Here is a 115,343-nt window from a genome sequence, read left to right on the forward strand (position 1 = left end):
GAGCACATCTACAGCTCGCCGATGGTGTGGCGACGATCGGACGACTGGGACTGGAAGCCGATCTGCTGTCTCTGACAGGTCATGGCACCGTAAAACTTCCTAACGGAGCTCTTGATCTGCATCTGTTCCCTCGCATCGGCGTGGGTGGTGCGTCGGCTTCGTCCCCTGTCGCCGTGACCGGCACGGTAGACACCCCACAGCCAAGACTTGAACCCGGCGCTGACGGACGGTTCGCCATTTCGATTGGCGGCTCCAGCGATACAGGTGATCAGTGTCCCGATCTTCTGGCCACGGCGCGGGAAGGTTCTTCAGGGCCTGCCGCCGCCCCACCAGCGGCCAACAAGGCAGGCGGCATCATGAACATGCTGAAAGGTCTCCTGCGATGAGCGAAAAGAAGTTCCCGTCTGACGGCCCTGCGCCCCGTCGGCGCTTCTGGACGCAGGCGACCATAGAGCCGATGGACGGCGATTTTGCTGTCCTGCTGGACGGCAAGCCAGTGCGGCTTCCGGGGCGTGAGGTGTTGCGGGTACATTCTCATGCACTGGCCGAAGCTCTGGCCGCCGAATGGCAGGCTGCGGGAATGGATGATCCGCAAAAACGCTTTGCAGCGGAAGATCTGCCCCTCACCCGCATTGCGGGCGCCATGATCGAGCGCGTCACACCCGACCGCCAGCATTCGGTCGATACGCTGGCCGGTTATGGCGAACATGATCTTCTCTGCTATCGGGCCAACTCTTCTGATCCTCTGAGCGTCAGGCAGGAAGAATTGTGGCAGCCATGGCTGGACTGGCTATGTGGGACCTATGGCGTCTCGCTGATCGTGACACAGGGGCTGATGCCTGTTCTTCAGCCGACAGCCTCTCTGGAAAAGCTGAAACAGATTCTGTCAGGGCGCAGTGATGCGGTTCTGGCTGCATTAGGCGTGTGCGTTCCGGCTCTTGGCAGTCTGACGCTGGGACTGGCTGTGATTGATGGCCGTCTGGATACCGATCGCGCCGTCAATATCGCCACACTGGACGAGCGGGCGCAAATGGAACGCTGGGGTGAAGATATGGCGCATCTGGACCGTATTGCGACAATGAGCGCCGATGTATCGGATGCGGTCCGGTTTGTTGCGCTCTCAGAAGCTTAATAAACGGCATTGCGTAAGATACTGTTTTTAAAAAAACCGTTTATTAGAAATACGATATCGAAGAAAACTCTTGCCGGAACCTGCTTTTTTTCACGAAAAAAGAATCAGTAAAATTCTTATATTTTTCAATATCCAGATCATTCATCAAACCGAATACGAACAGATCTTTTTGATAGCGTGAACAGCTTGGGACACAGCATATTCTTTCTGGGTCCGCTGGCATATGGTTGCGTTCAAAAAGGATTTCACAAGTGCATAAAGACAAAACAAACGAATTGAAGTTTATTAATATTAGAAACACCTGTAAAATTTATGGAATTGGCCGCACATATTGCTACAAACTTCTTTCAGAGGGCCATATAAAAGCCAAAAAACTGGGCGGAAGAACACTCGTATCCGCAGAGTCCGCTAATAAATACTTCAGTAAATTACCCGACTACAAATCGCAGACATCCGTCTGAGGAGGACACACACATGGATCGTGTGATCGTTTATCCTGCTCAGGTCATTGCCGATACCGATACCCTGACCGCGCAGCGCAATACCGAACGCGCCATCGGTCAGGTCGTGGCAATGACCATGGGCGGACCGGGCCCTTTCGCAAGTGGCCTTGCGGCGACCTGCTCCGGCACTGACCTCGTGGTGAATGTCGCCAGTGGTCAGATCAATGAGGGGGCCACAGCGGATTCAACCGCTTATGGCACCCTTGCTGCTGACAGCACCGTCATCATGCGCCAATATACGGCGGCGGCGGCCAGTTTTACCCTGACGACATCAAGCACGGCCCAGACCTATTACATTTACGCGACGGTCGGGCTCAGTGATACCGGTTCGACAATGCTGCGTTATCTGGATGCCACGGATAACACCAGGACACTCTCTGGTGAGACCGATACGGGGACCGCGCAACCAACCCAGCGTGCTGCCGTGGCAACTCTCGCCATTTCAACCACAACGCCGCCGGCAAGCGCGATAGCACTGTGGAGCATTAACCTGCCCGCAAACGCCACCAGCGTTACCCAGTCCATGATTACCCTTAACAACAGCAGCCTTTTTTATCCCAAGATCCCGGCGCTTGCTCCCAAGGACTCGCCGGCTTTTACGGGCAGTCCGACCGCACCGACCCCGGCATCAGGGGACTCTTCAAATCTCATTGCGACAACAGCGTTCATTACAAACTGGGCTTCCGGAAACCTTCTTAAAAGCGACATCTATTTTGGCCCGGACGCGGCGACTGGCGGCTATAATGTCGTGCAGATTTCCCTTGAGGCGCGCACCAAATTTCTCATTGTGGAACTCAGCGGCGGCGGCGCCGGGGGAGGAGGTGCTCCAACATGCTCTTCCAGCCAGGGAAGCACCGGCGGCGGCGGCGGCGCTGGTGGATATTGCCGGTTCATGGTGGATGTCTCGAAGATCCAGTGGCCCGTAACGGCCACACTGGGTGCTGGTGGTCGCGGAGGGCAGTCGGCAACCACTGCCATGACGGGTAATGCAGGCGGCTCAGCGGCTTTCGGGAACATGGTTGTTGTGACGGGTGGATTTGGCGGTCTTGTCGCGCAGGGCGGCGGCGTCGCCATCATCGGTGGAGCGGGCGCGGGCGGCTCTGTCCAGGTGACAACAGCAACCGGGATTACCGTTCTGAATAATGGAACGGGCCAGAGCGGATTTTCGGGACATGTTTCCGGTGTCTCGGAAAATTACTTCTTCGGATATGGCGGTGCGGGCGGCGCCCGTGCGCCCTATTACGCAGGCGGGTGGGAATCAGGTTCCGGCGAGACCGGCAAGCCCGGCGATCCTGGTGGCGGGGGCTCCGGCTCCTGCGTCGCACCAGGAGGCACTTATAAAAACGGTGGTGATGGCGGCCCGTCATGGCTGACCGTCACACAATATGGCTAAGGCATTTTAACATGAATCATTTTTTTGAAGGCTGGGCAGGTCTCATGCTCCCAGGGTGGACCGAACTGAACCTCGCCGGTTACGACCGGGTTCCTCTGAATTTCATGGCTCTTGGTGGAGGAAGTGAAACCCGCCCGGAAGTCGATCTTGTCTTTCCGGCGCCTCAGTCGACATACCCTGTCTGTGCGGGCATCGGACTGTTCACATCTGACAGCGGCACTGACGGACCGATTCTTTACTGGGAGTTCTCCCACTGGGAGAACACAGGGAAGAATGCATCCATTCTGCTGCCTGTCCCGGAAGTCACCCTGCTGCTGGATCGTACACAGGTCTGGCAGGATGGCGCCGCCATCGGCCGGACCGCTGCGGGCGGTACGGTGTTTGTCGGACAGGATGTAACACTGGTTGACGGACGCTACTGATTTCACGTCCGGGCAGCGGAGGAATATCCCGCTGCCCGGCGGTTTCATTTATCTATCTTTCAGAACGCATCTGAGACGGCGGCAGACTATCCGTAACTCCGCCTCAACTCATTACTTGCCGGTTCTGGCAGCTTCCCGTGCGGCCTGCTTCTCTTCCTCGGTCCAGATCTTGCGCTCACGCACTTTCTGCGGCTTGACCTGCTTGATGGGGCCGCCACCAAGCACTGGCGGACGCATGGTCGAGTTCTGAGCCTCGTCCGAGTGCCACTCGTGATCGGTATGTACGGTCAGGGCCCGACCGATTTCCCGCTCCACGTTATGCAGCCACGCACGCTGCTCCGCATCACAGAGCGTGATGGCATAACCGCTGCGTCCGGCACGACCGGTACGGCCTATGCGATGCACATAGCTTTCCGGCAGGCTCGGCAGGTCATGGTTGAAAACATGCGTTACCGTATCAACATCGATACCGCGGGCTGCGATGTCGGTCGCGACCAGAACCTGCACGTCGCCGGCGCGGAAAGCGTCCAGCGCCCGCTCCCGCTGGCCCTGTGATTTGTTGCCGTGCAATGCCTCAGCGGTAATGCCCGCTTCCGTGAGGAAGGCGCAGACCTCGTTGGCGATGTTTTTCTGCAGGGTGAAAACGACCGCCTGCCCGATGTCAGGAGTCTGCTGCAACTGAGCCAGCAGAGCTGTCTTCTTGTGCGCCGCATCCATGAACATGACCGACTGCTCGATCCGATCGACGGTGGTTGAAGGCGGGGCAATCTCGACCTTGGCCGGATCGCTCAGAAGGCTATCGACCAGAGCAGCGATCGATTTAGGCATTGTTGCCGAGAACAGCACTGTGTGCCGGTCCTGCGGCAGCGAAGCGACAATGCGTTCGATCGGCTTGGCGAATCCCATATCCAGCATCTGGTCAGCTTCATCCAGCACCAGCGCCTCAAGCTGCGAAAGGTCGCAAAGACCCTGCTCAATCAGATCCAGCAACCGTCCCGGTGCGGCGACGATGATGTCCACGCCTTCCTTGAGCACATTGACCTGATGGAACTGGCTGACACCACCGAAGATCGTTGTTACCCGGAAGTCCAGATGACGACCGAAGCTCTCGAAACCATCAGCAATCTGGGAGACCAGTTCGCGTGTCGGAGCGAGGACCAGAACGCGGGCGCCTCCCTTTGGGGCCGGGCGTAGCGTCTCGGCAAGCCGATGAAGCAGCGGCAGCACGAAGGATGCCGTTTTGCCTGTCCCGGTCTGCGCCATACCCAGAAGATCACGACCTTCCAGCAGCAGCGGAATTGACTGAGCCTGAATGGGGGTCGGCCTGACATAACCTTCTTCGTCCAGAGCGCGAAGCAGGGTTGGTGCGAGGGCAAGATCGTCAAAAGTGATGGACATGGTCAAGCGGCGCCTCCGGCGCTCAGTAAGTTGCGCCAGATAGGGCTTCGCTAAGTCAGAAAGCGGGCTTTTACGGGGGATGCCGCACGGCGTCAACGAAAAGAAAGAACGCAGTCCATGGATTTTTTCCAGTTCATGCGCAGTTATTTCTGGCACACTAAATGGGTCTCACTGCTTTGATTGGTGGCTTATACTTTCTGATGGTGCTTAAAGCCTGAATCAGAAAGCGGTTTGATTGATTTTCCGCAGAACTCTGCGGATATGAGCGATCATCAGCCACGCGTGGGATGAGGAGATTGTTGCCTCGACATCCCTCGTGAGGCGGCGGCAGCGTCCGAGCCATGCAAAGCTATGCTCCACGATCCAGCGTTTCGGCAGGACGACGAAGCCTTCGGCCCGATCGCTGCGTTTGACGATCTCGATCGTCCATCGGCCGAGTTCAGTCAGCGCCCCACGCAATTTCTCGCTGGCATATCCCCCGTCGCCGATCAGATGGCGAAGCCAGGGGAACAATGAGCGTATCCTGGCCGCTACGAGCGGCGCGCCGTCACGATCCTGAATGTCGGCGGGATGTACGACAGTCGCCACGACATGACCCAGCGTGTCGGTGGCGATATGCCGCTTGCGTCCCTTGATCTTCTTGCCCGCGTCATAGCCGGGCGGGCCACTATTTTATACGGTTTTCACCGACTGGCTGTCGATGATGCCCACCGAAGGCGTGGCGTCTCGTCCATCCTGCTCAGGCGACAGGATCACGAGAATATGGTTCATGGCCTCCCATCGTCCCTCGCGTATCCACCGATAGAAATAACTTTGCACGGTCGTAAAGGCGGGAAAATGCCGGGGCAGTTGCCGCCATTGGCAGCCGGTCGTGACGATAGAGAGGATCGCCTCCATGACCCGACGCAAATCCGTACGTCGCGGTCTGCCCAGCCGTTTCCTCCCGGGCATCAGCGGCGCAATCAGCGCCCACTCCGCATCGCGCAGGTCGCTTGCATATTTCCGAACATCCCTTTGATACTGATCTCGGGTGATTTCAGTCCAGACCATCCTGATCTCGTCAGGTTCTCGCAAACCCATGAATCATAACCCGCTGAAATCACTCCATTCATTTCCGGTCAGATACTGAGAGCCTGAATTGAAATTTATTAAGCAATGTCAGTATATTGTGGTTCATCCATCTTTGTAGGAGATAGGAAGTGAACAATGACATGGACTCTTGTTGCCTGAAACGAACATAACCGGGAGGGATTGCTATATCCATTGGACACCGGGTGATCCTTGATTATGCCGTTCGCGCCACTGGCGAAACGGGGTGGACGGCCGCGAAGGACGGATCTGGAATGCACAGCAAAGGACTTTGAACTCCTGCCGCGCCACCGGCTGGGGAACGGATATTTGTCTGGCCTGATACCGCAAGCAGTTCGTCAGGTGGGAAACCCTCTTGCCAATCTCATGGAGGCTTGATCGCCTCAATTCCGCATGTTGACTCGCAGAACAGCAGGCACTGCCAAGGCTAAAAAATTTTCGGATCAGTCTTTATGGACATCTTATCAATACTATAATTTTCTGGAATTACAGATATGACAAAAACAGTAAGATTATTATTCTTTTTTGTGTTTTCGCTTATATTTTTGACGCCGACAAGACAATGCAAAGCCAATTCAGGCGTTGATGAGTATCAAGGTGAGGCGAGATTTACTATTAGCTACAATGGTGATCCTCTTTGTGTACGGTTAAAATCAGAATATAATTCAGTCTTGAAGGATCGTGAGAAAGAAGCAGATTATAACAAGGTTCGATCGAGTTTTAATAGGAATTTCTCTTTGGGAACGTATGATTTTATTTACCTGAACCCGCAGGTTGCAGAAAAAGGTGGACTCATTTTACCACAGCAAAAAGAAAAAAATCCTGAAAATAACAAAAGTTGGTTATTTGAAAATAAAATAATTATAAATAGAAAAGAAATAAATGTTGATGTCTCTTTTTCATATATAAATGACCATACATTATTTGGTTATATCAAATCCGAATATGGGTCTAATGTATTTTCTGATATATTTATAAATAAATCACCTATGAACGTCTTTGGCAGGAACGCTTCTTCCGTTTATTGGTTTTATCCCGAAATAAAAAATATGATTCAGGAGTATAAATCGAACCGATCGCGTGATTTTTTCTATAAAATTGCGAATTCTGGTGCATTGCCACAATTTGGTGATGGACGTATAATAAATACGCAGATATTTAAAGACCATGAAAACAAGACTATCGTGCTGTTTGGATCAAGCGGTTACATACCGTTGGTGGGGGCGGGCGCACAGTTTTTCTTTGCACGTTTTGATGGTCAATCCCTTCAGCCAATGTGTCTGTTAATTTCCGGAATTGGTAGTTGGAGTTTTAACGAAGGAAAACTTTCATTCTTAAGAGCATTTGTTGGAGAAAAGTAAATGCTTGGAGAAAATCCGCCTATTCTTGTTCATATCTTGCGGCGGTGAAGAATTTAGCACAATCGTGAGGGAGAAAGCATGCAGGACTGATCCGGCGGCGTTTCTCAGAGCTGTGGCGGTTCTTGCTGCTCTAGATATGATCGACGCATCATCCATTTCCTCGGCTTCGTTCACCTCGCCTCAGCCATGATCTGGATGACCTGAATGTCGATCCGTCCTAGCCCGGTAGCTGCAGGCGGTTCGCCAAAGATCGGGAAAAGTCCATCCTCTCGTCAACATCATGGCTCCTGATCGCCCAGTCTGCACGCTGGCCCTCAGAACCGCAAAATATTGTCAGAGTAGAAAAATCTTCGGATCAGGCTTTGACTGACAGACTTTCCATAAGAGGGAAAGTGGCAGAGCCACGAGACTCTCGAAACAGCCGATAAATGAGTCCCGTGGAAAACATGGCGGAAAGGAAGACTGCACTCAGTCAGATATTTCGGCGACGTGCTTCGGTTTGCGTGCGAGTTTTTAAAAATTACTGCCCGGCATCCCGAAGACGAACGCCTGAATTGATGCGGTCTTCAATATCTTCCAGCGTACATCCTTTGGTCTCCGGCACAAACATCAGGCCCACGACAAAGAACAGGGCGTTGAAACCGGCAAGACACCAGAACACGCCGAAATCACCAATTACAGCCATGCTGGACAGAAAGATATTGCTGATCAGCCAGTTTGCGATCCAGCTTGCCAGAGTGGAGCAGGACACGGCGAATGTCCGTCCACGCAAAGGCTGGATTTCGGAACCGATAATCCATGGCAGTGGTCCCTGACCGACGGCGAAGGCTGCGATGAACAGGATCAGGAAACCCATGGCGATCATGCTGGCCATCATGGACGTCGCGCCGGTCCAGAGCAGGGTGCCGAACCCGAGCATGGCGACGGCTGAGAAAAACGTGCTGATGCTCAGGAGAATGCGTCGTCCCCAGCGGTCCATGAGGGCAACGGCCACGAGGGTCGCTGCTGTGTTCACAACGCCGATGGCCGTTGTGCACCACACGGAACTCGACGTACTGAAGCCCATGTGATTCAGGACAGTGGGAGCATAATACATCAGCACGTTGATGCCGGAGAACTGCTGGAGCATCTGCAGGGCGATGCCAAGTGTGAAGGTGCGTCTGAAATTGGAGCTTGAAATCAGCAGGGCTGCCCCGGCGGACTCCTCACGTCCAAGCTGTTTGTCGATGCGCGACAGTTCCGCCTCGGCTTCTTCCGCCGACTCCCGGACACTGAGCAGGACGTCGCGCGCTTCCTGACGGCGTCCCTTGGTCAGAAGCCACCGTGGGGAATAAGGAAGGAGAAGAGTGGTCATAAGGAAAAGCACGGTCGGTACACTGAGCACCCCGAACATGATCCGCCAGTGTCCACCCGGCGTGAGCAGACTGTCAGACGTGAAAGCCAGCAGGATCCCGATGGTGATCATCAGCTGGTAGGAGGAGATCATCGCGCCACGTCGATCCTGAGAGGCGATTTCGGCGATGTAGAGAGGGGCGGCAAAAGCGGCCAGCCCCACGCCCAGCCCCAGAGAGGCGCGTCCGACGATCATCATGGTGACACTCGTCGCCAGTGCACAGAGCGCGGTCCCGCTCAGGAACAGTCCTCCCGCCACCAGCAGGGTTCCCTTGCGTCCCCATTTGTCGGCGATGAACACCGCGAAAACCGACCCGAAAGCCGCCGCCAGCATGAGGGAGGAAACAATCCATTCCGTCGTGCGGTTGTCGGTCTGGAATTCCTCGCGGATAAACCCCAGAGCCCCCGCGATGACACCCGTGTCCAGTCCGAACATGAGGCCGGCGAGGCCTGCCGCCAGAGCGAGAAAGAGTGTGGTGCGGCGGACGCGCGCTGAAGCATCCTGCTGAGCGGATGTCGAAACGGAAGAAGGCATCGGGGTGTTCTGACCTCTTGTGACGCAGCAGACTTATTGAGTGTCTGTGGATAACCTTTCGTGCCGCTCTCTCGACAAGTCAATACACTCTTAATGTTTCAGCTTTTTCTTCCATGCTGCGCGAACTTCAGCCGGACTCATTTTTTTGCCGCTGACCTTGGGGGAGGCGTTCTCTTCCACTCCTCCCGGCGCCTTGCCGGAGGCGGGATTGTCATTGACGTCCTGTAAAGCTTTTTCACAGAGCGAGCCTTTGCCCACCCCGAATTGCACCGTCGGCAGGAGAGCCAGCGGAGGGAACACGAAGCCAAGTCCGGCTGCCGCCGCCATCCGGCCGACAATCTCCACCCCGGGCAGCACGGTTGGGGATTTCAGGGGACCGGTGATGTTGAACGCGCCCGGAAATGACAGGATGGTGAGGCCCGTCGAGCGGGTCGTCAGGGAATAATCGATTTTATTGGTCCGGAAGTTGATGTCTCCCCGACCAAGTGTGCGTGTGTCGTTTGTGCGGAGCAGCATCGAACGGGTGCTGGCGATCCCGTTGCGCAGCGGCATGTCCGTCACGAAGCACTCAACCTCCGCATGGGAGGGAAGGCCGAGTGCGGACAGCACCGCGCCTCCAAGCTGGAGCCCGAGGGCCGCGGGAATGAGCGCCGAGATTTCTCCGCCCTTGACCAGAACGAGTGTGAGGCCGCCATTGCCGTTGGCCATCAGGGACGCAATCGAGTTGCCGGTGGCATTCAGGCTGAACCGCCCGCCGATGACGCCGCCCTGTGCGCTGGTGCCGGTGGCCGTGCGCATGATGTGCGCCAGATCGATACGGGAAAAGTCGACTTTGGCTTTGACGGCGAAGTCCCTGTCATTCACCGGCTTCAGGGTCGCGCTGCTGGCCAATGTGCCTGTGCCGACGCCGAAATTCAGCTTCTTCACATCGATTGCGCCATCCTGGACCGCGAACTCGGCATCGATATCGTCAAGAGGAAGCTGCCTGTTCTGGATGTGCTCGCCTTTATAGGTGACGTGGGCATTGACTGACCGAAGCTTGGGTACGTTGATCGGTGTATCCGGCAGGACATTCGGATCTTTGGCTTCCACTTTTTTCTCTGATGTGGTCTTGTCGCCCGGCTTCGCGCCGATAAATCCGCCCAGATCCTGAATATCCACACGATGTGACCGCAGCGCCGCATCAACAAACGGCACGGTCTGGTGTGGATCGACGGTGATTGTGCCGCTCAGGTCGCTGGACCCCATGTGACCGGTAAAACTTTTGAAAGCGACATGCTGCTGGTCATAGTCCAGTTTGCCGCGAATGTCGTAAGACGGTGTCTGCGGAATGGGCACGCCCGTCAGAGGGTAGAGAAGCGACATGTCCGGCCCCGACAGATGCAGGACGAGCTGCGTTCCTTCAAAGGCCAGCGGATTGTTCACGCTGCCTTTGAGCGTCACGCGGGTAGCGCCATTTCTGACTTCAAGATTGACGGGATAGGGTGTTTTGGCGTTCTGCAGGGACAGAAGTGCTCCGCCAACAAAATGACTGCTGATCGGCTGCCCGGCGTAGCGACCGGTCGTCTCCATGACGATCGTGCCCCGATCTGTAGCGGAGGCCGGCGGCGTCGTATGCAGTTGTGAGGTCATGTCCGCCCGGAGTTTCTGGTCCCGGAGACGGAGGTGGCCGTCACGGATTTCAAATTCCTCGATCTCGGGCAGGGTGACTGTGCCGTCCTTCTTGTCAGTTTCGGTTTTTTTGCTGCCAGAAGCGAACTTATAGTTGTTGCTTCCGTCCTGACGTCGCTGAATGTCCGCCTTGGGTGTGTCGACTGCAATACGAGGCAGTTCCGTCCTGCCATGGAGAAGCGCCAGCAGACGAATTCTGACAAGCAGGTGATCCGCTGTGAAGAACGGCGTGCTGTCGGATTTGAAGGTATCTGGTTGTTCGATCCTGACGCCATCAACCCGAACCTTCGGCACGAAGCCGATGCTGACATGCAGATGTTCGATGGTGGTCTTGCGTCCGAGAAGCGCCGTCGCCTCACGGTTGACCAGAGGCACAAACCAGTCCCATGACCAGAATGCGATGAGCAGAAGGATCAGTACGACCGGGGCGCCGAGGCCGATGAACAGTTTTCTGTGGCGACTGAACAGGGAATGACCGGTCATGAGAGTCCGTAAAGGCTGTGAACGGGGCTAACGGGCAGAACAGAACCCATTGTTTGTGCCGGGTTAACGCGGACCCTGTGTTCGGGTTCGTCTTAATGGACGGAGAACCCGGACATTCCCTTCAGACGAGGCCGGCGACCAAGAAGCAGGACCGGTCCTGAAAGTGGCTTTGAGACTGAAACCGGCAGCCGTTACGGCAACGATCATACGGAGACGGAGGCTGCCTGTTTCCGGATCCGGGTTCTTTTGCGACCGTCCATCAACCACAATCCGGCGCACCCGGCGAAGGCTGCGATGGTGACATAAATTGCCGGAGCCAGCGGCGTGTAGGGAGTGAGCGAAGAGATGACGGCGGGAGTCAGACCACCGAAAATTGCGTAGGCGATATTGTAGGCCAGCGAAACGCCGGAAAATCTCACCATTGGAGGGAAAGCACGCAGCATCCCGACGGGAACCAGTCCCACAAAGCCGCAGCAGAGTCCTGCAAGTCCCGCCCAGACAGGCAGGGAGTGAGGAAACTGCGGCGGCAGGCTGTAAAGGGCGAAAGCGCCAGCAGCGAGCAGTGGCCCACATACGAGGCTCATCGCGCTGAGCGGGATAGTGTCGGTCAGGGCGCTCACCGAGATGACCGAGATTGTGAGGCAGAGAGTCGCGACAAGACTCGCTAGCATGGTTTCCGTGGGTGGAATATGGTGCAGGGTCTGCATCAGCGGCGGCATCATCAGGATCAGAACGACAATGGCCGCCGTCAGGGTCCATGTCGTCAGCATCGAGCACAGGATGGGAAAGCGATAGTCCCGCAGCAGAATGGCGGCGGGCAGGGATGAAGCTGTTTCAGCACGCTGGTGCATTTCACGAAACACGGGTGTCTCATCCAGCCAGCGCCTCAGGATCATCGCGCCGATCCCGAAGACGCCGCCGATGATGAAGGGAATACGCCAGCCCCAGTCGCTGACATCACCTGCAGAAAGCGTTGTGTTCAACGCCAGAATCACCAGTGATCCGAGCAGGATGCCGCCAGTCAGTCCACCGGTGAGCAGCCCGGTCGCCAGTCCCACGCGACCCGGCGGGGCATGCTCGGAAACGAACACCCATCCACCCGGCGCCTCGCCACCGATGGCTGCTCCCTGAGCCATGCGCAGGAGCAGCAGGATCAGGGGCGCACCTGCTCCAAGTGTTTCATAACCGGGCAGAAGGCCCATCATGAGCGTGGGGAGCGCCATCAGCAGGACACTGAACGTGAAGACTTTCTTGCGTCCGGCGATGTCGCCGAAATGCGCCATGATGATCCCGCCAAGCGGCCGCGCCAGATATCCCGCGCCGAACAGGCCGAATGCTTCTGTCTGCCTCAACCACGCCGCCTGACTGGCCGGAAAGAAGTGAAGAGCGATAAGCTTTGCCAGGAACGCGAAGATCACGAAGTCATAAAACTCCAGCGCGCCTCCCAGTGACGCCAGCACCAGAATCCGAATCTGGGAGAAAGACAGGACTTTGGATGCTGCTGCTGCGGCAGAGGGGACTGGAGACGAAGACATGAGCCGTAATCCGTATGAGGCCAGGCGGCGGAAAAGGCAGCGCTGAACGGGTGAGGCGGCGCTTATAGGCGAAACTCCGGACAAATCCCACAGCAGAGCTTTTTTCAACTTCCCGTTGACAACCGGGTGCGGTCTCATCTGTTTGTGCTTGAATGATATGTGTGATGGACGTCGAAAAGGCCCTCAATTTATGACAACGCGTGCTGACAGGTCCGGAGTGATACTTGTCGTCACTGTGCTCGTGACCGCCCTGCTTGGGCTGGTGCTTGCCGGTGGCGGACTGTGGCTGGCTACTCTGGGCGGGTCGCTGTTTTATGCGCCGTGTGGTGTGGCGGTTCTTCTGACCGCCTTTCTTTTGTGGAAGCGTAGTGCGGCGGCGTTGTGGCTTTACACGCTGATTGTTTTCGCAACGCTCATCTGGGCCGTTCTTGAGGCTGGCTTTGATTTCTGGACGCTCGCACCGCGCGGCGATCTGATCCTTCCTCTGGGGGTCTGGCTGCTTCTGCCGTTCGTCACCCGCCATCTCGGGCGCGGTGCACAGGCAGCGCGTGCCCCTCTGGCTGCGGGGCTTGTCACGGGCGTCGTGATCTTCGGCTATGCCCTGACACAGGATCCGCAGGATGTTGCGGGCAGCCTGCCTCAGGCGGCAGCGGATGTTGTTCCCGGCGATGCGGGAGAGGTCGCCGACTCCGACTGGAGCGCATATGGCCGCACCCAGTTTGGTGATCGCTACTCACCGCTCAAGCAGGTGAATCCGCAGAACGTCAGGAATCTGAAAGTGGCGTGGACCTTTCGCACCAACGATCTGAAAGGGCCGAATGATCCGGGAGAAATCACGGATGAAGTGACGCCGATCAAGATCAACGACACAGTCTATCTCTGCTCTCCGCATCAGAAGCTGTTTGCTCTGGATGCCGCTACAGGACAGCAGAAATGGGTCTTTGATCCGCAGCTCAAATACAATTCCAGCTTCCAGCACATGACCTGCCGTGGCGTGTCCTATGCGGAAACCGCCGATGCGACGGACGACTGCGCAAGCCGTATCTTTCTGCCGACCAATGATGGCCGTCTGCTGGCGATCAATGCCAGAACCGGCGTCCGCTGCCCGGCTTTCGGCAAGAACGGCGAGATTGATCTGACCGACGGCATGCCGATGAAGGAGCTTGGTTTCTATGAGCCGACTTCACCACCGGTTGTGACCAGCAAACTCGTCATCATCTCGGGCGCTGTGACCGACAACTATTCCACGCATGAGCCGTCTGGCGTGACGCGCGGTTTCGATCTGCGCACCGGCCAGCTTGTCTGGGCATTTGATACGGGCAATCCCAATCCGAACGAACTGCCTTCCGATACACATAAATATGTGGCCAACTCGCCCAACTCGTGGATCACGTCGTCCTACGATGCGAAGCTGAACCTGATCTACATCCCGACAGGGGTGGCGACACCTGATATCTGGGGTGGTTACCGCACGCCGGATCAGGAGCGTTACGCATCCGGCGTTCTGGCCCTGAACGCCGACACTGGCGAGAAGGTCTGGTTCTATCAGACCGTCCATCATGATCTGTGGGACATGGATATTCCGTCCCAGCCGAGCCTTGTTGATCTTCATCAGGCGGACGGCACGGTCGTTCCGGCGATCTATGCTCCGGCCAAGACCGGCAACATCTTCGTGCTGGATCGTCGCACGGGCGTGCCCGTGGTGCCTGCTCCTGAAACGCCTGTTCCGCAGGGTGCGGCGCCGGGCGATCATACTTCACCCACACAGCCTTACTCCGAGCTGACATTCCGTCCGAAGAACAACCTGACGGATGCGGACATGTGGGGCGCGACCATGGTGGATCAGCTTGTCTGCCGCATCCTGTTCAAGTCACTGCGCTATGAGGGACCGTTCACGCCGCCATCCACGCAGGGAACGCTTGTGTTTCCGGGCAATCTCGGCATGTTTGAATGGGGCGGGCTGGCGGTTGATCCTGTCCGGCAGATTGCCTTCGCCAATCCGATCGCCATTCCGTTCGTCTCAAAGCTGGTGCCTCGCGGTCCCGGCAATCCGGCAAGCCCGGCTGAGGGCGGTGGTCCTTCGGGCACGGAAGCCGGTATCCAGCCACAGTATGGCACACCGTTCGGTGTTGAGCTGAACCCGTTCCTGTCGCCGTTTGGCGTGCCCTGCAAGCAGCCGGGCTGGGGTTATGTCGCAGGTATCGACCTCAAGACGAACAGGATCGTCTGGATGCACCGTAACGGCACCACACGGGACAGCTCGCCTCTGCCGTTCGGCTTCAAGGTTGGTATCCCGTCTCTGGGCGGTCCGATTGCGACGGCGGGTGGTGTGGCGTTCCTGACCTCAACGGCGGATTACTACATCCGGGCCTATGACGTGACGACGGGCCAGCAGCTCTGGGAAGATCGTCTGCCGGCTGGCGGTCAGTCAACGCCGATGACCTACGAGCAGAATGGACGTCAGTTCATTGTGACGGCCGCGGGCGGACATGGCTCGTTCGGTACGAAACTTGGCGATTATGTCATCGCCTATGCCCTGCCGGATGCAGCCAAGGCGCCCTGATGCCCGAAGAGGCAGGTTGTCTTTCAATCGGGAAGGATGACCTGTCCTGCGGATGCGTCACACTGTGCAATGTGATGCTTCTGTCAGGATGGAAAAACACGAAAATGCGGGCGAGGATGACTCCTCGCCCTTTTTCTGTCAGCAGGCGTGGCTGAAGGCAGCCGTCCAATGAGTGTGCTGATCGCAGCCTGGCGGAAATGCTGCTGTCGTGCCGCAACTGCCATGCCAGTTATCAAGATGAGTTCCGCAACTGCCTTGCTGCGTGGTGCTGCTGGAAGAAGGGCACCAGCCGAAACCGCTATAGTGATCCTTGGCCACACAGTTCCAGAAATTGCTGTCATGCTGTGGGTCGAAGGAGGAAGAGCAGCTTCCGCTACCGTTCCACGGCAGGGGAGAAGGCGTGTTACAGGAGCCGTGATCCCAGAACGTCGGGCAACCACCGTGATGAGAGTGGTGGTGCTCGCTTCCACCGTTATGACAGCCGCCACCGTTATTCGTATCACATGAACTGGTGTGGTCATGTCCCGGCGGCCAGCCGCTGACGGTCGAGGAAGACAGGCTGCTGTCTGCAATCACATAATCACCGGCTTTATCCAGTGTTACTGTCAAAGAACCCGGTGTGTAGCCGCTTTCCGTATTGATATCGCTCAGCGTAATGGTCTGGTTGGTGCTTGTCTCTATTGTCAGTGAGTAGCTGCCATTGCTGTTGGCTGTATAGCTGGCAGAAACAGGAATGACACCACTTGAACCATTGATGGCGAATTCAGAGTTCGCGGAAACATTGTTGAAAACGGTGCTTATGGTTGAATAGCTCTGATCGAAGACAACCATGTTCTGCGTTGATGGATCAAAATTGACAACATCTCCCGTGCGATTGCCCAGGGTATAGAGAGTGCTTCCTCCTTTCAGATTGACAGTCATGGCATAATCCACACCCACGCCTGCGGCTTCTGTTCCCAGCGTGGAATGGTTCAGGTTGATCGTGCCGTTGCCCGAAAGTCCCTGGGTTGTGATCGTGACATTGGAACTGTCATTGATCGTCAGAGTGCCCGAAATTTCGTTGATCCCCAGATCAACAGGTGAAGACGTGTCGATTACAAGACTGCCTGTACCGAAAATCTGCATGGATTCTGCTGTAAAGACAGGAGTTGCTGAAGCATCGGAGCCGTCGCAGGCGGTAATCTTGAGCGTTCCATAATCGCCGATAGTCAGGCTGGGAACTTCAGTGGAGTAAGTGCTTCCAATGACAGCCGTTACGGGAGCTGTTTCTGCGCCGGTTACGTTGATTTCATGATAGTCCGTAGGCAGCTCTCCTGCACTCCAGTTTGTCGGGTCCAGAAAATCTGTCGATGTCTTCCCCGTGAAGTAATCAGTGGCGTTCTGTACCATAATAACTCTCAGCCTTTTGTCTGTTTTGTTACCATTTGATTGCCTGAAGAAGTTTTTCCTCCGGTAATCTGGTAAAATTAATACATCATTAACCTCGTCAATAAAATGTTACAGATTTTTAATTTTTTGAAGTAACTAAAAATATGGCGCCATGAATTGGAGTATTAAAGTAAATACAAAATATTAATAATATTTTCCAATATGATATTGAGAAAATCAGAGTAAATTTAAATCAAAAATATCATATTTTTTGAAATTTAAAAATAAGACTCCAATTTTTTAGACGAAAATGCACTGTTTTGATCTCACCTGCTGTCTGAAGAAGAACGGGAGTTCAGGCTCCCGCAAGCCCTTTCCCCACCATTTTTCTCGGATCGACATATTTATTGAAGGTCTCTTCATCCACTCCGGATGCCAGCGCGGCTTCACGTAGCGTTTCGTCTTTCTCCATGGCTCTATGAGCTATTGCTGCGGCTTTATCGTAGCCCACAGCGGGACTCAGGGCTGTTACGAGCATGACTGAGTCTTCGATGTATTTCTGAAGATTCTTTTCGTCGAGCGTGGTGCCTTCGACGGAGAAAATACGGAAGTTGTGACATCCGTCCGCCATAATCCGGATGGCGTGCAGGACATTCGCTACAATGACCGGTCTCATGACATTGAGTTCGAGATTACCCTGCGCTCCGGCAAAGGCCACGGCGGTATCATTTCCCAGCACCTGCGTCGCAATCATCACCATTGCTTCGCATTGGGTGGGGTTTACCTTGCCGGGCATGATGGAAGAACCGGGTTCGTTTTCCGGAAGATGCAGCTCTCCCAGTCCGCAGCGTGGGCCGGAACCCAGCCAGCGCATGTCATTGGCTATCTTCATCAGCGCGACAGCAATGCCTCGAAGACCGGCTGAGGCTCTCACCATGGCATCCAGACCGCCCAACGCGGCAAATTTATTGGGAGCGGTGACAAAAGGCTTGCCGGTCAGTTCGGCTATTTTCGAGGCAATAGCCTTGCTGAATCCCGCGGGTGCATTCAGTCCCGTGCCAACGGCAGTCCCACCGGCGGCGAGCTGCGCCAGTCCCGGAATGGAGGCCTGCACGGCATCGAGAGCGTCTTCAAGCTGCTGGGCCCAGCCGGACCATTCCTGCCCGACAGTGAGCGGCACAGCATCCTGAAGATGGGTACGACCAATTTTGACAACATCCATCCATTGGTCGGATTTGCTCCGGATGGCCGCGATCAGCGCCTTGATGCGAGGAACAAGGGTGTTCTCGATTTCCAGCAGCGTCACAACGTGCATGGTCGTGGGAAAGGAGTCATTGCTCGACTGCCCCATATTCACGTCATCGTTGGGGTGTACAGGCTTTTTTGAACCGATATCTCCGCCCAGAAGCTGGATCGCACGGTTCGCGATGACCTCGTTGGCGTTCATGTTGGTCTGGGTGCCGGACCCGGTCTGCCAGACGAAAAGAGGGAATTCGCTGTCGAGTTTGCCTTCAGTGACTTCGTCAGCAGCCCTAACAATTGCGTCAGCTTTCCACTGAGGCAGTCTGCCGTCAGCAAGGTTGACGAGCGCAGCAGCTTTCTTGACGATTCCATAAGCCCGGCAAAGCTCAATCGGCATGATATCCCTGCCGATTGAGAAGTGAACAAGACTTCGCTGGGTCTGGGCGCCCCAGTAATGGTGTGCGGGAACCTCTATCCTGCCCATTGAATCGGTTTCTATGCGAGTGCCGGTTGCTTTGATCCCGACTGGGGTGTCATGCAACGTATATGTATCAGTCATATCGGACTCCAGTGACAATTTTATTCAGACTAACGATGAATGGAGCTGATGGGATGTTATCTCGCGAAACCGTGAATTTTATATAGAATTTGCAATATTTTTATAACCGTTTATTTTTTCTTGTTATGTAGTATTTTATTTCTGTATTTACTTTGATTTAATCAAATAAAAAAACGATTCAGGAAAATTAATGGTTTATCGACGATTTTCGTCTAAGGTTTGTGGGGATTCATCGTGAATGAATGATAGCTGCGACGAGATAGATCATGGCGCTGAAGCTTTTGTCTGTTTTGTCGGCCCGCATCGCGATACGTTTAAATTCCTTGAGTTTACAGAAGAAGTTCTCGATCAGATGACGCCATTTGTATATTTCGCGATCCAGCGGCAGTGGCTTTGAGCGCCTCGGATGCTGGGAAATGACAACCGTGGCGCCCCTTTCATCAAGATCGGCAATGATGCTGTTGCTGTCGAATGCCTTGTCTGCGATGAAAGCGTCGAATTCGAGACCGTCAATCAACGGTGGCACGTCCACGCTGTCAAAGCGTTGGCCGGGCATCAGGCGAAAGCGCACCAGATTGCCCAGAGCATCCGTCAGCGCGAGAATCTTCGTCGTCATGCCGCCTTTCGAGCGCCCTATGGCCTGGCTCTGAGTCCCCCTTTTGCGCCCTGACCATGACGGTGAACTTTCACGATCGTTGCATCGACCATGACATACTCCATGTCCGGATCGCCAGACAGGGCATCGAAAATCCTTTTGAAGACATCAGTGTTCCGCCAGTCGCTGAAGCGACGGAAGGCCGTGCTCCAATTGCCAAATACGGCAGGAAGGTCACGCCAGGGACTACCTGTTCGTACAATCCACAGCACTGCTTCCATAAAAAGGCGGTTGTTTCGACCACTCCGTCCTGGATCTGTCAATTTGCCAAGACAGTGAGGTTCAATCTGCGCCCATTGGGCGTCCGTCAGCACAAAACGTTCCATCCAGAGCTTGAATCATATCTCAAGCTCTTTGTGAATCCCCACAGACCTTAGTCCATTGCAGACGTTTTGCCGACTGCGCAACGGAGAAAGTGGGTTTCATGATCAGCAGTCATACAGTCAGCAGCCATACAGTTCTTGATATCGACAAAAGGCTTCGCTTTCTCGGCCTTGGAAAAGCAGAACTTGATCAGTTGGAGGGGTTGGTCGGGATTATTTCCCAGACACTCCCTCAAGCTTTAAATGATTTTTATCTTAAGATCAGTCAAACGCCTGAAGTCTCTCATTTTTTTACAAGTGATGAGCAGAAAGCCAATGCCAGTTCGAAGCAGTATGAACACTGGAAAAAAATCGTCAGCGGACGGTTCGGCGATGATTATTTTCAGGATGTAAGGCGCATAGGAATTACGCACGCGCGTATCGGCCTTGAGCCCAGATGGTATATTGCCGGAAACTCTCTGATTATCGAGCATATCGTTGAAGCGATCGTCCGCGAGAGCTGGCCGAAAGTCGTTAAAAGCGGATTTGGCCGCAAGCCGCAGATTGTGGGCGATAAGGAAAAGCTGATTAAAGACCTTGGGTTGTTGATCAAGGCGACGATGCTGGACATGGAACTGGCGGTGACATCAGCCCTCAATGAACTGGCCAGCCAGAGAAAAATGGCGGAACAGGAGCAGGAAGAGGCTCTTGAAATGCTGGCGATTGCTCTCGAAAGAGTGGCAGAGGGCAATCTCGTTCAGTCAGTGGACGAAAAGCTGAAGAAAAAATCTCCACGACTGGGAAGCGCTTTCGAAAAACTGCTCAACGGCCTTGGCGGGCTGATTTCGTCCGTGCGGGAAACGGCGGAGAAAGTGGAATCTGATGGACGGGCTGTTGGTGAGGCCAGCCGGAATGTTGAGCAACAGATGAACGTGCAGGTCACGGGCCTTGATACAATTGTACACACAATCGAGGATGTGACGGTGTCGGTCAAGGAAGTGGCTGACCAGACTGTTCATGCGGATACTGCTGTTCAGGAGTGCTGCAAGGAAGCTGGGAGAGGCCAGGAAATTGTATCGGATGCTTCGGTCGCAATTATGAAAATTTCCGACTCATCCGGTCAGATCAGCCAGATTATTGGAATGATCGATGAGCTCGCCCTGCAGACCAATCTGCTGGCCTTGAATGCAGGAGTGGAAGCGGCTCGCGCCGGGGATGCGGGCAAAGGGTTTGCCGTCGTCGCTCAGGAGGTGCGCGCTCTGGCCGGTCGCTCCGCCGATGCTGCCAAACAGATCAAAACGCTCGTCTCCATGAGTGTGCGCGATGTCGAAGTCGGTGTGAAACTGGCGGGTTCTGCCGGAAGCGTTATCAGCAACACAAGAAAATCTGTCCAAAGTGTCGGTGATCTGATCGGCCAGATCGCAGAAGCTTCAGCCACACAGGCCGCTCGTGTTGATGAAATCAACAGGAACACCCTGCGGCTTGCCCAGGACACAAAACGAAGCGCTGCGGTCTTGCATAATACGATTAAAATAGGACAGGAACTCGAAGTGAGCTCATCCCGGCTGCTGCAACTGGTCACGAACTTCAAGGTGCGTAAATCCACACCAAAATACACGTCAGCCCTTTCTGACGCCAGGTGGGGTTAATTCCCACCCTTGTGTTGCAGGGCCATCAGTTCGAGCGCACGGGCGTAAACGGTCTTTTTCGGCAATCCGTTTGCTTTTGCGACAAGTGCGGCCGCGTCCTTGACTGATTGACTGGCCAGCGCCGTTTCGAGTTGCTTGTCGAGAGTGTCGATTGCTTGGTCAGTATCATCGAAAGGTCCGACAAGAACGGTGATTTCGCCTCTGGCTGCTGTTTCGGCATAGAAAGAGGCCAATGTGCCGAGTGTGCCCCGTTTTGCTTCTTCAAAGCGTTTCGTGAGTTCGCGGGCGACCACAGCAGGTCGGTCTTCTCCGAAGATTTCTCCCAGATCAATCAGCATCTCAGCCAGACGATGCGGCGCTTCATGCCATATCAACGTGGCTTTCAGCCCCGCTCTTTCGGCGGCATGCAGAACGGCGAAGCTTTCTTTCCGGGCGGCGCTCCGTGGCGGTGCGAAACCCACAAAAAGAAAAGGGTGAGGCGGTAGACCTGAGAGAACGAGTCCTGTCAGGGCGGCATTCGGCCCTGGAACTGCGGTGATGTTGATGTTCGCTTCTATCGCCGCACGCACGAGCCGATATCCCGGATCTGAGAGGAGTGGCATTCCTGCATCAGAAACGAGAGCGATCTGCTGTCCGTCCAGAAGACGGTCTATCAGTCCCGGAACCCTGTGGCGTTCGTTATGTTCATGCAGGGGTTCAGCGTGGGTGCTGATGTTGTGTTCCGTGAACAGGCGAGCTGTCACGCGCGTATCTTCGCAAAGCACCAGATCCGCTGAACGCATGGCCTGAACGGCGCGAGGAGAAAGGTCGCCAAGATTGCCGATCGGTGTGGCGACAAGGGTCAGAAGGCCGCCTTTGCGAGACGGTAATGATTCAGCTTTATCGGCATCTTCATCAGACCGGGCATGACGTGGCGGCATTCCTTCGCTATGGGAGGAGGCATCATCAGGGTAACCCTCCGCCTGTGGCCCGACAGGCAACCGTTCATATGAAGAGGCGGACGATGAATCGGACATGCAGGTTCCTGTCGCGAGAGGCGGCTGACACTAAAACGCACGGTTACGGTGCTGCGGCGCGAGCAGCCAGCAGAAGTGACGCCCCACGCAGCGTTCTGCGCCATACCAGTAGAAACCTTGCACGTCATCTTTCCGGTGTCGCGCTTCTGGCTCTTGCTGCCTGCAGTTCCGGTGTCACCAGTGGGCCGGGAGGGGTTGCCGGAGGGGGAACAACGGCTTCCGCTCCGAATGTCGGGGTGCTTCTGCCCCTGACGGGCGCAAACGGAGTTCTCGGCAATGAAATGCTGGCTGCTGCGAAACTGGCGCTGTCAAAGCAGACCGAAGCCCTGCCGCCCCCAAAACTGGATATTCATGACACGGCTGCCGCAGGAGGCGCTCCGGAAGCCATGCAGGCCGCTGTCACTGCCGGAGACGGAATCATTCTGGGGCCTCTGACCAGTGTGGATACGGCGGCTATCAGTCCGATCGCCATGCGTGCGGGCATTCCGGTTCTCGCTTTCACCAGTGATCTTGTGCAGGCGCGCCCGGGAGTCTGGGTGTTCGGCATTACCCCTCAACAGCAGGTCTCGCGTCTCGTGGAAGCTGCAAAAGCGGAAGGCCGCCACCAGTTTGCGGCTTTTCTGCCTGACACGCCGTTAGGTCACGCCATGGGTGACGCGCTGATACATTCCTGCCGTGAGGGAAGTCTCGCCGATCCGCAGGTTGTCTATCACGCAGGCTCGCCTGAGGCGATCCGCAGCGGGCTGGCGACGCTGAGTGCCTATGACACCAGGGTTACGGCAGCATCCGGTCAGGCCACCGGACCTGCTCCGGACCTGCCGGAAGATCTTGCCGCAGCCCTTTCATCAGCATCCAAGGCAAGTGCTAAGGCTGATGCTCAATCGCCTGGAGATCCTCAGGCCACTTCTCCAGCGCAGGCGACAGGAACAACGGTTCCGGACGCTGCGTCTCCCAGATTATCCTTGCCCCCGTTCGATGCGCTTCTGCTCGCCGATACGGGACTGGCGCTGAAGAATGTGCTGGACGCACTGAAAGCCAACCAGATTCGTACCAGTGACGTCCGCCTTATGGGGCCGGGCTTATGGGCGGCCTTTGCGGGAAAGCTGGGGACCGTGGCTGGTGCCTGGTATGCCGCCCCGGACCCGGCAGCCCGCACTCGTTTCGTGCAGCAGTTTTCGATCCAGAATCATCGGACTCCCAAGCCGCTGGCTGATCTGGCTTACGATGCGGGCACGCTTGCCCAGTCGGTTTATTCCATGACCGGAGGGACAGGTTATCCGGTTGATCTGCTCACGCAGTCTCGGGGATTTTCCGGTGTCGACGGTGCTTTCACGCTGACAGGAGAGGGGCAGACGTTACGCAAGCTGGGAATTTTCGAAATTCAGTCGAGTGGAGGAGCCCGGCTTCTCCCTGCTTCGAGATCTGTCGCGCCCGTTCCTGTTCCTGGAGCGTCCTGACACAAACTCCAGTCTTGATGATTTTTGACCGCATGCCAGACCGCCTCCTGACCGGGGCGGTTTTTTTATACTTGCGACCGGAGTAAATATTGGAATTTTTCCATTGTATGGCAGGGCTTTAGTGAGTCAGTACAATTGCCGTGACCGAATGGCCATAATCACGAAATGTAACAATTTCGCGTAATGATATTGCGAAACAGTCTCATTTGCGACATAGCGATGACAGATTGTGCCACGAGATGTAGAGAAAATGACGAATCGTTTTATCCGCCATACATTGCGGCCGACGCCACTCACTGCGGGACTGACTCTGGCCTGTTCCGCTTTTCATCCACAGACGGCTGACGCCGGAACAGTGAAAACACGTCATGCTCACTCTCGGGCAGCGATCCATAAACCTGTGACAAAGCAGATCTCGCCGGTTCAGGCTTCTGCCGGAGCCGCGACTGCTTCCAGCACGAGCGCGCACGCCGTCAATACGGGCGCAAATATCCTGAAATCGACACCGAATTCCGAGAGTATTCTGGTGCGTGGCCGCAGCATGAACGTGCTGACCCAGGATATGGGGTTTGGCCGCATGCCGCAGGATGTCCTGCACACGCCGCAGACGGTCAATGTTGTGCCGAAAGTTCTGATGGAACAGCAGAACGTCAAATCACTGGAGGAAGCACTTCGGAACGTTCCCGGTATCACCGCATCGGTTGGTGAAGGTGAGGGGGGCATGAGCGGAGATCAGTTTCTGATCCGCGGTTTCCAGGCCCAGAATGACATTTACCAGAATGGCCTGCGCGATTTCGGTGTCTATAGCCGCGACAGTTTTAATTATGACCATGTAACAGTCATCAAGGGGCCCTCTTCAGAGGTTTTTGGTAACGGCACAACAGGCGGCGCCATCAACGTCACCACCAAGGTTGCTCACCTGGGAAACAATTATAGTGGGAGCTTTTCGGGAGGGTCAGCCAGCTATTACCGTGGCACCCTCGATCTCAACCAGCAGATCGGTAAGCATACCGCCATTCGTATCACCGGTATGGGCAATGAAAACGACGAGGTCGGTCGTAACGATATTTACTCCCACCGCTGGGGACTGGCGCCATCCATCGGATTTGGCCTCGGCACCAAAACAACCTTCACGCTCGAATATTTTCACCAGAGCGATAATCGTATGCCGGATTACGGCGTTCCGGTCATCACGCGCCCGGGGGCTGCAATTGGAAAACCCGCAACTGAATTTGGCCTTAATCGCAAGAACTGGTACGGGACAACCTACGATCAGGACAATTCATCGACCGATATGCTGACGGCGCGGTTCAAACACGAGTTCAACGAACACATCACGGTCTTCAATGATCTTAAAGGCGGCCTGTACAGCCGTTACTATTCAGCATCGCAGCCCGGATGCAATACGACCTGTGTGAATAATTTCTTTACCGACCCGTCCGCTGCCCTGATCAACAGACGCGGTCATCTGGGCGGCCCTGAGCCCTATCAGCAGAATGACTGGTCAGTCCAGAATGTGCTGTCTACTCTGGCCAAATTCAATACAGGTTCTGTCAGACATCAGATTATCGCTGGTGTCGATGTGATGCATGTTTATGACCGTCGCAAGAACTACGCCTACAATTTCAACGGTGTGAATGGTACCCGCGCCGACACGACCAACATGTTGAATCCTTCAGTTTATCAGCCGGGACTGCTTCTGGGTGAGCTGGGTCAGTATGCGGGCAATCTTGTGACCATTCCTAATGGTGTGGGTAAAAAGCTTTACAAGACAGGCGATGCAACGGACGTGGGTGCTTTCTTCTCTGATCAGGTCTGGCTTGTGCCATGGTTCTCGGTCAAGGCCGGTTTCCGCTGGGATCATTGGAACAGCCATTATGCCGCGACTGACGGCGCGACGACAGCCGATACACGGCTGCGTCAGTCGCAGGATACGTTCAATCCCAATGTCAGCCTGATGTATACACCGACTGATAATGCCATGGTGTATTTCAACTGGTCAGAGTCCACGACGCCTCTGGGACTATATGTGACGAACAGCAGTGAACCGATGACTGCCAATGGTGCGAAGATGCATCCCGAGCGCAGTCGTCTTTACGAAGTTGGCGCTAAATATAATGCATTTCATGGTCGTATGGGCTTCACCATATCCGCTTTCCGGCTTGAGAAGTCGAATGCGATCCTGGGCAGTGACAGCAACAGTTCTGTGATCGCTTCCAGTGATCGCCAGCGTAACCAGGGCGTGGAGTTGAGCGCATCTGGTGAAATCATGAAAAACTGGCAGCTCATCGGGACATATGCGTATTATAACTCAGACACCACATGGTCCACGACAGCCGCCAATGTTGGCAAACAGGTCATTTACGTCCCGAAAAATTCTGCGACGCTCTGGACGACTTACACGATCTCACCCGGGAAGCCCTGGAATCTGATGTTTGGTGGGGGACCAACCTGGCGTGAAGGCGTCTGGCTGAACGCAGCCAATACGGCCCGTGTGCCTGCCAATCTTGACTGGAGTGCAGTGATTTCTCACTCGTTCCTGAACAATCACTGGCGTGTGGCCATGAACGGCTACAACCTCGCCAACCGTCTGAACTATGCCAATCTGTTCAGTGATCGTGCCGTACCTGCCGTTGGCCGGAGCTTCCTGTTTTCAGTCTCTGCCAACTACTGATCTGAAGAGTGTGAGGCTGATCTGATCATCATGTTTTCCGTGATGATCAGGTCAATGCAAAGGCTCTATGGTCGAGATGTTCTGAAGGAGGGTGCATATCGCCATCTGCCAGTCTCAGCAATGTGTTGAAACCCGTCATCATGTCACGTACATCCACAAATGCGCTGACAGGGTGCCAGTTGAGAATATTTCGTTCATAATGGCAGGCGTCATTTACCAGAACGATTCAACTCCGCTCTGTTTTCACACGGATGACCTGATGATCCGTTGTGTGGCTGCTTTTGTTGTTGTGTGAGAACCTGAAATGATAATCCGCCAACGTGATTTATCTGGCTTCTATCATCTATCGGGATTGCCGGATGGGAAGGTTCTGTCAAAAAATTGCAAGAAATACAGGCTTATTACCCAAATGTTTGCTTCTCAGAGTAGTAGAAGAGGCGTCAGATTCTGAGAGGAATTTTATGTTGAGCTTGTAAAAAATCGACTCATCTTCGAAGGAAGTATATTGCGGTCGGAATTCATAAATATAGTCTGAATATTATTTTCAAACAAAGGAATTTATAAAAGTAATGCTGTATTCGTCTGTCCGCATTATAAGTATTATGTCAGGCGATTTCCGCTGAAGGCGGACATTCAGCATTTACGAAATTGGTGCTCCAGTATTTACGGCTTTTTCGATGGAGAAGTGAGTGAAGATCAGGCTGCTACGACAGAGCCCTGAAGAGGGAGGGCTGGACGGACAAAGTCGAGAGCCATCTCAAAAGAGGTTTCGTGGCTGAGAATGTTTCCGCGGAGAGCGTCCACAACAACCCAGTGGTTGCCTTCCGGATGCACGACATAGGCGGGGCTGGCGTTTTCACGCACCCAGATCAGCGCCTGTTCTGTATCGGCGAATGTCGCTTCATCGTCGATGCAGATTTCTGCATCACAGAGACCCATGCGCTTGCCGGCTTCAAGCCAGCGGGCGAGATATTCCCGATGGCGCGGCAGAATAATGCCCATCCGGAACGGGATAACATTCGAAGGGAACACTGACGGTTCGGTCTGCATTGCCTGGGACATCCCTGATCTCTCCTCTACGTTCTGAGCAAACGGTATGGGCTTCTTTCCTGTCTCGCCAGTGCGAAAGAGGTGTGAACGCTTCCATAAGAGGCAGGTCGAGAAAACTGTGATCAAAAAGATACAAAAAGATAAAGGATAGTAAAATTTAAGATTAAAAAATGATCTATTTTGGATAATATATGCACAAAAAATATGCAACAAGAGCGAAAAGAGATCGTTTTGTAGGCGGAAAGACCTGTTTTCGATCAGAATCGTCCTGTCACTTGAATTGATTCGACGCGCTGTAAATCTCTTTTGGCCAGCGCCGATGCAGCCATAGCCAGCTCTCGGGTCTTGCCCGGATCCACGCTTCAAGCCTGTCATTGATGGCCTGCGTAAACGTGGCGACATCATTCTGACGGTTGCCTGTGTCAGGCAGGCTCATCGGAGGTTCGACAATAATCCGCAGGCGTGCCGGCCCGAGACGCTGCACATGTCCAGGGATGACGGGGCAACGGAATTTCAGGGCTATAGCCGCCAGAGCAGGTGCGGTCATCGCCGGCTGGTTGAAAAAACGCGCTTCAATGCCGTCATTCATTTTCTGATCGACCAGCATTCCCAGCCGATGTCCTGTCGCCACCCATCGCAACGCGTCCCTAGCTCCTTTTGCACCTTTTGCAAACAGCGGAAGCGGTTCATCCATCGCGGTATCACGCAGGTCACGGATCATCCGGTCCACCAGCGGATTGCCGGCCGCACGATAAAAAGAGGCGAACCCCGCTCCATAGTGCGCGACGGCGGGAGGAAGCATTTCCCAGTTGCCGATATGACCCGAGACAAAAAGAGCCGGACCTCCATTACGGGCCACAGCGCGCAGGTGCTCCTTTCCAATCACTTCAAACCCAGGTCCGTCCGGCATGTCTTCTTTCAGGGATGCGATATGGGGGAACTCACCCACGGTACGCCCCAGATTCTCCCAGACTCCTTTGATGATGCGTTTCCGTTCTCGCTTGTCCAGTTCGGGCATGGCGAGACGGAGATTGGTGTCGGCTATTTTCGAAACAGGAAGCAGCGGACCAATCCTGGAGCACAGTTTCCCTCCGATATTGGAAGAAGTTGCCGGGCGGACCTGCCGCAGGAGCCATAACGTGCAGCGGGCAGCAAAAGCTTCCAGTTTCATATGAAGCGGAACGGACTGACGTTTATCATTGGAGGGAGAATGGGAAGTTGAAGTCATGATCGAGGTATCTGTTCCATCAAATGGTCAAGAATAGAATCCAGTTGCTCCATCTCGACCCATTTCAACCCCACATTCACCACGCTGATTTTCTGTCGAAAAGCATCAGGAAGCCGTGCAGCGTCTTTGGGGGTGGTGACCAATCTGGCCGAATACTGTGCAGCGAGACTGGATATGTGAGCAAGATCGCTCGGGGTGAAACTGTGGTGGTCCGGAAAAGGAATGCATTTCACAGGGACGACGCCATTTTCGTTCAGGCAGGCAAAGAATTTGTCGGGACGGGCGAGACCGGCAAAGGCGATGACCTTTTCATGACGCAATGCAGTGACAGATTGCTCCATCTGTAGCTCCGCCTTCAGCACCGGATAAGGAACCCTGCCTGAAAGGCTTTTCTGAATGCCGCACAGATCCTCTCCCGTGATGACAACAGCGTTCGCGGCAGCCAGTCCGGCACTGAGCGGTTCCCGTAATGGCCCTGCAGGCAGTACGCACCGGTTGCCGAACCCGACCGCGCCATCCACCAGAACAAAGGAAAAATCCTTGTGTAGTCCGGGATTCTGGAAACCATCATCCATGATCAGGCAGGTGGCTCCGGCAGCAATCGCGGCACGGGCTGACGCCGCACGGTCGGGGCTGACCCAGCAGGGGGCCGCGGCGGCGAGAAGCAGGGGTTCATCACCAACATCCGCTGCCGTGTGGTGGACAGGATCGACCCGCAGCGGAGCGTGATCCTTCACGGCCTGTCCTCGATAGCCGCGGGTCAGGCAGTGCACGACGGCGCCCCGCTGACGCAGCCGCTCAATGAGATCAAGCACGGTCGTGGTTTTTCCGGTGCCCCCGACCGTGAGGTTGCCTACACACAGAACAGGAACAGATGCCTGCCAGCCGGGACGTTTCCTGCGCGCTTTTGCAACCTGACCGACAAGGTATGCCAGAGGACTCAGTAAGGTGCTGAAGAAACCGGGAGGGCGAAACCAGAAAGAAGGCGCGCGCAGGCGAAGAATCCCGGTCATGGTGTACGACAGGTCCGGCAGATGAGGTCCGCCAGTCGTGTAGGAAGGTTCCGGTCACGTGTAGCGACCCGTTCTCCCATGCGGCCAAGCTCTTCCGCCTGTATGGGATCATCGAGAAGGGTTTTAACCCTGTTGGCAAGCTCCTGGGCGGAATGAACAATACTGACTGCATCGCCGAGAGCGGCAAAGGCTTCTTCGAAATTGTCGATGGCCGGTCCGGTCAGGATCGCGCACCCCAGCCGGGCTGGCTCAAGCGGATTATGTCCGCCTCCGGCTATGGGAATGTCCGGGGCAATCAGGCTGTTTCCCATGAAAACGATGCGTGACAGCCGGAACAGGATGCCGAGTTCCCCGAGGGTGTCGACAATCCAGACGGGGGCCGTCGCATCGGACCATTCGCCCTGTGAGCGGCGGGGAGTGTGATCCTGTGAAGGAAAAGCGGCCTTCACTTCTTCGGCGATGGCTGCGCCGCGTTCGGGATGACGGGGCGCGATGATTGTCAGAAGATCGGGATACGCTTTTCTCAGAATTTTCGCCGCGTCGAGGATCTGTTTTTCCTCACCGGGATGGGTCGAGGCCGCAATCCACACGGGCCGCTCACCGATGGCCTTGCGGGCGGCGTCAAGCGCGGTGGCATCAGCGGCGAGGGGAGGGGCGGCTGTCTTCAGGTCGCCGTCACAGAATACGTTCGATGCGCCGAGCATTCTGAAACGTGCGGCGTCTTCCGGTGAACGCGCGGCGATCCACGACAGCGCGCTCATCATGTTTCCAGCCATGCGGGGCAGCTTTCGCCATCCGGTCAGCGCCGACCGGGACAGGCGGCCGTTCACCAGCATGACCGGCAGTCCCGCTGCGTTACAGGCTCCGATCATGTTCGGCCACAACTCGCTTTCGGTCAGGACCAGCCCGTCCGGTCTCCACTCATGCAGAAAACGCCTTATCCATCGGGGCACATCGAGCGGCACGAAGCTATGCCTGATGCGACCTGCCTGCATGGCTTCAGGTAGTTCTCGCGTCAGTATCGCGGCGGCGGTGACGGTGCCGGTCGTGACAAGAATGGCGGGTGCTGACGGCCTCTCCATAATGATCCGGATAACCGGGATGACGGAGAGGGTTTCGCCGACACTGGCGGCATGAATCCAGATGAGCGGACCATCCGGACGACGCATCGCTGCGAAACCCAGACGTTCTCTTGTGCGGGAACTGATTTCCTTGCCCCGGCGCACGCGCACACGGAGCATGACGACCAGACCGGGGGCGAGGAGGGATGTGAGGATTGACCAGAGGATGGGAGGTCGTGCTGGTGCTGCCCTGTTCGGTTCGGAGGGAATGCGCGCCGGTCCTTCCGCCACGGATTGCGCCGGCATGGAGGCGAGAGTGTCGGGATAAGTGTCCGCAGGCTGTCCGGCTTCGTCCTGGGCTGTGGTCAGGCGGAGCGTGAGAGTCTGGCCTGCTGCCTCACGCTCTCCCGGTTTCACATGAACAGGCTCCCCACAGACAATCCGGCCTCGGCCAAACGGAAGCGGCAGGATCATCCGGTCCCAGGAAGACGCGCGGAGGCAGGTACATTGTACGCCGACGGGCAGAATGGGGATTCCAGACTTTTCAGCGAGCGCCAGAATGCCGGGTTGTATGACTCGGCGCGGTCCTTTCGGGCCATCCGGCATGACGGCGACGGTATGTCCCTGAGCCAGAACCTGACGGATCTGCCGGAGAGCCGCGGCTCCGCCCTTGTTCTTGCCCTTTTTGTCGGAGGAGCCATGGATCGGTGGAATGCGCCACGGTGTGACGATCCGGGCGATCAGCCGCCCGTCATTGTTGCGGCTGATCAGGACATGCAATCGCATGGAGGGGTTGCGCGGCTCGGTCCACCACCAGAGCGCCGGGGAAAGGGCGAGCGCTTCATGCCAGAAAGCGACGAGCAGACCCGGCTGTCTTCCGTCTCCACGCTCCTGAAGCAGAAGAGCTCTGGCTTGAGGCGTCGCCTCAAAGCGCCATCGGGTCGTGCGCAGGGCGAACCCGAGCCAGCCACGGATGGCGGTCTCAAGGAGACGCTGGCCCAGACTGGCAGAAACCGTTCTGGAGGGAGGAGATGATGCGGAACCGGCCTGCATGTCCAGCGGTTAGCACGCGGAAGGAGAGGCGGAAAGTAAGGCGAGGGGATTGATGGCCTGACGTCGAGTTTTCGGACTGCCAGTCATCGTGACGGTCTGCGGCGGTAACAGTCTTTTCTTCCAGCAGCGCAAACACAAAAAAATCCGGTCTCCCCGCAAGGGAAAACCGGATTCAGACAGAGTGGAGACAGGAGATTTCTCTCCCGCCTCCAGACGCAGTCTTCAGAACGGTGCGTCGATATCAACAACGTCCACCAGCTTGTGGTTGACGAATTCCTTGATGCCGAGGCCGATCAGTTCGCGACCGAAGCCGGAGCGCAGCACGCCACCGAACGGCAGGTCAGCCTTCACCATCGTCGGGTGATTGACGAACACCATGCCGGTTTCGATCTGCTCGGCCACGCGAACGCCGCGAGCCTCGTCCTTCGTGAAGACGGAACCGCCAAGGCCATACGGGCTGTCATTGGCCATACGGACGGCTTCGGCTTCGTCCTTCACGCGGAAGATCATGGAGACCGGGCCAAAGAACTCCTCGCGCATGGCGGGGTTGCCGTCCTTCACGTCCGTCAGAATGACAGGGCGGAAGAATGCGCCTGCGTTCGGCATCTCCAGCGGGATCTCTTCCGCTTTCGCTCCGGCTGCGACAGCCCCTTCAACCTGCTTCTTCAGATCGTCAGCGGCCTTCTGGGAAGACAGCGGAGCCAGCGTGGTGGCCGGGTCCATCGGGTCGCCCATTTTCAGCTTTGCGACGCCATCACGATACTGCTTCATGAACTCGTCATAAACAGCGTCAACGATGATCATGCGCTTGGAAGACACGCAGACCTGACCGGCGTTCCAGTGACGGCCGAACACGGCCCACTTCACGGTCTTCTCGAGGTCGGCGTCTTCAAGAACGATGAAGGCGTCCGCGCCACCCAGTTCCATCGTGCACTTCTTCAGAGCCTGACCAGCTTCTGCTGCCAGACGTGAGCCAGCCCCTTCAGATCCCGTCAGGGCCAGACCGCACACGCGGTGATCGGCAAGGATGCGGGAAACCTGATCGTGCGTCGGATACAGGTTCTGGAACGCACCCTTTGGCAGACCGGCTTCGATCATCAGCTTGTCCATGGCGGCAGCACACTGCGGCACGTTGGAAGCATGCTTCAGAACAACCGTGTTACCGGCGGAAAGCTGGGGCGCAATGATGCGGGCGACCTGATAGAACGGGAAGTTCCACGGCTCGACGGCGAGCAGAACGCCCAGCGGCTGATGGATGACCTTCGCGCGACCTTCGTCCCTGTTGGCGACGGGCAGTTCTTCAGGAGCCAGCAGCTTCTCTGCGTTCTTTGCGTAGTATTCGAAGATGGCGGCGGACAGTTCCGTCTCGGCCTTGGCCTCGCCGAAAACCTTGCCCATCTCGAGGGTCAGCAGCTTGGAGTATTCGTCGATGTTGGCGCGCAGAATATCAGCGGCTTTCTGCATCACCTTCGCACGCTCGGCGAAGGAGGTGGTGCGCCAGGACAGGAACGCATTATGGGCCGAATCAAGAGCTGTATCAATTTCGGCGTCCGTCGCGTTCGGGAACACCTTGATCTGTTCATTTGTGAATGGATTTGTCGTTGCGTAGGCCATGTGCCTAATTCCTTTCTTGTTGCGGTGCAGTTGAGGATGCCGCGTTCATACTCAGGCAGCGACCGGGCTCAGTTCCGGAAATCCAGAACGACACGGCCATCAATGCGACCGTTTTCCAGATCATCAAAGATACGGTTGATGTTTTCCAGCTTGTCCGGTTTCACAACCGAATGCACCTTTCCGTCTGCAAAGAATGACAGCGCCTCGATCATATCGAGACGCGTACCCACGATTGACCCTCGGACCGTCGTTCCATTCATGACCATGTCGAAAATCGACACCGGGAAATCTCCCGGCGGCAGGCCATTGAGAACGATTGTTCCGCCGCGTCGTGCATAGCCCATCGCCTGAGAAAAGGCGATACGGGAAACGGCGGTGACAACCACGCCCTGAGCGCCACCGACTTCTTTCTGGATGAAGGCGGCGGGGTCCGTGTCCCTGGCGTTAACGGTGAGCGCCGCGCCCAGTTTCTTCGCCGTCGCCAGTTTTTCGTCGTCAATGTCCACGGCGATCATGTTCTTGCCCATGGCGACACCATACTGCATCGCCATCTGGCCCAGACCGCCGACGCCGGACACGGCTACCCAGTCACCGGGTTTCGTGTCCGTCATCTTCAGCGCCTTGTAGACCGTCAGTCCGGCGCAGAGAACCGGCGCAACCTGAAGGGGGTCCGCGCCCTTGGGGATATGGGCGACATAGTTCGGGTCCGCGACGACATACTCGGCAAAGCAGCCGTTGACGGTATAGCCGGTATCTTCCTGCTTCTCACACAGGGTCTCCCAGCCACCAAGACAGTGCAGACAGTGGCCGCAGGCAGAGTAGAGGTAAGGCACTCCCACATAGTCGCCTTCCTTCACCCAGTTCACGTTGCTGCCAACCTGAACCACGTGCCCGACGCCCTCATGACCGGGAATGAACGGAAGAGTCGGTTTGACGGGCCAGTCGCCACGCACAGCGTGCAGATCGGTGTGACACACGCCACAGGCGTCCATCTTCACCAGAATCTGGTTCTGGTTGATCGTCGGAATGTCGAGTTCCTCAATCGTCAACGGTTTGTTGAACTCATGGGCGACTGCGGCTTTCATCTTGCCTGCCATCACTCTGTTTCCTTTGCGTTATGGTCTGTCGTTCAGTTGCTGCTCAGTTTGTGCCAAGCGCCTTGAGGGCCTCGACCATCTTGCTCAGGACCGCCTGCGCGTCTCCAAAGATCATGGTCGTGTTGTCAAGGAAGAACAGCGGGTTCTGCACGCCCGAATAGCCGGTGCCCTGACCACGCTTGATGACAAACACCTGTTTCGCCTGATCCGCGTTGAGGATCGGCATGCCGTAGATCGGCGAGGACTTGTCGGTGCGGGCGGATGGATTCACCACGTCGTTCGCACCAATCACCAGAGCGACATCGGTAGTCTTGAAGCTGTCGTTGATGTCGTCCATGTCATAGATCATGTCGTAAGGCACGCCGGCTTCGGCGAGCAGCACATTCATGTGACCCGGCATGCGTCCGGCAACGGGGTGGATGGCGAATTTCACGTCCACACCGGCGGTCTGGAGCATCTTCACCATCTCGTACAGCTTCTGCTGCGCCTGGGCCACGGCCAGACCGTAACCCGGAATGATGATCACACTGGATGCGTAACGCATCGTGGAGGCAGCATCCGCCGGGTCCGTTGACTTCATCTTGCCCTGCGGACCACCGGCAGCCTCACCGGAAGACGCCCCGAAATTGCTGAACAGCACGTTGGCGATCGAACGATTCATCGCCTTGGCCATGAGCAGCGTCAGCAGCGTGCCGGCGGAACCGACGACCATACCGGCGATCATCAGGGCCGGATCGGCCATGACGTAGCCTTCAAGACCGACAGCGAGGCCCGTGAAGGCGTTGTAGAGCGAGATCACGACCGGCATGTCCGCGCCGCCGATCGGCACGGTCATGCAGAGACCGAAGAAGAGGGCGCCGAGGAAGAACAGCAGCGAGAACAGACCTGCTTCCGGCGCGCCCTGCATCTGCGTCACGACCGCCATTCCGCCCAGAACAGCGGTTCCAAGGAAGACCAGAAGATTGAAGATCTGCTGGCCCTTGAACCGCATCGGTTTTTTCAGGCGTCCGTCGAGTTTTGCCCAGGCGATGAGAGAGCCTGTCAGCGAGACGCAGCCGATCAGGCCACCCAGCACCGTCACGCCCAGATGCAGCGCATCGGTCTCGTTGTGACGGAGGAGCGCAACAGCCGAGATGGCGGCGGCGGAACCGCCACCCATGCCGTTGAACAGGGCGACCATCTGCGGCATCGCCGTCATGGCGACGGTCTTGCCTTTCCAGCCCGCCCAGGCGCCGCCGAGGAGCAGGGCGATGACGGCAAGCCCCAGATTGACGGGAAGGTGAGGCAGCACCTCGTCGGGGACATTGAACGCCTGCAGGAAGGCGACCGCGACAACAAAGGCCATGCCCCAGCCTGCGATGACGATGCCGCGCACTGCCGTGACGGGGGAAGACATTCCCTTGAGGCCATAAATGAACAGTCCGGAGGCGATGAGCCCGCTCAGACCGATGACGTAATCAACAGCGCTCATTGGATCAGGCCTTCCCGTCCTGCGCTTTCTGCGCGGGTTTCTGCGTGCTGGGCTTGAACATGGCCAGCATGCGATCCGTGACGACATAACCGCCCATCACGTTGCCCGCGCCGAAAAGAACACCAATGAAGCCGATGACCTGTTCAGGGATATTGGTGGCGGACAGCAGCACGCTGAGAGCGCCCACAACGACGATGCCGTGGATGAAGTTGGAGCCTGACATCAGCGGGGTGTGCAGGATCGATGGAACGCGGCTGATGACGACATATCCGGTGAAAGCCGCCAGCATGAAAATATACAGCGCTATGATGAAAGTCATGGATGTCACTGGCATTGGATTACCCTTTCGATCCCGTGGTCGGCGCGGCGGGAGGAGGCGGTGCCTGAGTGGAGGCCGGTGCTGAGACCGACGACGGGGCCGCTGTTCGCGCTGGTCCCTCGATCGCTTCCCGCACACCGTCGTTGGTGATCTTTCCGTCATGAGTGACGAGTGTCTTGGCGATCACCTCGTCCGTCATGTCGAGGGACAGTTTCCCGTCCTTGATGATCTGCTGGAGCAGATTCAGAATGTTTTTCGAATAGAGCTCGCTGGCCTGCTCGGAAAGGCAGGATGGCAGGTTAACAGGGCCGACAAGAATGGCGGGTCCGACCTGAACCGTCTGGCCAGCGACAGTGCCTTCACAGTTGCCGCCACCTTCCGCGCCCATATCGATGATGACGGCGCCCGGTTTCATTTTTGAAATCTGTTCAGCGTCGATCAGGCGAGGCGCTTTCCGGCCCGGCACGGCGGCGGTGGTGACGATCAGATCGGCATGGGCGATGTGATCGGACAGGACGGATTTGACCTTGATCTTTTCGTCCGCGGTCAGCTCGCGGGCATAACCGCCCTGACCGGTGGCATCCACGCCTGTTTCGACGAACTTCGCCCCGAGGGAGTGCGCTTCCTCTTTTGTCTCGGGCCGGACGTCATAGCCTTCGGTCACAGCGCCCAGACGGCCTGCGGTCGCCAGCGCCTGCAATCCGGCGACACCCAGTCCCATGACCAGAACCTGCGCGGCTCTCAGTGAACCGACGGCGGTGGTCATCATGGGAAGGATTTTCGGCATGTGAACGGTGCCGAGCAGAACGGCGTAATACCCGGCGAGCGTGGCCTGGCTGGACAGGGCGTCCATGGCCTGTGCACGGCTGATGCGGGGGATCTGTTCCATGGCGAAGCAGGTGATTTTCTGCGCCTGCAACGCCTTGACCACATCCGGATGGGTGCGTCCGTAGATGAAGGAAATCAGGATGGAGCCTGACCGCATTCTGGCGATCATATCCGGAGTGGGGGGATTGACGGCAAGGACAACGTCAGCGCCGGCAAGCAGCGTGCCGACATCGCTCCGTATCGTCGTGTCCTTGTATGTTGCGTCGGGATAGAAGGACGCAGCGCCAGCCTCGGTTTCGAGGGCAGTGGTGCAGCCCATATGCTGGAGGCGTTGAGCCACCAGAGGGATAAGCGCAACACGGCGCTCTCCCTGTTCTCTCTCCCTGATCGCCGCGATTGTAAGGCTCATTGATCAGTATCCATTTTCTGGAATTGGGACTCTGGATTTACAGAGGATTTACAGACTTCTCTCAGGAGGGAGGGGTCCGCGTAGGACCCGCTCAATATTGATGATTATTTAGCGATAGAAAGATGTGGCGTCCTTGACGTGCATCAATTGTAATTAAATGGTCTTATTCTGTTTGAAAGAATTATCTGAAAAATACTGTCGTACACAAAAAATTTTCTTGATCATGTTTTTGGGAAGCCACGATCATGGGAGGCAAGCCGAGAAGATCTAAGGGCAGACAGGTCAGGCTGTCACACTGTGCGGGAGTCAACCGCCATGGTCTGATGATGAGCGTGTTCGCCCGAGTGAGATCGAATTCCTCTCGTTAAGCTGGTCTCAGGGACGGGCGGACTTCAAGGTCGAAAAGGCCTAGTGCAGAAACAGCGAGCCGATCAGGCAGAAAACCAGTCCGCACACGGCAATCAGTGTTTCCAGAACGGACCATGTCTTGAGCGTCTGAGGTACCGTCAGACCAAGATATTCCTTGATCTGCCAGAACCCGGCATCGTTCATGGGGCCAAGCGCCACGGAACCTGCGCCCGTCACCAGCACCATGAGTTCTGGAGAAATCGACGGCGCATGGCTGAGAATGGGCGCAACGATCCCTGAAGCCGTGGCCATGGCGACCGTTGCCGAGCCGCAGGCGACACGGACGATGACCGCCAGCAGCCACGCCAGAACCAGAAGCGGCATGTGAGCGCCCAGAGCTGCATGTGTAATCGCATCCGAGATGCCGCTATCGATGAGAACCTTTCCAAAACCACCACCTGCGCCGACGAGAATCATGATCAGGGCTGTAGGGCCCAGACATTCCGTCGAAAAGCGCAGGATCGTCTCTCGTGAAAAACCACGAGCGAGACCCAGCACATAAAAGGAGAGGATGGTCGCCAGCGTCAGGGCGATCACTGTGTTGCCGAGGAAATGCAGGCTGGTGTTCAGGATCGTATGCGGCGCGGAGATGAAATCCGCACCCGAGCCCAGAAGCATCAGTATGACCGGTGAGAGGATGGTCAGAAGTGTCACTGTGAAGCCGGGCATGTTTTCAGGCGGTTTTGCGCTGACAAACTGTGCGGCCATCGGGTTCTCTTCGAGCAAAGGCACATGACTGGCGGCGAAACGCCCGAAGACTGGTCCGGCGATGATGGCGGTGGGGATGCCGACAAGCAGCCCATAGAAAATGGTTTTGCCGATATTGGCGTGATAGGCGCTGACCGCGAGCAGGGCCGCTGGATGAGGCGGGATCAGGGCGTGGGTCACGGAAAGCGCGGCGCCCATGGGGAGTGCGATACGCAGAAGGGATGTGTTGGTCCGTGCCGCCAGAACAAAGGCGATCGGGATCAGCAGCACGAAGCCGATTTCAAAGAAAACAGGCAGTCCGACCAGCAGGCCGATAACCATCATGGCCCAGTCCGCGTGGCCGCGGCCCGCCTTGCGGGAAATCGTCAGGGCGATCTGATCCGCCCCTCCTGACTCGGTCAGCATTTTCCCAAGCATGGTCCCGAGGGCAATGACGGTTCCCACATGCCCGAGCACGTGACCGGCTCCTGACTCGAACGATCCGACTACCTTGTCCGCTGGCATGCCCGCGATGAGGGCAATGACAATGGAGGTGACGAACAGGACAATGAAAGGGTTCAGACGAAAACGCGCAATCAGTATAATGATACTGAGAATAGCGCATGTAGTCAGGATTATGGCGAACAGTGGACTCATTATTCTTATTGTTTCCGATTATGAGACTGTCTGTCTTCAGAGATATTCTCTCCTGTGCTTCAGCGACGTATCTGGATAGCACAGGCGCTCACGGGGTTCTTTTCTTACAGGGAGGCGGTAACGCCACCATCGACCATCAGGATGTGCCCATTTACAAAGCTTGAGGCGTCAGAGGAAAGAAACACCGCAGCGCCGATAAGTTCCTCGACCTTGCCCCAACGGGCGGCGGGCGTACGCTTGCACAACCATTCTGTGAAAGCTGCATCATTCACGAGCGCTGCATTCATCTCCGTTTCAAAATAGCCGGGCGCAAGCCCGTTGATCTGCAGGCCATGCTTCGCCCAGTCCGTCGCCATCCCCTTGGTCAGGTTTTTTACAGCGCCTTTCGCCGCTGTGTAAGGAGCAATTCCGGGACGGGCAAGTTCGCTCTGCACAGAGCAGATATTGACGATCTTTCCCTTCCTGCGGCCGATCATGTGGCGTGCGACAGCCTGTCCGACGAAGAAGACGGCGTTGAGATTGGTCGCCATGAGCGCATCCCAGTCGTCGCGGGGGAAATCTTCCAGCGGAGCCCGTCTCTGAATGCCTGCATTGTTGATAAGGATATCAATGGGACCATGCGTCTGCTCGATTGTATCGACAGCAGAAATGACGGCAGCCTGATCTGTCGCATCAAAAGCGGAGAGTGAGGATTCTACGCCGGCGTCCTGCAGCAGAGACTGGGCCTGTTCAAGAGCGTCCGGATTGCGTCCGTTCAGAACAATCTCCGCACCATATTCACCGAGCCCCTTGGCCAGAGCAAGGCCGATGCCTCGTGAAGAACCTGTGATAAGGGCGCGACGACCATGAAGGGAAAACAGGTCTTTAGGGGGCATGTTTCTGATTCGATATTGTTATTTTTAGTTCTCATACCATAGGGGCAAACTCGACCATCAGCGCAACACTCTTTCAGTAAATGCCGCTAACTTTTTCATGAGGATCAATTGTATCCGCACACATTTGTGATGAAAGCATTCGCAATCTGCGTATATTTTGCAAATGCAGGTGTGGTGATTTTTCGGGGCTCTGCTCCGAACCCTCACAAAGCAACACAGTCGCTTCCGATGGCTGGGGAGAGCTCTTTTTGCCAATAAAAAGGCCGCACCTGAGTGGGATATCAGGTTGCAGCCGTTTCAGTGGTTCAGGCGATTGCCGGGTGGTTCAGGGCGTCGCAAGGAAGCGGCGCAACCCGAAACCGGTCGGCTTCTCGTCCAGCACCGGAGAGGGCTGGGTCGCAATCGTGAAGCGACGGAGAGCCTGTTCCCACGGCGCCATATCGGTATTTCCGGAAACTTCCACGCTGTCAACGCCGCAGCGGAGCAGAAATTCATACTGATCTGGAAGAATATGGCCGGAAGCCCGGATTTTTCCCGTGAAATGCAGATGCTCCCGAAGGGCGCGCGCCTGACTGAAAGCGCGGCCATCACGGAATATCGGAAATGTGACGACAACAAGAGCCAGTTTCGGAAGCGCTTCTTTCAGAGTCGAAACGGACTCACTGTTTGGAAGCACCACACCCAGGCGACCTTCTGTACGACCAAGACCTTCGCTCAGCCTGTCGAAAGGCACGATGATATCCCCTGCGCCAAGCGCCTCGCTCTCGACTGCGTAGCGCCATGTGTCCTCGACCGGATGGCCATTCTCAAGCAGGGGCATAAACAACATCCTTGAAGGCAGCCGTGCCGACGCGGCGGTAGGTATCCAGAAACCGTTCGCCGTTTTCACGACGCACGAGATAGAGATCAATCAGCCTTGAGACGGCATCGACCGTTTCATCTTCAGCCATGGCCGGGCCGAGAATCTGGCCGATGGACGCATCTTCCTCGCCCGATCCGCCGAGCGTGATCTGGAAGGCTTCCTGTCCGCGCTTGTCTACGCCAAGAATCCCCAGATGCGCGGCGTGGTGATGACCGCAGGCATTGATGCAGCCCGAAATATTGATCCGCAGATCACCAATCTCACGCTGAAGCTCCAGATTGGCGAACCGGGAACTGAGCTTCTGCGCGATGGGGATCGAGCGGGCATTGGCCAGAGCGCAGTAATCAAGGCCGGGGCAGGCGACGATGTCGGTGATGAAGTTCACGTTGGCCGTGCCGAGGCCAGCCTGTGACAGACGCTGCCAGACCGTGTGCAACTGGTCCTGCCGGACATGACCCAGAACCACGTTCTGGAGGTGGGTCACACGCAGTTCGCCAAAGCTGAATTCGTCGGCGAGATCGGCCAGCAGATCAAGCTGTTCAGCGGTCGCATCACCCGGAATGCCGCCCGCCGGTTTCAGCGAGATGACAACAGAAATATAGCCCGGCGCCTTGTGTTCGTGCGTGTTGGTGCGCACCCAGGCGTCGAACGCGATGTCACGGCGACGGTCCTCAGCCAGCACGGCGACAGCCTCGCCCGCAGGAGCGAAAGCGGGTGCGCCGAAGCGGGCCTTGATCGCTTCAACAAGGCCCGGCTCGATCCGATAGCGCGCCCGGTCCATGGCCACGAATTCTTCCTCGACCTGCCGACGGAATTCGTCTGTGCCAAGGGCCTGCACGAGGATCTTGATGCGCGCCTTGTAGATGTTATCGCGACGTCCGTGGGCGTTATAGACGCGCAGGATCGCTTCCATATAGGCGAGCAGATCTTCTTCAGGCAGATCGTCGCGCAGGCTGACACCCACGATGGGCGTACGACCAAGACCGCCACCGACGAATACCTCGAAAACAGGCCGACCATGTGGGCCGGGACGGGCGATCAGACCGATATCGTGGAACCGTGCGACAACCCGGTCATGCGGACTGCCGGAAATGGCGAACTTGAATTTACGCGGCAGGAAAGTGAATTCCGGGTGCAGCGTGGACCACTGACGCAGGATTTCCGCATGGACGCGCGGGTCGAGCAGCTCATCCTTCGCCGCGCCTGCGAACTCGTCCGAGGTGATGTTGCGGATGCAGTTGCCGCTGGTCTGGATGGCGTGCATGTCGGCTTCCGCCAGCACTTCCAGCGCCGCCACGGTGTCTTCCAGCTTGATCCAGTTGAACTGGATGTTCTGACGCGTGGTGAAGTGTCCGTAACCCTTGTCGAACTCGCGGGCGATGCGGGCGAGGGCGCGGACCTGCTTGCTGCCCAGCGTGCCATAAGGCACCGCCACACGCAGCATGTAGGCGTGCAACTGGAGATACAGCCCGTTCATCAGGCGCAGTGGCTTGAATTCTTCTTCGGTCAGATCACCGGCAATGCGGCGATTGACCTGATCGCGGAACTGCTCGATCCGTTCACGCAGGAAGGTGCGATCGATCTGATCGTAACCGTAACGGCCGACCGGCAGCACGGCGGGAGCAGCTTCAGCGCGTGTCATGGTTTCTGTTGACATGGCGCACCTCTCAGAGTGGGGAGAATTCAGGGTGGACAGAAGGACCGAAGGCGCGAATACGTTCACGGGATGTCACGGGGATGATCTTCCCGTCAGTGTCGTCCTGCACCTGGACGCCATAAACGCCGACCAGCCCCAGCTCCTGCGCCTTACCCTGTAATGAGGACAGCAGGTCTTCGACGTCAGTGTTTGAAACGGGAGCAGATTCAGTGATGCGTTCTTTCCACGAGCCATCCGCGGCCCGCCAGACAGTAATGCCGTCCAGCAGCCGGTTGGCGGTGATGACGCTCTGCCCGTCTGCATCGCGTCTGTTGCTTCTGATATCCACCACGTCGAAATAAATCCCCTGAACAGGCGTTCCGGCTGGTGCCGGGGCCAATCAACTACGCTTTTGCGTCCCTCATGACAACAGAAAAGCTGAAAATCACGTTTTCTGTCTGTTGAATATCACGCGGCAGCGGCGTGCCGACCGTTCATGATACTCAAGAGTGTTCCATTACGGAACAAACGCGCCGCATCAATATGCAGCTTCGCTCCGGAAGAAAAAATCTGCTCGCTGCCTGAACCCAGAACTTCCACAATTCGTCCGTTCAGATCAACCGCCAGACGGGAAAGTCCGTAGCGTGATCCAATGCGACGCACCGGCGCGCCATTGGCGTCGGCGGTCAGTCGGACTTCATGGGGCCTGATCAGGGCAACCCCAGGTCCGTCTTCTTCGATTGTCACAGGAAAAGGTGTGACATGAGATGTTTCCGGCAGGAATATCCCCCCGGAAACGGTTCCCCGGAACGTCAGGGTTTCGCCCAGAAACTCCATGACGAACGGTGTGGCAGGGTGCGCTTCCAGCTCTCCCGCGTCTGCATCCTGCACGATCCGACCGTCCTGCATCACGACCAGCCTGTCAGCAACATCCAGAGCCTCTTCCTGATCATGGGTCACAAGAATGGTGGTGAGGCCCAACCGGTCATGCAGCGAGCGAAGCCATTCACGGACTGCCCGGCGCACAACCGGATCCAGAGCGCCAAAAGGCTCGTCCAGCAGAAGATGCTTCGGGTTCGTCGCGAGAGCACGTGCGAGCGCCACGCGCTGGCGCTGGCCGCCGGACAGACGTTGCGGGTAGGCGTTGCCGAGGTTGGGAAGCTGGATCAGTTCCAGCAACTCTTTCACCCGTCCATCGATCTCGGCTTTGCCCGGACGGTCACGTCCCGGCAGGACGTCGAGGCCGAAAGAGATGTTCTTCGCCACGGTCATGTGCTGGAACAGGGCGTAGTTCTGGAACACAAATCCGACATTGCGCTCACGAGGCGTCAGTTCAGCGGAGTCCCGCCCGTCGATCGTCAGCAGTCCCGAAGAATGCGGGTCCAGCCCGGCGATGGAGCGCAGCAGGGTCGTCTTGCCCGCGCCGGATGGTCCGACCAGCGCCACGAACGAGCCATCCGGAATATCGACGGAAACGCGGTCAAGCAGGATACGGTCCGGGTTGCCCGGTGCGCGGCGGATGAGTTTTTCGATGTGTACGCTCATGATCCGGCATCTCCAGCCAGCGCGGCACGTCGTGCCCGGTTTTCAAAAAAAGCCCTGAACCCCACCGTCGTCATGGCCATGATGGCCAGAAGCGCCGCCATGGAGAACGCTGCGACCGACTGGTAGCCATTATAGAGCGTTTCGATGTGCAGGGGCATTGTTTCCGTCATGCCCGGAATATGGCCGGATACGACCGACACCGCGCCGAACTCGCCCATGGCGCGGGCTGTGGTGAGCAGTACGCCGGACAGCAACGCCCATCGCGCATCCGGCAGGGTGACACGCCAGAGGATCTGCCAGAAGGATGCGCCCAGCAGCGTGGCCGCGTCTTCCGCATCCCGACCCTGCTGCTCCATCAGAGGCAGGATCGTGCGCGTAACGTATGGGAAGGTCACGAACAGCGTGGCGAGCAGGATGCCCGCCGGAGCAAACGCGATGTGGATGTTGTAACGCTCCAGCGCGGCGCCCCACCAGCCTTGCGAGCCGAAAAGCAGCAGCCACACCAGACCCGCGACGACAGGAGACACACTGATCGGGATTTCGATCAGGGCCACCAGCACGCCACGAAAAGGAAAGCGGTATTTCGAGATCAGCCACGCAGCCAGAACACCGAAGATGGTGTTGATGACGACGGACAGCACGGTCATTTCGACGGTCAGCCTGATCGCCGACAGAGCGTCAGGATCAGCCAGAGAAGCGAGCGCCGTGGGAAGTCCGTCACGCAGGGCTTCCGAGATGACCAGAAGCGGCGGCAGGATCAGAACGACGCCCACAATGAGCCATGTGGTGGCGACCAGTGACCAGCGGGTGAGAGCGCTCATCAGTTCACTCCCGAGATCAGGCCGCGGGCCACACGCCGACGCAGCATGGCGACACCGGCAAGGCAGAGCATCGAGGCGACAAGCAGGATGAACGCGATGGAGGTCGCGCCAGCGTAGTCGAACTCCTGAAGGCGGACGACCACCAGCAGGGGAGCGATTTCTGTTCTGAACGGCTGGTTGCCGGCGATGAAGATGACCGAACCGTATTCACCGATTCCGCGTGCGAACGCCAGACCGAACCCACTGACCGTGGCGGGGAGAAGCGAAGGCAGCACCACACGCCACACCGTCTGCCATGAGCTTGCGCCCAGCAGTCCGGCCGCCTCTTCCTGTTCCGGTGGCAGGCCGCGCAGCACCGGTTCCACGCTGCGGACGATAAACGGCAGGCCGACAAACATCAGCGCCACGACAATACCGGCGGTGGAGTAGGCAATGCTGATCCCGAGATGCGCCAGCGGTTTGCCGAGCCAGCCCTGCGGCCCATACAGCGTGGCCAGTGTGATGCCCGTCACGGCGGTCGGAATGGCGAATGGCAGATCAATCAGTGCATCCACAATCCGACGGCCCGGCAGGCGCACCCGCACGAGAGTCCAGGTCAGCAGCAGACCGACGGGTACATTGATCAGGGCGGCAATGAAAGCCGTGACGAAACTGACCCGTAGTGCGGCGAACATACGGCCATCGTGCAGGGCTGTTGTCATCGCGCCGAGCCCTTCCTGCCATGGGCGCAGTACAAGCGCGGCGAGAGGCAGCGCCACGATCAGTCCGATCCAAAGCAGGGTAGAGAAAAGCGCCAGACGAAAGCCGGGGAGGGGGTCACTCGTGCGGGAACGCACGGGCATCGTCGCCTCAGCCATGTTGCGTATAGATCTGGTCGAAGATCCCTCCTGCCGCGAAGTGCCTTTTCTGAACGGCCGCCCAGCCACCCAGACTGGCAATGTCGAAAGTCTTCACCTTGGGAAACTCAGCGGCATGGGAGCGCGCCACCGTGCTGTCAGTCGGTCGGAAATAATGTTTCGCGGCGATATCCTGCGCCTGAGGCGTGTAGAGGAATTCGAGATAGTCCTGTGCGATGGCGGTTGTGCCATGTGTGCTGGCATTGTGATCCACGAGCGCGACCGGAGGTTCCGCCAGAACCGAGAGGGATGGCACAATAATGTCGAAGCGGTCCGGTCCCAGCTCATGGGTGGCGAGCAGAGCCTCATTTTCCCATGCGATCAGGACGTCGCCAAGACCTCGCTGTACGAAGCTGTTGGTGGCTCCCCGTGCTCCGGCGTCCAGCACCGGTACATGCTGGAAGAGTTCCTGAAGATAGGCACGGGCCGATGCGTCCGTGCCGCCTGTCTGATGAAGCGCCCAGCCCCACGCCGCGAGGTAGTTCCACCGTGCACCACCGGATGTTTTCGGATTTGGAGTCACGACCTGAACGTCGCCATGCACCAGATCCGTCCAGTCGTGGATAGCTTTAGGATTTCCCTTTCTGACAAGGAAAACGATCGTGCTGGTAAATGGCGTGGAATTATGCGGCAGACGTCCCTGCCAGTCTGCCGCCACCAGACCTTTCTGCGCCAGCATGTCGATATCCCGGGCCAGACCGAGCGACACAATATCAGCGGGCGCGCCTTCCATTACGGAGCGGGCCTGCGCACCTGAGCCACCGTTGGACGTGCGGACTGTTACAGACGATCCGCTGCTGTTCTTTTCATTTTCAGAAAATGCTGCATTGATTTCACGGTAGAGTTCCCGTGTTGGGTCGTAGGACACATTGAGCAGCGTCGTCGCGGCACGAGCGGACGTTCCCCGCAGAAATGTGGCTGATCCCGCACAGGCCAGTCCCCCCACAAGAAGGGCGCGCCGGGAGAGGGCGGAGAGGGTGTCTGGCGGCATGGCGGGCACTCGGTCGTTCTATATTACGGCACTGGATCGTTGTAATATGATTTTACACATAGGTTCTTGAACTCATTTAAGCAAGCTGACGGGTTTATGAAAATAAACACTATTTAAAATTGTTATTTTAGCTTGCGAATAGATCTGTCAGGAAAGTTCAGTAAATTATCGATAAACTGAACGTCTCAGTCTATCGTGAACAGATAGGTCAGGGTGACCGGCGGGTCCTGAGGATCGGTACTGGTCTGTTTTGTGATCGTCACTCTGTCTGTTCCACTGAAATCAGGATCAGAGCGATATTGCAGGACAGATCCTTTGACGGGCATGGCGTTGCATTTCATCAAGGGGCCAACAGTGTGATGGGCCAGTCCGATGGCGGATGTGCTCATCCGCAACGCACCGTGAGCCGGGCCTTTGACAAGCTTGATCGCGGGGACGTAGCGCGGAGAGCAGTCGGTGTTGAGGACCGAGTAAAACACCGAGACAACTTTCCCCGCGGGAACGGTGATAGTCTGTTCGTTTGTCTGTGAGGATGAGTGCTCCTGCCAGACGACGCGGTTGTCATAAGCGTAGAGATGGCAGTTTTGAGAGGCTTTGTTGCAGGCGGAAAGAGCGGACGTGATGGGGTCGAAAGCATGAGCCCCCACACTTTCGACGTCATCTCCGATGACAAAGGCTCTCGGCGTCTGCTGTGCCAGAAAAGTCTGGTAGGCCTTGCGCATCATGTCGTTCCGGGCGGGAAGCCTGCTGAAATCGTTCAGTTCCGCATAGCCGGATGATGGAGGCGGCAGGGCAGGGAGGTAATCGGACACGACAACCGTGTGGGGCAGTCCCGCCTGTTCCAGCATCGCGTCAGCCTGTGACAGCCATGGTCTGAGTCCGTCCGGGTCATTCAGGAGAGAATGGGAATCATTGAGAAAAGGCGGAACATCCACCAGTTCTGCCCGTGGATTCTTTTCCCTGTAAGCGGCGAACATTGCTTTCCATGTTGCTGTGGGAGCCAGAGAATCATTCTCGCCCTGAACCCACAAAGTTGGAAGCCGGGTTTCAGCGCCGAACTCACCTGCACCGGCCAGCAGCCTGTCAGCGTCATTGTGGCAGCTTGAAACATGCATCAGGGGAAAGAACAGGAGCTGGGCGCGTGTGCCGGGAAGCGGCATGGTTCCCATGGCCATCTGGACCCAGCCGCCAAAACTGAGGCCTGCCGTGACAATCCGTGTAGCATCAATGTCGGAAAGCTCTGCAATGGCAGCAGAGATATCCCGAGTGTCTTCTGCATTGCGGCGGGCTGTGGTGGCGAGTTCGCACCCGTCAGAGATCAACTGACCTCCTGAGCCGGCAAACCCTCTCGCCATGGGGCGGAGAACCGCATAGCCACGTGCAAGAAAATATCCGGAGAGATAATCGTATCGATCTCGTGTTCCATGATTGGAGCCGGAAATATGCGAGGCGCCGCCACTGACGATAGCGAGGGGGAACGGACCCGCCATGTGAGGCAGAAGCAGCGTCGCTTCAAGAATTGTTCCGTCTCTCGTCGGAAGCCGGAAGAGTTGCTCCGAAAAAGCCGTGTGACGCTCAGGAAGCGTTGTCTGTGTCTCGGATATGGGAGCAATGGAGGCCGCGTTCAGTGGAGGTGACAGGAACGACATCGCTGCGGCCATGAAGGCAAGACATGAAACGGCACAGCTATGCATCAGAGCGCATCCTTGTTTGAACCTGTCCTGTTCATGCCGATCATCGTCGGCAGAGAGTTCCCTCTTTATACAGGAAGCCATTGAAAGTGATGAATCTCGTCTGGCGTAAGGCTGAAAAGCTGTTCTGATTTTTTGATGAGGCGATCTGCGTGGCGCTTCACAACTGAGGTCGCGGGCTGTTATTTAATATGTAGATGTTTCTGGATATTGTTCTTTTGTGGAAGAAAATATTTATGGTTTTATATAGAAAAAGTTTATTATCGATTTCTGTTCAATGAGTTGATTAATGGAATAAATATTTTAAAGTTCTCTACAGTCACGAATACGAGATGCCATCGAAAGAAACCTGGAAAATATCGCTTTCGACGGACCATCTCCGTATCGTCTGCCGCAAACACCTTACTGGGCTGTTTCCGGCAGGGCCGAATCCTGAACGGAGCGCGTCAGGTCAGCATCTTTCCCGAGCGTTGTCACCGGAACATCGCCCACGGGCTTCGGTGTATGCAGCCCGTCATACTGCAAGGGCTTGAACGGTCTGATCTGCTTGAGGCCAGGGAGGTCTTTCGCCGACCAGCCGCCGCCAAGAGCGCCGATCAGGGCGACAACGGATTGCCGCTGCCGTGTTTTCACACCGACGAGGCTGACGCGTGCGACGAGAGCAGCCTGCTGTGCCACGACGACATCGAGATAGTTTGTCAGGCCACCCGTATAAAGCTGCATGGTCATCGTCTGGGTGCGAAGGGCCGCATCCACCGCTCTCGCCTGCTGCTCGGTCTCGGTGCGCAGGCGGTTCGTATTGGTCAGGCCGTCTTCCACTTCCTGAAAGGCGGTCAGGACCGTAGCGCGATAGGTCTCTTCGGACTGACGATATTGCGACCATGAACGCTGCAGTTCCGCACGACGCACACCCCCCTGAAACAGGGGAAGAATTGCCTGCGCACCGAGCTGGTACATCGAGTTCGACAGTGACGCGAGATCAAAGCCGTTATCCATGAAGCCGGTCATCGCGTTGAACGTGACGTGTGGATAAAAAGCCGCGCGAGACACGCCTATGGCGCGGTTGGCCTGCGCCATGGCCCGTTCGGAGGCGGCAATATCAGGGCGGCGTTCAAGCAGTGTCGAGGGCAGGCCCGCCGCGGGGTGAATATCGGACAGGGCGATCCTGTTCCGTGGCGCAATATGGAAAGACGCAGGCGCGGTATTCACCAGAACGGCAATGGCGTGTTCCATCACATTCCGTCGCGCGAGGATATCGGTCTCTTCCGCCTGCGTTGAGGCAAGCTGGGCCTCGGCGCGTGACACATCCAGACCGGCCGCAATCGCGCCTGCCAGACGCATATGCGTGATCTGGACCGCAAGCTGGTAATATCTGATGGAGTCCCGGTACACCGCGTCCTGAGCATCCAGCCCACGCAGCGCGATGTAATCAGAGGCGAGTTCCGTCGTCAGGCTGAGGCGCGCCACGGCGTATTCGGCGGCATTCTGCTGCGCCGACTGCTTGGCGATTAAAGTCCGGTTCCGGATGGCGTTCCAGAAGTCAGGCTCCCAGGTCGCGGCGGCCTGATACTGCTCGGAGGACATGTAGATCGGGCCTTTGGCGGTACCACCCCGCCACAGCCGGTTCCGGGAGCTTTTGTCCTTTTCACCGCTCGCGCCGCCAATGAGCTGAGGGTACAGGTGAGAGGCCATCTGCGCCGCCACATCCCGGGACTGGGTGAAGTTTTCGGCGGCCACCTGAAGGTTCGGATTGGCGGCCAGCATCCGCTCTTCCAGCTGATCGAGCTCCGGGTCTCCGAAATCACGCCACCAGTCTGAGCGGGGAGCCCCCTCATCCGGTTGCCCGTAATGCATCACGCCCTGACCTTCCCACTGAGCTGGATAGATCAGTTTTGTGGGCGCATAGCGCGGGGCCATATCACAGCCCGCAAGAGTCGATGTCGCCAGAAAGAGGAGAGCGAAGTGACAGGAAAACGACCGCCTCATTCGCGACCGCCTGCTTCTGCCGAGGGTCTGTTGTCTTCCGGCATGGCCCGCACATCGTCATTCTGTGACTGTGTAGCCGGTTTTTTCGGTGGCGTGGACGGCATGTTGTATCCGCGTGTGCCCGGTACGATGCGGACCTTGTCACCATCCAGCAGGCCGGCGGAGGGGTTGTTGATGATCCTGTCGGACCGGTTGATCCCGGACAGCACCTGAACTGTGGCGCCAAGCACGGTGCCGACCCTGATCGGAACCAGATGCACATGATCGGTCGGATCAACCACGGCCACCTGCATGCCTTCGGCCCTGAAAATCAGCGCGCCCTGAGGCAGGATCAGGATGTTGGCGTTACCCGGCGCTTCGAAGTGAGCGGTGGCGAATGAGTCGGGCCAGAGTTCCCCAAGAGGATTATCAACCATCAGCTCCGTGTTCACGGTGCGGGTGTTAGGGTTGAACGCGGCAGCCGTAGCGACATAGCGTGCCGGGAAAGTCCGGCCGGGAAATTGCGGAACACTCAGGGTCGCGGTGAGGGCTGGACTGATGATGTAAGCATAATCCTGCGGCACGGAGACGAAGATACGCATGGCGTGGATATCAGCCACGCTGAACAGTTCCGTCGCATTGCCGCGTGTGCCGACATCGCCTCGTCCGGCGTTCACATAGTCACCGACATCCGCCAGACGCGCGGTGACGACGCCGTCGAAGGGAGCCACGATCTTCTTGAACCCTTCAAGCGCCTGATAACGCTCCATCTCATGACGGGCGGCTTCGACCAGCGCCTTCTCAGCTTCGGCGTTGGCGGCCTGCACATCGACTTCCTGCTGGGAAACAGCCTGCGTGCCTTCGAGCGCCTTCCAGCGTCTGGAGGTGATCTGCGCAAGCTTGTAGCGGGCGACCGCAACGTCCAGATTGGCCTTGGCCGCGGCATACTGGGCATCGAGGCCCGGCGTGTCGATTTCCGCAAGCACGTCACCGGTCTTCACATGCGCGCCGATGTCCTTGTACCACATCTTCACGTAGCCGGAGACCTGTGCGTAGATCGGGGCAAGATACCAGGCCGAGATATTGGCGGGCAGCTTAAGGTTCATATGATCCGGACCCGGCTGGGCCGTAATGACCTGCACCTGCGGGAGAGCGCTTTCGGCTGTCTCCCGTGCGAGATGGTCATAGTGCATATTGCGCTGGAGGATGCCCCATGCCGCCAGAACGATGACGAGAATGACGACAAGGATCAGCACGAAGCGTCCGCGTGAAGTCTGGGCGCTCATGCGGTTTCTCCTTCCGGGTGTGGCATCTGTTTTCCATGACGGCGTGAATGAATGGCGGCGAAAACACACGGTACGAAGATCAGTGTCGAGAGTGTCGCGACAATCAGCCCCCCCATGACAGCCCGTCCGAGGGGAGCATTCTGGGAGTTGCTCATGGCCATGGGCAGCATGCCCACGATCATGGCCGATGCTGTCATCAGCACGGGACGTATGCGCTCGAAACCGGCATCGACCGCCGCTTTCACGGCGTCGCCGTGGCGCATCAGCTCGTCACGGGCAAAGGACACGACCAGAATGGAGTTCGCCGTCGCCGTACCCATGCACATGATCGCACCTGTCAGGGCCGGAACGGACAGCGCCGTATGCGTCAGGAACAGCGACCAGGCGATGCCGGCCAGCGCTCCGGGGAGGGCGGTGATGATGATGAACGGATCAAGCCAGGACTGGAAGTTGACCACAATCACCAGATACACCAGCAGGATCGACATGGCGAGGCCGCCGATCAGCTGGATATAGGCGGCGTTCATCGTCACGCCCTGACCGTTCACGGTCATGGAAGAGCCGCGCGGAAGACGCTCCTGCTCCTGCTCGACAATACGGTTCACCTGTTTCGCCACGCGACCGAGATCAAGCCCTTCATTGGAGGCGTAGATGTCAAAGACCGGCATGATGTTGTAGTGCGCGATTTCGCCGGGTGTGCCGGTCGGGGCAATTTCACTCAGACCACCCAGAATCTGCGGTGACGCACCTGTCGGATTGCCATCTCCCTTGTCGATCGGGGTCAGTTCCAGATCATTCAGAGTCTGGAGGAAGTGGGACGGGGTCTGGATGTCGATCAGATGTGAAACGCCGGTCTTCGGATCAAGCCAGTAGACCTGTCCGACCTGCGAGCTGCCCGAGAGCGAGATCAACATGTTGTTGGTGATATTCGCTTCGGTGATGCCGGTTCCCAGGGCGAAGCTGCGTCGTGCATTGACCAGCAATGTCGGCGTGGTCATCGGCTGCTGAACGGAGATGTCCGTCAGGCCCGGAACATGCCTCAGGCGGGCGGCAAGATGATTGGCGAAGGCGAAATTCTCTTTCAGGTTTCGTCCGATGATCTGCACATCCAGAGGTGCTGGCGCACCAAAATTGAGGATCTTGGCGGTCAGATCCGCAGGCTGGAAGGTGATCTGCGTGCCGGGGAACGTGCGCGCAAGGCCATTCCGCAGAATCTGGCGGTATTCCGCAACAGGGGATTCCTCATTCTTTAGCGTGATCGTCAGATCGCAGTCCTGCGCTCCGACTGTCGGCGTGGGAATGAAGGCCTGATTGAGGGCGCTGAATGGCAGTCCGCAGTTATCGACAATCGTTTCGACCTGTCCGGGAAGCAGGCGGCTGATCTCATCGTTGATGAGCTGGGAAATCTTGCCTGATTCTTCAATGCGTGTGCCGAGGGGCGCGCGCATATGCATGGCGAGAGAGTTCGACTTGATCTCGGGGAAGAAGTCCTGTCCGACGAAAAAAAGCAGACCGAGCGATGAGAGTGAGGCGACGAGGAACCCCCCGATAAAGGTGCCTCGAATGCTTTGAAGGTGCGCCAGCATGTCACGATAGGCGTGGCGGAACCGTTCGAACTTCGCTTCAAACCCGCGCTGGAAACGGCCGAAGAAGGATTTCGGCTCTCCAGCGGCATGCCCGTGTCCGGCGGCGACCTGTGCCGCCAGCATGTATTTGGCCATGGTTGGAACGAGCGTTCTGGACAGGATGAAGGAAGCGATCATCGCGAAGATGATGGCTTCAGCCATGGGCATGAACAACCATCCGGCCACGCCGCTGAGCTGGAAGAGCGGCATCCAGACGATACAGATGCACAGCGTTGAGACGAAGGTGGCGATGACGATCTGGTTGGCGGCATCAATGATCGCCGTTTCCAGATCCTTGTCCATGGCCAGATGCGCATCGATATTTTCGATCATGACGGTCGCGTCATCGACCAGAATACCGACGGCCAGCGCCAGTCCGCCCAGGGTCATGACATTGATGGTCTGACCGGCCCAGCCCAGGGAGATGATCGAGCACAGCATGGCGAGCGGAATGGACGTCGCGATGATGACGGTCGACCGCCATGAGCCAAGGAACAGCAGCACAACCAGCCCGGTCAGGCAGGCGGCTGTCAGCATTTCCTGCACCACGTCGCGGACAGATTCCTTCACGAACGTGGAGGCGTCGTTGATGACATGAATATCCACGCCCGGAGGCAGTGTTTTCTGGATACCCGGCAGGAGTTTCTTGACCCCGGCCACGACATCCAGTGTCGAGGCGTCGCCACTCTTCATGATGACGATCAGCACGCCCTGCTGCCCTTTGACCAGCACAAGATTGGTCTGGGGCGGCCCTCCCTGATGCACCCAGGCGACGTCGCGCATGTACACGACAGAATTGCCAACCTGTTTGATCGGGAGTTCGTTCAGCGTATCGATTTCGCGCGGGGACGCGTTGGTCTGCACCATCCAGTCGAAGGCGCCGATCTTCTGGTCACCGGCGGGAAGGACGATATTCTGCTTTCCAAGAGCCGTGGAAACGTCAACCGGCGACAGTCCATGCGCAAGCAGTTTGGTCGGATCGAGATCCACCATGACGTTGCCCGGCTGACCACCATAAGGATTGGGAATGGCCGCGCCCGCGACGGACACCAGCGCCGGTCTGATCAGGTTCGACGACATGTCGTAGATTTGGGATGCTGTCAGATGCGTCGAAGAGACCTGAAGTGTCAGGACCGGGACGGAAGAAGCATTGTAGGTGAGAACGAGCGGGGGAGTGGACCCCGTCGGCATCTGTTTCAGAACAGTCTGGGAGACGGCTGTGATCTGGGTCTGCGCGGCGGAAGGGTCCGTGCCGGGCTGAAAGAACACCTTGACGATGCCGCGTCCGTAGTAGGACTGGCTTTCGATGTGTTCGATATTATTGACCGTGGCTGTCAGCGCGCGTTCATAATAGTAAATGACGCGGCCCGACATATCTTCCGGCATAAGACCGGTATAGGTCCAGACAACGGCGACCACAGGAATTCGAATGCTTGGAAAGACGTCTGTTGGCGTCGATACGATAGCACGAAGACCAAACACCAGTATCAGGATCGACAGGACGACGAAAGTATAAGGACGCTTCAGAGCGACCAGAACGATCTCATTCATGCCGATCCATTTCCGGACTGCTCTGAACTGGATGGAATGTTCATGTGGTCCTCTGTGACAGCAGGCACGGCATGATGCCAGTAAATTACTTTTTATGGTATGTTCTGAGCCCGTACATACCAGCGCATAACATCAAGCTACAGCAACCCGTGGTTAAAGTTTCCCGTCCCCGGCGCTGTTGGTACTTTTTCAGGGCTCTGCCTTACCGGTGGTTCTGGCCGAGGGCAAATGCTTCTTTTGAGGAAAAACACTGGAAACGGCAGCCTCCACTCCTGTCAGAAACCTTTTCGGCTGAGACTCTATCGCTGGTTTTTAGAAAATCTCTCTGTTCGTGTCTCGGGTCTGAAAAATATTTGTGACAGCTTTCCTGTAAATAACTAAATTAAATAGTAATATTGTATTTCTGCTTCCACAGGCTTTTTCGATTCTGTCTGAAAAAGGAAATGAGAAGTCATAAAATTTTTTCTGGCCGTAAAATATGAAATCAATATATTTTAACATATTGATTTAAATACATAATTATAAAACGATTTAAAATAGTTATATAATTATGTAAAATTATTATATCCATTTTTTGTTTCGTTGTTTGTTGACCGGGCGGCTTGAATGTGCCTCAATACGTTCACACCATGAACGGTGTTTTGAAGAAGATGGGAATCATGCACGCGATGTCAGATCGAATGTGTCGCACGACCCGATGTCGGGTCGACTGCGCTGACGCCCTGAAGGGCGTCATTCACCTCCGATAGCCGGCAGCGATCTGTCGGCCGGCCATTTGGTCAGGAAGGCGGATTGCCATGTATGAGTCTCATGCTGTTGAAATTGATGGTGTTTTTCTGGGCGCCATCATTCTGGATACCAACCGGACATCCCACCGTTTTTATGCGACACACGACAGCGTCCGTGTTCTGCACAATCAGATTCTGAACGAACGAAGAGAACTGGTCCGGCGTGCAGCCGCTCAGTTTCGTGGCTCTGCGCGAAACGGAGGCCAGCATGCTTATCACTCGGCCTGATGGTGTCGATGCACAAGCTCTGATCCGACAGGAAGCCGTGGTGCAGCAGGAGGGACGCGGTCATGGCGCTCCTTTCCAGGAGGGTGGAGCAGCTCAACTCTGGCGGCTGATGCGCAAGGAAGCGCGACTTAACGCCGATATGGTTCTGATCGGATTGATCCGGAGTTGCATTCTTGATCAGCGGGATCTGGCTGGTGGTCTGGCGCGCCTTCTTTCTTCCAAATTTGCGGGAGAAATGGTGCCTGCGCAGGTTCTCAACGCGCTGATCCGTGATTTTTTCCAGATCCGACCGGATGCTGCTGAAATGGCGGCCGCAGACCTGTGCTCAATAAGAGAAAGAGATCCGGCCGCAGTCGACCACATCACGCCGTTTCTCTTTTTTAAAGGCTTTCAGGCGGTGCAGGCTCATCGCGTTGCACACTGGCTGTGGCATGAGGACCGGAAGTTTCTCGCGCGTTATATCCAGGGGAGGGCATCCGAGCTGTTTGCTGTGGATATTCATCCTGCCGCACAGCTTGGAAAGAGAATCATGTTCGATCATGGCACTGGCATCGTGGTGGGTGAGAGTGCCGTGGTGGAGGACGACGTTGCTCTGCTCCAGAATGTCACGCTGGGCGGGACAGGTAAGGAGGGTGGAGATCGGCATCCGAAAGTGCGTCGCGGCGCACTGATTGGAACCGGCGCAAAAGTGCTGGGCAATATCGAGATTGGTGAAGGCGCTAAAATAGGCGCGGGAGCGATCGTTTTAAAATCTGTTGAACCATATACGACCGTTGTCGGTAATCCAGCTCGACCTGTGGGTAAAAAACACACGGAATTACCTTCCCTGACAATGGATCAGTCTCTTCCCGTTGTGGATTATGTAATCTGAACAGAGACATGAACCGCTTCTTCTAATATTCTTCCGCATAGGCGGTGTTTTTCTCGAGTGACCGGGTTTTCCATGAATACGACACTTCGCCGAACATTGTTTCTGGCTTCACCTTTTCTTGCTTCTACTCTTCCGCATTACGCAGAAGCGCGTTCCACTGACCCTGAAGTGCTGGAATTGCGTCGTGAGCTTGCTGCCATGAGGCAGGAAATGGCGGCCATACGCCAAGATTTTCGAGCGCAGGCTCGTAATCATAATAGTATAGAAAATATCGGCTCAGTGCGCCGACATAAAAATCAAACACGTCTGGTAAACACGGGAGCAGAAGAGGTCAGACCGGTATTTTCTCAGGTTGCTGAGCGTACCAACGGACCGCGTGCCCCGTCTGAAAGTCGGATAGCTACGTCGGAAGGACCCGTTCAATCATGGGCAGACTTCAGGGCCGCCAATGCAAAGGACGAGACCATGCAGGTTGGCGGCATGAAGATCGGTTTTCCGAAAGGCCGCCCGACGATTGCTTCTGAGGATGGCGCTTATGCGTTTTCTTTAGGTTTAACAGCTCAGGAAGATTTCGGAGGATTTCTGGGCGCTGGTCCAAAAAAGGGCGAAGGAAAAGGTAATTTTAACAATTTTACTCAAAATGCACGCCGCATGCGGATATATTTTTCATGGCGCTACAAGAATTGGGTTGCAAATGTAACGCCAGACTTCGGTTCTAGTTCTGTTGACGGCACTGTGGGGTTATTTGAGGCCAATCTGAATTACACAGGTCTCAGGAATACAATTCTGACTGTAGGATATTTCCAACCGCGGATGGAAGAAGAAAGTGCGGAGCGAGCCAATTCCTTCGAATTTCTCGAGCGACCCACTATTGTTGATCTGGTGCGCAATATAGCGGGTGGTGTAGCGCGTTTTAGTGTGGGTGGAGAGCACTGGGAAAAACGCTGGTTAGCAGCTGCCTATTTCACAGGACAGAAATTTGGCGATCGCAACAAGGATACCACAATCACGGATAGTCAGACGGGGGGTGTCGCTCGTATTGCTGGTCGTCCTTATGTAAGCAGGGATATTGATGTTCATGTCGGAGCGGGAGCAACGGCAGCATTCAAGGTCAATGAGAATCCAAATGGCCGTAATTATACTTTTACCGACAATATGGAAGTTCCTCTTGGCGAAACATCGCTACTGACATCAGGTGTTCTGACTAATGTTTCGCAGATATGGGCTGCGGGTCCGCAATTGGCACTTCGCTGGAGGCGCTTTTTACTTAAGAGTGAATATTATCACATCGGTGTTTCACGCAGTAATCAGGCCATCGCTAGCAATCTGCCTTCGTTGGGCTTCGATGGCTGGTATGTCGCCGCAAATTACACAATATTCGGTCACCCGCGAGCCTACAATCCTAAAACGGCTGCATTTACGACACCTGGCGTCGAGTATGATTTTGCTCCATCCCAGAATCACTGGGGCGCACTGGAATTCAGTGGTCGCTGGAGTGTTACAAATCTTGCTGATGTAGCTGGGCAGGGTGGTTCTGGAGTCAATGGTAATCAACAGACTGTCTGGGAAACCGGTTTTAACTGGTATCCTAATCAACATTTCAAATTTATGCTCGACTATGCCCATTACATAGTTTCCCGCTCCAAAGGTGTGAGCGGAGGTATCAATGTGCTCGGTCGTGACGGCAACGCTCTTGTAGCCAGAGCTCAGGCGACATTTTAAAAACAGGAAGATGTTTATGAAAAATACTCTTGCTTTTACTCGTCGTGTTTTTCTTAAGGGGAATGTCGCGGCTGCCATTGCCAGCTTTGTGGGAGGCGTGCATTCAGCGTACGCCGCAAGCTGGTCACTCCTGAATGTTTCATATGACCCAACGCGTGAGCTTTACGCTGACATCAACAAATCTTTTTCGGCATTCTGGTCCAAGGAGCATCCTGATGACCGGGTGCTGGTGAAAACATCACACGGCGGTTCCGGAGCTCAGTCTCGCTCTGTTCTGGAGGGGGCGCCGGCTGACATCGTCACACTCGGTCTGGCCTACGATATCGATATTCTGGCTCAGCACGGATTGCTGGCGGCGGACTGGCAGAAGCGTCTGCCGCATAATTCCACGCCATTCACCAGCACGATCGTGTTTCTGGTGCGCAAGGGTAACCCAAAGAACATTCACGACTGGCCTGACCTCATCCGTGACGACGTGTCCGTGATTACACCCAATCCCAAAACATCCGGTGGCGCACGCTGGAACTATCTTGCCGCGTGGGGCTGGGCGCTGCGTACACATGGTCAGTCAGAAGATGCCGCAAAAGATTACCTGAAGGCTCTCTTCAGGCATGTTCCTGTTCTCGATACGGGTGCGAGAGGGGCGACAAACTCCTTCGTGCAGCGTCATCTGGGGGATGTGCTGATTGCGTGGGAAAACGAAGCACTGCTCGCAGCCCGCGATGTGGGGCCGGACCAGTTTGACATCGTTGTACCGTCTGTCAGTGTTCTTGCCGAGCCGCCTGTTGCCGTTGTTGACAGGAATGTCAAGGCGCATGGTACTGAAGCGGTGACGACTGCCTATGCGGAATTCCTCTTCACACCGGAGGCACAGAAACTCGGGGCGAAGCACTATTACCGTCCGGTCGATCCTGCGATCCTCGCCGGAACGAAAGACGTTTTCCAGAAGGTTGAAACCTTTGACATCGCCAGTCTCGGTGGATGGCAGGTTGTGCAGAAAAAGCATTTCAGTGAAAATGGTGTGTTTGATCAGCTTTACAGCAAATAATGTTCGGATGATTTCTGATTGGCCGGGTAGTCAGTCAATCAGGATCATTGAAGCAAATCCGGGTAAAGTGCATGTAAGCTTGGCTGTTTAGAACAATATCCGGTCAGACTAGATCGTCTGATCAGATAAATTTTATGAATACAATGAGTTGTATTGATATTTATTCTCCAGTCTAAACGGATGGGCTGCGGGAGCGCCTGGGCCACGCAGGATGTGCGGGCAGGACGTAGCGATTGAAAGCATCGCTCGGCGCGTTGCGCCAAACTGTCGTTGATCAGAAGACCTGCTCTGACAAAGTGGTCCTGTCCTGTCCCGCGACGTGCGCTTACCGCCTGTCATAGTTGCAGCTTACTGTCTTGCTACGGTTGCCTTTACGCATTGCAGACCACTATCGTCTCGCTGATGATGGCCTCCGCCTTGCTGTTTGCAGCGTCAGCGCTTCAGGCATTGTTCACAGTTTTTTCTCTTGATATTGTTGAAGTCCACGCGGCCGCAGGTAAGCTTTATTTTTTCGTCGTCATGGGACGGGCAAGGGGCTTTGCGATGACGTAACTACTGGTCAACGACAACAGAAAAACGACCTTATCGAGGCACATGATTCTGACCGACAGTGTCGTCAAGTTCGCCGTGTCGTAGTGTAGAATAGGCATGATCGCCTGATATTCCAGGCGAAGGCTCAGGCCACTCAACAATCTGACACCTTGCGAGAATACGTCCGCCAGTCGGACTTTTAAAGAAGAATTTCATCGCATATCCGGTACATCAAATCACAGAAGTAAAAACCTGATGGAAAATCAACCGGATGATGATGTGTCTGGCGTGAGATGATGATCTGGTAAAGAAACGACTTTGTCGCAATATCCATGAAAACCGTCGGTTTTTTTATTCCTATATCGAAACATAAAGGCTATCGGATAAGCATCCTAACGAGCTTGCGAGCTTCATGAAAGGAGCGTCATGGCTGTGATGAGATTGTTCACAATACAAAGAAAACCGGTCTTTTTATCTGCACTCGGTATGACAACGATTTTGTCCACTTATCCCTTCTTGTACAATAGTGCCTTTGCCGCCAGCACACATGGCCATAAGATATCTGGTTCTTCCAAAGTCGCGTCAAAACCGGTGATAGTAGCTCGGAAACATAAGGCGCCTACCTCCGTGGAAGCTTCAGGTGCAGGAGAGGCGATCAGGGTTGCCACCCGCCGGCGGGCGGCGGCGGGACATATCCTCGTCTCCCGAGCCGCAATCGAACGCTTGTCTCCGGGCATGAACCCCATGGCAGCCCTTAACCAGTCGCCGGGGATCAATTTCCAGTCCGCCGATGCGCTGGGATCGTCCACCTGGGGCACGCAGATCTACATGCACGGGTTTGCCCAAAAGGATGTCGGTGTCACGCTGGATGACATGCCTCTTGGGGAAATGACTTATCGTAACTACAACGGTGTTAATCCAAGTCTCGCAGTCGCGCCGGAAAATGTCGCTGGAATCGATGTGTCTCAGTCGGCTGGCGCGGAAGAGGTTGCGGCAAGCAACAATCTCGGCGGTTCACTCGCCTATAGGTCTATCGATCCCGCTCACAAGCTGGGGGCTTCCCTTCAGCAGGGGTTCGGCAGCTATTCGATGTACCATACTTACACACGGATAGACAGCGGCGACCTGAACGCGACGGGAACGCGGTTTTATGTTTCCTATCTTCGTAATGACCAGCAGAAATGGAAAGGCGCTGGTGAACAGTTTTCGCAGCAGGCTACCGCCAAGCTGATCCAGCCGATCGCGCAGAAAAGCGCCTTGTCAGCCTATTTCAATTATTATGACATGCATTCTTATGAATATCAGGATCTGTCACCGGAAGTTATACAGAAACTGGGGTATAAGGTAGACAATTACTATAACGGCAAGGCTAGCGGATATCTGGCTGCGGTCAATGCCAGCAAGGGGATCTACCCCAAAGGCTTCGAGAAACTGTCCGATCCTCTCGACGCGTCTTATTATGATGGACCTACCAACGAACACGGCTTCATGGGGTATCTGAAATCGGATCTGACCCTGACAGATCAGCTGAAATGGGTGACGACCGCCTATGGTCATGCTGATATGCAGAAAACCGGCTGGAATTCTCCTTATTTCGCATCGCCCAACGGTTCGCCGCTCAGTGAAATTGTCAAACAGCCTTCTTTCCAGCGATTCGGCATCCTCTCCAGGGTGTCCTATGATATTGCGCGAAACCATATAGGCCTTGGCGCCTGGTATGAAAACAACTCCTACCAGTCCTCAATGTGGGCTTATGAGCAGCCGAATGTTGTCAATGGCCAGATCGTGGGAGGGCTTCCGAACAATCTCGGGCACTACGGCACGCCTTTTGCCGAGATATTCAACCAGAACTATAATTCCAATACCTTCACGGCATTTGTAAACGATACTTACCGTCCCATTCAGAATCTGGCCCTGCATTTCGGTTTCAAATCCATTCTCTCGACACAAAGAGTCGGTGACGGATATCTGAGCAGCGCCTACTACGGTGCTTCGAGCGGCAGTATTACTTCGGGTGAAAGTCTGACCACGGCGAAGGCCTTTCTTCCGCATATTGGCGTCGATTATCGGTTCCTGAAAAATCATGACATATTCATAGATATTTCTGAGAATGCTCGTAATTATATGGAATCGGGCTTCAAGCTTTCAGCTTCGCCCTTCGCAGTCACGCAGGCGGCCTACAATTTGAGCAGAAGTTCAATACGACCTGAAACAGACTGGACATATGCCATCGGTTACCGTTATTCGGATCGCCTTATGGATGCCTCGGTCTATGCTTATCGGACCAATTATTTCAATCGCCTTCAGCAGGTTACCTCCGGGTCTCTGCTCAATCCGGTGTCGGCGGTCCAGAATGTGGGCGGCATAACGATGAACGGTGTGGACGCACAGTTTGTCATCCGCCCGATTCATAATCTTTCGATTTCAAACAGTGTAAGTTATAATCATGCTGTTTACGATCAGAATATCACACAGCAGGGAGTTGTCTATCACACCAAGAATCAGCAGGTCGTGAACTATCCGCGCTTCATGTACAAGGCGAATCTTGCCTATGACTGGCGCAGCCTGAGTTTTTATATCGAGGGTAACTATATCGGCCATAGAAATTATGATTATTCTGGACAGATTCATGCTCCCAGTTACTGGCTCGCCAATCTTGGTCTGCAATGGCACGTCAAGAAACCGTCAGATGGTGGGGCGCGTCTGGGAGGGATCGTTAAAGGTCTGACCGTGGCGTTCAACCTCAATAACATCACCAACCAGTATTATGTGGCCACGATGGGTGAAAACGGAAACCCATTGGATTCAGCAAGTGGTTACAGCTTCCAGTCCATGATTCTTGGTATGCCGAGGACCGCTTTCGGCTCTATCAAGGCAGATTTCTGATAAAACCATGATGACCTGCGGGTCTGAAAAGTAACTGTTCCGGTTCAGGGATCGATCCCTGAACCGGGAGTCGAAGAGCATGACGATGTATTTTGCGGACATACAGACGCGTCAGCACGGTGGTATGTGGTTTAGTGTTGTTTCCATGCTTTCAGTTTTACAGAGGAATTTTTTTAATAGTGTTTTAAAGATTCTGCTGCAGGAGGACTTTTATTTTCGACATTTTTACAGCGCAACCGTGAGAGGTAACTGACCCGCTTTGTGCGGGATTGTTCTCAGGTCATAAATGTTGACCAGGCTTGCAATACTGGTATCTCTATTTGCCACTGTCCGCTTCCTGTTTCTGGACCAGCTACCTCCTGTCGATCCTGTATCGGGGAAAGGACAGGTTACTTCTCGCCTATTGATAGCCGGGAGCGCAGGCTGCACAGAAAAGCATTTCAACGAAAATGACGGGTTTAAGCGGAATACAGCAAATAACCTGAACATGGTTTCGTGATGGCTGATTGTCACGGCATCAAATGCCAGTTTCAGATGCATTACAACTACTTGACGCGATGCGCGTAGTCACAATCATATCGAAAAACAAACGATTGCATGGTTGCGATATTAAATTTATGAGAATTGAATTTATAAAAGTATGATTTTAAATGTTTTTCTTGATTTCCCTATTTATTTTCATTTCTATATAAAAACGTATTGACCGGATTTCTTGTTATGTGAAACTCATGACTTATGATTTCATATTTGAGAGATCACCTGAGTGATATTCACTAAACCAGATAAAATCTCCGGAGCGGGAAGTGTGTTTTTCCGCTGTGGTATTTTTCTGCCCGGTACCGTATTCGGTCTTGGGCTGGTGGTGTTTTCATTAAGCCTCGTTACTTTCCTTGCCTTCCGCCATAACGACGGCTCTTTTCTTGGAAGTGGATGGACGGCTTCTAATTTCCTGACCATTCTTACTGATCCGCCCTATGCGTGGATTGCCCTCAGGTCAGTATTATTGACCGGGTTTGCAACGCTGGCGACTGTCGTGGCCGCTTATCCGGTCTACTGCATCGCCGTAAATGGTGGGCGCTATCAGAAACTGGTTCTGTTCCGTGTCACACTGCCGTTTTGGACCAGTTATCTCCTGCGCATCTTCGTATGGAAAATCATGCTGGCTTATAACGGCGTTCTGAACTCGTTTCTGGTTGGGGCAGGACTACTTTACGAACCCTCGCTGGCTGTTCTGAATACACAAGCAGCGGTTGTCGTAATCCTTGCTCATCTTACCCACCGTTTGCAATCCTGCCCATCTATACGGCGCTTGAAAACATGCCAGCTTCCTTTCTGGAAGCCGCAGCAGATCTGGACGCGCGGTCCTGGACGACTTTCAGGTGGATTGTCCTGCCGTATTCGCTTCCCGGTGTTCTGACCGCGATCATGGTGGTCTTCATCCCAACAGTAGGGAACTATGTGACACCAGCGCTCGTGGGTGGGCCACAGAGCGTGATGATCGGCTCTTTGATTGAAATGCAGTTCGGTCGTGCAAACGACTGGCCGTTCGGCGCGGCGCTGTCGGTCACCGTCATGCTGGTCATAGCAGGTTTGATCGGTCTTCTCCGAAAAACTGAAGCAGGCAAGGAGAGCAAGGCATGAGACTGCCTGTTGTTCCGGCCCATCAGTCCTCAACCGTCGGCATGCTCCTGTGGTTGTCTGTATTCTGTTATCTCATTTCTCTTTACCTCCCTATCTGTCTGGTTCCACTGTTCTCATTCAATGATTCAATTCAGGCCGCCTTTCTACTGAAAGGATTTACCTTCTGCTGGTATCGTATCCTTCTGCGCAATGAAGGCGTAAGAAACGCACTCATTGCCAGCCTGAAAGTCGGCCTGACATCTGCCGCTATTGCGACGGCATGCGAGACCACAATTGCTTATGCGGCTGTATTCATCACAAAAATATTTTCGAAAAGTCTTTCCTTTATAGTGAAATTTCACATTCTGACACCGGGAGTTATCATTGGTATCGCCATGTTGAGCGTGGCCAACCTCATGGGGATCTGTCCTTCCATCAGCGCCATTATCTATGGACATATCCTTCTGGTGATGCCCGCAACGGTCATGGTCATGCATGCAAGATTTTCCGCTATTTCCCGTTCGATCCCTGAGGCGGTCGAAGATCTTGGCGCCCGGGAATGGACGCTGATGCGCCGTATTCTCCTGCCCATGGCAGCATCCGCCATAGGGTCAGCGTTCATGCTGGCCTTTCTGACCAGTTTCGATGAGGTCATCATCGCTTTTTTCCTCACCGGATCTCACCCCATATTGCCAGTCTATATCTGGGGGCAACTCCGTTTCCCAAAGTCACTGCCAATCGTCATGGCGCTGGGAAGTGTCATTCTGGTTATCGGTGTTGTCGTAGCCATTCTTTCCGCGCTGATGCTCGAAGAGGGCAGAGCACGTAATCATTTACAACGATCGCAATGGAGGGGAATCATGACGACTGACCGTTTTTCCGTGGTTGCAAAGATATTCGCCTGTTCTGCTCTGGCGCTTTCTCTTGTAATGTCTTCTCTGGCGCACGCTGAAGATCGAAAACTAAGTTACCTGACATGGTCGGGGTATGAACTGCCGGAATATAACGAGGCCTATCTGAAGGCGCATCCTGATTCCATAAGCATTTCAATGTTTGACGATGATGATGATGCTTTTACAAAACTGAAGGCCGGTTTCCATCCCGATCTTGCTCATCCCTGTTATGACAAGATTGCCCGCTGGCAAAAAGCTGGCATGATTGAGCCGATCGACACCACCAAAATCAAGAACTGGAACAACATATTTCCGATTTTCCGTAATCTGCCGGATATTCAGGCGGGCGATGGAAAAGTCTGGATGGTCCCCTGGGACTGGGGTAATACATCGATCCTTTATCGTGTGGATCTTCTGCCTGACGCCGAGCAGAGCTGGAATCTGCTGTGGGATAAACGATATGCCGGCCGCATGGCCACGATCGATGCCGTCCATGACACGTCCATCGTGGCAGCCCTTGTAGCCGGAGTAAATCCGTTCGATCTCAGTCCTGCCGACCTTGAGAAAGTGGCCAACAAGCTTCGGGAACAGCGTCCTCTGACGGCAGCCTACACCACGGATATGACATCTGTTGAGCAGTCGCTGGCCAGCGGCACTTTCGTCGCTGCCATGACGTGGAATGCGTCAGCGGTGACCCTGAAAAAGCAGGGTGTTCCCGTCGCCTTCATGAGACCCAGGGAAGGTATGCTGACATGGGCCTGCGGTTTTGTCTTCATCGAGGGGATGAAGAACAAGGATCTGGCTTACGACTTCATCAACAGCCGTCTGGAAGCTGCTTCAGGAAAACATCTGATTGAAAATAATGGCTACGGAGCGTCAACGTCAACAGCCTTTGCCGCCATACCTGCTGAAAAACTGAAGGAACTGGAACTACCTGCCAATCCGGAAGACATGCTGAAAAAGACAATCTTTACCGGCCCCATGAAACAGGCTGAAGAGCTGGGGAAAATGCTGGAAAAAATCAAGGCGGGTGGCTGAAGCCAGAAGCCAGCTCAACCTTCCCGAACAGAGAAGTGACCCGGTTCCAGAAAGAGTATGGGATGGTGTCAGGTCATGTCACACGAAGTGCGCGGGTATCAGAAGCCGATATCCTGATCGGTCGAAGAATTAAAGATCTTTATTGGAAAAAATACTGTCAATTTCGGAACTTTCAGGAAAGACAGAGAATCTCTGTGGACGCACTCAGCCGGAGAGAAAGAGGTCTGTCATCCCTGAGCGTCAAGGTGATGTAGCCGCTGGCTGCTGCTGTAGCTGTGCAACGGAAGAGCTTGTGTCAGACGACGGCGAGTTCTGTCATGATCTTTATTGCGTGCCAGTCAGCGCCAGAAAGATATTTCAGATTTATTCCGAAGGAATCACTAAAAGACTGGATTCACCCTCTGCGGCTGCTCTGACCGGAATACTGGTTGTGGTGGAACCGGGCGCAACGTTCGGATCATATGCTCATGGTGGACATGAATTTGGATATGGTCTTTCAGGTCAACTGATATTGTGGATTGATGGGTCCATTGCCGATTGGGGAAAGGTGACAGTTTGGTCTTCCGCATCTGCCTGTATCACTTTAATACGCGGGGTATTTCTGAAAATATGTGGGTCAATACGAGCAAACCGGAGAAAGATCATGAGCAAGGGACCACTTCTCGGACTTGATAGTGTGAACAAGGTCTTTCCGGGTGGTTCGGTCGGCCTGGACAATATCAGTCTTTCCATAGTGAGGGACGAGTTCCTCAGTCTTCTTGGACCTTCGGGATGTGGAAAGACAACCACTCTCAGGATTATCGCAGGTTTTGAAATGCCGACTTCTGGTTGGGTATTGCTTGATGAACGGGATATAAACCCGCTTCTTCCTTTCGACTGACCGGTCAATACGGTTTTTCAGGATTATGCACTGTTTCCCAATATGAACGTGCAGGAAAATATCGCGTTCGGTCTGACGTTGCGAGGTATGTCCAGCCGTGACCGGGCACGGAAAGTATAGGAAGCCTTTGAACTCGCAAGGTTGCCTGACAGAGCAGATGTACGGATCGGTAGTCTGTCAGGTGGTCATAGGCAACGTGTAGTATTGGCGCGTGCACTCGTCTGTCAGCCCCAGTTACTGCTGCTTGATGAATCGCTCTCGGCTCTTGATGCCAGTCTGCGTGAGCATATGCAGAATGAACGCAAGCAACCGCAGAAGGAACTTGGCACAACCTTTGTCATGGTCACGCACGATCAGACGGAGGCCCTTTCAGTTTCCGACCGGATCTCGGTCATGAATAAAGGTCAGTTCGAACAGATTGCTGATTCTGCAACGATTTATGACCGGCCGCCCCAAAATTTGTGGCGGGCTTCATTGGTACGACCAATCTGCTGCCGGGAATATTTCTTCTGCGAGAACCCTCAGCGATACGGTTTCAGTTGACCGGTGGCGGGCGACCTGTCGTGACGGGTTCAGCAGAATTGGCAGCAATGGCAGGGAGTAAACTGACAGTAGCGATACGTCCGGAAGGCATCGTTCAGATGAAAAAAGGAGAAACTGATACTTTCCTGGGGCAGATTACCTGAATAATCTTTCATGGACATAGTCTGAGGCTGCTGGCGAAGCTGGGAACTTCCAGCCTTTGGGTTGATGTTCCGCGTGATCGGGTTGAAACGGATATACGCGAAGGTGCCGTTATTGAACTGGGTCTTCGATCTGGAGCGCGATGCCCTTTGCGCGCGGTTTGAATCTGGAAAATGGCAAGCGTCACTTACGAAAACCCGTATTCCAGGATATTTTTATGATCTTTTACGTTGAAGATGATCAGATGTTCGGAAAATGACAGGAAACTTCGTGGTGATCCTCAACCAGACGGAGTTCTGGAGATTCCTTCGCGCATCGGTGTTCTGCTTTCGGGCATCGGGTGTGAAAACGACATCCTGAAGGAGGTGAGATGGGTGACGGCACATCACCACGCAGCAGAATACGCCGGTCACTGGCCCCGATGACGGGCTCCGGAACGGCGGAAATCAAAGCCATCGTGTAGGGATGCGCCGGTCGCTGCATGACCGTGTCGGTGTCGCCAAGCTCGACAATGGCGCCAAGATACATCACCGCCACACGCGTTGAAATCTGTCTGACCACAGCAAGATCGTGTGCGATGAAAACGTAAGTCAGACCAAGCTGTTCTCTGAGATCGGTGAACAGATTGACGATCTGGGCCTGCACCGACACATCCAGCGCGGAAACCGGTTCATCCGCCACGATCAGGCGTGGAGAGAGCGCCAGCGCACGGGCGATGTTGATCCGCTGGCGCTGCCCTCCGGAAAATTCGTGTGGATAGCGGGCAAGAGCGGAACGCGGCAGACTGACGAGATCCATCAGTTCATCAAGTCGGGCGTCAATCACCTGACGAGTGCGTTTCTGGCCGTTTTCATCGGGATGGACCCGCAAAGGCTCGGCCAGAAGATCGCCGATCCGTCGTTTGGGATTGAGCGCGGCGTAGGAATCCTGAAAGACCATCTGCATCTGTCGCCGCACGGGGCGCAGGACGCGGTCATTCATTCTGGAAATATCCTGATCTTCGAAAAGGATTGTGCCAGAAGACAGATCGGTCAGGCGCAGCAGGCAGCGCCCCAGAGTGGACTTTCCACAACCGGACTCCCCCACAAGTCCGAGCACTTCACCGGACCGTACCGTGAGCGATACGTTATCCAGAGCCCGTAATGTCCTGCCACGCGGCAGGCGATAATCCTTGCGAAGGTCAACAGCTTTCAGAATGTCTGTCATGCCTCGATCCCGTGGAGAATGCGTGGTGGCAGCGCTTTTCCTTCACCCGGCAGAACGCACGCAATATCCTGGCTCGCAAAGCGAACGAGTGGCGGTAGGATCGAACAGGCGTCATGTGCATAATGACAGCGCGGCGCAAACGCGCAGCCGGAAGGACGTTCGAGCGGGGTAGGGGGCATGCCCGCAATGGAAGGCAGACGCACCGGGCGCGGTCCGGTCAGCGGCGGAATGGAATCCAGCAGTGCGGCTGTATAAGGATGTGCAGGCTGTTCAAAAACTGCCGACGCAGGCCCGCGCTCTGCCACACGCCCGGAATACAGCACCATCACGTGGTCGCAGGTCTCCGCCACAACGCCCATATCGTGCGTGATAAGCATGACGGCAGATCCGTAATCCGTGCGGAGATTACGCAGAAGATCAAGAATCTGCGCCTGCACGGTGACATCCAGCGCCGTGGTCGGTTCGTCGGCGATCAGCAGGGCCGGATTGCAGGAGAGCGCCATGGCGATCATCGCACGCTGGCGCAGGCCACCGGACAACTGGTGCGGATAGCGGTTGGCGGTGCGCTCCGGGTCCGGCACGCCCATGTCGCCAAGCAGTCGGACCGTGCGTGTGCGGGCTTCGGACTTCGAGACACGCTCATGCACGCGGATCGCCTCGTCGATCTGCCAGCCGATTGTGTAAACCGGCGTGAAGGCCGTCATCGGGTCCTGAAAGATCATCGCGATTTCGCGGCCGCGTATGTGCCGGAACGCTTTCTGCGGCAGCGTCGTCAGTTCCTGCCCACGGAACCGTACGGAGCCCCGCAGACTGACGCCCGGATCGTCAATCAGGCGCATGATGGCCATGGCCGTCACGCTTTTGCCGGAGCCGGATTCTCCAACGATGCCAAGGATTTCCCGCTCATTCACGCTAAACGAGACGTTCTCGATGATTGGCACATCGCGGCCACCCGAGCGGAAACTCACGCAGAGATCGCGCACGTCGAGAAGGGGAGCATCACCGGCCATCGCGCACTCTCGGGTCGAGAAAGATGTAGATCACATCCACCAGCGCATTCGCCAGCACGACGAACACGGCGGAATACATCACGCTGGCCATGATGAGCGGCAGATCAAGCGCCGAGAGCGCCTGATAGGTCAGCCGCCCGACACCCTGAAGGCCGAACACCACTTCCGTCAGCAGCGCGCCGCCGCCGATCAACTGGGCGAAATCCATGCCGAACAGGGAGACGAAGGTGATCATGGACGTTCGGAGACCATGCACCAGCAGCACGCGGGTGGGAGACAGTCCCTTGGCGCGGGCCGTGCGCATGAAGTCCTCGCCCGACACGGTTACAAGATCCGAGCGCAGCACGCGGGCATAGACGCCGATAAACAGCACCGCGAGCGTACACCAGGGGATGATCAGCGCCTTGAACCAGCCGACCGGGCTTTCCGCGAACGGCACATAACCGAGCGCGGGCACCCATGAGAACAGCCATGTGTCGTGATAGCGCGCCTGTGTGATGAGATTGGCGACCTGCCCGAGCCAGAACACCGGAATGGAGATACCCACCAACCCTACGGCCATCAGCGTCCGGTCGATCCATGTGCCGCGAAACGCCGCCGCGACCGTGCCCATGAGAATGGACGCCACCACCCAGATCACAGCGCCACCGGTCGCCAGTGACAGCGTGACGGGCGCGGCCTTGATCAGTTCCGGCACGACCTTTTCGCCACGATTGGCGTAGGAGGTCAGATCCTGCGTGATGAAGAGCTTCTTCATCATGGTCGTATACTGGACGGGCAGGGGACGGTCGAACCCGTATTCCTGCCGCACCTTGGCGATGGTCTCAGGGGAGGCGTTCTTGCCGGCGATGCGTGAAGTCGGGTCCGCGCCAGGCGTAGCGAAGAACACCAGAAACACCAGCACGGAAATGCCGAACAGCACGAAAACGGTCTGACCGAACCGCTGGAGAAGGGCTTTCAGCATTACGCGCCCCTCTTGCTGGTCTCGCGCACGTCCAGCGCATCCCGCAGCCCGTCACCCAGTACATTCAGCGCCACCACGACGATGACGATGGCCAGACCCGGCGCGATGGCGACCATCGGACGCGAGTAGATCAGCCCTTCGCCATCCTGAATGATCGTGCCCCACGAGGCTGTCGGGGCCTGCACGCCGATGGACAGGAAGGAGAGCGCGGACTCAGTCAGCAGTGCGAAGGCCGCCAGCAGGGGAGCCAGCACGACAATGGAACTGGCGACGTTCGGCAGGATATCCACCAGCAGGATACGCCAGCGCGGCACGCCGAGGCTCCGTGCCGCCATGACGAAATCGGCGTTCCGCAGCGCCATGACACGCCCCCGGATCGGGCGGGCGGCGTAGGGCATATAGACCAGCGCGATGATGGCGATGGGAATGATCAGGTTATCCGCTTCCAGCCTGATCGGGCCGATATGCAGCCCGTCACTGATGGTCACGATCGAGAGCGAGATGGCGAACAGATAGACCGGCACGGCCCACATGATGTCCATGATGCGTGACAGCACCATATCCACGACACCGCCAAAAAAGCCCGCGAGAATCCCCACCACACTGGCGATGACGATGCACAACGCCGCCGCCGCAAAGGAGATCAGCAGGGAAATCCGCCCGCCATACAGCAGACGTGCCGCCACATCGCGGCCCTGACTGTCCGAGCCGAGCATGTAGGCGAACGGATTCCATGTCGGACCAGCGGGCGTCAGTCCCAGATGCAGCGGATTGTCATTCGGCTGCATAATATCGATGATTTTGCCATCCAGCGTGAACGACCCGGCGACATTGGCGCGGAACGGGTCAGTATGGGCGATGTCGTGGGCGTAGAACGGCGCGAGCAGACTGAGCAGCACCATGAGTCCCAGCACGCCAAACGACACCATCGCGGCACGGTTACGCGCCAGCACCCGGAACGCGCTCCGCCATGGACCGGGAGGAGCCTTTTCCTGCATACCGCTCACGGCGCGTCTCCCGCACGGCGCAACTTCATTTGTGAAAAGACGGCTTCATAAATTGGCGTATCGTATTCGCCATGCACGCGGGTGGAAGTCAGCGCCACGCGGCGTGTCTGGTCGAGCGGCAGGGCCGGGGCCTGCGCCATCAGTGCACGGGAGGCTTCGGCCCACAGAGCATCGCCCGCTTTCTGGTCGGTCAGCGAAACTTCGGCCGCCCTGTCCATCAGCGCATCCAGTTTCGGGTCGCAGAACTGGGAGGCGTTGATGGAGTTGCTCGAATGCGGAATGAATGTCGCGCAGGAAAACAGTGTCCGCAGGAAAGAGGAGGCTGACGGGTAATCCGCGCTCCAGCCGGTCAGGCCGATTTGGACCTTGTTATCGCTGTTCTGGATATAGCTGAATTCGATCACTGGCGTGATGGGCCGCACGGAGGCGACGTAACCCAGATCGACCAGTGTGGCGCGGATCTCGTTGGCGATAGCGCCCGAGCCGCCCGAGCCCGGTGTAACAATGACCACTTTCTGGCCCTTGGTGCCGCTTTCCTCAACCAGCTTTTTCGCCAGTGCGAGATCGGGCTCTTTCCACTCGGGCGCTGGATGTTCCGGCGATGCGCCTTTTGTGTAGGCGCAGCCCGGCTCATATCCTGGTGCGCCCGTCGGCAGCATCTGGCAGGCCGCCGTGGAGACTGCGGGTCCACCATTGTAGATCACAACCGCCTTGCGGTTCAGCGCGTAGTTCAGCGCCTGCCGAACACGAAGGTCGTTGAAAGGGGGAAGATTCACGTTCAGCGCGGCGTAATAGATGACGAGCTGCTCTATCAGTTTCACACGGTCGGAAAAACGCGCGCCGACTTCCGCCTGTCGGTCCAGAGGCACGCTCTCCAGCATCCAGTCATACTGGTTGTTCTCGATGGCCGTGACGGCGGCTTCCGGGTCCAGCCCGAAGGAATAGTGGATTTCGTCGGGATAGCCTGCTGGCTGGGCCACTGCATCCCACTGTCTGAAGTATGGGTTGCGCTCCATCTTCAGGCCGGAGTTGGGCTCATAGGAGACAATCCTGTAGGGGCCTGTCCCGAGGGGCGCTTCGTTGCCGGTATCATGCGCCGGAGTGTCGGCAGGCAGGATGGAGGCATGCTGAAACGCCAGCCGGTCGAAAAATTCGGCGTCCGGATGCGTCAGATGAAAGGTGACGGTCCACGCCCGGTCGTCAGCTTCCACCCCGCCTTTCAGCGTGCAGTGTTCCGTATCTTTCAGGCATGCCTCGCCGCCGACGATATGGCTGTAATACGGTCCTGCGGTCGGACTGTTCACCTTGAAAATCCGCTGCATGGAAGCAACCACATCATCTGGGGTCACTTCCTTGCCGTTCGAGAAATGAATGCCGTGACGCAGATGAAACACATAGGTTCGGCCACCGTCCTGCGGTTCCGGCAGGGCTTCCGCAAGGTCCGGAATGGCGTGACTGCTGAGCTTGCTGGGCGTCTTGGCGAAGGTGGTCAGCCCGTCATAGACGATGGCTTCCATTTGGTAGGTGATGTGAACGTAGCTGATCTGCGGGTCGAGCGTTCCGCCCGAATTCTCGGCCGTTATACGCAGGATACCGCCCGTTTCGGGACTGTCCGGTGCGCCGGGAGCAACGATCGTGGCATGAAGCGGTGAGCCTGCCAGCGCCAGCCAGAGCGCCAGAACAGAGAACACGGCATGCCTCCGTATTCTGACTTCTGATGTGAAGCTCTGATGTTTTAATGGAAGGGAAGCCGAAAGAGCGCGACCCCCATCGACAGAAAACGAAGGAGTCCGGAAAAAGGATCGAAAACCGCGATGCATCCGTCAGTGCTGCTCCACAAGAGCGCGCAGGCGTTTTTCCATTTCATCCGCGCTGGCGGCGGTCTCGATGGTTCCGGTGTAACGCCCCTCGGGATTCATGATGACGATACGAGGTGAGAGTTCGTAAGTATATTCCCAGTAGGGGTCGGAGTGTCTCACGATCGGAGCGTGATATTCCCTGGCGACGGCCTCCAGCGTAATGGGGGCGGCAGTACCAGTGATGATCTTCGCGTTGAATTTGAGGGCATACTGTCTGAGATTCATCGCCAGATCCCGGTTTGGATCGAGGCTGATGAACAGAGGCGCGAAGAGCTGGCGGCTTGGATCAACGGCCTGAAGCGCCGTGCTCAGACGTGTGAGTGCAGGCGTGCAGGCGTCATTCGTGCAATGGATCGCTCCGAACATGACCAGCATCCACCGTCCCCGAAAATGCGCATCAGTCATGGTTCCGTCCGATGAATCCATCAGGCGGAAACTGCCACCGACCTCATTGCCGTTTGAAGAGACAAGTGGCCCCATGGCGTCCGAGGCCCTGTAAGCGACATACCCGGCGACGCAGGCTGCGAAGGTGATCGTCAGGGTAATGATCAGACCTGCTCTGCCGGGTTTTTTCCCGGGATCAGGAGCTTTGGGAATGTTCTGGATGGTGTTCATCAGTGCGCCTCGGCCCAGTTGGCTCCAATGCCGGTTTCGACAACCAGTGGCACGGGCAGATCCGCCGCGCCTTCCATCATCTTTTTCACAAGTGCGGCCGTCTCTTCAGCGGCATCTTTTTCCACTTCAAAGAGAAGTTCGTCATGCACCTGCAACAGCATTGTGGCGGGCAGAGCGGCTTGTTCCAGAGCATGAGGCAGGCGAACCATGGCGCGTTTGATGATATCCGCGGCGCCGCCCTGCAACGGCGCGTTGATCGCCTGACGCTCGGCATAGGAACGCTGCGCACCGTTTTTCGCCGTAATGCCGGGGACGTAACAGCGACGCCCGAGCGGCGTCACGACATAGCCATGCGCTTTCGCTTCAGTCTTGCGCTCGTCCATGTAGTCCCGGATGCCGGGATAGCGGGCGAAGTAGGCGTCGATATAGGCGCGGGCCTCACCCATGGAGATACCGAGCTGTTTGCTGAGACCGAAAGCCGAAATACCGTAGATGATGCCGAAGTTGATGGCTTTGGCGCGTCGGCGGGTCAGCGGGTCCATGCCTTCAAGCGGCACCCCAAACACCTCGGAAGCAGTGCGGGCATGAATGTCCTGTCCCAGAGCGAACGCTTCCCGCAAGGTCGGCACATCCGCGACACTGGCCAGCAGACGCAGTTCGATCTGTGAATAGTCGGCGGACAGCAGAACCTTGCCTTCAGGAGCGATGAAGCTCTTGCGGATCTGAGCGCCTTCCTCCGTGCGGACAGGGATGTTCTGAAGATTCGGGTCGTTGGAAGAGAGGCGACCTGTGGTGGTGATGGCCATCTGGAACGTGGTGTGGACGCGGTTTGTGGCCGGGTCCATCTGCTTGAGCAGGGCATCCGTATAGGTGCTTTTCAGCTTGGAAAGCTGACGCCAGGCAAGGATCTTTTCGGGAAGTTCCTGCCCCTGATCGGCGAGTTCCTGCAGAACGGAGGAATCCGTGCTCCATGCGCCTGTCTTGCCGCGCTTGCCGCCGGGCAGTCCCATTTCATCGAACAGGATTTCACCAAGCTGCTTGGGTGAGCCCACGTTGAACGGACGCCCGACAACCGAGTGTATCTCTTTCTCAATGGTGGCCATCCGGCCTTCGAAATTCTCCGAAAGGCGGCGCAATTCATGAGCATCGACCTTGATGCCGGTCTGTTCCATGTCGCTCAGCACAGCGATCAGCGGACGCTCATAGCCTTCATAAAGAGCCAGCGCCTTATTGGTGCGTAGCTGGGGATGCAGCTTCAGCCATAAACGCAGGGTCACATCGGCATCTTCAGCGGCATAGGCTGTCGCCTTGTCCAGCGGCACCTGCTGGAAGGGAATACGGTTGCGACCCGTTCCCGTGACCTGATCGTAGGTGATCGGGACATGACCCAGATGAAGCTTCGAGAGTTCATCCATGCCCTGACCATGCAGACCGGCCGACTGGGCGTAGGAGATCAGCATCGTGTCGTCGATCGGGGCAATGGGAGCCGCGCCCGCGCCACGGAACACCAGAATGTCGAATTTGGCGTTCTGGAAAACCTTGAGAACGGATGAGTCCGTAAACAGCGGTTCAAGCGCAACCACAGCTTCGGATACCGAAATCTGGTGTCCAACCGGCGCTTCCAGCGTACCTTCATGCAGCAGCGGCACATAACAGGCCCGACCTGGTGCCGTGGCCAGCGAAAGGCCGACCATGCGGGCTTTCAGCGGATCAAGACCATCCGTTTCCGTGTCCACAGCGCAGACACCGGCAACGCAGGCTTCTGTGACCCATCTTTCCAGCGTGACAAGATCGGTCACGGTTTCATAACCGCTATAGGGGACCTGCTCGGGAGGAGGCGTTGCAACTGAGTGAGAACCGCCGTTGGTGAAACGCATCGCCGCAGCGGACGCCGCCTGAGCCAGAGGCTTGCCGTCTCCAAGTCCGAACCGATGGCGGATGGAGCGGAAACCCATCCGGTCGAGCCAGTCTCCCAGCGCTTCCTCATTCGGCTCCTGCACAGCCATGTCGGTTACGGGGACGGGCAGGGGAACATCATTTTTCAGCGTGACCAGCCTGAGCGAAACGCGCGCGGCTTCGGCATGCTCGATCAGTGAGTCTCGACGCTTGGATTTCTTCATGTCCGGAGCCGCAGCCAGCACGGCTTCCAGATCGCCGAACTCGCTGACCAGCGCGGACGCCGTTTTGGGGCCAATCCCCGGGATTCCCGGCACGTTGTCGGTCGGGTCGCCCATCAGGGCCTGCACGTCGATGACCTTGTCCGGTCCGACACCGAACTTGGCTTCGACTTCCTCGGCCCGGATCGGTTTCTGCTTGATCGGGTCCATCATCTCGACCTGCGGACTGATGAGTTGCATCAGATCCTTGTCGGAGGAAACGATGGTGCAGTGGCCACCGGTCTGCTCAATAAAGCGGGCATAGCTAGCGATCAGATCGTCGGCTTCGAATCCCTCAAGCTCAATGCCGGGCACGCCAAAGGCTGCGGTCGCCTCCCGGATCAGTCCAAACTGGGGAATCAGATCCTCAGGGACGTCCGGGCGATGCGCCTTGTACTGGGCATAGATCTCGTTGCGGAACGTCACCCGTCCGGCATCGAAAACCACGGCCAGATGTGTGCCGACATGCTCCCGCATCAGGCGGGTCAGCATATTGCAGAAGCCGTAAACGGCGTTGACCGGCACGCCTTCCGGGTTGCTCATGGGAGGAAGGGCGTGAAAAGCCCGGAAGATGAAACCACTGCCATCCACCAGAATCAGGTGGGGCATGCCCGCTTTGTTCCCCGTTTGGGTCATGAAGTGAAAAACCTCAGTGCGCGCTGTCCGGCGTGGCGTTCGGGTCCAGCACGAAAAGGCGGGAGCAATAGGGGCAGAATGTCTGGTCTCCGCCGATTTTCAGCCACACCTTGGGATGCCCGAGCGCTCCAAGACCTCCATCACAGGAAATCTTGCGGTTCTGCACGATCACTGTTTCGACATGGCCCAGCCGAGGCCGTGGGGTCGGATTGGTAGGCTGAATAAGCATGAACATGATCCTGTGAGATGGTCATGAGACCGGCTTCAGGGAGACACACCGGTTGGCCTGTCAGGTGCGCGATGATACGCATGAATGTCGTGAGTTCAAACCACCCGTACGCTCTTTTGTCTGGCTTTCATCATATCATGCGATTTTCAGGCCGACTGGCTACTCTCATGCTGACCGGGCTGGCTCTTGCTGGCTGCGCTCGCGAACCGGATATCCGGGTTCCGCCTCGTTACGCGAAATATGCCCGTCTTGTGCCGCCTGATCGCATAATCACACTGTCTGACGACGCCCGCATACCTCTCCGTATCTGGCCCGCTCAGGGAGTGGAAAAAGGCGCTATTCTTGCTCTTCATGGCTTCAATGACAGTCGTGACGCCTGGGAGGCGACGGCGCCATCATTCGCTCAGGCTGGATTCAGCGTCTGGGCGCCGGATTTGCGTGGCTTTGGCTCGGCGCCAGAACGCGGCGGATGGGTCGGTACAGACCGTCTTGTCGAGGATGTGCGTGAAGAACTGAACCTGCTCGCGACAGAGCGTCCGGGGCGTCCTGTATGGCTGATGGGGGAGAGCATGGGTGGCGCGGTCGCCATGATTGCCGCCAGCGAGACGTCCACACTTCCCCTTTCGGGGGTCGTTCTGCTGGCGCCTGCTGTGTGGAAAATCGGACCGTTCGGCAAGGCGTCGGCCCATTTTCTGGCAGCTATTGATCCGGATGGACGCGTCTCGGGGCGAGAATTACCGGTCCATGTTGTGGCAAGCGATAATATTGCGGCGTTGCGGCGGCTCTATTTCGATCCTCTGACGCTCCACGTCACAAAATTTGGTGCGTTGCGTGGGCTTGTTGATCTGATGGCGCAGGCGGCTCACGCTGCTTCTCGCCAGATGTTCCCGACGCTTGTTATTTATGGAGATCACGATCAACTCGTGCCGGCTCAGGCTATGACGGAAGCATGGAGACGTTTCCCTTCCTCTGTCAGACGTGATCTGATTCCTGGGGGGCATCATCTTCTGCTGCGGGACAGGGCAGGGCATCGTGTCATGGAAGATATCCTGTCCTGGCTGCAGCAGCCTGACACGTTGCTGCCATCGGGAGGCGATGTTTCCGCAGGAGTCTGGTCTGCTGAAAATGGTGGCCAACAAGGCGTGAATGCACCGTTTGGATTGCTGCCTGCGCAGGTGGACAGGCTCTCTCTGCCCTGACAGAGAGGGTTTTTACGAGAGGCGTTTATCCTCTTGGCAAACACAGCCTGTCTGCTGTAGTAAGGCGCGCAGTGGACCCGTAGCTCAGCTGGATAGAGCGTTGCCCTCCGAAGGCAAAGGTCACGCGTTCGAATCGCGTCGGGTCCGCCAGGAGCTATGAAAGTTCCGCAAACAAGCGTTTATCCAACAGCTTGCATAATCTCAAATAATTCTGTCTATCTGAAGCTTTAATCCGTATGTCCTATTGATTGAAGATATTGCGAAAATATCGTCATTTACATGGCGTTATTGTTTCTGTGATATGGAAAATCTATAATTAGAATTCATTTAAGAGTGTTTTTATTTTCTCCGTTAGTTATTTTGAGGTAAATCGCAGTAAGGTTGGCATGTGTCTATAGTGCGGCGTGTCGTCCGTTAAGCAGGATGATGATCGAGGCGAACCGAACAAATCGAGAAGCGTAGATTTATGTTTGCCGTAATGGATTGTGATAGCATGTGATTGTCTGAGTTTATTGAAACACCACGCGACAGAATTATGCTCCTTCTTAAGGAGAAAAGTCGGTTTTCCGTTGTGTCGTTCTGTTCCGTTTTGGTGGAGCAGCCAAGGTCATTCCGTGTTCTGCCAGCCTGTCCATGTCATATTTCTTTCGGCAAGAAAAACATTCGGATCGATGTGTCTCATAATTGGTTCTGTCCGGGTAATATCGACATCCTGCGTTGATATAAAATTGAGTTGAACTGAATTGCCAAGAATGCCGCAGATAGCCTGAATCTCTGTGGGTAACGCGCCTGGAGATCGCCCGATGACCTGATCCGCGTCCTTTTTCGAGACTTCGGTGCAGTGCTGATGCGCCCGGGCAGTTGCCTTGCCGATTATCACGTATTCGTTATCGCGACCGGTGGTCGGATAAAGGAAGATCCGCCCGATCACATCGCTTTCGCATCAGCGACGTAGTTTCCACAAACAGACGACTGTCAGTCACCTGCCGCTGGTATGGCTTTCCCGACGAGGTCGGAGATCCTTTGTCTGTTTCTCAAAAACGGGAAAACAGTCATTGCAGTCTGTCAGAAATTACAATCTTCATTCGGATAGGCTTGGGGTTTAACTGGCGCGCCGTGACAATGCCTAAACATCTGACAAGATAAAGTAGTCAAATTTTAAAACATTCCATCCTATTTGTGGCGATATTCGGAAGGTAGGATTGCATGGATATCAGATTAATCAATATGGATGACAGATTTGACCGGCTTGCCCGGTTCAGACATCTGAATCCTGATCATGATAATATTGATCGTGTATCGGCGGTTGATGGATCAGACATTAACCGCCTGGAATTGATGGAAAACCATCTTCTTGATCCCAGCCTGATTTATACGGATGGCGCAATCGGATGCGCCATGTCGCATGTGCTTCAATGGAATCATGCTATACAGACCGGGAAGGCGATCACCGTTCTTGAAGATGACGCCGTTCTTGCGCCGAATTTCACGGCGGAAACAGACCGTTTGATCGAGTCTCTTGATGATGATTGGGAGATCATCTTCTGGGCATATAATCTAGACTCGCATCTTTCCATAAATCTTCCTCCCGCTCTCGGGATGTGCACCGTTACGTTCGAACAACTTGAACGAAATGCGCCGGAACATTTTTTCAAGGGGGCTGTTGACTCTCGTCTCTGGCCCGTGCGGAGCCTATGCGGCATTGCCGCCTATTCCGTTTCTCCCTCCGGTGCGGCGCGTCTCATGCAGTTTTGCCTGCCACTCCGTCCCATGCAGCTTTATTATCACGGATTGCAGCGCGCGCTGCCTAATACCGGTATTGATAATATGATGTGTGCGCTTCTTCCACAGATGAAGGCCTATGCATCCTTTCCGCCTCTCGCGGTTCCAGAGAATGATGTAGCCAATTCAAGCGTACAACCGGTTCTACAGACCAATTTGACCGGTTGCGGTATTGACTACGGAACAGAAGATGTTCGCAGTATTCTCGTTTCTGCTCTTTCGGGTGGTAGTTTCGAGCCCAGTGAAGATTTTTTTCTTATTCATTTCGTTCTGACAAGTGGCGATTCTGACAGGCCATTTGGCTTTACCCATTACATGGCGATCAGATCTGCATGGAATCTCCATCCGCACAGGCGGATTATCCTTTGGTGCACACAAAAAGGTACAGGGACGTATTGGGAAGCAATCAAACCGCTTGTAGAAATTGCTATCATTCCGATCCCGGATAAAATATTTGGCAATGCTGTCAGGCATCCGGCTCACCAGGCGGATGTCATCCGCCTTGCCGTTCTGCGCTCGTTTGGTGGTCTATATCTTGACCTCGATACGGTCTGTGTCCGTGACATGTCATCGCTTCTTGAAAATAGCGTGGTTATGGCACGAGAAATGGAAAGTACGGAAGCTGGTCCGGCTCAGGGGAAGCTTGGTAATGCAGTTATTATAGCGCCGTTGGGATCAAAGTTTATTGATATATGGTGGGAAACGTACAAGAAATTCGATGGAAATGTGTGGAATTATCATTCGGTAATCGTGCCAGCCTTCCTGGCGACGCAGGTTCCTGACCTCATTTCCATTCTGGAGCCAGAAGCGTTTTTTGTTCCGACCTGGGATAGAGAAGGCCTCGAAAATCTCTTCAGAAAGAATATTGCCTTCCCGCAAGCCTATTGTCATCATTTATGGGAAAGCCAATCCTGGTCGTATCTGGCTGATATTGATGAGAATAGTGTTTTTTTAGCAGAAACAACCTATAATCAAGCGTGCAAGCCTCATCTCCCAATCGACGAGCTCGACCGGCTTCAGAGTCTTCATGAGAATTATGGGGTTTTTTCAGGAGTTTCTACAGACTGTACTGAAATTAACAGCGATAGAAAGACAACATTTCAAAGGATTTACAAAAATTCTGTATGGGGAAACGGGGGAGATTTCGCTTATTCAGGACCAGGCTCTGACCCAAATCGTGTTCCAGAATACATAAAATTTATTTGTGATTATATCACTTTTTATCAGATAAAATCTGTGTGCGACATCGGGTGTGGCGATTTTCGCATTGGATCAGAAATAGCGCTCCAGTGCACTCAGACCCATTTCACCGCTTTGGATATTGTAGACGAGGTTATCGCTCAAAATCGGATAAGATACGCGGGTCTTAACAACTGTGATTTTCAGCAGATCGATATCGTACAGGAAAAGCCCAAACCTGCACAGTTGGCTATCATACGAGAAGTATTTCAACACCTGTCAAATGAGAATATTAAGAAATCCATTCAGAATTTTGACAATTTTGATGAAGTTCTTATTTGTAATAATGTTCTGCCTCTGGAAGGAAACGTCAATGCTCCCCATCAGGATGGTGCTGATATCCGCAAAGGTTACCTTGATTTAAGTGAGCCGCCCTTTGCTCTTTCTGTTGAACTTCTTGCTCGTTTACCAATTCGGGGACGTGCGGGGTATCTTGAGATCGTGCGCTACCGACCGTTAGCCGCAGATAAGATTTAAGGCGTAGCGTTTCGCCCCTCCTGCTCACGCGACAGGATCACGAGAATATGGTTCATGGTTTCCCATCGTCCCTCGCGGATCCAACGTGTGGCGGCGAAACGCCACGATCACGGTCTCTTCTTCAATCGGCAGAACGCTTGACGCCGGAGAGTGGGGCGGTGGGACGATCCAGCGCATCTGACCGTTTCTTCCACTTCGTGACCGTCGTGGATTGATCCCGCAGCGTTTCATCAGCCCCCTCAGGCTCGCTTGACGATGCTGTATTACTCGACGGACTGCCGCTTTCGTTGTGACGGTCCCGTGGTGAACTATGGCCCGTAGCGCTTCCGTCCACTCGCGTGAAAATAATGCACCATCAAAGCTGGCGACCAAACATCTGGGTTATCTTGATCTTATCAGGCTGTCGCAAATCCATGAATCATAACCTTCTGCAATCACCCGGCTTATTTTCCGTCAGATATAGCTAAAAATTAAAAATTTCTGTAAACGCGGTTCGCCAGTCTAATGCAATAGAATGCTACATATTCTGCTCCACGGGATGGGGAATTTTTCTCATGAGAAAAGGTCGTCTTGTCATAGGCACCAAGCGTTATTCTTCATGGTCCCTGAGAGGATGGCTGCCTGTAAAGCTGGCGGGTCTGGACGTATCGGAAGAAGTCATACCGCTTCGTCAGCCAGACAGCAGCGTGCGGATAGCGCATGTTTCTCCAAACGGTAAGGTTCCTTTTCTGGAACATCGGAACGTGAAGATATGGGACAGTCTCGCAATTGCCGAGTATTGCGCGGAGCTGGAACCAAAGCTTTGGCCTGAAAACCAGGTCGCGCGTGCGATGGCTCGGTCCATATCCGCTGAAATGCATTCAGGATTTCAGGGTGTCCGTTCTACAATGCCGATGAATCTGGGAAGGAGTCAGCGCCCTCTCAAGGAGCCTCTGTCGGAGGCAGTCACAAAAGATATTGTCCGTATTGATTCAATCTGGACAGAAGCGCGGCGTCGTTTCGGTGAAGGCGGGGACTATCTTTTTGGCCGCGATTTTACCAATGCAGATGTTGCTTTTGCTCCGATTGTCTGTCGTTTCCTCAGTTATGATGTTGATGTTTCTGTTTCTGATGTGTCGCGGGCTTACATGGAAGCTGTTCGTGAGCATCCACTGATGGAGCAGTGGTATGAAGAGGCTGCACAGGAGCCCAATGAATGGCTGGTCGACGCTTTCGAAACTATTGAATAAAATTACCGAAGGTCATAAAAGGTCTTATTCAGGAACTGCATGAAATTTCATCATGTGAAGGCCTTTGCGCTGACGGCAATGTAACTAAAGCTGATTTTTTAGCAGCGCCGTAATCCACTCAATAAAAACATGTAGCCTTGATGATTTGTGTCGTCTCTCTGGATATAAAAGTGTCAGAGGTAAAGGGGGAGCCTGCCAGTCAGGCATGACTGCAACCAATTCACCTCTGATGAGATTCTCTTTGACATCGTAGGCTGGAATCTGAATCAGGCCAGACCCCGCCACGCAGCAGGCAATAAGTGCTTCTGCGCTGTTGACCGTGACGCGTCCCTGAGTGGGACAGCTCTTTGATTCGCGGCGGTGAACCCATTCCCATTCCTCGATGCGTCCTGTTGCTGGAGAAGCGTAGCGGACAACCTGATGATGGAGAATGTCTTCAGGCGTATGCGGAACGCCATGCGTCTCGAGGTAGAGCGGGCTTGCGACATTGATCACCTGAAGGTCAGCTATATGGCGTGAAATCAGGCTGGAGTCCGCCAGCACACCGACCCGTAGCGCGCAGTCCACTCCGTCCTCTGTCAGATTGACAGAGCGATCTGTCACCCCCAACTGGATATCAATCTCCGGGTAGGATGCGAGGAACGAGGGGAGCGCCGGAGCGACAATCAGGCGTCCAATACGGCCTGGCATGTCGACCCGCAGAATGCCACGGGGAGAACCACGCTTCTGCTGAAACAGGCTTTCCGCCTCATCCATGTCCGCCACAAGCTGTAAGGCCCTTTGATAAAACAGCTTTCCATCATTCGTGGAGGAGACAAGCCGGGTTGTGCGGGAAAAAAGGCGCGTTCCCAGCCTCGTTTCAAGCTGCTGGATGGCAGTTGAAACACTCGAACGAGGCAAATTCAATGACCCTGCCGCCCGGGAAAAATTGCCCGTCTCCATCACCCTTATGAACACACGCAAGAGATCGATCCTGTCCATAAGCGGACTCCTTATTGTTCGTCATTCTTGACCAGTGTTGCCGGAAATCAAGGGATTTTTCGCGAAACTTCGAACGTTAAAGTAACGCTCGTTGTTAGGGGATATTTCATGACCGACCATAGTCTTAAGGGTAAAGTTGCGCTGATTGCCGGCGGAGCCAAGAATCTGGGCGCTCTGATTGCGCGCGACCTTGCCGCAAACGGGGTGGGAGCCATCGCAATTCATTATCACGGTGCTGAATCTGCGGGCGATGCGGAAAAGCTGGTCACCGAACTGAACAATCAGGGGGTCAGGGCTGTCGCATTTCAGGGAGATCTCACGACAGCTGCCGCAAACACCAAACTGTTTGAAGGGACAGTTGCCGCCGTTGGTCGTCCGGACATCGCCATCAACACGGCAGGTAAGGTGCTGAAGAAACCCATTCTCGACATCACCGAGGATGAATATGACAGTATGTTCGCGATCAACAGCAAGGCTGCTTTCTTCTTCGTCAAGGAGGCAGGCAAACATGTGAACGACAACGGCAAGATCGTCACCATCGTGACGTCGCTGCTTGGCGCCTACACCCCGTTCTACTCCACCTATGCCGGTTCGAAAGCCGCCGTGGAACATTTCACGCGCGCAGCGTCCAAGGAGTTCGGTGAGCGCGGTATTTCCGTAAACGCCATCGGTCCCGGACCAATGGACACGCCGTTCTTTTACGGACAGGAAGGCGCTGATGCCGTGGCTTATCACAAGACAGCGGCTGCTCTGTCCTCCTTCAGCAAAACCGGCCTGACCGATATCGAGGATATTGCGCCCTATGTGCGATTCATGGTTTCCGAGGGCTGGTGGATGACGGGGCAGACGATCCTCGTGAACGGTGGTTATACGACCAAATAACGGTGCCGGGGCATACAGGACACTGGACGGATAGCGTCTCATTCTCTCTGGTATGAACCGGGAAAGAGACGCTACGTTCAGAACTCTGTGCCCATCCTCTTTTTACGGACACTTCATGTCGCAGGACACCACCAGCCATCACCCGTTCCTCCGTACGCGTGACGGCCACCACGCCGCGGTTACGAACGAGGAACTCTTCTTCGATCTGGTCTATGTCTTCGCCATTACACAGCTTAGTCATGGCCTGTTGCATCATCTGTCGTTGTTCGGAGCCTTGCAGACAGCGGTGATTTGGCTCGCTGTCTGGCTGGGCTGGCAATATACCGGCTGGTTCACGAACTGGTTCGATCCGCGCCTGCCGGCAGTCCGCGGCGTGCTGTTCGTCACCATGGTGCTCGCCCTGCTCATGGGGGCAGCGATCCCGGATTCCTTTGCGGAACACGGGTTGCCTTTTGCGCTCTGCTTTGCGGCAATGCAGGTGGGGCGAAGTGCGTTCGTCGTCGCGTGGTTGCCGCGCAATCATCCACTTGCCCCGAATTACCGGCGTATTCTCGCCTGGATGCTGGTTTCTGCCGTGTTCTGGCTGGCTGGAGGTGTGGCGGCGGACCCTGTTCTCCGCGTGACGCTGTGGTGTATCGCTGCTCTCTGCGAATATGTGTCACCGATGTTCGGTTTCCCTTTTCCGGGACTTGGACGATCCAATTCGAAAAGCGACTGGACGATTGAAGGCGCACATCTCGTTGAGCGCTGCCAGCTTTTCGTGATTGTGGCGCTGGGCGAGGGGATCATGGCGACGGGGTTGTCCATGGCCGAAAACCAGAACTGGACGCCGGTTTATCTTGTCGCTTTCGTTACCAGTTTTCTGGGGACGCTGGCCATGTGGTGGCTATATTTCGCCACGTCCGGAGAGGCTGCCAGACACAGAATCACCCAGGCCGATGATCCGGGAAAAATGGGGGCGACCATCCACTATCTGCATGCAGTGCTGATTGCCGGGATCATTGTGACGGCGGTAGGAGCGGATCTGTTGATGGAAAATCCGCTGGAAGAGGGGACTGCCGCGTCTGCCCTGATCATGACGTGTGGTCCGGTGCTTTACCTGTTGGCCAGTATTCTCTACCGCAAAATTGTCTCAGGATTTTTTGCCCTGTCGCACCTCATGGGGATTGCGGTTCTATTGGTGTTGACCCCTTTCGGGCTGCATTTTTCCCGTCTGACGGATGCCTTGCTTGTGACCGCCGTGATGCTGGCTCTTGCGTGGGGTGAGCAGCGCAACGGAACTCGAAACGCACTGGACTGATTTTCTGCGTGAGGGAAAATCTCTTCCCGATTGGGGAATGCGTGCATTGCTGGGAAGGGATAATTCGCACTCTGCCTTTCAGGCGTTTTTTTCGTCATGATTTTGTGTTTGTGTCATGGAGATGGAAACTGCTTCGTGGCAATAAGGGACGATGCCATCTCCCCCTCTCCCGATGCTGTGTCGTTGCCTTGATGCCCTGAGACCTGATCGATCGGCGTATGCTTGGCTTCCTGCTCCTGAACTGACGACGCTCGGGTTTTCACTTCGTACAACCTTTGGCTCTCGCCATCGCCTTCTGGATGGAACTCGGCCAACCACAATGGGTAGCGATGACGGTCTGGTGGAGCGCACTCTCGACACACTGCTGCAAATTGAAAAACAGCAATTGGTGCAGGTCGTGAGCGGGTGACAATGACGCTGGGTTGCCTGATGATCGTGCGCATGGAGTTACGACACAGGAACCTGTTGCTGGGTCCGGACTATATAGCCAACCTCAAAGCCTGGAGTTGAAGTCTGCGCCGAAAATCCGCAGACAGGCATCCCGGTTGCGAGCAGTAACAGGAGACGGTATCGGCCTATCGCATGAATGAAACAGCGCATTGTAGAACTGAACTGGTGGCCGTGGTGCTTGGGCTCGACGCCTGTGCAGCAAAAGAACCTCAACTGCGTGTTCTCACGACGGGAGAGGGCGACGGGTTTCCTTCAGGCCCGTTGCAGGCCGGGCAGACGTCTCTCCAACGCAGCCTCCGGCACTGGGTTGAGAATCTGACCGGGTTTCGTCTGGGCCATACAGAACAGCTTTATACATTTGCCGATGCAGAGGATGAATTTGGTAATCGGGCGGTACGGATTTCCTATATGGCTCTGGCACGCTCATCTGCCGAAACATCGTCATGGCAGTCTGTCTACGCATATTTTCCCTGGGAAGACCGAAGGGCGGAGCGCTCTCAGGAGATTCTGGCGCATCTGGTCGGACACATGAAACGCTGGGTGTCTGATGATGAAAAACGGCTTGGTCGTTCTTCTGTTGCATTCGGTCTGGATGGTCACGAATGGAACGACGAACTTGTGCTGGATCGGTATGAACTGCTCTGGGAGGCTGGTCTTCTTCCTGAAGCAGGAAAGGGAGAAGAAAGAAAAACTGATCAGCCCGCAGGTTTTTTCGGGCATCCCATGAAGCACGACCATCGCCGAATTCTGGCGACAGCCCTGTCCCGTATCCGCGCCAGAATTCGTTATACCCCTGCGGTTTTTGATTTCCTGCCAGAATGCTTCACTCTTTTGCAACTCCAGCAGGCGATGGAGGCTCTGGCGGGCTGCCGGATGCATAAACAGAATTTTCGTCGTCTGGTGCAACATCAGTCGCTGGTGGAGGAAACGGATTTATTCGATCCATCAGGTCAGGGCAGGCCTGCCCGTCTCTATCGTTTCTGCAAGGCGTCGTCCCAGAACTGCTACCTTGCCGGAGCCAAGCTGCCTCTGCCTCCGCTCACCTGAGAAGGTTTTCTCTCTGAAACGTGTACCAATATTAACTTGAGGCAGCAGGCTTGAGTCTCTATATGCTCAATATGAGCATAATGACGACGCAGGCACGACCGATGACGACGCTCCTGGCGAACCCACGAGACACCCTTTTCCAGCCCGTTGCCGGAGTGATGGCGCGGCAGGACTGGGACAGGCTTTACGCGGATGACATCGAAGCGATCCTGCGTCTGAAGCGTGAGAAAAATGCCGTTATTCTCGCGCATAATTACCAGACGCCGGAAATCTTCCACTGTGTCTCGGATATTCGCGGAGACAGTCTGGCTCTGGCGCGCGAGGCCTGTGATCTGGACGCGGATATCATTGTGATGGCGGGCGTTCACTTCATGGCGGAAACGGCAAAACTTCTGAATCCCGCGAAGAAAGTTCTGATCCCGGATGCGCATGCAGGATGCTCTCTGGCCGAAGGCATTACAGCCGACAATGTCCGGGCGCTGCGGGCGGCATGGCCCGGTGTTCCGGTCGTGACTTATGTGAACAGCACGGCGGCGGTGAAGGCTGAAACTGATATCTGCTGCACATCCGGCAACGCAAAGAAAGTCGTTGAAAGTCTTGGTGTGCCGCGCGTCATCATGATACCGGACGAGTTTCTGGCAAGAAATATCGAGGCGGAGACGGGTATCGAAATGATTACCTGGCCAGCGCATTGCGAGGTGCACGAACGCTTCACTCCAGCGGAAATCCGCCAGTATCGTCGCATTCATCCGGGTGTTGTTGTCATAGCCCATCCGGAATGTGCTCCGGACGTGGTTGCCGAAGCCGATTTTTCCGGTTCGACAGCGCAGATGATCGACTGGGTCGCCCAGAGGAAACCCGAAAAAGTGCTTCTGGTAACTGAGTGTTCCATGAGCGACAATCTTTCGCTCTTATACCCGGACACACGATTTGTGCGTCCATGTAATCTCTGCCCGCATATGAAGCGCATTACCCTGGCCGGGATCAGACGGTCTCTTGAAACATTACAGACCGAAGTCACAATCCCTGTTGAGTTTCAGGCCCCTGCACGCCGCGCGGTCGAGCGGATGCTGGCCGTATAGCGACTTCCCGCTGTCAAGATTTTTCCTCAGAAATCAGGGTGATATCATGAGTGCAGCCTATCTTCCCCCGATCATGTGGGAACCAATGGTCCGGAGCGCCCTGCTGGAGGATTTCGGGATTGGCGGTGATGTCACCACGGAAGCGCTGGGACGGTCAGAGGTTCTTATGACCGCTGTTTTCCGTGCAAGAACAGCAGGTGTCGTCGCAGGACTTCCCGGTGCCGCCATGGCTTTTTCCCTGCTTGACCCATCAGTGCAGTTCCATGTTGCTGCTGAGGACGGACGACGTGTGGAGGAAGGGGAGATCATTGCAAAGGTGAGTGGTCCGGCCCGCGCCATTCTGGGTGGCGAGAGGACAGCGCTGAATCTGTTGTGTCATCTGAGTGGGATCGCTTCCACTACGCGCATCATTGCCGATGCCGTGCAGGACACAAAAGCCCGAGTCTGCTGCACGCGAAAGACGCTGCCCGGTTTGCGTGCTTTTCAGAAATACGCAGTTCTGGCTGGAGGGGGTTCCAACCACCGTTATCGTCTTGATGACGCCATTCTGATCAAGGACAACCATATTGCGCTTTGTGGCGGCAGTATCGCCGCCGCTCTCGGCGCAGCCCGTCAGAGAGCCGGGCATCTGATGAAGATCGAACTTGAAGTCGATACTCTTGAACAGCTTGAAACAGCGCTTGAGCATGGAGGAGCGGATGCTTTCCTGCTCGACAACATGAGCCCGGCGCAGTTGCGGGAGGCTGTCAAGCTGATTGGAGGTCGGGCGATTGCGGAAGCATCTGGCGGCATCAGACCTGATACAGCAAAGGTTATTGCGGAGACTGGTGTTGATGTCCTGTCTCTGGGCTGGCTGACGCAAACAGTCGCCGCTCTGGATATCGGGCTGGACGTCGCGTAGGCCTCTCAAATGGATGTCGAAGCATTAAGTGTGCTGAATGGTAAATTTGAAGCGCGCGGTCTGATGAGCGCCCTGCGTTGCCACGCTCGACAGGCTGGCATGGGATGAGCCTGTGAGGGCGGTCAAAACACGATCTGCCGCACACGTCATGAAAGCGGCTGCCTATGAAACAGCCCTGCTTCACAGGCGCAAACGTCAAGCTAACCGTTGCGTCCTGTCAGTCCCGTTCGTCTGCGTAAGGGTTTTTAGTTCCCCGTAATTGCAGGCGGATCGGTACGCCGCTCAGACCGAAAGTGTCACGCAGCCCGTTCACCAGATAACGACGATAGTCATCAGGCAGTTGTTCCGCACGAGTGCCAAATATCAGGAAAGTCGGCGGGCGGCTTTTGACCTGCGTGATGTAACGCAGTTTCAGACGTCTGCCCTGAACCAGTGGTGGTGCATGGCGCTCCAGCATTGTGTCAAACCAGCGGTTGAGTTCGCCGGTCGGAACGCGACTGTTCCAGATTTCGGCGGCATGTCGGACAGCAGGGAGCAGTTTCTGCACACCCGCGCCCGTCTTGCCTGAGAATGAGACAACCTCGATCCCCTTCATCTGGGCCAGCGAGGTCTGGATACGATCGTAGATCGCCTGACGTGTCGCGGTGCGATCTTCCACCGCGTCCCATTTGTTCAGCGCCAGAACACAGGCCCGGCCTTCACGCTCGATCAGGCGGGCGATCTGGAGATCCTGCTCGTGCAGTCCAAGCGTGGCGTCGATGACCAGAACGACGACCTCGGCGCGTTTGAGCGCCTCGATCGTTGCGGAGGTGGACATCTTTTCCAGATGCTCTTCAACCCTCGCCTTTTTCCGCAGACCAGCCGTATCGACAATCTGCACTTCGCCATGATCGTCACGCAGCAGAACGGCAATCGAGTCACGGGTCAGACCGGGTTCCGGGCCGGTGATCATGCGCTCCTCGCCGAGAAGACGGTTCATCAGGGTTGATTTACCGGCATTCGGGCGACCAACGAAGGCGATCTTCAGAATACCAGGTTCGGCGGACTCATCCTCGATGAAGACAGCGTCTTCAGCAAACTCTTCAGGAATTTCGTCAATTTCACCTGTAAGAGCAGCGAAACTAACCGTCTCTTCGACCGGAGCTTTAGGCTTCGTTTTCTTTTTGACAGGTTTCTCGTCCACAACAGGCGGCAGGATACCTTGTGGCAGGGCTTCGACAATTTCCGTCATCAGATCGGAAATGCCTTCTCCATGCTCTGCGGAAATGCCGATCGGCGTACCCAGTCCCAGAGCGAAGGCTTCCATTGCGGAGGCCGCTCCGGCGCGGCCTTCGGCCTTGTTGGCGATCAGCAGGACCTTCCGGTTCTGACGACGCAGCCATGTGGCGAAATGCTGGTCGGCCGGCGTGATTCCGGCGCGGGCATCCACACAGAACAGAATCAGGTCTGCCTGCTGCACGGCCAGGGCGGAAGAATGCTGCATCCGGCCAAACAGCGAATCAGGAGCCGCTTCCTCCAGACCCGCCGTGTCGATCAGACGGATCGTGCGACCACGCATCAGCGCTTCGCCTTCCTTGCGGTCGCGCGTGACGCCGGGAAAGTCAGCTACCAGCGCGTTCCGTCGTCCGGTCAGACGGTTATAAAGGGTGGATTTCCCGACATTAGGCCGTCCGGCGATCACCACTGTTGGCAATGTGCTGGCGGGAAGAGGGGCTTCCGGCCGCAGGGATTGCCATTGTTGTCCGCGCTTTCCGGACTTTCCGCGTGGGCGTTCAGCCATAGGAGTTGAGGTCGCCTCGGTTGTCGATAATCAGCATTTGTCCGTCAGAGAATATGGGCTCGACCGTAGTCGGCGCGGGAAGAGAGTCGATGGAAAGAATTTTTCCTGTCACGGGATCGAGCGAAACGATGCCGTTTTCAGGCAGCGTACTGACGCAGAGCAGTTTACCGTTTGCCAGAACGGGGCCTGTCCAGGCGACACCATCTTTCTGGGCATTGACCCGTCTGTACTGGCGCAACTGGCTGATCCAGCGGACCTGACCGGTGATACGATCGAGACAGGCCACCTGTCCATCCAGAGTGATGAGATACAGCCAGTCCTGAACGACAAGAAGGGGAGAGGCTCCGGAGATGCCCCGCTCCCACAGACGCCGACCTGAGCGCATGTCGAAGGCGACGAGGGAGGCCGAGACGCTCATGACGTAGGCGGTGCCATTCTGAATGGCGGGCAGGCTGCGGATGCAGGAAAAATCACCAGCGGACGCCATGCCGTTGCCGGCACCCAGCGTATCACTCCACACGACCTCGCCGCTTTCCTCGCGCAGGGCGACAATATCGCCGGATCCGAAGCCTGCCAGCACAATGCCGTCCACGACTGCGGGGGCAGGCGCGCCGAACATGACTGTGGGAGCCATGCTGGCGGCGTATGTCCAGAGCTGGTGTCCGGATGTCGCGTCGAGAGCAAAGAGGCGAGCGTCGATTGTGCTGAAGAAAACACGGTTTTTTTCGATGGTCGGAGCCGAGCGTCCCGGAGTGCCGACGTTCACACGCCATTTCACCTTGCCGGTTTCGACTTCAACGGCGACTGTTTCCGCAATGCCGTCAACGATATAGAGCGTATCGCCATTCACGCCCAGACCGCCGCCCAGATTGCTGGACTTCATCCGGTGCGGTTTGGGATTGAACGTCCAGAGATGGCGCATGTCGGGCCAGGTGAAGGCCCTTACATTGCCGGTGGAGTCGAGCGTGAAGATGCGGCCTGCCTGAATGACGGGAGAGGCCTGCAAAATGCTCTGTCCGTTTGAGCCGAGGGCGACCAGCGCCAGCAGGTCGGGCTCGGAGGTGCTGGAGCCGATGGAACGGGTCCAGCGGCGCTTCAGGCCTCCCCATGCGTAGTTTGCCCCGACATGGCTGGGAATGCGTCCGCTGATGGGCCAGTCGGTCGTCGTTATCGGTGCCGGAATGGTGATTGGCGCAAGGGCGTCCTTGCTTCTGGTGACAGTGAGGCCGCCATGGGCGGGCATCACGGGCACGCGGTGACCAACGGCAAGAGGCTTTTTATCATCTTCAAACAGGTGGCAGCCTCCAAGCGGCACAATGGCGGCTCCGGTCAGCAGTTTAGCAAGAAAACCGCGGCGGCTGTCAGAAGGAGGCTGGTGCATGAAAAGCTCTCGGCAGACGGAGTAGAAAGGAAGAAATAACGATCCTGATCCCCGGGGGCTTACCCCTGTTGGTCGAGGGTTTGCAGCATGCCCCCGGCACGCATCCGTACGCCGTTGGGCGCATTGAAATCCTGCTGCAGGCGGGTCAGGCGCTCGCGGGCTGCTTTGACGTCGCCCGCACGCAGGTCGAGTGTCGCCAGCTGTTCGCTGGCAAGAGCCGCAAAAGGCTTGCTTTCAGCGGAGAGCAGGGAAAGCCGCGAACGGATGGTCGCAATATCGCCCGTATCAATCTGCCACTGGCACCACAGAAGCGTGGCCATGTGCCGCAGTGTCGCGTCCAGCTTTGTGTTCTGCTGAATGCTGTCCCAGATCCTGAGGGCGTCTTGGGTCTTGCCGTGCGTGGCGTCAGAAGAAGCTTCACGGAGTTGCGCCAGTGTCGCCAGACCTGCGGGAGGGGCGTTTCCGATTTCCGCCAGGGTTGTCAGGGCTTTCTGCTGGGCTGGCGTGAGAGGAAGACTGGTGCCCGCGACAGAACTGTCCGAACCCAGATCGTGCAGCGCATGCATGTAGGTAGCGGACTTTGCAAGAGCATCCTTATGGAGGCTGGAGAGGTGATATTCCCAACCACCGATCCCTGCGCCGATGAGGATAAGACCGGCAAGACCAAGTCCCGCGAATCGACGCGCATTTTTGCGGAGGCGTTCCATCCGCATGGCGTCATCCACTTCCCTGAAAATATCGTCAGACACGGGACCCTACTCTCTCCTTTCGATCAGATCGGGATGATTCATGATTTCCACGGGAAATCGCGGCATATCATCATCACAACCTCAAGAACTGACCGGACAATAGCCGGGAGGTAGCGTGGCGGCAAACCTGTTCATGCAACCGATCCTGCGGGCTGAAACCGGAGAGGCCGACAATCAGGTTCAGGGAGAGATGCGGTAAGCCTTTATTCACCGGATTGGGAGCACAATGGGCTTATGCACAGCACGCGCCTTTTTGTCCTCTGTCTTCTTCCGATGCTTGCCGGATGTTCTGTCCCGCAGATCGGTTCATTCGCCATGGGGCGATCATGCAGCACCACAGAACTGATGAAGGGGACGGGCTGGTGTTCGCCTCCTGAAACGCCACCGCCGCCCCAGCCTTATTGCACGCAGGGCTGGAGTGGTGTGGACTGCTGGAGCAGGCCGGATCTCATGCCGAACGTCGCGCGGTCTGTGGCGGAAGGCCCCGCTGGCCTCACTTCCGAACAGAATGCCGTGCGCCTGAACAAACCCTATTCAAATACGCCCCCTTCGAATCAGTACAGCTACTGAGCCAATCATTCATCGAAGCATTGCTCGACGGCATCTTTCTCCACTCCTGACAGGGTGGCAGGAGACCAGCGAGGCGCGTTGTCCTTGTCGATCACTCTCGCTCTTACACCCTCGGAGAAATCGGGGCGTGAGATCATGTGAAGCACAAGACGTGTTTCGAGAGCAAAGGCGTCGTCGCGTGAGGTGATGGCGGTGTGGAGCTTCTGTTGCATCCGCCATGTGACATGGAGTGAAAACGGGCAGACGCTGCGCAAAGTCGCCAGATCAGTTGTGGCCCATTCCTGATCCGCTGCTTCCAGGCGCGAGAGCAGCACAGGCAGCCCTTCCTGCGGTCCCAGATGCTCCACATCATAAAGAGCGCTGATCATCTTGGGAAAAGCGTCCGCGCACAGGTCAGGGGACGACGTTGTGTAGCGGCTCAGAATGATCTCTTCTGGCGCAGTATCGTTGAGCAATGCGGTTTTCAGCGCTTCCAGCTTCGACGAAGACACAAAATAATCGGCAAAACCCATAGCGACAGCCTGAGCGCCGTTCATTCGGTCTCCGGTGAGGGCCAGACGCAGGCCATAAGGGCGCGGAGCCTGTGCCAGAAGCCATGAACCACCGGCATCAGGTGTCAGCCCGATCAGATTTTCCGGCATGGCGAAGACCGAACGCTCCGTGGCCACCCGGTAGCGGGCATGAGCGCCAAGCCCGATGCCGCCGCCCATTGTGATACCGTCCATGAGGGTGATGACCGGCTTGGGATAATGGGCGATCATCAGCATGGCCTGATAGGGGATAGTCATGTGCCTGTGAGCGGCTTCTGGTCCATCCTGCAGGATGGTTTTGTAGAGGGACTTGATGTCGCCTCCCGCGCAGAAGGCCTTGCTGGAAGAAGAATCGACGAGGATTCTCCCGATGGAGGGATCGGCACGCCACTGATCGAGGGTATCCATGATCTCTTCAGCCATGGCGCGATCAACCGCATTGAGATTTTTGGGCCTGTCGAGTGTAATATGGCCGACATGTCCGTGGCGGCTGCACCGAACGGCGCCTGTGGTGTCCTGCATACGGTAAGCCCTGTTACCAGCGTTTCTGAAGGGGTCGCATTCATTGAGAGTTTATCTCTGGTTGCGACACTGCATTTAATCGTTATGGGATAGGCTGTATGAAGGGGTCACGACTGCACGACTGCGTGAGAGAAGGGAAGAAATTTGAGCGTTGACGGAACACTCTTCCGGGAGGCCATGGCGCGTCTCGGTGCCGCTGTGACGGTTGTGACCACAGGAACCCTGGCTGAACCGGTTGGATTTACAGCCTCTGCCGTGTGTTCGGTAACGGATGACCCTCCGACTCTTCTCGTCTGTCTCAAGCGCGCGAGCCGTGTGCGGGAGGCTTTCCACGAAGGCGGTCCGATGTGCGTCAATGTTCTGGCATCCGCCCAGCAGCATCTGTCTGATCGATTCGCCGGTTCTCTCACCGCGCTGGAACGCTTTGCAGTCGGGCACTGGACGACACTGGAGACGGGGGCTCCGTCCCTTGAAGAGGCGGTATCGTCCCTTGACTGTCGTATTGAACGCATTGTTGAAGTCGGTACCCACAGTGTGCTGTTCGGCCAGGTGCAGGCTGTCAGAATGGGAAGCCCTGTTCCTGCGCTCGTTTACTTCAACCGGGCATATCATCATCTGCCACACAACTGATCCGTTTTCCCGCCCGGAACACTCTGTTTTCAACGAAAGACCATGTCATGGCGACCTGTCGTCCCAAAAACGAAGTGCCTGTCATCACCGTTCGCGGTCTTCTGATCGCTCACGTCTTCCTTGCCGTGTTCGTCGGGCTGATGGCCTGGCTTGACTGGTCGCTGCCCAACTGAGTGCAGTGCCGGTGGACCTGTTGTCGGGTCCACCGGCATGGTTCAGTCGGTCGGTGGCAGGATCTCCCTTACGATTTCCGCAGGACGGCATACACGCACCCCAAGAGGAGTCACCACTACCGGTCGGTTGAGCAGGATCGGATTGGCTGAAAGTGCGTCGAGAATCTGCTCTTCCGTCGCGTCATCCTCTGTCAGTTTGAGTTCTGTCGCCAGAGGTTCCTTGGTCCGGAGCAGGCCCTTTGCTCCCGTGGGCAGACGATTTGCGAGATCAAGCAGGGTGTCGCGATCTGGTGGAGTCTTCAGATAATCGACGACATTCAGATCCGGAGCTTCGTTCCTGAGAATGTCCAGGACCTTGCGAGATGTACCGCAGCGCGGGTTGTGGTATAGAGTGGCTTGCATTGGCCGTTTCCGCTCATAATGAAAAATGAAAACATATCGGTCATCGATACGGCTTGCCCAGCCTGTCTCGCCAGCCAGACGCAGGGTTTCTGCAGACTGAAGCAGAATTCCCTTGCCAGTCCCTGATTGTCGGTTTGGTATGTCGGAAGAAGGGGCTGAGTGCTCCGGTTTCCTGATGGGAGAAAGAGTATGTCTATTGGTACTGTGAAATGGTTCAACGGGACCAAGGGTTATGGTTTCATCAAACCAGATGATTCCGATAAGGATGTGTTTGTACATATCACAGCGGTTCAGGCTGCCGGATGGCAGGGACTGGCCGACGGTGAGCGTCTCAGCTTCGATCTGACGGAAGATCGCGGCAAGGCGTCCGCAACAAATCTCAAGAAAATCTGAAGTGTTCTGTAAGGAACACTGTCTGCTGAACTGAAGAGGGAAATCTCCACAGGATTCTGGCTGGTCCAGAGTGATCTGTGGGGAGAAATGTTGGATGGCCCGTTTTCGATACTTGACATGCGGGTTGCTGCCCGGAGCCTCCCGAACGATTGCAGTCTGTGCGCTTGTGGGGCTTCTGGGCGCGTCCTTGTCGGCTCATGCTTCCGACAGCGTGGAACAGAGCTTTGCCTCATCAGGTAATGTGCATGTTCTGGGACGATTTTATGACGCCCAGCCTTCCGGTATTGTTCATCTTGCCGATGGTCGGTTCGTCCTGTCCTTCCCCACCAGCGCGCAGAGGCATCCCGGGCCGGTGCTGGCTGTCTGGAAGGGCGGTTCGAAACTTCAGCCGTTTCCTGATGCCGCAACCCAGAAAGAGCTGATATCCCCTCTGGGCATGACGGTGGATGCTCACGGCAGGGTATGGGTGATTGATGAGGGGATTGCTGCAGGTCAGACGGAGCCACAAACTCCTGCAATCATTCTTGTTGACCCCGGTACCAATCGTATTGTCCGGCGTTTTTCACTGTCTTCACCAGTCGTCCGGCCTGACAGTCATATCAATGATATTCGTGTAGATCTGACGCATGGAAAGGAAGGGACTGCCTTTGTTTCCGACACGTCCCAGACGACCCATCCGGCCTTGATCGTGCTGGATATAGCAAGCGGTCAGGCAAGGCGGATTCTGGCTGATGACGCAAGTGTCAGCGCAGCGCCGGGTCATGTCATGGAAGTGGATGGAAATCTGTTCCGCTATAACCCGGATCATCCACAAATGCCGCAGGGTGGAGTGAACGGAATTGGCCTTAGTGTGGATTCCTCACGGTTATTCTGGGCGCCTTTTTCTTCGCGACGCCTGTATAGCGCGCCAACAGCAATAATGTCCGATCCATCGGCCAGTGAAGTCGATCTCAGGCAGGCTGTTCGTGATGAAGGGGAGGTTGGTGTTGTTGATGGCATTTTTACAGCCCCGGACGACAGTCTTTATATGGCTGATGAGGAAAGGCACGGTGTTGTTCGCCGGTCTCCAGATGGAAACCTGAGTCTTGTTGCCCATGATCCTCGCCTGATCAGTCCGGATAGTCTTGCGTCAGGAGAACAGACCAAGCAGTCAGTTAGCAGTCTGATCATGACCGTCGGTCAGTGGGCCAGATTGCCTGTTTTTCATGATGGTCATGATATGCAGAAACGCCCTTACTTGATCGTAAGGATTGATTTGAAAAAATAGAGAATTTCAGACCTGACATGCGATATGTCACTGTCAGGATTGAAATGGTAATATCCGTCGAAAATGTTTGTCTTGTGAATGAGGTTTCGATGAAGATTATGCTGAAAATTTATTATTTTACAGGATGGTGTCTATCTTTGTCGCAATGTTGAAAAAACAGAACTTACAATAATGTGGCATTGATAGGCATAATGTCACGCATTGGTCGGCGCATGGTGTCTGCCGTTTCATCAGAGATGAGAGTGAATATACCTGAGATTTATTGTTTCTTTTTCTGAGTGTTGCGGAGTGTTCTGTAATTACCGATGTGAATGATAGCGATATGCGTTCAATCACCTGAAATCTGGTCAGGAACATTTTGACCTGTCAGTAGGGCGAGGGTAGTCAGTCAGGTTGTGAGATGAGTGAGTGTGACTATGAAGGACTCTGGAAGGATCTGGATTGTCTGAAGCCGCTTGTCGATCCGTAGAGAAAGGTTGGAGAAATACTTCAGTGATAGCAGGCAGTTTTTAAAACCCGGCTTGAGATGAAGATGTTCTCATAACCTGATTAAACGACTTCGGACCGGGGCAACTGCATGTAATTTTCGGCCGTTTCATCGTAATCTCAATCAACTGGGCTATGCAGAGAACAGATAAAATTTCTCTCTGGTGGACCGGACACAAGACAGCTTTTTGATCATTTGAGATCGTTTTCTCTTGATCAGGCTGAGATGTTACTGACCTTCTCAGGATAAGTATTTTCTTTTTCTTCTATGCGAGATCTGATGATTTTTGCAGGAACTCCCGCAACGACAGTCCACGCAGGAACGTTTGTGGTGACAACAGCTCCGGCTGCCACAATAGAATGATCCCCGATAGTCACGCCATCTACAATTGAAACATTGGCTCCAATCCAGCAATCATCGCCAATGACGACACCATTCACCACACAGGGTTGCAGGCGCATTTGCTCTTTCGGCGATGTTCCGTGATTGAAACCAAAGATATGGACGTTATTGGCTATCATTGTATCGCTGCCAATTTTGACCGGGCCTGCAATATGGCAGTTTGCTCCGATACCGCTTCCACTGCCGATCACGACATGTCCTCTGACAATGCAGCCACCACTGATAAAGCTGCTGTCACCGACTGAAATGGTATTGGTGTACACATGCGATGTCGGAGAGATGTAGCAATCCTTACCGAAAGTGGCTCCCGACATACTCTTGAGAACACTCTGGTAGGCAGGTTGAATCATTTTTTGTATTTTTGTTTTTTTTTCGAAATATTCCCAGGAAAGATAAGATTGTCTGAATATTTTTTGACGTATTTTGAAAGCGAATCGGAATATCATTTGTGTACCCCTAAGATAAATATCCGAAAAAACACATCAGCAACGGGGGATTGGAGAGCGGCTAAACCTACCCTCAAAATACCGACTTTTTAACGATATGGAAGACATTTTCTTCCTTTGATAAAAATGAAATCCGTTTCTTTTCTTATATTTTTAGTGAAAATTACAACGCATTCTCTTTAAGGATTGTTTTTTGTATATTTGAATTTTTGAATGAAATAGTAATCCAGTTGTTTCTCATCATATCGTATGCCGATGAACGATCCGGCTTCTCTAAAGCTAAAAAATTAAAATAATGTTTCTACATCATGACAGATACTGACTGATAAATTTTTGTTCAGAATGTGCCGTCCAGACGATTTTAAGAAAATCCTAAATAAGCTGTGAGATATTCATCTCATGAACCCAATTTTCGGATGTTGGATTGTCGGAGGATGCTTTGCCTTAAGCCTCTCGGTCTCTGTGGCTCACGCGGCGTCGGACATATCATGCGACAAGGCAGCTTCTCTTGTCGAACACAGCCTTGATATTCCACAAGGGCTGCTTGTCGCGATTGCCCGGGTCGAAAGCAATAACCGGCCTCTTGCGGTCAATGTAAACGGTCTGGCCATTTCCTTCTCCCGTCCCGAACTGGCTGTCGATGCTGTCAGAACGATGTTGAAATCTCATGCTTTCGGCCCACGGCCGCGTGTTGATATCGGATGTTTCCAGATCAATCTGGGGTGGCATTCCGATGCCTTTCCGTCCATCGAAGCAGGCTTTGATCCTGTGACCAATGGGTTGGCGGCTGGCCTTTTCCTGCGGGAGATTCATGCGAAGACGGGAAACTGGCACGAGGCGGTCGCCCGTTACCATACCCTCCTCTCACAGGGCGGTAACCGGTACGCACAAGCTGTGTTTCGGAAATATGAAGGTAGTTCCGGTCAGAATGCTACGGGATATTACACACCCCCAGAGGGAGAGACTTCCCAGCTACAGCACGACGGCCGTAACTGGGTCAAAACAGCCTCGGGTTACGGAATCACCGTGTTTGAGCCGGATGTCGGGCAGTGAACGTTATTCGGCATCTTTCCGGCACGATCGCATGACCCGCGTGTAAAGCACGGGCAGACAAGCAGCGTCAGTGCAGTTGAGGAAACTAGAGAGACCCTGGAGCTGTTTCCCCACGGGCATAAGAGGCGCTCGCTTCAGTCAGAGCTGCCTGGTAGCCTTGAGAGCCGCATCGAGCTGAGCCCGCTGCTGATAGGCTTCATGCAGACAGTAGCCTGATAGCGGACCAGTCCGTCTTCGGCCCGCACGCCGCATGCCGGGACGGACCCGGACTTCCAGCACCTTTCCGCTTCCGGCGGGGCGAATATGCACAACCTGCGTCTGATCCGGCGCAACGCGGGTCATGACCGGCGGTGTGGCTGTCAGGGCGCCAGTGCGGCCCATCGTTGTGGGAGGCCCTTCGTTGGTTGCTGTGGCATCATCCAGATGCACGGTATCGGAAACGGGTGTCGCCTCTTCCACGCAGGCTGATCCGGAGAGCGTCACATCAGAAAGTCCGGATGAAAAACCGGCCAGCAGGGGAGAGACAAGGAAATATCGTTTCAAGACGATATTTCCATAGGAGGTGGCTGAACAACAGACATGGATGTGATGATCCGGACCGGGAAAGAACGAGATATTACCCCGTTCTGCAAAGCTTCTGATGCAGCTTTTTTCCTCTGCCCAGTGAAGGTTTGGCGATCACATATCGGTTGTCATGAGGATGTGAAGGATCAGAGCCAGATGAAATGACTCGAGGCAGGCTCCCGTTTTCTGAAAAGGAAAATCAGCAGCAATGACGCGGACGATAGCTGCCGAGGCGATCCACGACGGCGAGTTGAACAGTCTGCCGGGTTTCGTCAACGGATGTAAAGACGTGGGTGCGCGCCCGTCGCTCGATATCAATACTGTCTTCAAACTGAGAGGATGATGGAGCGGTCTCACGGATCAGGTCCGTTATTGTCATGCCGGAATGAACGGCAAAACGGGCAACGCGAAAAGCGAGGCTGTTTATGACGGTTTCAGATTCCATGCGTCCGAAGGCGCTTTTGTGGAGCATCAGGCGTTTTTTTGCGTCGGCATAAAGCGTGACGACATGGCGCTCGCAGCAGGCGTGGAAATGACGCTGGTGCCACAATCGGGTCTGTTCGTGCTCCGCCTGCGCGAGAGAGGCGTCGCGTGCGGCCTCCCGGTCACCACTCTCGCGCGCATTCACTGCGCGTGCCGCCAGCCATGCTCCCGCGAAATCAGAATAGGCTCCGTTGTGCCAGAGCGACGAGCCGTCAGGCGTTTCGGAACCGACACGAAAGCGGCGCTGTCCGTCTACACCATAGAGCACATGGGACAGGTCCGGTTCAGGGTCATGGCCGACAACCAGCACGTCTGAAGGGCTGCCGGGGTGAAGATAACGCTGGGTGGTGAAGACATCATAGAGCGCATCATCGTCGTATGAATGCCGTAGATGTTCTTTCACATGCCCAAGGAAGCGGGGCGCCTGCATTTCCAGAATGCTGCGCGGGCAGAAATCGAAGCTCCACCAGCGGGACATCTTGACCAGATTGAACGCGAGAGCGTCTCGGAGAGGAAGAAGCAATTCCGGTTTGGTCCCATGCTCGCAGAGAAACTGCACATCGCGAAACCGGGCGATCAGTTTGTTGATCTGGCCTACAAATGGCTGCGCAAGATCAAGATAGGAGAGAAGCTGCTCTGGGCGCGAGCGTTCGAGGTGCCATTCAGCAGTGAATTCCGTTGCGGTGTTCATGGAGGGGGAACCTTATTCGCATGCAGGATTTTCACCAGGGTATTGCAATTAATAATTGTTCGCAACTATAGAATGTGAAGGATATTATTAAGAGAATGTCATTTCCCCTTTTGCACACTTGGGCCTGCCGAGATGGTCCTGAAATTCAGCGGTGAATAAGGGCGTTCGGCGACTGAAGAGAAGGCATAAAAAAAGGAGGCTTATTCGGCCTCCTTTGTATGTGAGAAAGGGTGATCTCACTTATGGCTTTTATGCCTGGGTGCGTGACGATGGCGGAACATCGGATGGAAACGCCGTGGCGCACGATAATTCTGCTCAATTGTGCCAACATCCTCAGGAGCTTCTGCAACTTCCGAGCCAGCATCTGCGGCGACAGTCATCCGTTCTGCCGAGGCGGTCAAGACGGCAGAGCTCCCTTCGCTGCGAGGATAGATGAAACCGAATGTCGGATAGATGGACCCGAAAGATCCTTTCTCCCTGTTCAGTTCAACGCGGACAGCGGACCAGTCATTGTCGGGTGAAACATCAACGACCCGGACATGACGGCTGATGCCGCTCTGTCCCCAATGAGACTGATCAATGGTGATGACGCGGCTGTTGAGGGCTCCGGTCACGACGGCTACGTGGCCGAGCGGCATGCGACGGATCGGGCGGAAATTAAGGACGCTTCCGACTTCCGGAGCAAAACCACGGGCGTAGCGCCCGGCTGCGTTATACCACCAGTCGCCAGCATTGCCGCGGAGTTCAATAGCGGATTCTGCTTTGGCGAAAGCTACACACTGAATGACATGGCTGCTGTAATGGTTCTGCCGGACCCAGCGTCCGTAATACGCGGGCGCATAGTGGGTATGGTAACCATGGTCCGCAACATTGAAAGAAATGCTGTGCACATGACGGTTGGCCATTTTGTGGCCAACGTGACGTGTGCGTGCCTGACCGGCGGAAGGAAGCAGTGCATTGGTGGCTGCAACTGTGAGGGTCGCCATGACAAGGCGACGAAAGCCAGAAGTCCTCAGCAGATCCATAATGCGCAGCCCTCAAATTTCTCTTTCATCGTGCGTAGCAAGGCTGCTTTGCATCTGACAAGGGGCGAAGGAGAACTTACTGACCTTAAAAGCCAGATCCTATCAATTTCATAAAATGAATAACGGAACATAGGATTTAAATCCTATACTCTCTAAGTAAAAGTCATTTTTCGCCATATTTCAGATCGCTAAATGTATTTATTATGTATTAATATCGCAACACCCTAAAAAAATTTGACGGTGATTCGCGTGAAACCGGATCGCTGGCTATCAGACCGGAGGCGACCAGCCATATGTGGGCTGGACCGTCTGAAGGGGTGGTCAATATCTGGAAGAAGCGAAGCTTTTGGGCAGGAAACTGCTCTGGTCCAGATGCAGCCGGAGATATGCGGTCTATCAGCGACGGCTGGAGACCGGGTGACAGGCAGTCAGCGTTTTGAGAAAATGCTTCAGCCGTAGCTGTGATTGAGAAACCACCTGGAAAACCGTTCCAGGCCGATCTCGAGTGACGTGGTGGGGTGCCAGTCGATCAGTTGCTGGATCTGCTCAAGGGATGCCCAGGTGCATTCGACATCAGCGGTCGGCCGGGGAGTCAGTCTGATGTCTGCGGTCCGCCCCAGAAAATTTTCCAGCAGACTGATGAGACGTGACACCGGTTCGGGAACATTGCTTCCAATGTTCAGGATGCGCGCCTGACCGGAAGGCGGCAGGTCTGTGACAGCGCAGATTGCATCGACAGCATCATCAATAAAGGTGAAATCCCGCGCGAGTGCTGTGCCTTCATATAATGTGACCGGACGTCCTTCCATTATAGCCTTGGCGAAGAGGTAATAGGCCATGTCAGGTCGCCCCCAAGGACCGTAGACCGTGAAAAAACGAAGTCCTGTCAGGGGGAGTTGATGAAGATGCTGATAGCACTCCGCTGTCAGTTCGGCGGACCGCTTCGAGACAGCGTAAAATGAGCCGGGCTGGTCCACGCGATCTGTTTCACGGAATGGCAACGCCGTATTGCGACCGTAAACAGAAGACGATGAGGCGTATATGATGTGTCGTAGGGCCGGAAGCCGCCGGGCAAATTCAAGAATGGCGACCTGTCCCCGGACATTGGCGTCAACGAACTCAAACGGCATCATGACGGAATGGCGTACACCGGCCTGCGCGGCAAAGTGGAGAACTTCGGTGATGGAGCGCCGTTCGGATGCCGTGAAAGCGGCCAGAATATCATCGCGGGCAATGTCGAGTTTTCGAAACGTGAAGTTTGGAAACGCAGCAAGCTGGGCAAGGCGTGCGTCCTTGAGGGCGGTATCGTAATAACGGTTGAGATTATCAATTCCGACAACCTGTTTCCCGGACACAAGCTGACGCAGGCAGGTGCTGAAGCCAATAAAACCGGCAGCTCCCGTGACAAGGACTGTCACAGCATGCTCCTGTCGAGCCTGATGCGTGCCGGATTGGTCATAGGCTCAGTGAGATTTCTTTGCCGACGCCGGGCGAGCCATCTTCGCATCCAGCGAGGCGGAAGAGACACGATCTCCTACGGTAATACCCATCTTCGCCGTAATCCCGCCCTGTAGTTCAAGGGTCGCCACAGCCGGACCATGGCTGCTGATGTGCGCCAGACTCTGCGGGACGGCATTTTCAGCAATGGACTGGATACGTCCATCATTGCCGATGAAAACGATGTCGAGCGGGATGAGAGTATTCTCCATCCACATGTCGCTCTGCTGCGGTGCGCTCCAGAGGAACACCATGCCCTGATCAGCGGGCAGTGTCGTGCGGAACATCTCGCCAACCTGCTGCTCACGCAGGGTCGTCGCTTTTTCAACCGTGAACTCGTGTTTTCCGGATGCGGAGGTGATGGTCAGCGTCTCTTTCGGAAGCGGAGGCTGGGCAGCGGTGGGGGCGCCGGATGCGGCATCGTCGGCGTGAGCCGGCAGGGTCAGGGAAAGTCCGCCTGAAGCAAGCGCAAGGGACAGGAAGAGAGTGCCAAACGTCTGACGGTTCACCGATGATGCGCCTCTGCTGATCGTTCCGAAGAACGGCTGGAAAAGAAAATAGGGAATCAGGGAAAATAAAATCTTACTGGAGGAACTGGTTGTTCATCCGCTCAGCACCGATCTTCGTGGGAGCGCCATGCCCCGGCACGACGACAACCTCATCTCCAAGGGGGAGAAGTTTCTCGCGGATCGCAGAGACCAGTTGACGGCTGTCGCCATAGGCGAAATCCGTCCGCCCGATCGTGCCGCGAAACAGCGTGTCTCCAGCGAACAGCATCTGCTCTTTCGCATCAAAAAACACGACATGACCCGGAGTGTGACCCGGGACGTGCAGCACCTGATAGCGGTGACCGAGAAGGTCGAACGCGTCGCCGTCCGAGGTATAACGGTCGGGGCTGACACTGTGCAGGTTCGCCAGACCAAAATGACGGGCCTGCTCCTCCACCGAGGTCAGCAGGAATTCGTCATGAGTGGTAGGACCGATCACTTCAGGAACCTCATCCTGTGTGTCGGCCAGAAGTGTCCTGAGCGCCACCGTGCCACCGACATGATCCAGATGACCATGCGTCAGAAGAATGGCGTCCACGGTCAGTCCGGCCTCGCGGATACGGGCGTGGATACGATCGGCATCCCCACCCGGATCAACGACGAGAGCCCGGTGCGTCATCGGATCCCAGACCAGTGAACAGTTCTGATGGAATGGCGTAACAGGGTGCCGTTCTGTGATCAGACGTCCTGTGTCACTCATCAAATGCTCCTTGGTTTAGTCTGGGAAAAGCTTACGCAGGATTTCAGGCGGTTTTCCAGCCTGTTTCCGGAATGTCAAAATGGGAGACCAGATCAGCAACCGGAATGTTGATCAGATCCTTGTCGATCGACTTGATCAGCTTCGCCTGAGTCGGTTTGGCAAGGTGCTCACGGATGACGTGCAGAACCTTGGCCGGAGCCGCCAGCACGAAACCATCCGGCTTGCTGCCGCCATGAAGCTGATCGTTCATCCATGTGGCGACGCGCTTGCCGAATTCCTGCTTGTGGTGGTCGGCGACAGAAAAATCACCGCGACCATTGTCTGAAGAACCTGCGATTTCGGCTGCCGCGAAGTGAGAGACTTCGTGCATGTGGCCGTCCTTATGCTGAAGGATGCGGGCTTTGCCGCCATCGGCAACGATATAAATGACTTGTCCGTCGAAGCTGTTCGGCATCGTATGTGCTCCATGATTGGCACGTTTTTGTCCGAAAGTGCGGGGCATGCCCATCAGGCACACCGGGATTCGGATCTCGGCGCAAAGATAGAGCCCTGATCGGGGTTCGGGGCAACCCCCCTTTCTGTCAGCGCCGCCCTGCCACACGGATGAGGTGAAGAAACGCCTCGTTCATTGTATAGTGCGGAATATGTCCAGCTCTACTCTTTCCTCCAGACTGTCCTGTCCTTTCGCTCTGGCGCAGGAGTGGCTCGCACAGGGCAGGGCCGTCGCTTTCGCCACGGTCGTGGGGACCGGAGGGCGCTCGCCCCGGCCTCTTGGCAGCATTATGGTCATGGATGACAGCGGACGTGTCGAGGGCTCCGTCAGTGGTGGCTGTGTCGAGGCGGACGTCATGTCTATCGCCAGAGAGGTGATGGCCGGCGCATCGCCTTGTGTCCGCAGTTATGGTGGGGAGGAGGTCGGGCTCTGGTCGGTTGGACTGGCCTGTGGCGGCCGTCTGGATGTGTTTGTCGAGGCGGTGCGGTCACCGCTTTCTCCAGAAGGCACATTTCCCGCCGCACTGCTCCCGTGGATTATCGATCGGCGCACGAAAGGGCAATCTCTGGCCATCGGTATGGCTCTCGACGGTTCACGCCACGTCCTGCTGGACGGTAGGGGGATGCCTGTCTGTCCGGACGGTGAGATTCCGCCCGCGATTACGGAGATCATGACAGCACGGGTCACCTCCGGAGAGGCTGGGGCGGTCAGTCCCGCGTTGACGCCCGACTGGTTTGTGCAACTGCTGGCGCCCGCGCCCCGGCTGCTGATCGTGGGAGCGGTTCATATTGCTCAGGTTCTGGCGGCGATGGCGATGAGCGCCGGTTATAATGTCATCATCATTGATCCCCGTACCAGCCTTGCGACCCCGGACCGTTTTCCCGGAGTCAGGCTGGTGGATGACTGGCCCGATGACGCCCTTGCGGCTGCGGGACCGGACCGGATGACCGCGATTGTCACGTTGACCCATGACAGCAAGCTCGATGATCCGGCTCTTGTGGAGGCGCTGAAAGGTCCGGCGTTTTATATCGGAGCGTTGGGATCTCGGGGAACGCACGCCTCGCGTCTGGCGCGGTTGCGGGAAGCGGGCGTGGAGGAAGAGGCCCTGCGACGGATACGCGGGCCGGTGGGACTGCCGATAGGCGCTGTTGATGTGGAAGAGATCGCAATCTCCATCATGGCGGATATCGTCGCCGTGCGTCGGGCAGCGCCGCTTTCCATGGGAATCAGTTGGTGGTCGCCGCGTAAGGTGAAGGCATGATGGAGTCCGCTCCGGTTGTTGCCGTGGTGCTGGCGGCTGGCCGATCGTCGCGATCCGGGGGACAGCACAAGTTGCTGGCCAGAGATGCGGACGGCCGGACAATGCTCGCCCGCACGCTTGCCGGGCTCTGCGCCAGCCAGGTGTCCGCCCTCTGTGTCGTTCTGCCGCCTTTGGCGCGTGATGTCACAGACGCTCTTCAGGCAGTTGTGCGGGAGAGCGGTTGCGGCAAACAGATCGACATCCGCATTTCGACTGCGGCGGATGAGGGACTTGCGGCTTCCCTGAAGGTCGGCGTTGCATGGGCTGAGGAGCAGCAGGCCACGGGATGCCTCGTCAGTCTTGGTGACATGCCGCTGGTGGGGAGTGGAGTCATTGACGCACTGATTGGCTGTTTTCTGGCGGGAAACGCTGATGTGGTTTTGCCGGAATGGCAGGGGCGGGTGGGCAATCCGGTGTTGTGGAGAGCCGGGTGTTTTGCCTCTCTGATGGCGTTGGCTGGAGACAGGGGCGGGAAGGCGTTGCTGTCTGATCCTTCTCTTGTGAAAGCTAGGGTTTTGGGCGCACCCTCCATTCTGGTGGACTTCGACACACATGCTTCCCTGCAGAAATTTGCGCAAATGCGGGCGGCGGAAACCTCCTGAAGATCTGCTTGCCGCACAGGGGCCTCTGATTAAAAATCATTGCAAAAAAGAAATAAATGCCGGTATGGCTTGAAGCCGGAGCGTGCCCCGACAGCGGGGTACCCTCTGGCTGGCATTCAACGGGAGGCCTTCATTCGATGGCTGTCGTTCAAACCGGAAATGGTGTCCGGATTACTGGTGATGAAGGACTGGACGTTCAGCGCACCGCCTTCACGGAAATTCCGCTCATTGATCTCGCCGGAATGATGTCCCCGGACGAGATGGATCGACGGAGAACAGGGGCCGAGGTACGTAAAGCCTGCACCGAGGTCGGATTCTTCTATGTGCGTCATCACGGTGTAAGCCCCGCCGTGCTGGCGCGGTGCTATGAAGAAAGCAAAGCTTTCTTCGCGCTGCCGGAGGCTGAAAAATGTCGCATCCATATCAGGAATTCACCGAACCATCGCGGTTACGGTCCTCTGCTGGAAGAGAACACCAACCCTGACTCTCAGGGCGATCTCCACGAAGCCTTTGATCTTGCGGGAGATATTCCTGCCAATGACCCTGACGTGCTCGCAGGTAAGGCTCTGTATGGCCCCAACCTTTGGCCAGCGCAGCCGGAAGGGTTCAAACCCGCTGTGCTCGCCTGCTATAAAAGTCTTGTCGCACTGGGTCACACCCTGTTCCGGGCCTTTGCTCTGGCTCTTGAACTGGAGGAGGACTATTTCCTCCCACTGATCCACAAACCCTGTGCGCATATGCGTATTCTGCGTTATCCGCCGCAGGAAGGTGTCGTCAACGAGAAGCAGATCGGTATCGGTGCGCACTCGGATTATGAGTGTTTCACCATCCTGAACCAGAACGGCGACTCAGCGCTTCAGGTGCTCAACGCCGCAGGCGTGTGGGTGGAAGCACCACCCATTCCCGATACATTCGTCATCAATGTCGGAGACATGATGGCGCGCTGGACCAATGATCTCTTCTGCTCGACATTGCATCGCGTCATCAACCGGTCCGGAAAAGAACGTTATTCCATACCGCTGTTTTTCGGGCCGGACTACGACACTGTGATCAGCCCGCTTTCCTCCTGTCAGGACGAGGCTCATCCGCCGCTTTATCCGCCTGTCAGGGCAGGAGAGTACATCCTCTCCCGTTTCGACGAGACATATGATTATCGTCAGTCCCAGCCAGAAAAAGTCTGAACTCCCGCCAGCAGGATCATTCGCCCATGCAAGTTGAGGAAACCGGTAGCGCGGCCGTTCTGGAACGTGTTCCCGCCCATCTGCGGACAACCCGTGTGGATCGGGTTTTCTGGAGCCATTTTTCTCCCAACCTTGCGCCGGCAGCGTGGGTGATCGGCGTGCTGGTGGTGGTGCTCGGATTGCCGGGCTGGACCGGTTTTGCGGTTCTGCTGATCGGCAATCTTCTCGGCTCGCTCCCTGTGGCGCTCTGTGCCGTGATGGGGCCTGAGACGGGACTTCCTCAGATGGAAGCGTCACGTTTCTCATTTGGCCGTATTGGAAAGCGTCTGCCGTCCCTGATCAACTGGGCGAACTGCGTCGGCTGGGATGCGGTCAACAATGTGCCGTCCGCACTGGCCTTCATCCTGCTGCTGAAGATGGTCGGTCTGGCCGTGCCATTCTGGCTGGCGCTGGGTATTCTGGCTTTCGCCCAGTTACTGGCCAGCATGGGTGGCCACGACATTGTGCAGGCGATTGAGAAATATCTCGGCTGGGTCCTGCTGGTTTCGTTTGCGATCGTCGGTGTGATTGCCGTTTTCCAGTCTTCAGGGCAGGGGGGCGCTGCATCATCTGCCGCTCCACATTTTGCCGATATCATGATCGGTATTGGCGCTGTCAGCAGTTTCAACATGGCATGGGCGGCCTATGCGTCGGATTACACGCGCTACGTGCCGCCTGGCACACCTTCTTCACGGGTATTCTGGCTGACGTTTGGCGGCACATTCCTTTCCTCCTTCATCATGGAACTGTTCGGCCTGCTGACAGGCGCTGCGATCAGTGATCCGTCTCCGGGCTCGCTCATTGCAGCCTTGCAGAACTGGTCGGGTGTTTTCGCACCTGTCGCTCTGGCTGCCGTGGCGTTTTCCTCCATCGCGATCAATGCGGCTAACGACAATACCGCCGCCTATGCGCTGATTTCCGGTGGCGTGCATGTCAATCGCATGCTGAGCGCCGTAGTAACGGCGGGTATGGGTTATCTTCTTGCTGTGCTGGGCGAGGGAACGTTCGTATCTCTCTATGAGAATTACCTGCTTCTTGCGCTATACTGGATCGCGCCATGGTGCGGGATCGTGCTGGCCGACTGGTATTGCCGTCCGGCTTCTCTGAAATCCTTGCGGATGCAGACACTCTCCGGCTGGACCTCTTCAGCGACGTCGTTTGTTGTCGTAACGGTTTTGACAATCGGCCTGTTCTCTTCGACGCCTCTCTACACAGGTCCGGTCGCGGCGATGCTCGGAGGAGCAGATGTCGGCTATCTTGTCGGATTCTTCCTTGCTGCGTTGGGGCAGATCGCGCTGCTGAATATGCGTGGGCGGCGTGTGTCTGTTGTCCGTTTTCAGGATGCCTGAGAGAGTGGGGAAATTCATGACGATCGAAACGGGTAAAATCTGACATGATGGATCTGGTTCTGAAAAACGGTGTCCTGCCTGATGGCAGCCGTGCGGACATCGCTATCGCCGATGGAAAAATTGCCGCCATTGAGCCGCGGTTTTCAGGTGAGGCTGTCGAGATGCTGGACCTGGATGGTTATCTTGTCTCGCCGCCTTTCGTGGACAGCCATTTTCATCTGGATACGACACTCACCGCCGGCCTGATCCGTCACAACGCCAGCGGGACTCTGTTTGAGGGTATCCAGATATGGAAGGAAACAAAGCCCCACCTGACCGAAGAGAATATCTACGCCCGCGCCCGCAAGCTGTGCGAGATGACCATCTCGCAGGGAACGCTCGCTATCCGCTCACACGTCGATATCAGCGACCCTGATCTGAGAGCGGTTCGTGCACTGGTGCGTCTGCGGGAAGATCTGAAGCCGTGGATGACCATCCAGCTTGTCGCCTTTCCGCAGGACGGTTTTTTCCGGATGGCAGGAGCGGTGGAACTGCTGGTCAGGGCGCTCGACATGGGGCTCGATCTGGTCGGTGGCATCCCTCATTATGAGCGCACGACGCTACAGGGCGGTGAGTCGATCGACGCACTGTTCCGGCTGGCGGCGGATCGCGCGCTTCCGATCGATATGCATTGCGACGAAACGGATGACCCGAACTCACGCCATGTCGAAACCATGGCGGCCTGTGCGGTCAGATACGGGCTGCAGGGCAGGGTGACCGGCTCCCATCTGACGTCGATGCACTCGATGGACAATGCCTATGCCGACAAACTGATCGGGCTTCTGGCTGAATCGGGTCTTGCGGCGGTCTCGAACCCGCTGATCAACATGACACTGTCAGGGCGTTACGACACCTATCCGAAACGCAGGGGGCTGGCGCGCATTCCTGAATTGCTGCGTGCGGGCGTGCCGGTCGGGTTCGGCCATGACTGCGTGATGGACCCGTGGTACCGCCTCGGCAGTCATGACATGCTGGAAGTGGCGTCCATGGGACTGCACGCCGCGCAGATGACCAGCGAAAGCGAGATGGCGGCCTGTTTCAGTAGCGTCACGGACATGGCGGCCGGTATTCTCGGTCTGGACTCGTATGGGCTGAAAGTCGGCAATCCGGCTGATCTGGTGGTTCTACAGGCCTGCTCGGTGTTGGATGCGCTGCGACTGCGTCCGTGCCGGTTGTATGTGCTCAGAAACGGCAGGGTCATCTCCCGGACAGAGCCACGTCTCAGTCAGTTGACGCTGGCAGAGGAGCGGACAGTCGATCTGGCGCGGATATGATCGGCAGGCGGCAGCGGCAGGCTGGTTCTTCCACCAGGCTGAAGGACTTTTCCGGATAGTCCGAGAGAGACTGGAAGCTCTCTCAGAAATCCAGATTGGCGTAGTAGTCCGGCGGGTTCATGCCGGGCACCCGGTCGTTCAGGAGCGGACGGAAGCAGGGCCGCGATTTGACCCGCGCATACCACTCGCGAGCGGCAGGCTGCTTGCTCCAGTCGATATCGCCGATGAAGTCGAGGCAGGAGACATGCGCGGCTGCGGCGAAGTCGGCCAGTGACAGTGTTCCGCCTGCAAGCCATGTGCGCGCTTCGGCAAGCTGGCCGATATAATCGAGATGCGGGCGGATATTGGCGTAACCTTCCCGCAGCGCCGTGCCGTCAGGATTGCCGCGACCGCTCAGGCGTTTGAACACCTTTTCGCCCAAGAGCTTGCGGGTCACGTCGCGCGCGAACACGCTGTCGAACCATGCCACAAGCCGACGCACTTCAACGCGCTCCGCGAGCGTGCGGCCCAGCAGGCAGGGATCGGGATAGGCTTCTTCCAGATATTCGCAGATCACTGACGAATCCGGAACGACGAGGCCGTTATCCTCCACCAGAACCGGCACTTCCTGCGCCGGGTTCAGGCGGGCGAATTCAGGACGGCTCTCCCAGACGCGCTCTGTCAGCGGCTCGAAGGGAAGACGTTTTTCGCCCAGTGTCAGCCGGACTTTCCGGCAGTAGGGCGACAGGGGAAAATGATGAAGGATTCGCATGCGCCCGCTTTAGGCGATCCGCACGTAACGCGCCAGTAGGTGCGTGCGTATGCGCGCGCAGGGCGGGGAGGGGAAATAGCGAGGCTGAGAACTGAAGACTTCCGGCCTCGACAGGCGGATTGACGAGGTGTTACCACCGGACTCATGACCATCAACTGGCCGCGATGATGGCGTGCCGGACAATATTTCAGACCAAGGATGAGCCTCAGATCGTGACGTCGTCCACAGTTTCCGTCGATCCAGCAAGCCTGCCGCGTATCCGGGCCGGGGGTCGATCCTTTCTTGCTCTGGTGCTTACGCCTGAAGCTCCGCTCGATATCTGGCTTGTTGCCCTGGATCATCAGATCAGTCGCTCCGCCGGCTTTTTCGCCGGCAAACCGATTATCCTCGATCTCACGCTTGTTCCGCTGGACACGCCCGGTCTCGCGGGTCTGCTGCCGTCGCTGGAAGAGCGTAATATCCGGGTGATCGGCATTGAAGGCGCGGATCGTGATGAAGAGGTTTTCGCCGGATGGAACTGGCCGGAAGGTCTGAGCGGCGGACGGTCAACAGCCGAAGAAGATATCCCGCTTGATTCTGTCGAGGAACTGACGCCGACCCCCGGTGCGTTGATTGTCGAGGAGCCGGTACGCTCCGGTCAGCACATTGTCTGGGCGGAGGGCGATGTGATCATTCTGGGTTCTGTCGCGTCCGGTGCGGAAGTCTCCGCCGGTGGCTCGATCCATGTATATGGAGCTCTCAGGGGACGCGCCATCGCGGGGATTGTCGGACGACCCGAAGCCCGGATCTTTGCCCGGGTGATGCAGCCTGAACTGCTGGCCATTGATGGTTTCTATGCGATTGCCGAGGAAATGTCGGAAGATCTGATAGGAAAACCCTCACAGGCCGTGCTCGTTGACGAAGTGCTTACTCTTAAACCGCTAACGTGAAGAGTATTGCGGCGTAGTATTAATTTCCGGGCCTGAGCCCTGATTTGGACACACATTCGACCTATTTGATGCAATAATTAACGGGTCGATATAGAAATAAGGACGAACAGTTTATGGCGCAGGTTCTCGTCGTCACATCCGGTAAGGGCGGCGTCGGTAAGACCACCACCACCGCTGCCCTCGGCGCGGCGCTTGCAAAGACGGGCAAGTCCGTTGTTGTGGTCGATTTCGACGTTGGCCTGCGTAATCTCGATCTTGTGATGGGTGCCGAGCGTCGGGTCGTTTTTGACCTGGTGAACGTCATTCAGGGTGACGCCAAGCTGAATCAGGCGCTGATCAAGGACAAGCGTCTTGATACGCTCTCCCTGCTCCCGGCGTCCCAGACACGCGACAAGGATGCTCTGACGGAAGAAGGCGTGGCGAAAGTCATGGCCGAACTGAAAGAGAAGTTTGACTGGGTGGTCTGTGACAGCCCGGCCGGTATCGAGCGCGGTGCTCAACTGGCCATGGCTCACGCCGATCAGGCCGTGATCGTCACCAATCCGGAAGTCTCTTCCGTGCGTGACAGTGACCGGATCATCGGCATGCTGGACAGCACGACGGAGAAGGCGAAGG

At 55.9% G+C, this 115,343-nt stretch carries 96 protein-coding genes, 1 tRNA gene and 3 pseudogenes (2 of these 100 cut by a window edge); 43 read left to right on the forward strand and 57 right to left on the reverse strand.

What is annotated here, in order from left to right; translation table 11 throughout:
- The 4 genes from A0U92_RS05755 to A0U92_RS05775 form a co-directional block, all read left to right on the forward strand.
- Window positions 1-386 carry the end of an AsmA family protein gene (locus tag A0U92_RS05755; RefSeq protein WP_236748288.1) on the forward strand. 1,780 nt of this gene lie to the left of the window's left edge, so the window shows 386 of its 2,166 coding nt (coding positions 1,781-2,166); the start codon falls outside the window, past its left edge; its stop codon occupies window positions 384-386.
- Entirely contained in the window at window positions 383-1,132 is a 750-nt protein-coding gene (locus A0U92_RS05760; protein ID WP_077812395.1) for an ATP12 family chaperone protein, read from the forward strand. The genes A0U92_RS05755 and A0U92_RS05760 overlap by 4 nt, the downstream gene beginning before the upstream one ends.
- A 474-nt stretch (window positions 1,133-1,606) precedes the next feature.
- Window positions 1,607-3,028: a glycine-rich domain-containing protein gene (locus A0U92_RS05770; RefSeq protein WP_077812397.1), complete on the forward strand. Its 1,422-nt coding sequence runs from the start codon at window positions 1,607-1,609 to the stop codon at window positions 3,026-3,028.
- 11 nt (window positions 3,029-3,039) lie between these two features.
- Complete coding sequence (locus tag A0U92_RS05775; RefSeq protein WP_077812398.1) at window positions 3,040-3,450, forward strand: hypothetical protein; 411 nt, start codon at window positions 3,040-3,042, stop codon at window positions 3,448-3,450.
- A gap of 111 nt (window positions 3,451-3,561) precedes the next feature.
- Here A0U92_RS05775 and A0U92_RS05780 read toward each other — a convergent pair whose 3' ends face one another.
- Together A0U92_RS05780 and A0U92_RS05785 are read right to left on the reverse strand one after the other, a co-directional pair.
- Window positions 3,562-4,848 (reverse strand): DEAD/DEAH box helicase, encoded by a 1,287-nt coding sequence (locus A0U92_RS05780; protein WP_077812399.1) that lies wholly within the window; start codon window positions 4,846-4,848, stop codon window positions 3,562-3,564.
- Between the two features lie 219 nt (window positions 4,849-5,067).
- A pseudogene (locus A0U92_RS05785) lies at window positions 5,068-5,898 on the reverse strand (IS5 family transposase).
- A gap of 533 nt (window positions 5,899-6,431) precedes the next feature.
- Between A0U92_RS05785 and A0U92_RS05790 the strand changes: the two are divergent.
- Window positions 6,432-7,298, forward strand: a complete 867-nt coding sequence (locus tag A0U92_RS05790; protein WP_149026387.1) for a hypothetical protein — start codon at window positions 6,432-6,434, stop codon at window positions 7,296-7,298.
- Between the two features lie 520 nt (window positions 7,299-7,818).
- On the opposite strand, the gene A0U92_RS05795 is transcribed toward A0U92_RS05790, so the two are convergent.
- The 3 genes from A0U92_RS05795 to A0U92_RS05805 all read right to left on the reverse strand — a co-directional run bounded on the left by A0U92_RS05795 (window position 7,819) and on the right by A0U92_RS05805 (window position 12,914).
- Window positions 7,819-9,225: a sugar porter family MFS transporter gene (locus A0U92_RS05795; RefSeq protein WP_077812401.1), complete on the reverse strand. Its 1,407-nt coding sequence runs from the start codon at window positions 9,223-9,225 to the stop codon at window positions 7,819-7,821.
- 90 nt (window positions 9,226-9,315) lie between these two features.
- Entirely contained in the window at window positions 9,316-11,379 is a 2,064-nt protein-coding gene (locus tag A0U92_RS05800; protein ID WP_077812402.1) for an AsmA family protein, read from the reverse strand.
- Between the two features lie 203 nt (window positions 11,380-11,582).
- Window positions 11,583-12,914, reverse strand: coding sequence for an MFS transporter (locus A0U92_RS05805; RefSeq protein ID WP_077812403.1), 1,332 nt, complete (start codon window positions 12,912-12,914; stop codon window positions 11,583-11,585).
- Between the two features lie 190 nt (window positions 12,915-13,104).
- Here A0U92_RS05805 and A0U92_RS05810 point away from each other — a divergent pair, with 190 nt between their 5' ends.
- The gene (locus A0U92_RS05810) at window positions 13,105-15,477 is read left to right on the forward strand and encodes a glucose/quinate/shikimate family membrane-bound PQQ-dependent dehydrogenase (RefSeq protein ID WP_077812404.1); all 2,373 of its coding nucleotides are present in this window, start codon (window positions 13,105-13,107) and stop codon (window positions 15,475-15,477) included.
- 138 nt (window positions 15,478-15,615) lie between these two features.
- Here A0U92_RS05810 and A0U92_RS05815 read toward each other — a convergent pair whose 3' ends face one another.
- From A0U92_RS05815 to A0U92_RS05825, 3 genes are all read right to left on the reverse strand, one after another.
- The gene (locus tag A0U92_RS05815) at window positions 15,616-16,866 is read right to left on the reverse strand and encodes an autotransporter outer membrane beta-barrel domain-containing protein (RefSeq protein WP_077812405.1); all 1,251 of its coding nucleotides are present in this window, start codon (window positions 16,864-16,866) and stop codon (window positions 15,616-15,618) included.
- A gap of 334 nt (window positions 16,867-17,200) precedes the next feature.
- Complete coding sequence (fumC, locus tag A0U92_RS05820; RefSeq protein ID WP_077812406.1) at window positions 17,201-18,646, reverse strand: class II fumarate hydratase; 1,446 nt, start codon at window positions 18,644-18,646, stop codon at window positions 17,201-17,203.
- A gap of 229 nt (window positions 18,647-18,875) precedes the next feature.
- Window positions 18,876-19,627 (reverse strand): IS5 family transposase gene (locus A0U92_RS05825; RefSeq protein ID WP_149026388.1). Its coding sequence is split into 2 segments (ribosomal slippage): window positions 18,876-19,297 and window positions 19,297-19,627, totalling 753 coding nucleotides; the frame shifts between segments, so codons are not numbered across the junction.
- A 98-nt stretch (window positions 19,628-19,725) separates the two neighbouring features.
- Here A0U92_RS05825 and A0U92_RS05830 point away from each other — a divergent pair.
- Window positions 19,726-21,252, forward strand: coding sequence for a globin-coupled sensor protein (locus A0U92_RS05830; protein WP_077812407.1), 1,527 nt, complete (start codon window positions 19,726-19,728; stop codon window positions 21,250-21,252).
- On the opposite strand, the gene rsmI is transcribed toward A0U92_RS05830, so the two are convergent.
- Window positions 21,249-22,268, reverse strand: coding sequence for a 16S rRNA (cytidine(1402)-2'-O)-methyltransferase (rsmI, locus tag A0U92_RS05835; RefSeq protein WP_149026389.1), 1,020 nt, complete (start codon window positions 22,266-22,268; stop codon window positions 21,249-21,251). The genes A0U92_RS05830 and rsmI overlap by 4 nt on opposite strands.
- On the opposite strand from rsmI, the gene A0U92_RS05840 reads away from it, so the two are divergent.
- The gene (locus A0U92_RS05840; RefSeq protein WP_077812408.1) at window positions 22,256-23,725 is read left to right on the forward strand and encodes a penicillin-binding protein activator; all 1,470 of its coding nucleotides are present in this window, start codon (window positions 22,256-22,258) and stop codon (window positions 23,723-23,725) included. The genes rsmI and A0U92_RS05840 overlap by 13 nt on opposite strands.
- A 250-nt stretch (window positions 23,726-23,975) precedes the next feature.
- On the forward strand, window positions 23,976-26,399 hold the full coding sequence (locus tag A0U92_RS05845) for a TonB-dependent receptor (RefSeq protein WP_077812409.1): 2,424 nt from the start codon (window positions 23,976-23,978) through the stop codon (window positions 26,397-26,399).
- A 696-nt stretch (window positions 26,400-27,095) separates the two neighbouring features.
- Here the strand turns inward: A0U92_RS05845 and A0U92_RS05855 are convergent.
- The 22 genes from A0U92_RS05855 to A0U92_RS05960 form a co-directional block, all read right to left on the reverse strand.
- Complete coding sequence (locus tag A0U92_RS05855; RefSeq protein WP_077812411.1) at window positions 27,096-27,461, reverse strand: hypothetical protein; 366 nt, start codon at window positions 27,459-27,461, stop codon at window positions 27,096-27,098.
- Between the two features lie 259 nt (window positions 27,462-27,720).
- Window positions 27,721-28,677, reverse strand: coding sequence for a lysophospholipid acyltransferase family protein (locus A0U92_RS05860; protein WP_077812412.1), 957 nt, complete (start codon window positions 28,675-28,677; stop codon window positions 27,721-27,723).
- Window positions 28,674-29,672, reverse strand: a complete 999-nt coding sequence (gene lpxK / locus A0U92_RS05865) for a tetraacyldisaccharide 4'-kinase (RefSeq protein WP_408736111.1) — start codon at window positions 29,670-29,672, stop codon at window positions 28,674-28,676. Before lpxK ends, A0U92_RS05860 begins: the two co-directional genes overlap by 4 nt.
- 14 nt (window positions 29,673-29,686) lie before the next feature.
- Complete coding sequence (locus A0U92_RS05870; RefSeq protein ID WP_077812414.1) at window positions 29,687-31,804, reverse strand: glycosyltransferase N-terminal domain-containing protein; 2,118 nt, start codon at window positions 31,802-31,804, stop codon at window positions 29,687-29,689.
- Window positions 31,805-32,026: 222 nt separating this feature from the next.
- Entirely contained in the window at window positions 32,027-33,418 is a 1,392-nt protein-coding gene (locus A0U92_RS05875) for an NAD-dependent succinate-semialdehyde dehydrogenase (protein WP_077812415.1), read from the reverse strand.
- Between the two features lie 68 nt (window positions 33,419-33,486).
- Entirely contained in the window at window positions 33,487-34,515 is a 1,029-nt protein-coding gene (adhP, locus tag A0U92_RS05880) for an alcohol dehydrogenase AdhP (RefSeq protein WP_077812416.1), read from the reverse strand.
- 43 nt (window positions 34,516-34,558) lie between these two features.
- Window positions 34,559-35,986 (reverse strand): NAD(P)(+) transhydrogenase (Re/Si-specific) subunit beta, encoded by a 1,428-nt coding sequence (locus A0U92_RS05885; protein WP_077812417.1) that lies wholly within the window; start codon window positions 35,984-35,986, stop codon window positions 34,559-34,561.
- 4 nt (window positions 35,987-35,990) lie between these two features.
- Window positions 35,991-36,320 (reverse strand): NAD(P) transhydrogenase subunit alpha part 2, encoded by a 330-nt coding sequence (locus A0U92_RS05890; RefSeq protein ID WP_077812418.1) that lies wholly within the window; start codon window positions 36,318-36,320, stop codon window positions 35,991-35,993.
- A 4-nt stretch (window positions 36,321-36,324) separates the two neighbouring features.
- On the reverse strand, window positions 36,325-37,542 hold the full coding sequence (locus tag A0U92_RS05895; protein ID WP_077812419.1) for an NAD(P) transhydrogenase subunit alpha: 1,218 nt from the start codon (window positions 37,540-37,542) through the stop codon (window positions 36,325-36,327).
- Between the two features lie 408 nt (window positions 37,543-37,950).
- Window positions 37,951-39,294 (reverse strand): GntT/GntP/DsdX family permease, encoded by a 1,344-nt coding sequence (locus A0U92_RS05900; protein ID WP_077812420.1) that lies wholly within the window; start codon window positions 39,292-39,294, stop codon window positions 37,951-37,953.
- A 104-nt stretch (window positions 39,295-39,398) separates the two neighbouring features.
- Window positions 39,399-40,169 carry an SDR family oxidoreductase gene (locus tag A0U92_RS05905; RefSeq protein WP_077812421.1) on the reverse strand — a complete coding sequence of 257 codons (771 nt, stop codon included), beginning with the start codon at window positions 40,167-40,169 and terminating at the stop codon, window positions 39,399-39,401.
- Window positions 40,170-40,494: 325 nt separating this feature from the next.
- A complete protein-coding gene (locus A0U92_RS05910; RefSeq protein WP_077812422.1) occupies window positions 40,495-40,989 on the reverse strand; it encodes a DUF934 domain-containing protein in 495 nt (164 codons plus the stop codon).
- Complete coding sequence (locus tag A0U92_RS05915; protein ID WP_077812423.1) at window positions 40,976-42,688, reverse strand: nitrite/sulfite reductase; 1,713 nt, start codon at window positions 42,686-42,688, stop codon at window positions 40,976-40,978. The genes A0U92_RS05910 and A0U92_RS05915 overlap by 14 nt, the downstream gene beginning before the upstream one ends.
- 10 nt (window positions 42,689-42,698) lie before the next feature.
- Entirely contained in the window at window positions 42,699-43,016 is a 318-nt protein-coding gene (locus A0U92_RS05920) for a DUF2849 domain-containing protein (protein WP_187668916.1), read from the reverse strand.
- Between the two features lie 119 nt (window positions 43,017-43,135).
- Window positions 43,136-44,212 (reverse strand): sulfate/molybdate ABC transporter ATP-binding protein, encoded by a 1,077-nt coding sequence (locus tag A0U92_RS05925; RefSeq protein ID WP_077812425.1) that lies wholly within the window; start codon window positions 44,210-44,212, stop codon window positions 43,136-43,138.
- Window positions 44,209-45,033 carry a sulfate ABC transporter permease gene (locus A0U92_RS05930; protein WP_077812426.1) on the reverse strand — a complete coding sequence of 275 codons (825 nt, stop codon included), beginning with the start codon at window positions 45,031-45,033 and terminating at the stop codon, window positions 44,209-44,211. The genes A0U92_RS05925 and A0U92_RS05930 overlap by 4 nt, the downstream gene beginning before the upstream one ends.
- On the reverse strand, window positions 45,033-45,890 hold the full coding sequence (gene cysT, locus A0U92_RS05935) for a sulfate ABC transporter permease subunit CysT (protein ID WP_077812427.1): 858 nt from the start codon (window positions 45,888-45,890) through the stop codon (window positions 45,033-45,035). The genes A0U92_RS05930 and cysT overlap by 1 nt, the downstream gene beginning before the upstream one ends.
- Window positions 45,883-46,920 carry a sulfate ABC transporter substrate-binding protein gene (locus A0U92_RS05940; RefSeq protein WP_077812428.1) on the reverse strand — a complete coding sequence of 346 codons (1,038 nt, stop codon included), beginning with the start codon at window positions 46,918-46,920 and terminating at the stop codon, window positions 45,883-45,885. The genes cysT and A0U92_RS05940 overlap by 8 nt, the downstream gene beginning before the upstream one ends.
- A gap of 185 nt (window positions 46,921-47,105) precedes the next feature.
- A complete protein-coding gene (locus A0U92_RS05945) occupies window positions 47,106-48,614 on the reverse strand; it encodes an alpha/beta hydrolase family protein (protein ID WP_077812429.1) in 1,509 nt (502 codons plus the stop codon).
- 399 nt (window positions 48,615-49,013) lie between these two features.
- Window positions 49,014-50,597 (reverse strand): efflux transporter outer membrane subunit, encoded by a 1,584-nt coding sequence (locus tag A0U92_RS05950; protein WP_077812430.1) that lies wholly within the window; start codon window positions 50,595-50,597, stop codon window positions 49,014-49,016.
- Window positions 50,594-51,862 carry an efflux RND transporter periplasmic adaptor subunit gene (locus A0U92_RS05955; protein ID WP_077812431.1) on the reverse strand — a complete coding sequence of 423 codons (1,269 nt, stop codon included), beginning with the start codon at window positions 51,860-51,862 and terminating at the stop codon, window positions 50,594-50,596. The genes A0U92_RS05950 and A0U92_RS05955 overlap by 4 nt, the downstream gene beginning before the upstream one ends.
- Window positions 51,859-55,038, reverse strand: coding sequence for an efflux RND transporter permease subunit (locus tag A0U92_RS05960; RefSeq protein WP_077812432.1), 3,180 nt, complete (start codon window positions 55,036-55,038; stop codon window positions 51,859-51,861). Before A0U92_RS05960 ends, A0U92_RS05955 begins: the two co-directional genes overlap by 4 nt.
- A gap of 797 nt (window positions 55,039-55,835) precedes the next feature.
- Here A0U92_RS05960 and A0U92_RS05965 point away from each other — a divergent pair.
- From A0U92_RS05965 to A0U92_RS18625, 11 genes are all read left to right on the forward strand, one after another.
- Complete coding sequence (locus A0U92_RS05965) at window positions 55,836-56,054, forward strand: hypothetical protein (protein ID WP_077812433.1); 219 nt, start codon at window positions 55,836-55,838, stop codon at window positions 56,052-56,054.
- Window positions 56,035-56,925 (forward strand): serine O-acetyltransferase, encoded by an 891-nt coding sequence (cysE, locus tag A0U92_RS05970; RefSeq protein ID WP_077812434.1) that lies wholly within the window; start codon window positions 56,035-56,037, stop codon window positions 56,923-56,925. The genes A0U92_RS05965 and cysE overlap by 20 nt, the downstream gene beginning before the upstream one ends.
- A 72-nt stretch (window positions 56,926-56,997) precedes the next feature.
- On the forward strand, window positions 56,998-58,647 hold the full coding sequence (locus tag A0U92_RS05975) for an OprO/OprP family phosphate-selective porin (protein WP_077812435.1): 1,650 nt from the start codon (window positions 56,998-57,000) through the stop codon (window positions 58,645-58,647).
- A 16-nt stretch (window positions 58,648-58,663) separates the two neighbouring features.
- A complete protein-coding gene (locus tag A0U92_RS05980; RefSeq protein WP_077812436.1) occupies window positions 58,664-59,695 on the forward strand; it encodes a sulfate ABC transporter substrate-binding protein in 1,032 nt (343 codons plus the stop codon).
- Window positions 59,696-60,073: 378 nt separating this feature from the next.
- Window positions 60,074-60,247, forward strand: a complete 174-nt coding sequence (locus tag A0U92_RS17975) for a hypothetical protein (RefSeq protein ID WP_222927852.1) — start codon at window positions 60,074-60,076, stop codon at window positions 60,245-60,247.
- 606 nt (window positions 60,248-60,853) lie between these two features.
- Window positions 60,854-63,112, forward strand: a complete 2,259-nt coding sequence (locus A0U92_RS05985) for a TonB-dependent receptor domain-containing protein (RefSeq protein WP_236748289.1) — start codon at window positions 60,854-60,856, stop codon at window positions 63,110-63,112.
- A gap of 805 nt (window positions 63,113-63,917) precedes the next feature.
- Complete coding sequence (locus A0U92_RS05990; RefSeq protein WP_222927853.1) at window positions 63,918-64,529, forward strand: ABC transporter permease; 612 nt, start codon at window positions 63,918-63,920, stop codon at window positions 64,527-64,529.
- Window positions 64,430-64,753, forward strand: coding sequence for an ABC transporter permease (locus A0U92_RS17980; protein ID WP_222927871.1), 324 nt, complete (start codon window positions 64,430-64,432; stop codon window positions 64,751-64,753). Before A0U92_RS05990 ends, A0U92_RS17980 begins: the two co-directional genes overlap by 100 nt.
- On the forward strand, window positions 64,750-66,663 hold the full coding sequence (locus tag A0U92_RS17985; RefSeq protein ID WP_222927854.1) for an extracellular solute-binding protein: 1,914 nt from the start codon (window positions 64,750-64,752) through the stop codon (window positions 66,661-66,663). Before A0U92_RS17980 ends, A0U92_RS17985 begins: the two co-directional genes overlap by 4 nt.
- Before the next feature lie 643 nt (window positions 66,664-67,306).
- Entirely contained in the window at window positions 67,307-67,543 is a 237-nt protein-coding gene (locus A0U92_RS18620; protein ID WP_149026390.1) for an ATP-binding cassette domain-containing protein, read from the forward strand.
- 141 nt (window positions 67,544-67,684) lie between these two features.
- Window positions 67,685-68,086 carry an ATP-binding cassette domain-containing protein gene (locus A0U92_RS18625; RefSeq protein WP_149026391.1) on the forward strand — a complete coding sequence of 134 codons (402 nt, stop codon included), beginning with the start codon at window positions 67,685-67,687 and terminating at the stop codon, window positions 68,084-68,086.
- Between the two features lie 381 nt (window positions 68,087-68,467).
- On the opposite strand, the gene A0U92_RS06010 is transcribed toward A0U92_RS18625, so the two are convergent.
- The 8 genes from A0U92_RS06010 to A0U92_RS06045 form a co-directional block, all read right to left on the reverse strand.
- Window positions 68,468-69,433, reverse strand: a complete 966-nt coding sequence (locus A0U92_RS06010; protein WP_077812437.1) for an ABC transporter ATP-binding protein — start codon at window positions 69,431-69,433, stop codon at window positions 68,468-68,470.
- Entirely contained in the window at window positions 69,430-70,443 is a 1,014-nt protein-coding gene (locus A0U92_RS06015; RefSeq protein WP_077812438.1) for an ABC transporter ATP-binding protein, read from the reverse strand. Before A0U92_RS06015 ends, A0U92_RS06010 begins: the two co-directional genes overlap by 4 nt.
- Complete coding sequence (locus A0U92_RS06020; protein ID WP_077812439.1) at window positions 70,433-71,407, reverse strand: ABC transporter permease; 975 nt, start codon at window positions 71,405-71,407, stop codon at window positions 70,433-70,435. Before A0U92_RS06020 ends, A0U92_RS06015 begins: the two co-directional genes overlap by 11 nt.
- Window positions 71,407-72,405: an ABC transporter permease gene (locus tag A0U92_RS06025; protein ID WP_187668917.1), complete on the reverse strand. Its 999-nt coding sequence runs from the start codon at window positions 72,403-72,405 to the stop codon at window positions 71,407-71,409. Before A0U92_RS06025 ends, A0U92_RS06020 begins: the two co-directional genes overlap by 1 nt.
- Window positions 72,406-72,410: 5 nt before the next feature.
- The gene (locus A0U92_RS06030; protein ID WP_236748291.1) at window positions 72,411-74,105 is read right to left on the reverse strand and encodes an ABC transporter substrate-binding protein; all 1,695 of its coding nucleotides are present in this window, start codon (window positions 74,103-74,105) and stop codon (window positions 72,411-72,413) included.
- 132 nt (window positions 74,106-74,237) lie between these two features.
- The gene (locus A0U92_RS06035; protein WP_077812442.1) at window positions 74,238-74,888 is read right to left on the reverse strand and encodes an SCO family protein; all 651 of its coding nucleotides are present in this window, start codon (window positions 74,886-74,888) and stop codon (window positions 74,238-74,240) included.
- Window positions 74,888-77,653 (reverse strand): DNA polymerase I, encoded by a 2,766-nt coding sequence (gene polA, locus A0U92_RS06040; protein ID WP_408736101.1) that lies wholly within the window; start codon window positions 77,651-77,653, stop codon window positions 74,888-74,890. Before polA ends, A0U92_RS06035 begins: the two co-directional genes overlap by 1 nt.
- A 40-nt stretch (window positions 77,654-77,693) precedes the next feature.
- Entirely contained in the window at window positions 77,694-77,909 is a 216-nt protein-coding gene (locus tag A0U92_RS06045; protein ID WP_010666503.1) for a zinc-finger domain-containing protein, read from the reverse strand.
- A 137-nt stretch (window positions 77,910-78,046) separates the two neighbouring features.
- Between A0U92_RS06045 and A0U92_RS06050 the strand changes: the two genes are divergently transcribed.
- Window positions 78,047-79,108, forward strand: coding sequence for an alpha/beta fold hydrolase (locus A0U92_RS06050; RefSeq protein WP_236748292.1), 1,062 nt, complete (start codon window positions 78,047-78,049; stop codon window positions 79,106-79,108).
- A 73-nt stretch (window positions 79,109-79,181) separates the two neighbouring features.
- A tRNA-Arg gene (locus A0U92_RS06055) sits at window positions 79,182-79,258 on the forward strand.
- Window positions 79,259-79,715: 457 nt separating this feature from the next.
- Here A0U92_RS06055 and A0U92_RS06060 read toward each other — a convergent pair.
- The gene (locus A0U92_RS06060) at window positions 79,716-80,039 is read right to left on the reverse strand and encodes a hypothetical protein (protein ID WP_077812445.1); all 324 of its coding nucleotides are present in this window, start codon (window positions 80,037-80,039) and stop codon (window positions 79,716-79,718) included.
- A gap of 275 nt (window positions 80,040-80,314) precedes the next feature.
- Here A0U92_RS06060 and A0U92_RS06065 point away from each other — a divergent pair, with 275 nt between their 5' ends.
- Window positions 80,315-82,606, forward strand: coding sequence for a glycosyltransferase family 25 protein (locus tag A0U92_RS06065; RefSeq protein ID WP_077812446.1), 2,292 nt, complete (start codon window positions 80,315-80,317; stop codon window positions 82,604-82,606).
- Here the strand turns inward: A0U92_RS06065 and A0U92_RS17210 are convergent.
- Both A0U92_RS17210 and A0U92_RS18225 read right to left on the reverse strand, forming a co-directional pair.
- Window positions 82,606-82,692 (reverse strand): annotated as a pseudogene (locus A0U92_RS17210) (IS5/IS1182 family transposase); the annotation flags it as partial. The gene A0U92_RS06065 and the pseudogene A0U92_RS17210 sit on opposite strands and share 1 nt — an antisense overlap.
- Window positions 82,682-82,918, reverse strand: a pseudogene (locus tag A0U92_RS18225) (IS481 family transposase); the annotation flags it as partial. The pseudogenes A0U92_RS17210 and A0U92_RS18225, both read right to left, overlap by 11 nt.
- Before the next feature lie 242 nt (window positions 82,919-83,160).
- Between A0U92_RS18225 and A0U92_RS06070 the strand changes: the two are divergent.
- Complete coding sequence (locus A0U92_RS06070; RefSeq protein WP_077812447.1) at window positions 83,161-83,835, forward strand: glutathione S-transferase family protein; 675 nt, start codon at window positions 83,161-83,163, stop codon at window positions 83,833-83,835.
- Between the two features lie 84 nt (window positions 83,836-83,919).
- On the opposite strand, the gene A0U92_RS06075 is transcribed toward A0U92_RS06070, so the two are convergent.
- Window positions 83,920-84,816 carry a LysR family transcriptional regulator gene (locus A0U92_RS06075; RefSeq protein ID WP_077812448.1) on the reverse strand — a complete coding sequence of 299 codons (897 nt, stop codon included), beginning with the start codon at window positions 84,814-84,816 and terminating at the stop codon, window positions 83,920-83,922.
- 108 nt (window positions 84,817-84,924) lie between these two features.
- Here A0U92_RS06075 and A0U92_RS06080 point away from each other — a divergent pair, with 108 nt between their 5' ends.
- From A0U92_RS06080 to nadC, 6 genes are all read left to right on the forward strand, one after another.
- Entirely contained in the window at window positions 84,925-85,698 is a 774-nt protein-coding gene (locus A0U92_RS06080; protein WP_077812449.1) for an SDR family oxidoreductase, read from the forward strand.
- 115 nt (window positions 85,699-85,813) lie between these two features.
- The gene (locus A0U92_RS06085; protein WP_077812450.1) at window positions 85,814-86,998 is read left to right on the forward strand and encodes a low temperature requirement protein A; all 1,185 of its coding nucleotides are present in this window, start codon (window positions 85,814-85,816) and stop codon (window positions 86,996-86,998) included.
- A 151-nt stretch (window positions 86,999-87,149) separates the two neighbouring features.
- A complete protein-coding gene (locus A0U92_RS17705) occupies window positions 87,150-87,407 on the forward strand; it encodes a hypothetical protein (protein WP_187668986.1) in 258 nt (85 codons plus the stop codon).
- 173 nt (window positions 87,408-87,580) lie between these two features.
- On the forward strand, window positions 87,581-88,495 hold the full coding sequence (locus A0U92_RS06090; RefSeq protein ID WP_077812451.1) for an NUDIX hydrolase: 915 nt from the start codon (window positions 87,581-87,583) through the stop codon (window positions 88,493-88,495).
- Window positions 88,496-88,596: 101 nt separating this feature from the next.
- A complete protein-coding gene (gene nadA / locus A0U92_RS06095; protein WP_077814282.1) occupies window positions 88,597-89,577 on the forward strand; it encodes a quinolinate synthase NadA in 981 nt (326 codons plus the stop codon).
- Window positions 89,578-89,623: 46 nt separating this feature from the next.
- Window positions 89,624-90,478 (forward strand): carboxylating nicotinate-nucleotide diphosphorylase, encoded by an 855-nt coding sequence (gene nadC, locus A0U92_RS06100; RefSeq protein ID WP_077812452.1) that lies wholly within the window; start codon window positions 89,624-89,626, stop codon window positions 90,476-90,478.
- A 217-nt stretch (window positions 90,479-90,695) separates the two neighbouring features.
- Here the strand turns inward: nadC and der are convergent, their stop codons facing one another.
- The 3 genes from der to A0U92_RS06115 are packed head-to-tail and all read right to left on the reverse strand — an operon-like array spanning window position 90,696 to window position 94,388.
- On the reverse strand, window positions 90,696-92,258 hold the full coding sequence (der, locus tag A0U92_RS06105; RefSeq protein ID WP_236748293.1) for a ribosome biogenesis GTPase Der: 1,563 nt from the start codon (window positions 92,256-92,258) through the stop codon (window positions 90,696-90,698).
- On the reverse strand, window positions 92,251-93,639 hold the full coding sequence (locus tag A0U92_RS06110; RefSeq protein ID WP_077812453.1) for a PQQ-binding-like beta-propeller repeat protein: 1,389 nt from the start codon (window positions 93,637-93,639) through the stop codon (window positions 92,251-92,253). Before A0U92_RS06110 ends, der begins: the two co-directional genes overlap by 8 nt.
- A gap of 59 nt (window positions 93,640-93,698) precedes the next feature.
- Complete coding sequence (locus tag A0U92_RS06115) at window positions 93,699-94,388, reverse strand: hypothetical protein (RefSeq protein ID WP_077812454.1); 690 nt, start codon at window positions 94,386-94,388, stop codon at window positions 93,699-93,701.
- Between the two features lie 234 nt (window positions 94,389-94,622).
- On the opposite strand from A0U92_RS06115, the gene A0U92_RS06120 reads away from it, so the two are divergent.
- Window positions 94,623-94,958, forward strand: a complete 336-nt coding sequence (locus A0U92_RS06120) for a hypothetical protein (RefSeq protein WP_077812455.1) — start codon at window positions 94,623-94,625, stop codon at window positions 94,956-94,958.
- Between the two features lie 5 nt (window positions 94,959-94,963).
- Here the strand turns inward: A0U92_RS06120 and A0U92_RS06125 are convergent, their stop codons facing one another.
- Complete coding sequence (locus tag A0U92_RS06125) at window positions 94,964-96,010, reverse strand: enoyl-CoA hydratase/isomerase family protein (RefSeq protein WP_077812456.1); 1,047 nt, start codon at window positions 96,008-96,010, stop codon at window positions 94,964-94,966.
- Between the two features lie 177 nt (window positions 96,011-96,187).
- Between A0U92_RS06125 and A0U92_RS06130 the strand changes: the two genes are divergently transcribed.
- Together A0U92_RS06130 and A0U92_RS18430 are read left to right on the forward strand one after the other, a co-directional pair.
- On the forward strand, window positions 96,188-96,640 hold the full coding sequence (locus tag A0U92_RS06130) for a flavin reductase (protein ID WP_149026534.1): 453 nt from the start codon (window positions 96,188-96,190) through the stop codon (window positions 96,638-96,640).
- Window positions 96,641-96,687: 47 nt separating this feature from the next.
- Complete coding sequence (locus A0U92_RS18430) at window positions 96,688-96,813, forward strand: hypothetical protein (protein WP_257788159.1); 126 nt, start codon at window positions 96,688-96,690, stop codon at window positions 96,811-96,813.
- 42 nt (window positions 96,814-96,855) lie between these two features.
- Here A0U92_RS18430 and arsC read toward each other — a convergent pair whose 3' ends face one another.
- Window positions 96,856-97,215 carry an arsenate reductase (glutaredoxin) gene (gene arsC, locus A0U92_RS06135; protein WP_077812458.1) on the reverse strand — a complete coding sequence of 120 codons (360 nt, stop codon included), beginning with the start codon at window positions 97,213-97,215 and terminating at the stop codon, window positions 96,856-96,858.
- A gap of 189 nt (window positions 97,216-97,404) precedes the next feature.
- On the opposite strand from arsC, the gene A0U92_RS06140 reads away from it, so the two are divergent.
- Together A0U92_RS06140 and A0U92_RS06145 are read left to right on the forward strand one after the other, a co-directional pair.
- Window positions 97,405-97,608 (forward strand): cold-shock protein, encoded by a 204-nt coding sequence (locus A0U92_RS06140; protein ID WP_077812459.1) that lies wholly within the window; start codon window positions 97,405-97,407, stop codon window positions 97,606-97,608.
- A 94-nt stretch (window positions 97,609-97,702) separates the two neighbouring features.
- Complete coding sequence (locus A0U92_RS06145; protein WP_077812460.1) at window positions 97,703-98,875, forward strand: L-dopachrome tautomerase-related protein; 1,173 nt, start codon at window positions 97,703-97,705, stop codon at window positions 98,873-98,875.
- A 702-nt stretch (window positions 98,876-99,577) separates the two neighbouring features.
- Here A0U92_RS06145 and A0U92_RS06150 read toward each other — a convergent pair.
- Window positions 99,578-100,210 (reverse strand): acyltransferase, encoded by a 633-nt coding sequence (locus A0U92_RS06150; protein WP_077812461.1) that lies wholly within the window; start codon window positions 100,208-100,210, stop codon window positions 99,578-99,580.
- 462 nt (window positions 100,211-100,672) lie between these two features.
- Here A0U92_RS06150 and A0U92_RS06155 point away from each other — a divergent pair, with 462 nt between their 5' ends.
- Window positions 100,673-101,263 (forward strand): transglycosylase SLT domain-containing protein, encoded by a 591-nt coding sequence (locus A0U92_RS06155; RefSeq protein ID WP_236748294.1) that lies wholly within the window; start codon window positions 100,673-100,675, stop codon window positions 101,261-101,263.
- Between the two features lie 138 nt (window positions 101,264-101,401).
- Here the strand turns inward: A0U92_RS06155 and A0U92_RS06160 are convergent, their stop codons facing one another.
- From A0U92_RS06160 to A0U92_RS06190, 7 genes are all read right to left on the reverse strand, one after another.
- Window positions 101,402-101,806 (reverse strand): hypothetical protein, encoded by a 405-nt coding sequence (locus A0U92_RS06160; protein WP_077812463.1) that lies wholly within the window; start codon window positions 101,804-101,806, stop codon window positions 101,402-101,404.
- Between the two features lie 220 nt (window positions 101,807-102,026).
- On the reverse strand, window positions 102,027-103,001 hold the full coding sequence (locus A0U92_RS06165) for a hypothetical protein (protein WP_077812464.1): 975 nt from the start codon (window positions 102,999-103,001) through the stop codon (window positions 102,027-102,029).
- A 236-nt stretch (window positions 103,002-103,237) separates the two neighbouring features.
- The gene (locus tag A0U92_RS06170; protein ID WP_408736102.1) at window positions 103,238-103,987 is read right to left on the reverse strand and encodes a CHAP domain-containing protein; all 750 of its coding nucleotides are present in this window, start codon (window positions 103,985-103,987) and stop codon (window positions 103,238-103,240) included.
- 488 nt (window positions 103,988-104,475) lie between these two features.
- Entirely contained in the window at window positions 104,476-105,444 is a 969-nt protein-coding gene (locus A0U92_RS06175; protein WP_077812466.1) for an NAD-dependent epimerase/dehydratase family protein, read from the reverse strand.
- A gap of 45 nt (window positions 105,445-105,489) precedes the next feature.
- On the reverse strand, window positions 105,490-106,032 hold the full coding sequence (locus A0U92_RS06180) for a DUF192 domain-containing protein (RefSeq protein ID WP_077812467.1): 543 nt from the start codon (window positions 106,030-106,032) through the stop codon (window positions 105,490-105,492).
- Between the two features lie 73 nt (window positions 106,033-106,105).
- A complete protein-coding gene (locus A0U92_RS06185) occupies window positions 106,106-106,771 on the reverse strand; it encodes an MBL fold metallo-hydrolase (RefSeq protein WP_077812468.1) in 666 nt (221 codons plus the stop codon).
- Between the two features lie 43 nt (window positions 106,772-106,814).
- On the reverse strand, window positions 106,815-107,225 hold the full coding sequence (locus A0U92_RS06190; RefSeq protein ID WP_077814284.1) for a host attachment protein: 411 nt from the start codon (window positions 107,223-107,225) through the stop codon (window positions 106,815-106,817).
- Between the two features lie 190 nt (window positions 107,226-107,415).
- Between A0U92_RS06190 and A0U92_RS06195 the strand changes: the two genes are divergently transcribed.
- The 5 genes from A0U92_RS06195 (at window position 107,416) to A0U92_RS06215 (ending at window position 113,048) form a co-directional block, all read left to right on the forward strand.
- Entirely contained in the window at window positions 107,416-108,525 is a 1,110-nt protein-coding gene (locus tag A0U92_RS06195) for an XdhC family protein (protein ID WP_077812469.1), read from the forward strand.
- A complete protein-coding gene (locus tag A0U92_RS06200) occupies window positions 108,522-109,166 on the forward strand; it encodes a nucleotidyltransferase family protein (RefSeq protein WP_077812470.1) in 645 nt (214 codons plus the stop codon). Before A0U92_RS06195 ends, A0U92_RS06200 begins: the two co-directional genes overlap by 4 nt.
- 137 nt (window positions 109,167-109,303) lie before the next feature.
- Window positions 109,304-110,347 carry an isopenicillin N synthase family dioxygenase gene (locus tag A0U92_RS06205; RefSeq protein WP_077812471.1) on the forward strand — a complete coding sequence of 348 codons (1,044 nt, stop codon included), beginning with the start codon at window positions 109,304-109,306 and terminating at the stop codon, window positions 110,345-110,347.
- 26 nt (window positions 110,348-110,373) lie between these two features.
- Entirely contained in the window at window positions 110,374-111,735 is a 1,362-nt protein-coding gene (locus A0U92_RS06210; protein ID WP_077812472.1) for a purine-cytosine permease family protein, read from the forward strand.
- Between the two features lie 44 nt (window positions 111,736-111,779).
- A complete protein-coding gene (locus tag A0U92_RS06215; protein WP_077812473.1) occupies window positions 111,780-113,048 on the forward strand; it encodes a cytosine deaminase in 1,269 nt (422 codons plus the stop codon).
- A gap of 82 nt (window positions 113,049-113,130) precedes the next feature.
- Here A0U92_RS06215 and fzlA read toward each other — a convergent pair whose 3' ends face one another.
- A complete protein-coding gene (fzlA, locus tag A0U92_RS06220) occupies window positions 113,131-113,799 on the reverse strand; it encodes an FtsZ-binding protein FzlA (protein ID WP_077812474.1) in 669 nt (222 codons plus the stop codon).
- A gap of 164 nt (window positions 113,800-113,963) precedes the next feature.
- Here fzlA and minC point away from each other — a divergent pair, with 164 nt between their 5' ends.
- On the forward strand, window positions 113,964-114,728 hold the full coding sequence (minC, locus tag A0U92_RS06225; RefSeq protein ID WP_077812475.1) for a septum site-determining protein MinC: 765 nt from the start codon (window positions 113,964-113,966) through the stop codon (window positions 114,726-114,728).
- A gap of 113 nt (window positions 114,729-114,841) precedes the next feature.
- A protein-coding gene (minD, locus tag A0U92_RS06230) for a septum site-determining protein MinD (RefSeq protein WP_077812476.1) crosses the window boundary here: on the forward strand, window positions 114,842-115,343 show its 5' portion. Its footprint extends 314 nt past the window's final position; 502 of the gene's 816 nt are visible here — the first part of the coding sequence; its start codon is at window positions 114,842-114,844; the stop codon falls past the right edge of the window.

It is taken from the genome of Acetobacter aceti (genome assembly GCF_002005445.1).
GTDB classification, from domain to species: domain Bacteria; phylum Pseudomonadota; class Alphaproteobacteria; order Acetobacterales; family Acetobacteraceae; genus Acetobacter; species Acetobacter aceti_B.

Coding starts and splice junctions, on each gene's coding strand:
- A0U92_RS05760 (WP_077812395.1), top strand. CDS start 383: ATGAGCGAAAAGAAGTTCCCGTCTGACGGCCCTGCGCCCCGTCGGCGC.
- A0U92_RS05770 (WP_077812397.1), top strand. CDS start 1,607: ATGGATCGTGTGATCGTTTATCCTGCTCAGGTCATTGCCGATACCGAT.
- A0U92_RS05775 (WP_077812398.1), top strand. CDS start 3,040: ATGAATCATTTTTTTGAAGGCTGGGCAGGTCTCATGCTCCCAGGGTGG.
- A0U92_RS05780 (WP_077812399.1), bottom strand. CDS start 4,848: ATGTCCATCACTTTTGACGATCTTGCCCTCGCACCAACCCTGCTTCGC.
- A0U92_RS05790 (WP_149026387.1), top strand. CDS start 6,432: ATGACAAAAACAGTAAGATTATTATTCTTTTTTGTGTTTTCGCTTATA.
- A0U92_RS05795 (WP_077812401.1), bottom strand. CDS start 9,225: ATGCCTTCTTCCGTTTCGACATCCGCTCAGCAGGATGCTTCAGCGCGC.
- A0U92_RS05800 (WP_077812402.1), bottom strand. CDS start 11,379: ATGACCGGTCATTCCCTGTTCAGTCGCCACAGAAAACTGTTCATCGGC.
- A0U92_RS05805 (WP_077812403.1), bottom strand. CDS start 12,914: ATGTCTTCGTCTCCAGTCCCCTCTGCCGCAGCAGCAGCATCCAAAGTC.
- A0U92_RS05810 (WP_077812404.1), top strand. CDS start 13,105: ATGACAACGCGTGCTGACAGGTCCGGAGTGATACTTGTCGTCACTGTG.
- A0U92_RS05815 (WP_077812405.1), bottom strand. CDS start 16,866: ATGGTACAGAACGCCACTGATTACTTCACGGGGAAGACATCGACAGAT.
- fumC (WP_077812406.1), bottom strand. CDS start 18,646: ATGACTGATACATATACGTTGCATGACACCCCAGTCGGGATCAAAGCA.
- A0U92_RS05830 (WP_077812407.1), top strand. CDS start 19,726: ATGATCAGCAGTCATACAGTCAGCAGCCATACAGTTCTTGATATCGAC.
- A0U92_RS05840 (WP_077812408.1), top strand. CDS start 22,256: ATGAATCGGACATGCAGGTTCCTGTCGCGAGAGGCGGCTGACACTAAA.
- rsmI (WP_149026389.1), bottom strand. CDS start 22,268: ATGTCCGATTCATCGTCCGCCTCTTCATATGAACGGTTGCCTGTCGGG.
- A0U92_RS05845 (WP_077812409.1), top strand. CDS start 23,976: ATGACGAATCGTTTTATCCGCCATACATTGCGGCCGACGCCACTCACT.
- A0U92_RS05855 (WP_077812411.1), bottom strand. CDS start 27,461: ATGTCCCAGGCAATGCAGACCGAACCGTCAGTGTTCCCTTCGAATGTT.
- A0U92_RS05860 (WP_077812412.1), bottom strand. CDS start 28,677: ATGACTTCAACTTCCCATTCTCCCTCCAATGATAAACGTCAGTCCGTT.
- A0U92_RS05870 (WP_077812414.1), bottom strand. CDS start 31,804: ATGCAGGCCGGTTCCGCATCATCTCCTCCCTCCAGAACGGTTTCTGCC.
- A0U92_RS05875 (WP_077812415.1), bottom strand. CDS start 33,418: ATGGCCTACGCAACGACAAATCCATTCACAAATGAACAGATCAAGGTG.
- adhP (WP_077812416.1), bottom strand. CDS start 34,515: ATGGCAGGCAAGATGAAAGCCGCAGTCGCCCATGAGTTCAACAAACCG.
- A0U92_RS05885 (WP_077812417.1), bottom strand. CDS start 35,986: ATGAGCGCTGTTGATTACGTCATCGGTCTGAGCGGGCTCATCGCCTCC.
- A0U92_RS05890 (WP_077812418.1), bottom strand. CDS start 36,320: ATGCCAGTGACATCCATGACTTTCATCATAGCGCTGTATATTTTCATG.
- A0U92_RS05895 (WP_077812419.1), bottom strand. CDS start 37,542: ATGAGCCTTACAATCGCGGCGATCAGGGAGAGAGAACAGGGAGAGCGC.
- A0U92_RS05900 (WP_077812420.1), bottom strand. CDS start 39,294: ATGAGTCCACTGTTCGCCATAATCCTGACTACATGCGCTATTCTCAGT.
- A0U92_RS05905 (WP_077812421.1), bottom strand. CDS start 40,169: ATGCCCCCTAAAGACCTGTTTTCCCTTCATGGTCGTCGCGCCCTTATC.
- A0U92_RS05910 (WP_077812422.1), bottom strand. CDS start 40,989: ATGCCCCTGCTTGAGAATGGCCATCCGGTCGAGGACACATGGCGCTAC.
- A0U92_RS05915 (WP_077812423.1), bottom strand. CDS start 42,688: ATGTCAACAGAAACCATGACACGCGCTGAAGCTGCTCCCGCCGTGCTG.
- A0U92_RS05925 (WP_077812425.1), bottom strand. CDS start 44,212: ATGAGCGTACACATCGAAAAACTCATCCGCCGCGCACCGGGCAACCCG.
- A0U92_RS05930 (WP_077812426.1), bottom strand. CDS start 45,033: ATGAGCGCTCTCACCCGCTGGTCACTGGTCGCCACCACATGGCTCATT.
- cysT (WP_077812427.1), bottom strand. CDS start 45,890: ATGGCTGAGGCGACGATGCCCGTGCGTTCCCGCACGAGTGACCCCCTC.
- A0U92_RS05940 (WP_077812428.1), bottom strand. CDS start 46,920: ATGCCGCCAGACACCCTCTCCGCCCTCTCCCGGCGCGCCCTTCTTGTG.
- A0U92_RS05945 (WP_077812429.1), bottom strand. CDS start 48,614: ATGCATAGCTGTGCCGTTTCATGTCTTGCCTTCATGGCCGCAGCGATG.
- A0U92_RS05950 (WP_077812430.1), bottom strand. CDS start 50,597: ATGAGGCGGTCGTTTTCCTGTCACTTCGCTCTCCTCTTTCTGGCGACA.
- A0U92_RS05955 (WP_077812431.1), bottom strand. CDS start 51,862: ATGAGCGCCCAGACTTCACGCGGACGCTTCGTGCTGATCCTTGTCGTC.
- A0U92_RS05960 (WP_077812432.1), bottom strand. CDS start 55,038: ATGAATGAGATCGTTCTGGTCGCTCTGAAGCGTCCTTATACTTTCGTC.
- A0U92_RS05965 (WP_077812433.1), top strand. CDS start 55,836: ATGTATGAGTCTCATGCTGTTGAAATTGATGGTGTTTTTCTGGGCGCC.
- cysE (WP_077812434.1), top strand. CDS start 56,035: ATGCTTATCACTCGGCCTGATGGTGTCGATGCACAAGCTCTGATCCGA.
- A0U92_RS05975 (WP_077812435.1), top strand. CDS start 56,998: ATGAATACGACACTTCGCCGAACATTGTTTCTGGCTTCACCTTTTCTT.
- A0U92_RS05980 (WP_077812436.1), top strand. CDS start 58,664: ATGAAAAATACTCTTGCTTTTACTCGTCGTGTTTTTCTTAAGGGGAAT.
- A0U92_RS17980 (WP_222927871.1), top strand. CDS start 64,430: ATGCCAGCTTCCTTTCTGGAAGCCGCAGCAGATCTGGACGCGCGGTCC.
- A0U92_RS17985 (WP_222927854.1), top strand. CDS start 64,750: ATGAGACTGCCTGTTGTTCCGGCCCATCAGTCCTCAACCGTCGGCATG.
- A0U92_RS18620 (WP_149026390.1), top strand. CDS start 67,307: ATGAGCAAGGGACCACTTCTCGGACTTGATAGTGTGAACAAGGTCTTT.
- A0U92_RS06010 (WP_077812437.1), bottom strand. CDS start 69,433: ATGACAGACATTCTGAAAGCTGTTGACCTTCGCAAGGATTATCGCCTG.
- A0U92_RS06015 (WP_077812438.1), bottom strand. CDS start 70,443: ATGGCCGGTGATGCTCCCCTTCTCGACGTGCGCGATCTCTGCGTGAGT.
- A0U92_RS06020 (WP_077812439.1), bottom strand. CDS start 71,407: ATGCTGAAAGCCCTTCTCCAGCGGTTCGGTCAGACCGTTTTCGTGCTG.
- A0U92_RS06025 (WP_187668917.1), bottom strand. CDS start 72,405: ATGCAGGAAAAGGCTCCTCCCGGTCCATGGCGGAGCGCGTTCCGGGTG.
- A0U92_RS06035 (WP_077812442.1), bottom strand. CDS start 74,888: ATGAACACCATCCAGAACATTCCCAAAGCTCCTGATCCCGGGAAAAAA.
- polA (WP_408736101.1), bottom strand. CDS start 77,653: ATGCCCCACCTGATTCTGGTGGATGGCAGTGGTTTCATCTTCCGGGCT.
- A0U92_RS06045 (WP_010666503.1), bottom strand. CDS start 77,909: ATGCTTATTCAGCCTACCAATCCGACCCCACGGCCTCGGCTGGGCCAT.
- A0U92_RS06050 (WP_236748292.1), top strand. CDS start 78,047: ATGCGATTTTCAGGCCGACTGGCTACTCTCATGCTGACCGGGCTGGCT.
- A0U92_RS06065 (WP_077812446.1), top strand. CDS start 80,315: ATGGATATCAGATTAATCAATATGGATGACAGATTTGACCGGCTTGCC.
- A0U92_RS06070 (WP_077812447.1), top strand. CDS start 83,161: ATGAGAAAAGGTCGTCTTGTCATAGGCACCAAGCGTTATTCTTCATGG.
- A0U92_RS06075 (WP_077812448.1), bottom strand. CDS start 84,816: ATGGACAGGATCGATCTCTTGCGTGTGTTCATAAGGGTGATGGAGACG.
- A0U92_RS06080 (WP_077812449.1), top strand. CDS start 84,925: ATGACCGACCATAGTCTTAAGGGTAAAGTTGCGCTGATTGCCGGCGGA.
- A0U92_RS06085 (WP_077812450.1), top strand. CDS start 85,814: ATGTCGCAGGACACCACCAGCCATCACCCGTTCCTCCGTACGCGTGAC.
- A0U92_RS17705 (WP_187668986.1), top strand. CDS start 87,150: ATGCCATCTCCCCCTCTCCCGATGCTGTGTCGTTGCCTTGATGCCCTG.
- A0U92_RS06090 (WP_077812451.1), top strand. CDS start 87,581: ATGAATGAAACAGCGCATTGTAGAACTGAACTGGTGGCCGTGGTGCTT.
- nadA (WP_077814282.1), top strand. CDS start 88,597: ATGACGACGCTCCTGGCGAACCCACGAGACACCCTTTTCCAGCCCGTT.
- nadC (WP_077812452.1), top strand. CDS start 89,624: ATGAGTGCAGCCTATCTTCCCCCGATCATGTGGGAACCAATGGTCCGG.
- der (WP_236748293.1), bottom strand. CDS start 92,258: ATGGCTGAACGCCCACGCGGAAAGTCCGGAAAGCGCGGACAACAATGG.
- A0U92_RS06110 (WP_077812453.1), bottom strand. CDS start 93,639: ATGCACCAGCCTCCTTCTGACAGCCGCCGCGGTTTTCTTGCTAAACTG.
- A0U92_RS06120 (WP_077812455.1), top strand. CDS start 94,623: ATGCACAGCACGCGCCTTTTTGTCCTCTGTCTTCTTCCGATGCTTGCC.
- A0U92_RS06125 (WP_077812456.1), bottom strand. CDS start 96,010: ATGCAGGACACCACAGGCGCCGTTCGGTGCAGCCGCCACGGACATGTC.
- A0U92_RS06130 (WP_149026534.1), top strand. CDS start 96,188: ATGGCGCGTCTCGGTGCCGCTGTGACGGTTGTGACCACAGGAACCCTG.
- A0U92_RS18430 (WP_257788159.1), top strand. CDS start 96,688: ATGGCGACCTGTCGTCCCAAAAACGAAGTGCCTGTCATCACCGTTCGC.
- arsC (WP_077812458.1), bottom strand. CDS start 97,215: ATGCAAGCCACTCTATACCACAACCCGCGCTGCGGTACATCTCGCAAG.
- A0U92_RS06140 (WP_077812459.1), top strand. CDS start 97,405: ATGTCTATTGGTACTGTGAAATGGTTCAACGGGACCAAGGGTTATGGT.
- A0U92_RS06145 (WP_077812460.1), top strand. CDS start 97,703: ATGGCCCGTTTTCGATACTTGACATGCGGGTTGCTGCCCGGAGCCTCC.
- A0U92_RS06150 (WP_077812461.1), bottom strand. CDS start 100,210: ATGATATTCCGATTCGCTTTCAAAATACGTCAAAAAATATTCAGACAA.
- A0U92_RS06165 (WP_077812464.1), bottom strand. CDS start 103,001: ATGAACACCGCAACGGAATTCACTGCTGAATGGCACCTCGAACGCTCG.
- A0U92_RS06170 (WP_408736102.1), bottom strand. CDS start 103,987: ATGGCGACCCTCACAGTTGCAGCCACCAATGCACTGCTTCCTTCCGCC.
- A0U92_RS06185 (WP_077812468.1), bottom strand. CDS start 106,771: ATGAGTGACACAGGACGTCTGATCACAGAACGGCACCCTGTTACGCCA.
- A0U92_RS06190 (WP_077814284.1), bottom strand. CDS start 107,225: ATGCCGAACAGCTTCGACGGACAAGTCATTTATATCGTTGCCGATGGC.
- A0U92_RS06195 (WP_077812469.1), top strand. CDS start 107,416: ATGTCCAGCTCTACTCTTTCCTCCAGACTGTCCTGTCCTTTCGCTCTG.
- A0U92_RS06200 (WP_077812470.1), top strand. CDS start 108,522: ATGATGGAGTCCGCTCCGGTTGTTGCCGTGGTGCTGGCGGCTGGCCGA.
- A0U92_RS06205 (WP_077812471.1), top strand. CDS start 109,304: ATGGCTGTCGTTCAAACCGGAAATGGTGTCCGGATTACTGGTGATGAA.
- A0U92_RS06210 (WP_077812472.1), top strand. CDS start 110,374: ATGCAAGTTGAGGAAACCGGTAGCGCGGCCGTTCTGGAACGTGTTCCC.
- A0U92_RS06215 (WP_077812473.1), top strand. CDS start 111,780: ATGATGGATCTGGTTCTGAAAAACGGTGTCCTGCCTGATGGCAGCCGT.
- fzlA (WP_077812474.1), bottom strand. CDS start 113,799: ATGCGAATCCTTCATCATTTTCCCCTGTCGCCCTACTGCCGGAAAGTC.
- minC (WP_077812475.1), top strand. CDS start 113,964: ATGATGGCGTGCCGGACAATATTTCAGACCAAGGATGAGCCTCAGATC.